This is a genomic window from Photobacterium swingsii (genome assembly GCF_024346715.1).
GTDB classification, from domain to species: domain Bacteria; phylum Pseudomonadota; class Gammaproteobacteria; order Enterobacterales; family Vibrionaceae; genus Photobacterium; species Photobacterium swingsii.
Genome location: NZ_AP024852.1, coordinates 3690856 through 3806198, shown reverse-complemented (window position 1 = coordinate 3806198; position 115343 = coordinate 3690856). Strand labels below are relative to the sequence as shown.

Genomic DNA, 115343 nt, shown 5'->3' with positions numbered 1-115343 from the left:
GCGATTGATAGAAATGGGTCATGCTCGCGCATTATTGGCACTAACGGACGCTGAAAATCAGCTTGAAGCCGCGCAAACTGTTGCTAACAAAATGTTAACAGTGCGTGATACCGAAAAGCTGGTTAAAAAATTACTTAACCCGCCGGTAGAATCGGCGGTGAAAGCCCCTGATCCTAAGCTGGTTGACCTCGAACGCCGCTTAAGTGAGCAGTTAGGTGCTGATGTTGCGCTAAACCAGCAAAAAAGCGGGAAAGGTAAGTTAGTTATCGCTTACGATGAACCGCACAAATTAGCACAAATTCTTGCAATGCTTGGTCAGGAAGTGTGAAGCTAAACGTGCATGAGATGTTGCAAAATTTACAATGACGTGATCAGGTTATTGTGTTGTAAAATCTAACACTTTTTTTTGATGCAATTAGATTGCTTTCAATCTAATGAGCCGTATAATTTTTGCAGTTTTCCCAGCACGACACTTGTGCAGTGGAATGGACTCGAGGAACGAATACATGGTATCGGCGCTAGTTAAGCCCGGCCGCCAATTGGCGAAAAGGCTACTGTTGTTACAATCTGGCGTCGTTTTAACAACGGCAATTATGGCAGTGTTTGCTGTCAGTGTTGACTGGGGAATCTCAGCTCTTATCGGTGGTAGCATCTTTGTGGTGGCTAACGCGGCATTTGCTGGTTGTGCTTTTTTGTTTAGTGGTGCCTCTAAGGCACGACTGATCATGGCCTCCTTTTTTGGCGGTGAAGCGCTAAAAATTCTCATCACAGTCATCCTATTTTCCGTTGTTTTCCTGTATATGGAGGTGGAACTTGTTCCCCTCAAACTGGCCTATTTGCTGGTTCTGGGTATCAATATCTTTGGGCCGGTTTTATTCATTAACAACAACAAATAGGATGAGTTATGGCTGCGCCAGGTGAAGCGCTAACGCCGTCAGGATACATTACTCACCACTTGACCAATTTGGCAGTGGGTGATGGTGGCTTCTGGACGGTTCATATAGATAGCCTGTTTTTCTCTGTCTTAACGGGTATGGCCTTTTTATGGTTATTCCGTTCGGTAGCGAAAAAGGCAACATCAGGAGTTCCAAGCAAGTTACAGTGTTTTGTGGAAATCATGGTTGAATTCGTTGATACCAACGTTAAAGATACTTTCCACGGCCGTAACCCGCTGATCGCTCCGTTGGCATTGACAATTTTCTGTTGGATCATGCTGATGAACATCATGGACTTAGTGCCAATTGATTTTCTTCCGTATGCTGCAGAACATGGTCTGGGTATTCCTTATCTTAAGGTTGTACCGACTGCCGATGTTAACATCACCATGGCAATGGCGTTGGGTGTCTTCGCATTGATGATTTACTACAGCATCAAAGTGAAAGGCCTTGGCGGCTTTGCAAAAGAACTGGCTCTTCACCCGTTCAATCACCCGATCATGATTCCGTTCAACCTGCTTCTTGAAGTGGTATCGCTACTTGCGAAACCTATTTCACTGGGTATGCGTCTGTTTGGTAACATGTTTGCTGGTGAGGTGGTGTTTATCCTAATCGCGGCATTGATGCCGTGGTGGGCACAATGGCTGGGTTCAGTACCGTGGGCAATTTTCCACATCCTGGTCATTACAATTCAAGCATTCGTGTTTATGATGTTGACTATTGTGTACCTGTCTCAGGCACATGAAGACAATCATTAACGATTATTTGTAAATATTTTTGTTCAATTTTTACTGGCACTTTAGCCGACAACAATAAACTGGAGATAGTGATGGAAACTTTACTTAGCTTTTCTGCAATTGCCGTGGGCATCATTGTAGGTCTTGCTGCACTTGGTACAGCGATCGGTTTCGCACTACTAGGTGGTAAATTCCTTGAAGGTGCAGCTCGTCAACCTGAGATGGCACCAATGCTACAAGTTAAGATGTTCATCATTGCGGGTCTGCTTGATGCGGTTCCAATGATCGGTATCGTAATCGCTCTACTATTCACATTCGCAAACCCATTCGTTGGTCAACTAGCTGGTTAATAACGAACGGTCCCCTAGCAACCCTTTTTAAGGAGATGCAGTTGTGAATATGAATGCAACTTTGCTGGGTCAGGCGATCGCTTTCTTCCTTTTCGTGGTGTTCTGCATGAAATATGTATGGCCACCAATCATGGAAGCGATTGAAGAACGTCAGAAAAAAATTGCTGACGGTTTGGCTGCTGCTGATCGCGCAACCAAAGACCTGAACCTTGCGCAGGCAAATGCTTCTGATCAACTCAAAGAAGCGAAACGTACTGCAACGGAAGTTATTGAGCAAGCTAACAAGCGTAAAGCTCAAATCGTTGACGAAGCAAAGGTAGAAGCCCTTGCTGAGCGTGACAAAATTCTAGCTCAAGGTCTTGCTGAGATCGAAGCGGAACGTAATCGCGCACGTGACGAATTAAGAAAACAAGTTGCAACTCTAGCCGTGATTGGTGCTGAGAAAATCATTGAGCGTACTATCGATAAAGATGCGCACGCTGATCTTCTTAACAAAGTCACTGCAGAACTGTAATTAAAGGGGCAAGCACATGTCGGATATGACTACTATCGCACGCCCCTACGCTAAAGCAGCCTTTGATTTTGCTGTTGAGAAAGGTGAGCTAGCCCAATGGGCGGAAATGCTAACCTTCGCTGCCGAAGTCGTACAAAACGAGACTATGCAGGATATTCTGGATAGCGGTTTTGCTGCGGACAAACTCACTGAAATTTTTGTTTCAGTGTGTGGTGAGCAACTTGACGAGTTCGGCCAAAACTTATTGAAAGTGATGGCTGAAAATGGACGCCTTAAAGCGATTCCTGATGTTTGTGATGAGTTCATGTTCCTAAAAAGTGAGCATGAGAAAACGATTGAAGCAACAGTGACCTCTGCGGTGACTCTTGATGACAATCAACTTATTGCTATCAGTGAGAAGCTTGAGCAGCGTTTAGCGCGCAAAGTGAAGCTGAATTGCAGTGTAGACGAGACCCTGATTGCCGGGGTCGTGATTAGAGCTGGAGACTTAGTCATCGATAACTCAGTACGCGGAAAACTAAACCGCCTGAGCGATACTTTGCAGTCTTGATTTGGGGAATTGGAGCATGCAACTTAATTCCACGGAAATTAGCGCACTGATCAAGCAACGTATTGAAAAATTCAACGTTGTAAGTGAAGCGCGTAACGAAGGTACTATCATCTCGGTAAGTGATGGTATCGTTCGTATCCATGGCCTTGCAGACGTAATGCAAGGTGAAATGATTGAATTACCTGGTGGCCGTTATGCACTAGCACTTAACCTTGAGCGTGACTCGGTAGGTGCGGTTGTAATGGGCCCATATGCTGACCTTCAGGAAGGCATGAAAGTAACGGGTACTGGTCGTATTCTTGAAGTACCAGTAGGCCCTGCACTTCTAGGCCGCGTAGTGAATACACTGGGTGAGCCAATCGATGGTAAAGGTCCAATTGAAACAGAGACATTCTCTCCTGTTGAAGTAATTGCACCTGGCGTAATCGATCGTCAATCGGTAGATCAACCAGTACAAACTGGTTATAAAGCGGTTGATGCGATGATTCCAATCGGCCGTGGTCAGCGTGAGCTAATCATCGGTGACCGTCAGACTGGTAAAACAGCGATGGCGATCGATGCAATCATCAACCAGAAAGACTCTGGTATCTACTCTGTTTATGTTGCTATCGGTCAGAAAGCATCAACGATTGCTAACGTAGTACGCAAGCTTGAAGAGCACGGCGCACTAGCAAACACTGTCGTTGTTGTTGCATCTGCATCTGAAGCAGCGGCACTACAATACCTTGCACCTTACTCAGGTTGTGCAATGGGTGAGTACTTCCGCGATCGCGGTGAAGACGCACTGATTGTATACGATGACCTGTCTAAGCAAGCTGTAGCTTACCGTCAAATCTCACTACTGCTTAAACGCCCACCGGGTCGTGAAGCATTCCCTGGTGATGTTTTCTACCTTCACTCTCGCCTTCTAGAGCGTGCAGCGCGTGTAAACGCGAACTACGTAGAAAAATTCACTAACGGTGAAGTGAAAGGTAAGACTGGTTCCCTAACTGCGCTTCCTATTATCGAAACGCAAGCAGGTGACGTATCAGCATTCGTACCGACTAACGTAATCTCGATCACTGATGGTCAGATCTTCCTACAAACAGAACTGTTTAACGCCGGTATTCGTCCAGCGGTTGATCCAGGTATCTCTGTATCGCGTGTAGGTGGTTCTGCTCAAACCAAGATCATCAAGAAACTGTCTGGTGGTATCCGTACCGCACTTGCACAGTACCGTGAACTAGCGGCTTTCGCACAGTTCTCGTCAGACCTTGATGAAGCAACGAAGAAGCAGCTTGATCACGGTCAGAAAGTAACTGAACTGATGAAGCAAAAGCAATACTCGCCTATGTCTGTTTTCGAACAGGGTTTGGTGATTTTTGCAGCTGAAAAAGGCTACTTGAATGATGTTGAGCTGACGAAGCTTGCTGATTTCGAAGCCGCGTTGCTTTCATATGCCAAAGGTCAGTTTGCTGAGCTTGTATCTCAGATTGATGAAACGGGCGCTTGGAACAGCGAAATCGAAGCTCAGTTCGTGAAACTGGTTGAAGATTTCAAAGCGACCCAGACTTGGTAATTGGTTGGTGATCGCTTGCGATCACCTACTAACGGAGAGTAACGATGGCCGGCGCAAAAGAGATTCGTAACAAGATCGGTAGTGTTAAGAACACTCAAAAGATCACTAAAGCGATGGAGATGGTAGCGGCGTCGAAAATGCGTAAAACGCAAGACGCAATGGTATCGTCACGTCCATACGCACAAACTATGCGCAAAGTGATCGGTCATATCGCCCTTGGTAGCCTCGAGTATAAGCATCCTTATCTTGAAGAGCGTGAAGCCAAGCGCGTGGGTTACATCATTGTTTCTTCTGACCGTGGTCTGTGTGGCGGTTTGAACATTAACTTGTTCAAACAAGCAATGACAGATATCCAAGGTTGGTCTCAGCAAGGTGCTGATGTTGAAGTGGCCCTGATTGGTGCTAAAGCAACAGCATTCTTTAATAACTACGGCGGTAATGTCGCAGCACAAGTCTCTGGCTTGGGTGATGCGCCAACAGTGGATGAACTGATTGGTACTGTCGGCGTAATGCTGAAGAAATATGATGACGGTGAATTAGACCGCTTGTACTTAGTTTACAACCAATTTGTAAACACCATGGTACAAGAACCCGTGATTGATCAATTGCTGCCTTTGCCTAAGTCGGAAGACGAAGACATGCAGCGCAATCATTCTTGGGACTACATTTATGAGCCCGAGCCGAAAGCACTACTTGATACCCTACTGGTTCGCTACGTTGAATCACAAGTGTACCAAGGCGTGGTAGAAAACCTTGCCAGTGAGCAAGCGGCACGAATGGTTGCAATGAAAGCTGCGACAGACAATGCAGGTAATCTTATTGATGATCTGCAACTTGTGTACAACAAAGCCCGTCAGGCGGCGATTACACAAGAACTATCAGAAATCGTTTCTGGTGCATCTGTTGTTTAAGGCAAAGAATTAATAAGTTTAGAGGATTAACGATGGCTACAGGTAAGATCGTACAGATCATCGGTGCGGTAGTCGACGTAGAGTTTCCACAGGACTCTGTACCACAGGTATACGATGCCCTACACGTTGATGCAAAAGAAAACGGTACGCTAGTACTGGAAGTTCAGCAGCAACTTGGTGGCGGTGTTGTTCGTGGTATCGCAATGGGTACTTCTGATGGCTTACGTCGTGGTTTGTCTGTTGAAAATACAGGCCGCCCAATTGAAGTGCCAGTTGGTACTGCAACACTAGGACGTATCATGAACGTTCTAGGTCAACCAATTGATGAGTGTGGTGATATCGGTGAGAAAGAGCGTTACTCTATCCACCGTGCAGCACCAAGCTACGAAGAACAATCGAATGTAACTGAACTGCTAGAAACTGGCGTTAAAGTTATCGACTTGATTTGTCCATTCGCTAAGGGTGGTAAAATCGGTCTATTCGGTGGTGCAGGTGTTGGTAAGACCGTTAACATGATGGAACTTATCAACAACATCGCCCTACAACACTCAGGTCTATCTGTGTTTGCAGGTGTTGGTGAGCGTACTCGTGAAGGTAACGATTTCTACTTTGAGATGCAGGAAGCTGGCGTTGTTAACGTTGAGAAGCCTGAAGAGTCTAAAGTAGCGATGGTTTACGGTCAGATGAACGAGCCACCGGGTAACCGTCTACGTGTTGCTTTGACTGGTCTAACAATGGCTGAGCGTTTCCGTGACGAAGGTCGTGACGTTCTACTATTCATCGATAACATCTACCGTTACACCCTTGCGGGTACCGAGGTATCTGCACTGCTAGGCCGTATGCCTTCAGCGGTAGGTTACCAGCCAACTCTTGCAGAAGAGATGGGTGTACTTCAAGAGCGTATCACGTCTACGAAGAGCGGTTCTATCACGTCGGTTCAAGCGGTATACGTACCAGCGGATGACTTGACGGATCCATCGCCAGCAACGACGTTTGCTCACTTGGATGCAACAGTTGTACTTTCTCGTCAAATCGCATCGCTAGGTCTATACCCTGCGATCGACCCACTAGATTCAACATCTCGTATGCTTGATCCACTAGTGGTTGGCCAAGAGCACTACGACATCGCGCGTGGCGTTCAGAGCTTGCTACAACGTTACAAAGAGCTAAAAGACATCATCGCAATCCTAGGTATGGACGAGCTATCTGAAGAAGATAAGCAAGCTGTATCTCGTGCACGTAAGATTGAACGTTTCCTAACGCAACCTTACCACGTAGCTGAAGTCTTCACTGGCGACCCTGGTATCTACGTATCTCTTAAAGAGACGCTACGTAGTTTCAAAGGCATTCTAGCGGGTGAATACGACGATATCCCAGAGCAGGCATTTATGTACTGTGGTGCGATTGAAGACGTATTAGAAAAAGCTAAGAAGCTTTAAGCTAAGTAGGAGGCGACATGGCAGCGATAACCTTCCATCTGGATGTAGTAAGCGCAGAGAAAAATCTATTCTCTGGTCGTGCTGAAAATATTCAGGTGACTGGTAGCGAAGGTGAACTGGGTATCCACGCAGGCCACACTCCGTTGTTGACCGCTATTACGCCAGGGATGATCCGAATTGCTAAGCAGCACGGCGAGGAAGAAATTATTTATCTTTCTGGTGGTATGCTTGAAGTTCAGCCAAATGCAGTCACTGTATTAGCTGACACCGCGATCCGCGGTGAAGATTTGGATGCAGCCAAGGCTGAAGAGGCGAAACGTCAAGCTGAGGAGCGTATCCACAATCAGCATGGCGATATCGACTTTGCTCAAGCAGCAAGTGATCTGGCGAAAGCGATCGCTCAGCTTCGTGTTATTGAGCTGACTCGTAAAGCGCGTTAATCAGACGCCTGATACAAAAAGCGACCTTAGGGTCGCTTTTTTTATGTCTTTTGCGCGTGATAGCAAGTTAATACATGGTAAAAAATAACGGCTGTCGCTTAAAAGTCCCCTTGCCTCCAGTTACAATAACGCTAATTAATTTTTGAATCTGCATCTAAAAGGATACGCTGCATGAACTTCAGCGCTGTAATTCTCGCCGCGGGAAAAGGCACCCGTATGTACTCTAACCTGCCAAAAGTACTTCATACGCTGGCGGGTAAACCTATGGCTAAGCACGTGATTGATACCTGTGCTGATCTCGGTGCCAATAATATCCACCTGGTCTACGGTCATGGTGGCGATACTATGAAGCAGGTATTAGCTGATGAGCCTGTTAACTGGGTATTGCAAGCAGAGCAATTAGGGACTGGCCACGCGGTGAACCAAGCGTGTCCTGATGTCGCGGACGATGAAAAAATCCTGATCTTATACGGTGACGTGCCGTTGATCAGCGGTCAGACGCTTGAGAACTTATTGGATGCCCAGCCTGATGGCGGTATCGCTCTATTAACTGTGGTACTTGATGACCCTATGGGTTACGGCCGTATTGTGCGCCGTAATGGTCCGGTAGTGGCGATTGTTGAGCAGAAAGATGCGAGCGAAGAGCAGAAGCTGATCAAAGAAATTAACACTGGCGTGATGGTAGTGAACGGCGGTGACATGAAGCGCTGGCTGGCGGCGCTTAAAAACGACAACGCGCAAGGTGAATATTACCTGACAGACATCATTGCGATTGCTCACAATGAAGGTCGTGCGGTAGAAGCGGTTCACCCTGCGAGTGCGATTGAAGTGGAAGGGGTGAACAACCGCGTTCAATTGGCGAAATTGGAGCGTGCTCACCAAGCGATGCAAGCTGAACGCTTATTAGAGCAGGGTGTAATGCTGCGTGACCCATCGCGTTTTGATCTGCGCGGTGAACTGCAATGCGGTACCGACGTTGAAATTGACGTTAACGTGATCATCGAAGGCAGTGTTTCTTTGGGTAACAATGTGGTGATTGGTGCGGGTTCGATCCTGAAAGATTGTGAGATCGACGATAACACCATCATTCGCCCGTACAGTGTGATTGAAGGTGCTATCGTCGGTGAAGATTGTACTGTTGGTCCATTTACACGTTTGCGTCCTGGTGCTGAGCTGGTGGGTGATTCTCACGTGGGTAACTTCGTTGAGATGAAGAAATCACGCTTAGGCAAGGGCTCGAAAGCTAACCATCTGACATATTTGGGCGATGCTGAAATTGGCGATCGCGTCAATATTGGTGCTGGCACAATCACGTGTAACTATGACGGTGCGAATAAGTTTAAAACTGAAATCGCTGATGATGTGTTTGTTGGTTCAGATACTCAGCTAATTGCGCCAGTTAAAGTGGGCAAAGGTGCGACGATTGGTGCGGGGGCGACGATTAACCGCGATGTGGGTGATGGTGAGCTTGTTATTACTCGTGCACCTGCGCGTACCGTTAAAGGCTGGAAGCGTCCTGAAAAGCAAAAATAATCACGAACGGATATAGCGTTTAGTTCATCAAAGGCAGGGCTCTCCCTGCCTTTTTAGTTTTTACTCTCCCTCTTTTCTTTTTGTACCGACCGCGTTTTGTTCTTCTTATATCTTCACTGTTGTGCCTATTGGTAATAGCCTGACATTATTCGCGTCAATTAATATGCCAGTTCTGCATTGATCTTTTATCTTTTGGTCTGCTACCATTATCTTTCAAATCGAAACTTATGATTGATGAATCGAAATATCATGTCAAAACGAAACACACAGCAACGCCGCCATGGCATCGCAGCATTCATTGCCCAGCAAGGCGAAGCCAGCGTGGATGCTTTGGCGCAACACTTCTCTACGTCGGAAGTTACTATTCGTAAAGATCTTGCGACCTTAGAGAAAAGTGGTCTGTTGCTTCGTCGTTATGGTGGTGCGGTCGCCATGCCGTCTGAAATCGTGGCTGTTGATGAAACGGAAGAATATATTTCAGAACGAAAGCTAGCGATTGCGAAGGCTGCGGCGGCACGTATTCGTGACCATAACCGCTTAATTTTTGATAGCGGTAGTACTACAGCTTGTCTGATCCCCCTCTTGAATGACAAGCAAGGCCTGATTGTGATGACGAATTCCCTCAACGTTGCCAATGCCCTTAATGAATTGGAAAACGAGCCTACATTATTAATGACGGGCGGAACTTGGGATCCCCATTCGGAAGCTTTTCAAGGTCAAGTAGCTGAGTCTGTATTGCGTTCGTATGACTTTGACCAACTCTTTATTGGTGCTGATGGTATTGATATTGAGAGAGGCACAACGACCTTTAACGAGCTGATGGGGTTAAGCCGAGTCATGGCGGAAGTGTCACGTGAAGTGGTTGTTATGGTGGAATCAAGCAAGGTGGGCCGTCGTATCCCAAACTTAGAATTACCTTGGGATAGCATTAATACCTTGATCACCGACGATGGCCTCGACCTTGAAGCCAAAAAACAAATTGAATTATGTGGTGTGCAAGTGATTTGCGCGCCAGTTGAAAAAAATTAGGAGAGTTAATATATGTGCGGAATCGTGGGTGCTGTAGCACAACGTGATGTGGCTGAAATTTTAGTCGAAGGTTTACGCCGCTTAGAGTATCGCGGCTATGACTCGGCGGGTGTCGCTGTGGTTGATCAACAAGGTCACTTAAATCGAGTACGCCGTTTAGGTAAAGTACAAGAGTTAGCTGATGCCGTTGATAGCAGCCCTGTGATTGGTGGTACGGGCATCGCACATACACGTTGGGCAACCCATGGCGAGCCATCGGAAAGCAATGCGCATCCACATGTTTCTGGTGACAATATTGCTTTAGTGCATAACGGTATTATTGAAAACCACGAAGAGCTTCGCACGCTATTGACTGAGCGTGGCTACAGCTTTGTATCGCAAACCGATACCGAAGTAATTGCTCACCTGGTGGAGTGGGAACTACGTTCAGCGGCAACGTTGCTTGAAGCGGTACAAAAAACCGTGGCACAGCTTGAAGGGGCGTACGGTACGGTCGTGATGGACCGTCGAGACCCTGATCGCGTTGTGGTTGCACGCTCTGGCAGCCCATTGGTGATTGGTTTGGGTGTTGGTGAAAACTTCTTAGCCTCTGATCAACTTGCTTTACTGAATGTCACGCGTCGCTTCATGTTCTTAGAAGAAGGTGATGTTGCTGAAATTACTCGTCGTGAAGTGAATGTGTTTGATGCGAGCGGTGAACCTATTCAACGTGAAGTGCATGAGTCTAACTTGCAGCAAGATGCCGCAGACAAAGGTCAATACCGCCACTACATGCAAAAAGAAATCTACGAGCAACCAAGTGCATTAATCAACACGATGGAAGGCCGCATCAGTAACGATAGCGTGATTGTTGAGAGTATCGGCAGTGGTGCGAAAGAGATCCTAGAGAAGGTAGAACACGTTCAGATCATTGCCTGTGGTACTTCTTACAACGCAGGTATGGTGGCACGTTACTGGTTTGAATCCATGGCGGGCGTAAGCTGTGACGTGGAAATTGCGTCTGAATTCCGCTACCGCAAGTTTGTCACTCGTCCAAACAGCTTATTGCTGACCCTGTCTCAATCCGGTGAAACGGCTGATACCTTGGCAGCACTGCGCTTAGCAAAAGAAAAAGGCTACATGTCAGCCATGACCATTTGTAATGTGGCGGGTTCTTCATTAGTACGTGAATCTGATTTAGCCTTCATGACCCGCGCAGGTACGGAAATTGGCGTGGCATCAACCAAAGCCTTTACGACTCAGCTGGTGGCGATGCTGATGTTTGTCACGGCACTAGGTAAAGAGAAAGGTTTGATCAATGCAGACAAAGAGCGTGAAATTGTTGCGTCACTGCACCAGTTACCGACGCAAATTGAGAAAGCATTGGCGTTTGATAAACCCATCGAACAACTCGCTGAAGATTTTGCGGATAAGCATCATGCGCTATTCCTTGGTCGCGGGGAGTTCTACCCTATTGCGATGGAAGCGTCACTGAAACTGAAAGAGATCTCTTACATTCACGCAGAAGCGTATGCGGCTGGTGAATTGAAGCACGGCCCATTGGCGCTCATCGATGCTGACATGCCTGTGATCGTGGTGGCACCGACCAATGATTTGCTTGAAAAGCTAAAGTCCAACATTGAAGAAGTGCGTGCCCGTGGTGGTTTGCTTTATGTCTTTGCCGATAGTGAAGCTGGCTTTGAAGCATGTGAAGGCATGAAGATCATTACTATGCCATGCGTGGATGACATTATTGCCCCTATCTTCTACACAGTGCCAATGCAGCTGCTGTCGTACCATGTTGCTTTGATCAAAGGTACAGATGTCGATCAGCCGCGTAACCTAGCAAAAGCCGTTACTGTTGAATAAATCTCATGATTGAGTTTTTGTTTGAGTTGTAAGAAAAAGCACCGTTCGCGGTGCTTTTTTTATGGCTGACATTCGGCAATGAGTGAGAGCGTCTACGCTCTAATACAGCCATGACGCTTATTTTTATGGTAAAGAGCAACCAACACACGGTTTTGTCTTGTTTGTTTAGCACTGGTGACGAGAATATTGCGAAATGAAAATCCAGATAGCAATGTACAACTTTCTGCGAATCAAAATAGAAATACGGAATATGTTTTTATTTTAACTTGTTGAATATTAGGGTTTTGTACGAAAGTTTTAACTTGGCGCACCTTGTGCAAGTTCAGTCATGAACACTAAGTAGTCTTCTATTTGATGTGTATTGGAGGTTAGACATGACAGATTCTAAAACGAAAATCGCAGCACGTATTCGTGAAGCGCGTGAATGGAAAGGACTGACACAAGTGCATATGGCGCAACAACTGAAAGTTGCTCGCCAAACCTACCTTGATCTTGAAACCGGTAAAACCGAGCCTAAGGTCCGCTTACTGTCCGAAATATCTGAAATTACTGAGCGCCCACTAACGTGGTTCGTGTATGGCGATGAAGGGATTGAAATTTTAGAGAGCGAGTACAAAGAAGAGATTGATCGCTTGCTACAGTATTTTAGTCGCCTCCCGCATTCGGCACGTAATGTTATTTTACAACAAAGCATTAATTTGGCGGGCTTTATGGCGGAGTACACTAAGGCATTGACGCAAAGAGATAAAAGTTAAGCAGAATTATGTTACAGCGCTCACTGCACTGTGTTGTACGATGTTGTAGGCAATATCAAAATATGACTGTCTACTTAGGCTTACATTGTAAGCCAAGGGTCACAAATTGACTTATCACTCGGTGACGCGTGGAATGCTAAGGGCATAATTCCTAGTTATTAACAACTTAGTTATGCCTTAAGGCGGTCGTTCGTTGTGGCACAAGTTTTCGTGCTAACAACAGCGATGAAGTAGATGGTATCTGCATGAATACTTCCAAATTATTGATCGCCAATAAAATTCGCGAGGCGAGAGAGTGGAAAGAGATCACGCAAGTTGGAATGGCTAAAAGGCTTGGCATTGCGCGTCAAACTTATCTTGATTTAGAGTCCGCGAAAACGGAGCCTCGAGTATCGACATTAATGAAGATCGCGGAAGTGACTGAGCGTCCTCTGACTTGGTTTTTGTTTGAAGATAACCCCGCTAGCCGCCCGTGTGTACAAGAAGACACCCAGCAATTGATCAATATGCTGGCTGAAGTACCTCCATCATTACGGGCTCGATTAATTGAGCTTAATTTAAGCTTTATTTCTTGTTGGTTTGAACAGCAAAATAAAAGCCATAAATAAGCGATCATTGTTTTGAATATAAAAAAGCAGCCACTGGCTGCTTTTTTTGATCTTACTGGTTTCAAGGTGAGCCAGTGATACTACTGCGCTAAGAAAAATTGATAAGCGGGATTGGCTGTTTCATCTTTCCATTGGTAGCCGAGTTCTCGTAAATAACTGGTAAATGATAAAACATCCCCTTCCTCCAGCTCAAAACCACAGAGTACACGCCCATAATCTGCGCCATGGTTACGGTAGTTAAATAAGCTGATGTTCCAGCGCGTTCCCAGTGTGTTTAAGAATTTCAGCAAGGCACCTGGGTATTCCGGAAATTCAAAGCTATACAGCTTTTCTTGTAAAGGTTTCGATGGACGCCCACCGATCATGTAACGCACGTGTAGTTTTGCCATTTCATCATCGGACAGATCCACCACAGGGTAGCCGCCTTGGCGCAAATCCTCGATGATGCTATCCAGTTCTTCTTGCCCTTGCATTAACCTCACACCGACAAACACATTGGCCAAGCTGTCATCGCTGTAGCGGTAGTTAAATTCAGTAACGGCACGTCCACCAAGAATATGGCAGAAATCAAGGAAGGCGCCTTGGCGCTCAGGAATGGTGATGGCCAGTAAGCCTTCACGTTTCTCCCCCAGCTCACAACGCTCAGACACATAGCGCAGGCCATGAAAGTTGAGGTTAGCCCCTGATAACACCGCAGCGAGCTTTTTATCTTGTAGCTGGTGGACATCGGCATACTTTTTCAATCCAGCCAAAGAGAGCGCCCCCGATGGCTCGGCAATCGCCCGCGTATCTTCAAAGATATCTTTCACAGCAGCACAGATTTCATCGGAACTGACGGTGATCACGGCATCAAGGTGCTGTTGGCACAGGCGGAAGGTTTCATCACCAATGCGCTTTACCGCGACACCGTCGGCAAACATACCGACTTGATCCAGAGTGACGGGCTCGCCTGCTGCCAATGCGGCTTTCAGGCAGGCTGAATCTTCGGCTTCGACGCCAATCACTTTGATTTGTGGCAGTAGTTGCTTGAGTAACACAGCGACACCTGCGGCTAAGCCACCGCCACCAACAGGGAGAAAAACATAATCAAGGTGACCATTTTGCTGGAGTAATTCCATGCCGATGGTGCCTTGCCCTGCAATCACAGCAGGGTGATCGAAGGGGGGAATAAAGGTGAAATGGTGCTGCTCAGCCAGTTCGACTGCGCGGGCTTTCGCTTCATCGAAATTATTACCGTGTAGCACTACCTTTCCACCGAAACTTTTCACCGCTTCGACTTTAATGTTTGGCGTGGTGAGTGGCATCACAATTGTCGCTTGAACACCAAGTTGCTTGCCTGATAGCGCCAACCCCTGAGCATGGTTACCTGCTGATGCTGCAATTACCCCGGCTTGTTGTTGAGCGGGGGTTAATTGCGACATCATGTTGTAAGCGCCACGTAGCTTAAAAGAATGCACGGGTTGGCGATCTTCACGCTTAAGCTGGATCTGGTTCCCCGTGCGTTCGGATAAGCGCTGGAGTGTTTGTAATGGGGTGACTTGTGCCACCTCATAGACAGGTGCGCGAAGAATATCGCGGAGATAATCGGCGCTACTTAATGGCGATGGTTCTCGTGAGGTGGTGTCGTTAACCTGCTGGACTTCATTCATGGTAGCTACCCTTCGAGTTTTGACTTGTCGCGGATGGCACCTTGATCGGCACTGGTTGCGAGCAATGCATAAGCACGGAGTGCGTAAGAGACATCACGTTGACGGTCAACGGGCTTCCAACCATGCTGATCGTTATGAGCGCGGCGTTCGGTCAGAGTGTTTTCATCCACATTAAGCTCAATCGTACGGTTGGGAATATCAATCGCAATCGTATCGCCATCCTGGATTAAGCCGATTGTGCCGCCACTTGCGGCTTCCGGTGAGACGTGGCCAATCGACAGCCCTGATGTGCCTCCTGAGAAGCGACCATCAGTGATTAATGCACACTCCTTGCCTAGTCCCATCGATTTAAGGTAGGTGGTTGGGTACAGCATCTCTTGCATACCTGGGCCGCCTTTAGGCCCCTCGTAGCGGATCACCACTACATCGCCAGCTTTGACTTTGCCACCGAGAATACCTTCCACTGCGCTGTCTTGGCTTTCAAATACCACGGCAGGGCCAGTGAAGGTTAAACAGCTCTCATCAACGCCGGCGGTTTTAACGATGCAGCCATTGAGTGCCATGTTGCCAGACAGTACCGCTAAGCCGCCATCTTGGCTAAAGGCGTTGGCTTTGTTACGAATACAGCCGCTTTCACGATCATCATCGACGCTGTCCCAGCGGCAATCTTGTGAGAAGGCTTTGGTGGTGCGAATACCCGCAGGGCCAGCACGGAAGAAGTCTTTTATTTCAGCAGATTCTGTCACGGCAATATCGTAAAGAGGCAGTGTTTGAGCAAACGTCTGACCTAGCACATTGTAACAATCGTTATGGAATAGACCAGCGCGATCCAATTCGCCTAAAATACCGTAAACCCCCCCCGCACGATGCACATCTTCCATGTGGTATTGCTGGGTTGAAGGGGCGACTTTACACAGGTGCGGTACTCGACGAGACATACGGTCGATGTCCTCCATGGTGAAGTCGACCTCCCCTTCCTGTGCGGCAGCCAGTAGGTGCAGCACGGTATTGGTGGAGCCACCCATGGCAATATCGAGCGCCATCGCATTCTCAAAGGCGTTTTTATTGGCAATATTGCGTGGTAGTACACTGACATCATCGTTTTGGTAATAACGTTTGGTTAAATCGACGATGCGCTTACCTGCATTGATAAACAGTTGCTCACGATCGGCATGAGTGGCTAGCATTGAGCCATTACCGGGTTGGCTTAATCCCAATGCTTCAGTTAGGCAGTTCATTGAGTTGGCAGTAAACATCCCTGAGCACGATCCACAGGTTGGGCAAGCGGATCGTTCGATCTGCTCGCTTTGTTCGTCAGAAACGGTTGGATCCGCCCCTTGGATCATGGCGTCAACCAGGTCCAGTTTCAGGATTTGATCCGAAAGTTTGGTTTTCCCCGCTTCCATCGGGCCACCAGACACAAAAATTACTGGAATATTGATCCGCAGTGCGGCCATCAGCATACCGGGAGTGATTTTGTCACAGTTAGAAATACACACCATGGCATCGGCACAGTGGGCATTCACCATATACTCGACGGAATCAGCAATGAGTTCGCGTGATGGTAGCGAATACAGCATGCCGCCATGACCCATCGCGATCCCATCGTCGACTGCAATCGTATTGAACTCTTTGGCGATCCCGCCTGCTTTTTCAATTTCGCCTGCGACCAGCTGTCCCATGTCTTTTAAGTGAACATGGCCGGGAACAAACTGGGTAAAGGAGTTAACAACGGCAATGATCGGCTTACCGAAATCTTCATCTTTAACGCCAGTTGCACGCCATAAAGCGCGGGCACCGGCCATATTACGGCCGTGAGTGGTTGTGGCAGAACGGTACTTAGGCATAACTACAAATATCCTTTTGTTGCATGACCCGCTTGAGTGCGGGCCATGGCGGTAATTCTTCGCGTGAGCTTATTTCTTGTCTGGGTAGACGTAATCCAACCAGCCCCATTTGTCTTCTGTGGTGCCGTTGAATAGACCAAAATAAGCCGCTTGAACGGCCTTGGTGATCGGGCCGCGTTTTCCTTCGCCGACCACAATTTGATCAACGGTGCGCACGGGTACGATTTCAGCGGCTGTGCCTGTCATGAAGATTTCATCGGCCAGATACAGGGCTTCGCGGGCAATGTTTTCTTCGCGTACTTCGTAGCCCATCTCTTTGGCGAGCACCATGATGGAATCGCGGGTAATACCGGGCAAAATAGCACTGGTTGCAGGTGGGGTTAGTAGTACCCCATTTTTGATCACGAAGATGTTTTCACCCGCCCCTTCAGACAGGTAACCATCAACGCTGAGGGCAATCCCTTCGGCGTAACCGTGGCGGCGTGCTTCGCTGCCTACGAGCAATGATGAGAGGTAGTTCCCCCCTGCTTTTGCAGCGGTTGGAATGGTATTGGGTGCCGCACGATTCCAGCTAGAAATCATGGCATCAACCCCATTTTCGAGCGCTTCTTCCCCTAGGTATGAACCCCAAGGGAAAGCCGCTACGATCAAATCCATCTCAGTGCCAACGGGTGGGCAAACACCTAACCCGACATTACCGACATAGCCTAGTGGGCGAATATAAGCGGACTCGAGTTTATTGACGCGAATGGTTTCGCGACAGATTTCCATCAGCTCTTCAGCGCTATAGGGGATCGGGAAACGGTAGATTTTGGCGGAGTTTTTGAGTCGCTCCATGTGCTCTTTATGACGAAACACAATCGGGCCTTTAGGGGTGTTGTAGCAACGGATGCCTTCAAAAACCGAGGTACCGTAGTGCATAGCGTGAGTCAGTACGTGGACATTAGCCTCGCCCCAAGGAACCATGTCGCCATTAAACCAAATATAATCTGCTGTATTTGCCATTTTGCATTTCTTCCTTATGCACTAGTCTTGGTTTTCTAAGAGAGTTGTTGTTACGGTGCGAATATCCCAAAGCTTTTCAATTTGGTTGATCAGAGTGCTGATTGGTCGATCGCTATCAACCACAATTTCCACACTGGCAACCTTACTTTCATGGTTCTGAGTCGCGATGACTTTTTTAATAATAAAGCCACGGTGACGAATAACGCGTAATACTCGCTCTAGTAATACTGGTTTATCATCCGCTTTGATGTCGAGTAAATATCTATCCATTAGGTGTTCTCCAGCATATCTTGGTTAGCCGCGCCCGGTGGTACCAGTGGCCATACGTTTTCTTCTTCTGAAATCAACACATGGAGTAGGTAGGCGGTGTCACTGGCCAGCATTTCTTGTAGGGCTGGCTCGACTTCGTCTTTTTTGGTGATGGTTTTGCCTGGAATACCAAATGCCTTAGCGAGCATCACAAAATCAGGGTTGTCATCAAGAATGGTTTCACTGTGGCGGCCATCAAAAAACAGTGACTGCCACTGTCTTACCATGCCTAGGCGCTGGTTGTTGATCAATACCATTTTGACTGGGATCTGTTTGCGTTTTAGGGTGCCTAGCTCTTGGACATTCATCATGAACGAGCCATCCCCCGAGATTAAGATCGACTCATCGTTGGGGCGTGCGACTTTGGCGCCCATGGCAGCTGGTAACCCAAAACCCATGGTGCCTAGGCCTGCGGAGGTGATGTAATTTTGAGGCTCGCGTGGCTGAATGTGTTGTGCCGCCCACATTTGGTGTTGACCGACATCGGTAGAAACCATTGCCGTGTCGGGCATCATGTCAGACAGTTGTTTCATCAGCCCCGGTGCATAGATGAGTTCGCCGGGGTGGTCGTAACGCCATTTAAAATCACTGCGTAAGTTGTCGCAATGCTGGAGCCACGGGGCGATAGATTGGCTTAATTCCAGTTGTGGTAATACGGTATTAATGTCGCCACGTAGTGCTGCATGTGCTTGGCGAAGTTTATTAAATTCAGCCGCATCGATATCTAAGTGGATCACTTTGGCGTGAGGCGCAAAGGTATCTAGTTTGCCTGTTACCCGATCATCAAACCGCGCACCGACCACGATCAGCAAGTCAGACTCTTGCACCACCAAGTTCGCCGCTTTGGTGCCATGCATGCCAAGCATGCCCAAATAATGTGGATGGTGGCGCTCAATAGTGCCGAGCCCTTTTAAGGTACTGACTGCAGGCATTGGATTTAGCTGTAAGAACTGACGCACAGTCTGAGTTGCCTTTGCCAGTTGTACCCCACCGCCGACATACAATACTGGGCGCTCACTGGTAGCGAGTAATTGCTGAGCCGTGTGGAGTGCGTGGGAGCATACGTGAGGGAGTGCTGGCGGTGTGAAAGCTGGCAGCGTGTCAACAGGGGCTTGAGCGAGCTGCACATCTTTGGCGATATCGACAATCACGGGTCCTGGGCGACCGGTTTTAGCGACTTCAAAGGCTTCGGCTAATGTTGGGGCGAGCTCATCGATGTCGGTCACCAAATAACTGTGCTTGGTACAGGATAGCGACATGCCGATCACATCCATTTCCTGAAAGGCATCGGTGCCGATATGGCTACTGGCCACTTGCCCGGTGATCGCAACCAGTGGTACCGAATCAAGAAAAGCATCGGCTAAGCCTGTCACTAGGTTGGTTGCCCCTGGTCCGGATGTTGCCATGCAGACTGCTACATCTTGCGTGGCGCGTGCCATACCAATTGCAGCCATTGCTGCCCCTTGCTCGTGACGGCAAAGAATATGCTCAACTCCCCCATCGTAGAGCGCATCATAGATTGGCATGATAGCGCCACCTGGGTAGCCGAATACCGTGGTTATTCCTTGTTGCTGCAGCGCTGTTACAACTAACTCTGCCCCTGTCATCACGATCCCCTTATTCCATGTTGCGGATTGTCTATTTGCTTGCAGTTAGAAAAAAGCCCCCGGACCTTTTGGTTGCGGGGGCTTGTGCGTTGTTGCATTTGCGGCTGTTTAACGCCTAGCACTCCCCGTTGCGGTGATAATAATCACCACAATGACGTTGATAATGAGTACGAGGGCTTTGGCATTAAATTGCATTGTTACTTATCCAACTAATTTGTTTATTTGTTGCGCTACCTAAGTGGTAACACAGACATGAGTCGCATGACAAGCAAAAACTCAGGATTTGTTTTCATTTTCTCTGCATATATAGGCTAAGCATGAAACGAAATTGATAACTTTCATTAACTTATTGGTGCAAGCCATCATCAGGATGATTAAATTATGACTTTGGCCATTGTTCATAGCCGTGCGTGTGTAGGTGTGGATGCACCGCCTGTTACCGTGGAGGTACACATCAGCAATGGTATGCCTGCATTAACCTTGGTGGGGCTACCTGAAACAACCGTGAAAGAAGCCCGAGATCGGGTACGCAGTGCGATTGTGAATGCCAACTTTGAATTTCCTTCTCGCCGTATTACGGTCAACTTAGCACCGGCTGATTTACCCAAAGAAGGGGGGCGTTTTGATTTACCAATAGCCTTGGGTATTTTGGCAGCATCAGGGCAAATACCAACAACTAAGCTACCTAATCATGAATTTTTAGGGGAGTTAGCGTTATCGGGTCAGCTTCGTGCGGTGAAAGGTGCACTGCCTGCCGCACTGGCTGCAAAGCGCCTAGATCGTTGCTTGGTGGTACCCGATGGTAATGGTGATCAGGTTGGGCTGGTGGAGGGTTCCGAGCACAAATCTGCGGCGGATCTGTTAGCGGTATGTGGCTATTTATGCGATCAGCAGCCACTCACCTTGTTTCAACGTGCTGTTAATGAAGCGCCCACCGTCGTCACGGAACCTCAGCGGGATATGCAGGATATTATTGGTCAGCACCAAGGCAAGCGGGCATTAGAGATTGCAGCTGCGGGTGGGCATAATGTGCTGTTTCTTGGGCCTCCAGGGACAGGTAAAACCATGCTGGCTTCTCGGTTATGTGATTTGCTGCCGCCAATGTCGATCCCCGAAGCACTAGAAACGGCTGCTGTGACTTCATTGACCCAGCAAAGTTTGCACCAAGGCAACTGGCGTCAACGCCCCTTTCGTACGCCACACCATTCCAGCTCGATGGCTGCGTTAGTTGGGGGAGGATCCGTCCCTCGGCCGGGAGAAATTTCTTTGGCTCATAATGGTTTGTTGTTTTTAGATGAGATTACTGTTATCCCAATAATTAAAATTTATCAATGTAAACTTAATCGCTTGAATTGTAGGGTTTATAGGTAATATAGTCCCACTATTTTAACACTGACAATAATCATCCTGACAACTAAGGTGTTTATTATTTGTCAATCTGAGGGTTTGATTGTGAATGTTAAAACTCTAAATGAGCTTTCTTTATTAGATACTGCACTGTCAGCCGAATACTCTAAGTACATAACATCTGCTGCTAAATCTTCAGTCGCAGAAAACAAAAGACAGTCATTGTTGAATATTTATGCGGCTTATTGCTATTTGATTGGACAAGGTAACTACACAGCATTTGAAATATTGAATGACTCAAACCAACTCAATGCGCACTTCCAGTCGCTCATCGGTTTCATTTATGACTGCTTCGATGGTATCACTATCAAACATAGATATGGTCTATGCCGCGAGCTAAAACGCTTTTTTCGCCACATTGCACAGGATAAACAATTAACGCTTGATGAAGTGCAGCTGTCGAACGCCAAAATTTCAGAGGACACTTCGAGCTGTCTAGCGCAATTTCTTAAGCTTAAGATAGATAAGACAAGAGCTGACTACTTAAATGGTTGGCAGGTAGTATCAAAGGAAGGCAAAAGCGTTGAGGCTCATCTTGATACTCTTTATGTGAATTTTGGCGAAGCGTTTACCAACAGGGTTCATCTTGCTCTAAAAAACTATGCTTATACACAAAAATCAATAACTTTAGTTCAAGTATCAATAATACTCAAACAGCTTTTTATCGGCATGTCCACAGTTTATAACGAAAGGGACGGACTAACAATAGAAGCCCTCCTGAGCCGCAATCATGTGCAGCACTTTTTCCACAAGATTTTTAAGGTGCTATTTGTTCGCTCCCAAGCCGCTCAGCATTGCCCAAAGAGTTTTCATGTTAAATGGCGAAGTACAATTAACTATTATACAGACTGCTTTATCAACACTGGTGTTTTCTCTGAACCACACAAGCCTTTCATCGTTCCAGCCTGGAAAGACCCGAAAGATGCAGCGCCCACATTTTCGATTGGCGGTGACGCAACGGAGAAAGAAAGCTATCGATGGTTTGCCGACATCCCACTCAAAATTAAAGATGAAGAGGCTGTTTCAATCATTCAGCAACGCCTAGAGCGAGACATGGCACACATAAAACATGTATGTCTCGTGAAGTTTGAGGAACTTTTAGAACGAGAAGAAAGAAATAAAGCATTCCTCAAAACAGGTCTGGTTAAACCACTGAGTGGCACTTTAGGCCACCTTCAATATAACCACTTTGTCGGTGCAGATAAGCTAGACAATACGGTAGCAACCTTTTACGCACACGGCATAGCTGCGAAAGATCACTATCTATCATTTTTGGGATTTTTTGGTAATGCCAGCCAACTTTGCACTGAGTTAAACTTGCCCTCTAAATCAACACTAAGTGCTCTTTTAACACTACTTGTCATGGAACACCCAAAAATAACACCCTCTTGGCTAGCAAGATGGGAGCTATTTGATGTCAATGGCAATATAGTGGGCTACAAGCAGGTTGGTAATCAGTATATTGCAGTAAGCTATAAATCCCGCAAAGGACCAACCAATGCGCAGCAAGAGGTTGTGCTTAATGAGTTTTCTAAATCTGTCGTTGAGTTTTTGATACAACATACTCACATGGCGCGTGAATACCTAAAAAAGAACGGAAATATCAATTGGCGAAAGATGATTTTGACCGCAACCGCTTCCAACGTGGTGTGCCCAAGCAAACTTAATCAAACCCTTCACTCGGCAAATGATTTTTATGATTGGCTTCAGGATAAATCGCTCTTTGATAACAGCAGCGGTATCACGCTAAAAGATGCCCAAGCCATTTCTGATATACATACGTTGCGCTCGATTAGGCGACACCGAGGCCTCCAAATTTATCTGAAAACACGTTCAATGGATGCGGTTGCCGAGGCGCTGGGTCATGAAAAGAAAGATGCCAGACTACTGACATCTTATCTACCTAAACCATTGATGGACTTTTTTAATGATCGCTGGGTGCGTCAGTTCCAGAATGCCATTTTGCTTGAAGCCATGAAAGACTCAGTACATTGCCTTGATGCCGTTAACATGAGCGCCGAGGACATTGAAGAATTCCTAAACAATCACGGCATCAGTAATATTCCAGAGCATTTCGACCACGGTTTTAATCAGCAGGCCGCTACTGACAATGAAACCTCTGAATTCTTAGTGTTCGACCAGTTGACGTACACTATTTCCACCTCTCTTTTGCAGCTATTGATGGCGATACGCTTTATTGTTGAGAGTAGAGATGATGAGTCTTCATTTTTAGATATTGTTTTCCATTGGTATCAGTCGGCGGTGTTTATCCTAGATACCCTAAATTCAGGCAAGCATAGTGCTGATACTGATTTAATGGAAATGCTTGATATTGCGATTAATAACAAGCTTGATGCTGATTTAATTAAAGGAGCGTTGCTATGTTAAGTGTCGCTATCGACAATACCTCCATTGCTAGTCTCATTGAAGACATCGTGCTAGACCACTCGACTCTGAATGGTCTTAGCATAGAAACGCTTGAGCAAATTATAAATTTCTCAGTAGCCAATAATGATTATCGAGCATTAGACATCATCACTCATATCCACACTGGCATCTACGGCTACGATGAAAGACAACCCGAGTGGTTAGAATCCAGTTTTTCCGCACCTAAATGGACACTAACATTCGGTAAAATCCCAAAAACAATCCACTGGGATAGCGTGTACCTGGATGATGGAAAGAAGCTCACGGACACAACGCATCGCAAGTTATTAAACAGTTTTAAATACTGGATCACGGCGACAGATAACCCGCTTGAAAATGGTGGCAAAATTATCAGCCCAACAATGGCTTCTATAAAGGTTAATAGAGTTATCGCCCTAATAAATGCCATCCTGTTGCATTCAAAGGAATTGAAGCTTGCAAAATATCACCTGCAAAATGTGAATGATGACTTCTGGTTGAATATCTTGATGAAATTCGCTGAGCACGGAAATTTTTATGGGGTATACGAGTTTGATAAACGCACCAAAGCATTACTGGACGATGTTTCTCAGGGGATTTTAGATGCAGATGCTCAAAGGTTTAGAGAAAAATACCCCTACATTGGGCGAGATATTGCCCAAGATGAGGTTTTCTTATCTTTAGAAGCGAGAGACAAAGCGTGTGCTTGGCTTTTTGAGCAAGGTTACTATCAAATGAGAACAAGCATTCTTTACGACGGCAATACTGCAGTATTAAACAAGTTGTTATTTGATGGCAAGATTCTTTACCAAGGCATTAATGCTCCCAGGTATCCAGAGCTTCGCCTCAAAGAGCCAAGTCGAGACTCAGAATATTGTGCTGTTGAGAATAGGGATACCTCAATAGGCACGAATCAAAAGACAATATCACAATACATTGAACTCATTCGATTGATTCACACCAACTTTGAACGTGAGGATGTCGCAAGACCTTTAATCCTATCTGAGTGTGTCAGTGCGGGTAGCATTGGTGAGTTAGTTGACCTAAAAAAGTTAGGACGAACCCGCACCTTGCCGCCTAAGTTTGTGTTTAACCTAATTCGTCAATGCTATGAGTTTGCCAAAGAGCATCTGCCGACTGACAAAGGTGCTGTTACCTTACTAGACGAAATGCTAACTCTGCTGTCTAAAGCAAGAAGGATATCTACTGGGAAAAAATCTAACCCTCATCGCCCACGTCAAAATAGTTCAGCATGGGATGAAAAATTACATCGAGAGATGTCTAGTTCGGAACGAGGTTACTGGTTTCAAAAGGAAGCCATCAATTGCCTGAGCAGTGAGTACCTAAGAAAAGGAATAAAACAGGTTCAGGGTTTTACAGAAGGTGTCGAAAATCGCCACGAACGAATTAGAGCCAACGAGAGTTTGTTTGAACTGTTCTCGGTGCTGCAAGGCGCTATACAGGTCTTGGTGGGAGCCATCATGGCGCGGCGACAAGATGAGTTAGTCAAACTGAAGTCACATGGCAACTTATCTCCCAATGTAGACCCTTTTTCAGAAGAAGGGTCAAAGACAGAGTACAGTTTGATATTCAGGGTAAAGAAAACAGGCTCAAAGGGGGTCAATGCGACCATAGAAAGACCAATCCCCTTATCTATCGCTAAGCTTATTTGGCAACTTGAGCAATTTAACATCAAGGCAAGTGAATTAAATTTAGACAAAGGAAAGTTGTCTCTGTTTAATAATTTAGACTCAAAGAAGAGCCAGTTAAGTCAGGTACATCACACAACCTATAATGCACACCTCGATGCGCTGTGCGATTACGTCGAAACGGACTTGGTAGAGTATGACAACGGTGAATACCGCCGTAATTACGTTCGTCAGCACCAATTAAGACGCTTCTTTGCGATGGCATTCTTTTGGTCTAAGGGGACTGATGGGATGGACGCCCTACGTTGGATGCTAGGTCACTCAGATTTGGAACATCTATACCATTACATCTCTGAGTCAGAGACAGGGGCGGTACTCAATGGAGCGAAGGCGAGCGTGATTGTTCGTGGTGTCGTCGATTCCACTTCTGAGCTTGCCAAGCTCGATGGAGTAGAAGAGATTCGAAAAATTATTGCAGAGCGCCTGACTGGCGATAGTTCAACGCCGATCACCATAGAGTCTGTGAGCGAAGCGGCAGAAGATTACGATGATGAGTCTTACCTAACCGTTCCTCATATTAGCCAAATTCAAAAAGAGCAGGACATTGAAACAGAGGTTATTCACCTTCTGGAAGAGGGGCGGATCACTCTGGAGCCAGAGTTTTTTACCATAGAGGATAGCGATGGTAATGTCACTCAAACATTTAACCTCATTTTAAAAATCAAAGATCTTGATTAAGGATTGGGCTAATGAAAGTTTTAGAGAAAAACCAAACCAAGGTACTTGAAACAGAAAAGTTTTTGAGAGAAATAATCACATCTCCCGCTGAGTTTAAAGATGATGAAGAGCTTATTAAGGCTCTTAAATCACAATCTGGCATCGCTAAGTATCAGGATCAGGAGCGTAATATCATATCATGCTCATTAAACACGGTTAAAAGCATCTCAGAAGCACTTTTAGAGAGAGGCTTCGTATCTTTAGATGAACTACGCATTAATGCAAAACTGGCGATAGAGGCTGCACATCACGATGAGAAAGCTTCCAAAGGTAACAAACAAACAGTCGTAGGTTTAAAGCATAAAGTCGCAGAGCTAGAGTCTGAGTTGGATGCAGCGCAACGCAGCAATTCTTTACTGACCGTTATGGTCTCTGAGTTGCGTTCTAGGCTAAAGCAACTAGCGCAGCATGAGGGCACAGTAGAAGAGCGACAGGAGCTTTACCGAGAGCATAATCGGAAGATTGAAGCACAGATGAATTACACATTGAATGGAGAGATTTGATGGCGGTTCGTAAGCTTAAAGGCTTTGAACAATGGAGCCACCTTGGGTTTGATGGAAAACTTATCTTTCGTAAGCCTTTAGACATCCCTTTCGTTACTTACAGCAATCATGTGCCTTGCTATGAAGCCAATGCCTACATCCATAGTTTGATGGTGAGAAACTTAAAAAGTGACACGATTCGGGGGTATGCACACGATATTATTCACTTGGTGCATTTTATTGAAAAACAGCCGATATTGAGCCGATTTAGCCAGCTTACAGACGCAACATTCACCCTTTTCGTCCAGTCACTACAGGCAGAGAGAACGCCGTTTGGCGAACTAAAACGCAAGAATAACTCAGTTATAAAGATTGCACATACCTGTCTGGATTTTTTGCAGTTTATCCAAGAGTTTCATGACTTGAGTGCTTTTATTGGCAAAGATAAAGGCAACTCAATACAGATACTTGAAAAGCATTACAAACGTAAACAGGAAGGACGCAAAGGGTTCATTGAAGGCACTAAAATTACGCACTCTGCTGTGCCAACAAAAGATGAAATCAAGAAACGCCACCCTGTTTCGGAAGATGATGCCTTACGTGTGTGGGAGTTTATCAAGACTCAGAAAAACAAAGATAAGCGTAGAAGGGACATGGCGCTATACACCGCAATGGAGCAACTAGGCGGTCGTGTGTCGGAGCTTCATCTGATTAAAATGACCGATTATGAGGATGCTAGACGGACAGGTATGCTTACCCTTACCACTTTAAAGCGTAAGGACGATAACACCACTCGAAAGATTCCCGTGCCACACCTTTTGTTATCAATGATTGCGGATTACGTCAAAGTTCGTAAGAAAGCGATGAGGAAAAAAAAGGTTCAGCATGACTACCTCTTTATCAGTTTAACCACAGGCCAACCCTTATCTGCTGACTCATGGACAACGTACATGAACGCTTGGAAAAAAGAGCTTGGCATCGAGGGTGAGTTGCATCCACACCTGTGGAGGCACGCATTCATTACAGACAAGCTTAAGGAACTTATTCTTGCCACTAAAGAAGTGAATGACAAAGATGATTTCCGAAAACATCTGCTTCATACACAAACATTTAAAATGCAGCTTCAGCAGTGGACAGGTCACACAATGCTTAGTTCATTAGATATCTATATTGACCTCGCATTTGCAGATATCCACGGCTACACAGAGGTTTATAATGCAGTATCTCTAAAGTCAAGTGTTGACTTGGCAAAACGTCAGATTGAGTTGTTAGAAGAACAGATAGCGAGGAAGGAGTTAACGCCTACCGCAGCGCTCGGTGAGATGAAGAAACTATTGAGAGCTTTTCAATCTGATATAGACAAAAGCATTGTCCCTTCGTCATAGTAAAAGTTCATCACCAAGCGGTCATGTAACACGTCTTTGGACAGAAATCATTTAGAGTCGAAGGTCTAAATAACCTTAGATTCATTATTTTATGTATTTTGACCCTACCAATACCTCTCTACACATGAAAACCAATAATGAATAAATACGCAATGCCCCTTGTAGTGGTCAACTAAAATTGTCCACGGTTTTAGAGTTTTCCCAATATAATCGTTCTGATTCATTGGGAGTTAGACCTCCGTTATACTGATGTGGCCTGAGTTGGCAGTAATATCCAATGATGTAGCGAGTGATCTCTTGTTGAGTCTCAGCAAAGCTACGATAACCCACCGTTGGCACCCATTCCGTTTTTAGACTTCTAAAGAAGCGTTCCATTGGCGCATTATCCCAGCAGTTTCCTCGGCGAGATAAACTCTGTTTTATTTGAAAGCGCCACAGTAGTTGGCGGTATTTACGACTGGTATAGTGACTACCTTGATCGCTATGGGACATGACACCTTTTGGCTTGCCGCGAGACTCATAAGCCATCGACAAAGCTTTGCCTGTTAACCGACTATCAGGTGATAAAGACATCGACCAACCAATCACTTTACGAGCAAAAAGATCGATAACAACCGCTAAATACATCCACCGATTACCCGTCCAAATATACGTAACATCGCCAACCCATACTTCATTTGGGGCGGTAACAGCAAACTGACGACCTAAGTGATTTGGAACTTCAATATGCTCTTGTGAAGCCTTTCTGTAACGATGTTTTGGCTCTTGGCAACTCACTAAACCAAGAGTTCTCATCAGTTTTTTCGCTCGGTAACGACTCAGCTTTACGCCCTGATTTGTGACTATATCTGCAATGGTTCTCGCTCCCGCAGAGCCATTACTTACAGAGTGAGCCTCACTGACCAAGCTGCGCAATTTTACTGTTTCAGCATTAATTACCGTTGGGTGTTTAAGCCAATAGTGATAACTACTTCGATGAACATTGAAGACTTCGCATAATGTTTTTACGCTGTAGCTCTGCTTGAGTTTCTTGATTATCAAGAATTGTTCAGTGAGTCCGACATCAACAGAGCCGTGGCTTTTTTTAATATTTCATTATGCTCTTCAAGGCGAGCCAGCTTCTTTTTTAATTCCCGAATTTCTATTTGCTCAGGAGTCATAGGTGAAGCTTTCGGTGCTTTCCCTTGGCGTTCTTCTCTAAGCTGGCGAACCCATTTATCCATCGTAGATTTACCTACATTCATGGCTTGAGCAGCTTCAGCTACGGAGTAGTTTTGATCGAGCACTAACTGTGCCGCTTCCAGTTTGAATTCGGCACTAAACAGTCGTCTTGTACGTTTTGTCATAATGTCACCTATTAACTTATGAGGTGATGATATCACCTCTAACTAAGTGACCAAATTCACTATGCCACTACATAACCAGTATAGTGGCCACTTATTAGAGTGAAAAAGTATGTTAATTCTCTATATAACAAACTTTAGCGGAAAGCATAAAGGGGTAGAAGCTGTCGAACTAAGGCGCTCTTGTCCCAAAGCGGGTCTCGATTCCAGACGACTTAACACTAGCTTGGGTATCAAATGAACTAGCTTCTATTCCAACGCCATATTATGGGCATGATTTACATTACAAACCAGCGTTACGCTGTGTGCTATTGACTCCCCCAAAGAGTTTAATTGTAAGGGCTTTGTTATTACTCCATTGGCACCAGCATCAACGAACGCTATCGCTGTTTCTTTGGTAACATCAGCGGTACAACCAAGAATAACCCCTTGAAAATCATGTTCATTTCGTATTGATTTTGTCGCTTCTATGCCTCCCATTTGTGGCATTTGATGATCCATCAAGATTACGTCAAAAGAACATTGGCGCACCCTTTCAACAGCTTCTACCCCGTTAGATACAATAGAAGTAGTAAGCCCTAGCTTTTCACACAAGCGTTTAGCAACAAGTTGATTAATCCGGTTATCCTCAACGATAAGAACTGACTTACCGGAAAAGTCTTCTTCGTTTGAGAGCTTTCTTTTATCTTGGAAGGTGGTTCCCCTTGGGCTTATCACTTTTGCTGCAAAGCAACTTCCTGAACCTAACTCACTTGTGACTGTAATATCCCCACCCATTGATAAACATAATTTTTTTACTATGGATAAACCTAACCCTGTACCTCCAAATTCGTGCATCGTTCTAACATCTGCTTGTTCGAACGCATTAAAAATACCGTTTAAACGATGTGATGGTATACCAATTCCAGTATCAGACACTTGAATAAAAAGCTCACTTTTTTCATTGTCATATTTTAAGACAACCTTAACCTGTCCATCAGAGGTAAACTTAATGGCATTCCCTACCAAGTTGTAAATAATTTGACGTATACGAGCTTTATCTCCGACTAAAACAAGATCTTCAGGCAAACTACTGGTGTCGAATATAAGCTGAAGATTTTTGTCAAAAGACTGCGGATAAAAAGAGTTTTTTATTGGCATCAATAGCTTGTTTAGTTCGAATTCTTCCTTAACAAAAACTAGATTTCCTTGTTCTAGATTTGAAAAATCAAGAATTTCGTTTATGACTACCATTAGGTGTTCACCTGACTCTAAAAGCGTATCTAAGTGTGTCTGAATAGTTGAATCTTTATTGTCAGATATGAGTAACTGCGTCATTCCTATAACACCATTCATTGGGGTTCTTATCTCATGACTCATTGTTGCTAAAAACATGGACTTAGCTAAGTTGGCTTCCTCCGCCTTATTTACAGCCCCCTGTAATGCTAACTTGGTTTTTTTCAATTCTATAATGTAGTGGTTAAGGTAAAGGAGCACGACAGAGAAGACTAAAATAATCAATAGTATCAAGGTATAAACGGTTGCTTTGCTGGTTAAGAATATGTTGTCCATCAAACGTGCGTGAACATGTTCCGCTGCTTCATCCATCTCTTCTGAAAAAACTTGTTTCTCTAATTCGTTTAATAAAGATTCTGATACGGTTTGTTGTTTTGCTTTAAGTATTTTCTCAAGTAATGCCAATTGTCTATCAGCAGTTTTTACGTACTCATCAATTATAGAAGGAAGTGAGTTGCCTAACCAAAGCATTTGAGGAAATCTAACGTTAACGTCATTGCTGGCTTCCTTTAAAGTGTTTAACTCGTAAGTTAGCTCTTGTACTTCAGAAAGTAGTTTATTTATCTTGTAGTCAACATCTTCTGGCTGAGTTAAATGAACATAGCTTCTCATATGGACAAGGCTTGCTGAATGGGCAACGTGTGAGTTTTCAATAGCCTCTAGAAGAGAGTTTTGAGTTTTAAATGAAAAGAATAAACTGAGAGTTATGCCCAATGCTAGCGCAATTAAAGTTTCCATAACGTTGAACATTGGTGAGTGTTCATTATTCACTTGAGTCCTCCAGATGGAATTCATGGATAACAGGTATAGAGCTTTCTTTTTCAATATAATCAAAAAAGCAAGCAACCATAAATAGCCAAACAATTAATGCTATCCATACAAATACGCTTGTCTTATTCACCTTCAGGCACCTCTCTTTTTCCATATGCATAAAGTTTAGAAGAACATAGCTTCAGTAGCCACTCAATTTTTGTGACTAAAGTCAACGAAAAGAAAATGGTAGGGGTATGAAACGCTTAAAGTTGTTGGAGTAAGGCGCTGTTGTCCCGAAGCGACCTTACCAACATAAAAAATCATTTTTACTGCATGAGTCTTGTTGCCGTCACATGAGCAGGGTTTGGGTAAATTCCGGTTGTCTTCGAACACGCATGTTATGGCTGAAAATGATAATGGGGCATAACTGTTTTAGCTGGTAGTTTTGCTCTTTATCTGAACTTTGTGACTAAATCAGTAGTTGCACCTAACGACTAAGTGAATACTCATTCATGAGGAGGGGCTAGATGAAGACGTCAGATTGAACGGATAACATAGCTACTTTCTCGACTAAATAGAAAAAATGACCTACCGTTCCGCTAGCATCTGAAGCGATGCGCTCCACTAACTCGGACAACACTCAAAGCCTCAAATTGACAACATTTATTACTCAAACTTGATATTAGGAAAATGCCAGAGTTTGAACGTAAAGTGTTGGACTCATTGCGTGAGCCGCTAGAGTCAGGGGAGATTGTGATTTCTCGCGCGACCAGTAAAGCGACCTTCCCTGCTCGTTTTCAGCTTATCGGTGCCTTGAACCCTAGCCCAACAGGCTATTACGAAGGTAACCAATCACGGACCAATCCACAGGCGATTTTACGTTATTTAAGTCGCCTTTCTGGGCCGCTATTGGACCGTTTTGATATGTCGATTGAGATCCCATTATTGCCACGCGGCACATTGGCTGAAGGGGGCGATCGGGGAGAGCCGACAGCGGTGATCCAAGCGCGGGTACTGCAGGCGAGGCAGTTGATGGTTGAACGTTCGGATAAAGTGAATGCCCTGCTATCGACCCGAGAGTTAGACCGTTATTGTGGCCTAGCCAAGGCGGATGCGACCTTTCTCGAAACAGCGCTTCATCAATTGGGCTTATCCATTCGTGCGTATCACAGGATCATCAAGGTAGCGCGTACCATTGCTGATTTGGCGGGAGACAGTCAGATTTCGCGTTGTCATTTAGCGGAAGCGTTGGGCTATCGGGCGATGGATCGGTTGTTGAAGCAGTTAAGTGCGCAAGTTGTATGACTTAAGGGCATTATCAAAAATAAAAAAAGGGCGCAGGTGCCCTTTTTTGGAAATTTGGTAGCTGTTATTTCTTATTTTTTAAGCAAGAAATTAACCAACTCAAAATACTCTTCAGCCGATTCAATTTCACCGGTTTGTACTAGGTATTTATTGTTCACCACAACCGCAGGAACACCTGTTAGGCCACTATCTTGGAAGGCTTTATTGTAACGGTTAACCATAGAGTTCACCGCAAAGCTATTGAAAGCGCCGTCGTAGTCTTCAGCTTTCACGCCTTCATCTAAGAAAATTTGGCGTAGCTCAGCATCGCTGCGTGGGGCTTTTTGCATACCGTGAATACGGTTAAATAGCACAGGGGTCATCTTATCATCGACACCTAAGGTGATTGAGGTCGCGTAAGCTTTGCTCAATGATTTACCCATAGGGCCACCCATGAAAGAAACGTGATTCTTTTGGAATTTTGCGTTTTCAGGCAGGGTCTTTTTGAGCTGCTGAATCATAGGCTCAAAACTATTACAGTGTGGGCAGAAGAATGAAAAATATTCGGTAACTATAGGTGTTGAAGACTTAGGTAATTCCAATACCTTGTAGTAATCCCCTTCGGTGAATTTAGCCGCTTGTACAGAAAACGATAACAGTGTGGCACTGGCAATCGCTAAAATTGTCTTCATTATACGCATGAAGTCTCCCTTATTTGGTGTAGTTAGTGGTACTGATTAACGATGTCTCACAGTACGATTTTGGTTGGGATCAATCCCTTGTAATTATTGATTGTTGTCACAGTGATTTGTGTTACTAACGCTTGGTTACCATTGTGGCATAAGCTGTAGCGGTGCCTCATGCAGTGCTGCAATTTGTTCTTTAAATGCGAGCACTTGGCCTTCCCAGTACTTATTGTCTGCAAACCAAGGGAACGCCCGTGGGAATGCAGGATCCTGCCAACGTTTAGCAAGCCAAGACATATAATGCACCATTCTAAGACCGCGTAAAGGCTCAATTAGTTGCAGCTGATTATGATTAAAATCAGCAAATTCATTATAACCTTCAAGAATGGTATCGAGCTGGGCCAGCTGGTCATGACGATCGCCATTTAATAGCATCCATAAATCTTGAATGGCAGGACCGTTACGGGCATCGTCGAGATCGACAAACATCGGGCCATCACGCCATAAAATATTGCCTGGGTGGCAATCACCATGTAAACGTAGGGGCTGCCAGTTGCTATGCCATTGTTGGCTCAGTTCACCAATCAAAGTATCTAGATCGGCAAAGAAAACATTTTTCAGGTGATCGGGAATAAAATCAGCATTTTCGAGGATCTGACGCGGCTGATGTAAATATTCTTCTAAGCCGATCGTCGGACGGTGTTTGAAAGCGGAGCCTTGGCTAACTTGGTGAATACGGCCAAGAAAGCGCCCCACACCTTCAAGCTGATCAAAATTATCCACTTCAAATTGACGTCCGCCAACACTCGGGAATAAGGCAAAGCGGTGGCCTTGGTAATGTAGCAAGCTTTCACCGTCGAGCTTAATGGGAGCAGCGATGGGAATGTCTTGTTCAACCAGCTCATGGCTGAAGTCGTGTTCTTCTTGGATTTGTTCGTTGCTCCAACGCTGAGGACGGTAGAACTTGACGACATAGCGCGAACGATCTTCTGCTTGAAATTGATAAACTCGGTTTTCATAGCTATTAAGTGCTAACAGGCCTGATTCTGCACGGATGCCAGTACTGTCTAAGGCATCAAGCAATAAATCAGGGGTGAGATCAGAAAAACTAAAGCTTTGTTGTGTCATGGAGGTGTCCACAGCCGAATGAATGGGAAAGAGTATACCACTAGATCAAAAAAGGACCTGTGCTGGTCCTTTTCTGAGGCTTGCAAAGAGGTGCGCTAACAATAGCGACGTTGCTGAGTGACTGTCTTTTCAGACATTAACGTAGCTCGCCGATGAAGCGACTTTCCGTGTGTAATGGCTCCCCCGCATCGCTAGCGGTGTCTTGCATAATGAAGGTGATATCAGCAATTGGTGTTGTCAGATCATATGGGTCGATCCCAAGGCTGATCGGCAAGGTATAAATTTCACCTGCTGCCACATTGACCGTTTGGGCACCGTACCATTCCACACCATCTAGCCCATCAACAGAGAGTTGGTAAGTTCGCGCTTGCTGGGTTTTATTTAGAATTTTTAAGGTGTATGTGTTTTCAATTAAGCCATCGTTGTTTTCTTTGAACAGCTGGCTACGATCGCGAATAACGTCTAACCCCATCGGATTCACACTGGCGAGTAAAACGAAAAACAGCCCTATCATGGCGATCATGACCGCCCCGTAGCCGATCAGTTTAGGACGCATCACCTTGGTGTGCTTCCCTTCTAATTTGTGTTCTGTGGTGTAGCTGATTAAGCGTGTTTCATAGCCCATGCGATCCATGGTTTCATCGCAAGCATCGACACAGGCACCACAGTTGATGCACTCATACTGAAGGCCATCACGAATATCGATCCCTGTGGGACACACTTGTACGCACAAGTTACAGTCAATACAGTCACCAAGCCCAAGTGCTTTCGGATCTTTTTTGCGAGGTCGTGGACCACGGGTTTCACCACGGTCGGTGTTATAGCCAACAATGTAGGTATCTTTATCAAACATGGCAGATTGGAAGCGCGCATAAGGGCACATGTGAATACACACAATCGAGCGCATCCAACCAGCATTGGCATAGGTGCAACCTGCAAAAAATAACACCCAAAATCCTGCCGAAAAACTGGTGTTAAAGGTGAAGAAATCGATAAACAGTGTTTTAACCGGAACAAAGTACCCAACAAATGTCAGTCCTGTTAATAAAGCGACCGCAATCCAAGCAATGTGCTTGAGCGCTTTTCGAAACAGGAGTTTAGGTGTGAGCTTCATGCCATCTTGCTTACGGCGCTTGTTGGCTGCCCCTTCGAGCTTTTCCTCAAACCAAATATAAATAAAGGTCCATACGGTTTGTGGGCAAAAATAGCCACACCAGACTCGGCCTAAAAAAGTGGTGACAAAAAATAAGGCAAAGGCCGCTATCATGAAAACGGTGGCGAGTAAGGTTAGGTCTTGTGGCCACAATGTGGTGCCAAAGAAATTAAATTGCTGCTGGCCGATATCGAGCAATATGGCTTGGCGATCACCGTAGGGAATCCAAGGTATCCCCATAAAGAGTACCATCAATACCCAACCCATTCGTTGGCGTAATTGTTGATAAATCCCTTTTACAGCCCGGACATAGATGCGGTTACTGGGGTTAAAACGATCGGCGTTGCCTTTATGGGTTTTGGGGTTGAATTGTTGCGGGGTGACATCCTTAATCTTTATTTTATCTTGGCTCATGACATTACTTTCCTTGGGTGCCCACGCAAAGGTGTGCAGTTTGATCAGATACGTTGCCTGATCGCTATAAATGATACGCGTATGTTATCAACTGATTATATAACAGTCGGTTTGCGGATTACTCTAGCACGGTCATAATTTCTGTAATCGGTACAGAACAAGCGTTTTTAGGCTATAACAGAAGGAAAGTGAGGAGAAAAAACATCAGGTGAACAGTGAAGAAACCAAGTGTGCTCACCCAATGTTAACTTGCGAAGATGAAGGATTAGTGTGAATTATTTAATGATGCCACGCGCACGTAAAATAGCGGTTTTAAAGTCATTTTCACAATCTTTCGCTAAACCAGGGATCATTTCTTTTTGATCGCTGTTGCGCATTTTAAGGTGGTAAATCAGAACATCGTCGGTCAGATCTTCGAGCTTGCCTTCAAACTTAGCTTCTTTCGCTAGCTCTAGCAGGAACTCGATCAGGTTAAGTTCTGGGTTCTTTTTCCACTCAGGGTGGATCAGTTCAATCAGTTCGTTAACGCGGTGGGTTTTCATTTTTTCTCCACAATGAAGGCTGAATAAATTGTCATGTTTTTATTGTGGATAAAGTATACCAAGATGGATTCTGAAAGGAAGGCAGCAAGGTCTGCTGCCCTGTAATCTCTCTGGCTATGCTGCTTTCTCACCAGTTTTTTTTGTGGCAATCATGGTTTGACTTGGCATCTGGTGAATGTCAGCCGACACTTGCGGTGCAGTGCGAGCTTTAAAGCGTGGCGCATGCGAAGTGGTACGAGACAGAGATGGACTACGGGTATTAGAGCGAGCGAAAGTCATTGGGCGCATGGTTTTTACCTACTAATCAGGCACATCCATGGCCAAAAATGGATTACAAATGAGATTACGCTAGCACTGTGGCGGATTGGAGTGTCATGACCTTGGTGTTTAGCGTGATACTTACCGTCAGAAAACGCGGCTAGGATACCAGCAAGCTTTTATATAGTCGAGTGAATTATGAACAATGTATTCTTTTGTTTTGGATGATAGTGGCTCATAAAAAACGCAAAAAAACGGATATCTGATACAAGTGTGAAGATAAGCCGTTTCACCATGCTGGCTTTGTGGTCTAATTGCGCCGTATTAGGCTGATCAATATAGAGCAGCGATAAAATAAATTGGCAACTATTATAAAAAGAGCCTTTGAGGGGGAATAATGGAGCGAGATCAGCAACGGTTAGTCACTAGCCGAAACCTGTCGTATCGGTTAGCTGAGTCAATTGGTCAGCGTATTTTAAAAGGTGAAACGCCACCGGGTGATATCTTACCGGGTGAAGTTGAGCTGGGTGAAATGTACGGTGTAAGTCGAACGGCGGTACGCGAAGCAATTAAAATGTTGGCGGCCAAAGGTATGGTGCTGCCACGTCCGCGTATTGGTACTCGGGTATTACCAAAACGTAACTGGAACTACCTCGATCAAGACTTATTAGCGTGGCTCGATTTTGATGATTCGGGTGAGTTGGTTGAAGAGTTTCAGCGTGTGCGTTTAACCTTAGAGCCTGAAGCCGCTGCGTGTACGGCGCTCAATGCCAGTGATGCCGATCGTGATGAGTTGGCGAGCTTGGTACATGAAATGCACAAACTCGGTGAGCAGTTTGATCAAGAGCGTTGGATTGCGGTTGATACCCGCTTTCATCAGTTGATTTATTTTGCCTCGGGTAACCACTTTATCAGCCCATTTGGCAACTTGTTCAAGGCTGTCTTTGAGAGCTACTTCCGTATTATTACGCGTGAACGTATGTTGAAGCTTGAGCTTCACCAAAAAGTGGTTGATGGTATTTTAGCGCGAGACCCAGAAGCGGCTCGCAAAGCGACGATTGAGCTATTGAAGTAATCGTTAGGACGGAGCCTTGCTATTTGTGGCAGGTGCTCCGCATTCTTACCTTTCCTATTTGCCGGCTTCATTTTTAATGACTTCCCTTACTTGCCCTTTCTACACCGGCTTATTGTCTAGATTGTAACTTACTAAATAGACTTGCGATTTTTAAGTGGACTGTACAAGATAGAGTCAACTTATCTTTAGCATGATGATTATTCACTATTCGTCTGCATCATCGATAGTGCAGCAACTTTCTTGCCGTATCGATGCAATGCGCAAGGAGGATGCATGTCTTTATTTCGTAAGAGTCTCGCCAGTTTTGGTATCGGCGCTGCTAAAGTCGATACGATTTTACCTCATGATGTTTTGATCCCTGGGCAGCCCTTGCCGATTGAAGTTCGAGTGCAAGGTGGTGCGACTGAGCAGCAGATCGATAATATTCACTTGGTGTTGTGCTGCCGCTATCTTGATGAAGTGACAACAGGGCGCGGCGATAGCGATCAACGGAAAGAAAAAATCCCACAAACCTGTAAATTGGCGGAGTGGTCTTTGCCTGAAGCGTTTGTCATTGGTGCTCAAGAGGAACGGCAGTTTGCTTTTACCCTCGATCTTCCATTTAACACCCCTGTGACGATTGGCGATGCCCAAGTCTGGCTCGATACCTCGCTAGATATTGCGATGGCGGTTGATCCGAAAGATAAAGATACACTGACGGTTCGCCCTGAGCCTTTGATGGATGGAGTGTTCACGGCATTAGAGCAAGTGGGGCTGCGTATTCGTCAGGTGGAATGTGAAGCGGCAAAAGGCTTTGCGCTGCCTTTCGTACAAGAGTTTGAATTTGTACCGGTTTCCGGTCCATTTCATGGGCGTTGGCGTGAATTGGAAGTGGTTGCGTATCGTGATGAGCAAGGGCTACAACTCTGGTTTGAAGTAGATCGTCGCTTGAAAGGTGTGTCAGGTATGTTGGCGGGTTTTCTTGGACGTGGTGAGTTGAAGCGTGAATTGCAAATCAGTGCTGATTGCTCACCGGAGGCGGCGGGTGAGCAAGTGGTGGCTTTCCTTGATGAAACAACCTAATGATGGCGAGTTGGAAGAGGCTTCATTGCGTTGGCAGTAAAAATACAGATTAATGCAATTTCAGCGTACAAGTGTACGCTAAGTTGTGCGATACTGCTCTTAAGCTGAGTGTTAACTCTATTAGGAGCGATAACAAATGAACAAGAATGCCGGGCCGCAATATTCGGTAGCCGAAGAGATTGCCAACAGCGTGAGTCATGGTCTTGGCATGCTGTTTGGTATCGTCGGATTAGTGTTACTACTGGTTCAGGCGAATGATCTGAATGCCGATACAATGAGTATCGCCAGTTTAAGCGTTTATGGCGGCAGCATGATTTTGCTGTATTTAGCGTCGACCCTGTATCACGCGATTACGCTAGAAAAAGCGAAGCGAGTGTTGAAAACCTTAGATCACTGCGCGATATATTTACTGATCGCAGGGACCTATACCCCATTTTTGTTGATCACATTACGTACCCCACTTGCCATGACATTGATGGCGGTAATTTGGGGGCTTGCGCTATTGGGGATCGCCCTTAAGATTATGTTTGTATACCGTTTTAAAAAGTTATCACTGGCTACCTATTTGGTGATGGGATGGCTAGCGTTGATTGCGGTGTACCAGCTGTCTTTATCTTTAGCGACTGGCGGTTTAGTGCTGCTGGGATTGGGCGGGGTGATTTACTCGCTGGGTGTGGTGTTCTACGTCAATAAGCGTATTCCTTACAATCATGCGATTTGGCATTTATTTGTCTTAGGCGGCACCATTTGTCATTTCTTCGCGATCTATTTATACGTAAAACCTATTTGATGAGTGGTAACTGGATTGCGTGAAGGTTTGAGCAAACAATAAAAAACGGCGCTGATGAGCGCCGTTTTTGTATCTATCGTTTGGTGTTATCAGAGAAAACGCTGCTTAATTTCGCCAAAACGCAGGGAAGAACACGACGAGTACCGTTAAGATCTCCAAGCGCCCCATTAACATCCCAAAACTCAGAACCCATTTAGCAGCATCGGGCAAGGTCGCAAAGTTGCCTGTTGGCCCTATGATGTTACCCATCCCGGGCCCGACGTTTGCGACTGCCGTGACGGCACCTGTAATACTGGTAACAGGATCCAACCCCAGCATACCGAGAATGGCTGCAACCACCACAATTGTGATAATGAAAGTCAGGGCAAAAGCCACCACAGAACGGACGATACCATCGGTCACGGGGCGGCCATTATAGCGTTGAATGAAGACACCTGATGGGTGGATCAGTTGCATCATTTGTTTACGCAATAAGGCAAAGGCGACTTGGAAACGGAAGATCTTAATCCCGCCTGCGGTTGAGCCTGAACAGCCGCCGACCAACATAATGAAGGCAAACACAATCGCCGGGAAAGCTCCCCAGTTGGTGAAGTCATCGAGGCCAAAACCTGTGGTGGTGACCACGGAGATGATATTGAATAGCGAGACTCTAAACGCATCAATAAAGGCGTAATCTTTATCGAACGTTAGCCATAGCGCCACTAACAACCCAGTTGTCAGCACTAATAGGGTAAAGCCTCGTACTTGTGCATCGTTAAATAACGCGGTCGCACTTTTCTTTCTCAGCATTTGTACAAACAATAAGAAAGGTAAACCGCCAGCAAACATAAAGATGATGGCCACCCAATGCGCGGCATTGGAGAAATGGTTCATCGACCCATCTGAGGTGGAATAGCCCCCAGTTGAAAGCGTAGTAAAGGCATGATTGATGGCATCAAAGGTATTCATGCCCGCCAAGATATAACCGATGACGCACAGACCCGTGAGGATCAAGTACACATTGACGATATTCTTGGCGACGCTTTTGGTTCGTGGTGAGCTTTTATCTGACCAATCTGATGATTCAGTTTGGAACAGTCGCATCCCACCGACGTTGAGCATCGGTAAGATCGCCACCCCCATAACGATGAAGCCGACACCGCCTAGCCATTGTAGCGTTGAGCGCCATAGCAAAATGCTGGGCGCCATATCATCAAGACCACTGAGCACAGTTGAGCCTGTGGTCGTGATCCCAGACATGGTTTCGAAGTAGGCATCGGTAAAGCTGATATGGTTAATGAACACAAAAGGCAGTGCCGCGAAGGCACTGGCGATGGTCCATACCAAGGTAGTGATCAAGAACATATCGCGTACGCCGAGCTTAAACTCATTGGTACGACCAAAAGTGAGGCATAGAAATGCCACGACATGGGTGATGATCACTGCGGTGGCAAAATCAATAAAGCCACCGGTGCCAGTAAAAAACGCCACTAAAGTAGGGACGTACATGAATAAGGCGATCTTTGATAAGACCAGCCCAATCACGAATAAGATAGGACGGTAATTAACCATAATACTTTATAAGAAGAACGGACTTGGTTGGAACAGGCGTTCTACGTCTGGGATATATTTCTTATCAACCAAGAACATCACCACGTGATCGTCTTGTTCAATAACCGTTCGGTCGTGGCCAATCAGCACTTCTTCGCCACGCACAATCGCACCTATGGTAGTGCCCGGCGGTAGCTTAATATCACTGATGGCACGCCCCACCACTTTGGATGTGCTGGCATCACCGTGTGCAATGGCTTCAATGGCTTCTGCTGCACCACGGCGTAGCGATGAAACATTAACGATATCGGCTTTACGCACATGGGTTAATAGCGCCGAAATGGTGGCTTGCTGCGGTGAAATCGCAATATCTATTGTGCCACCTTGGACCAAATCAACGTAAGCACCGCGCTGAATAAGCACCATGACTTTCTTGGCACCCATACGTTTGGCAAGCATCGCCGACATAATATTGGCTTCATCGTCGTTGGTCACGGCAATAAAGACATCAATTTGTTCGATATGCTCTTCGCTGAGAAGCTCTTGATCGGAGGCGTCACCACAGAACACAATTGTGTTCTCTAGCATTTCGGATAAGTTTTCAGCACGCTCAGGGTTGCGTTCAATGAGCTTCACGCTGTAGGTTTGCTCTAATCGACGTGCTAAACCTGCACCGATATTACCACCACCAACAATCATCAAACGCTTATAAGGCTTTTCAAGACGTTGCAATTCACTCATGACTGAACGGATATGATTGCTTGCTGCGACAAAGAAGACTTCATCATCGGCTTCAATAATCGTGGTCCCTTGTGGGCGAATAGGGCGGCCTTGGCGGAAAATAGCCGCGACACGGGTATCAACATGGGGCATGTGTTCGCGCAAGGCGGATAACGCATTACCGACCAGTGGACCACCGTAGTAGGCTTTTACTGCGACCAGACCGACTTTATCTTCTGCAAAACCGACCACTTGAAGTGCGCCTGGATACTCAATTAAACGCTCAATGTAACCCGTAACCAGTTCTTCTGGGGCAATCAGGTGATCAACCGGTACGGCATCTGATTGGAACAGTTGCTCTTTTTCTTTCAGGTATTCAGGAGAGCGAATACGCGCGACACGGTTGGGCGTGTTAAATAAAGAGAAGGCAATTTGACAGGCAATCATATTGGTTTCGTCAGAGTTCGTGACGGCGACCAGCATGTCGGCATCTTGTGCGCCTGCATCGCGTAAGGTTTTAGGGTGACTCGCAAAGCCTTGTACGACACGCAGATCATACTTATCTTGCAGCTCACGCAGACGCTCGGGGTCTTTATCAACGATAGTGATATCGTTGTTTTCACCCACGAGGTTTTCTGCGAGTGTGCCCCCGACCTGACCGGCTCCGAGGATAATTATCTTCATAGCATTCGCCTGATTACATGTCTCTAGTGTTGGACGATGGCACGTTAGCGCCTGACTCTAATACGACGTAGCTTACTCCGATTTTACAATCAGGCTAGATTGAAATAGCCTGATTGTTATCGTTTTAGCGGTAGATGTAACTTATTGCTTCTTCAATACTGCGTAGTAGAAGCCATCCATTTGTTCTTCACCGGGTAGGATTTGACGACCTGGGTTCGCTGGATCGCTATCCACTAAGGTGGCATCAGCAGTGCGACTTAGGAAGGCTTTTACTTGCTCGCTATTTTCTTGTGGTGTGATCGAACACGTTGCGTAAACCAAAGTACCGCCTGACTTGAGCTGTAGCCACATAGCATCAAAAATTTCAGCTTGAAGCTCGGCTAATGCCGCAATATCGTCCGCACGGCGTAGCCATTTGATGTCTGGGTGACGACGAATAACCCCTGTTGCAGAACAAGGAGCATCTAGCAAAATGCGATCAAATTTTTCACCTTGCCACCAATCACTTGGGTAGCGAGCATCAGCACACAGCACTTGCGCGGTAAGGTTCAAGCGCTCAAGGTTTTCGTGTACACGCGATAAACGGTGTTCATCACAGTCGATCGCAACCACCTGGGTATCGGCTTGGCGCTCCATGATGTGTGCCGTTTTACCGCCAGGTGCGGCGCAGCAATCAAGGATAAGTTCGCCAGATTGTGGCTGTAGGTACTCAACCGCTAATTGTGCCGCAGCATCTTGAACGGATACCCAACCATCAGCAAACCCCGGCAGTTGAGTTACATCGCATGGCTTCAATAGGCGCAAGGCATCGCCCGCTTGTGGGTGCAATTCTGTTGCGATCCCTTCATTGTCGAGCAAGGTGCGGTATGCATCACGCGTATGGTGCTGGCGGTTTACACGCAGCCACATCGGCGCCTTGGTGTTATTGGCTTCAACAATCGCTTCCAGTTGCTCTGGGTAGCTATTTTTAAGCAGTTTTAGTAACCAGCTTGGGTGACCGTAACGACCCGCATCATGGCTGATAGATTGCTCATCCAGCGTGGCTTGCTGACGCTGGTAATTACGTAAAATGGCGTTGATTAAACCACGAAGCTGTGGCTTCTTAAGGTTTTTGGTGGCATCAACCGTCTCAGCAACGGCAGCATGTGCGGGAATGCGCATGTGACCCAGTTGGTATAAACCGACTAGGATCAGGTGGTGGAAAACCCGTTGTTTGCCTTTTAATGGCTTGTCCATCAGTTGGTTGGTGATCGACTCTAAACGCGGCAACCAACGTAGTACGCCATAACAAATTTCCTGCAATAGCGCTTGGTCTCGCTCTCTGACATCTTGCTGAGCAGCAGGGAGTACGTTGGAAAGGGATTGGCCCTGATCAACAACCTGATAGATAACTTTGGCTGCAGCGGCTCTTACATTCATGCGGATTTTCCTGAAATTCTTTGTAACCTTAATACCAAGAAGTATTAAGCGATAATGTTGCGTTTTTTCTAGCGCAGTAGAAAAGAAAAGCCAGTGCAAGCACTGGCTTTAGCATTACAAAACAGTGCCGGGTTCAAACCATTCGCGGCGAGAGTTCAGCAAATCTTGGCTTTGCATCGCTTTCTTACCCGGAGGTTGTAGCTCTATCAGACGTAATGCACCCTTACCGGTTGCAACCACAATACCGTGCTTGTCAGCGGAAAGAATCGTGCCCGCAGGTTTGCCTTGGTTGTCGGTTTCCACGGCACTGCGCCATACTTTGACGTTTTGCTCAGCAACGGTGAAGTAGCTCATTGGCCAAGGATTAAAAGCGCGAACGCAGCGTTCAATTGCTTCGGCATCCATGGTCCAGTCGATTTTAGCTTCTTCTTTGCTGAGCTTTTTCGCGTAGTTAGCCAGTTCATCATCTTGTTTCACTGGAACGGTTTTGCCTTCAGCAATATCACCTAGACAGTCAATTAAGGCATCTGGGCCTAATTCAGCCAGTTTGTTGTACATGGTCGCGCTGGTATCTGTTGACTCAATCGGCAGCGTAGCGATTTTCAACATGTCACCGGTATCTAGACCTATGTCCATCTGCATGATGGTGACACCGGTTTCCGTATCGCCTGCCCAGATAGAACGTTGGATAGGTGCAGCACCACGCCAGCGCGGTAAAATTGAACCATGAACATTGATACAACCCAGTTTCGGGGTATCCAACACGGCTTGCGGCAATAGCAAACCGTAGGCAACCACTACCATAAGATCGGCATTCAAATCGCTCAGCACTTGCTTGGCTTCATCGGATTTGAAGTTTTCGGGTTGGTATACGGGAACGTTATGCTCTAGTGCCAGTGCTTTTACTGGACTGGCCGTAAGCTTCTTACCACGACCGGCTGGGCGGTCTGGCTGAGTGTAAACGGCAATAACTTCATGCTGTGAAGACAACAACGCCGCCAAGTGACGGGCGGCGAAGTCTGGCGTACCAGCAAAAACGATTTTCAAAGGTTTGCTCAAGGTAGCGTCCTTAAAAGTTTGGCTTATTGGGTCTTTTCGTTGAAACGTTTGATTTTCGCTAACTTGTCTTGAATGCGTTTACGTTTCAGAGGTGACAAGTAATCGACGAAAAGTTTACCCGCTAAGTGGTCAAGTTCGTGCTGAACACAAATCGCAAGTAGGTCATCGGCTTCAAACGAGAATGGGTTCCCATCACGATCGAGTGCTTTTACGGATACTTCTGCGGCACGTGGCACAAGGGCACGAGCACCAGGAACAGAAAGACAACCTTCTTCAATACCGTCTTCACCACGTTTTTCAGTGATTTCAGGGTTAATCAGTACCATAGGCTGATTGCGTTCTTCAGAGATATCAATCACTACGATGCGCTGATGTACATCAACTTGTGTAGCCGCAAGGCCGATACCTTCTTCGTCGTACATGGTTTCAATCATGTCATCGACAATTTTTTGGATCTCAGGGGTAACTGCTTCAACTGGCTTAGCTACAGTGCGTAGGCGATCATCTGGGAATGTTAATACTTGCAATAAAGACATAGGTACTCGAAAAATGAACAGTGCCGAAAATTAATTTGTTCTAATTCTAGTCATTTTAACGATCAAATAACAGCATCCGTGATGAATGTTCAATATCTGTGGTTGACTGTAAAGTTCAGTAAACAGTTTTCGGCAAGTTCAACAGCCTTGGTGCGCGTTGCTGCAAAGGTAAAATTGAAAGCGTGACGTCCGCCGAAAAGCGATTATTCATTGGTGTTGGGGGGATAGACACTGAGCCTTTGCCACTGTCACGCTGGGCGCTATCTATAGACAAATCGCTACAGTAACAGCTTGCCAGAAAATGGATCTGTGTAGTACAAGGATAGCGTCATCATGAAGTCCCTCTCTTTTCTTTTTTCGTGTGTGCTTACCGTCGCGGCATGTATTCAGCCGAGTTGGGCGAGTAATGGCAGCCATCATCTTGTGTTGAACGACCATATTCCTGATGTGTACACAGTGAAAACTGGGGATACCTTGTGGGATATCTCTAACCACTTTTTAGCGACCCCTTGGCTATGGCCTAAGTTATGGCAGGCGAATCCGAATATTGAAAATCCGCACCTTATTTATCCTGGCGATAAGTTGTATTTAGTTTGGGTTGATGGCCAACCGCGGCTGCAGCGTAAGCCATCAAAAGTGATTAAGTTGTCACCGACAATTAAAGTCACACGTTCACCGATCACGACACTTCAGTCTTCTTTAGTGTTGCCATATTTAACCGAGCACCGCTTGTTATCCGATGAGGCGCTTGCGACAGCCCCACGTGTCATCGGTAGTGATGATCAACGTAAGCAACTCTCTACTGGTGATAGGGTGTGGGCGGATACTTTATTGCCCATTGGTGAGGCGTGGTGGGTATACCGTCCGATAGACACGTATAGCCGCAAAGGCAGCAAGCGTGTCACGGTTTTAAAAGAAGTGGCGAAATTAAGCGTATTATCTCAGCAAGGCGAGACCAGCACTCTGGCTTTGCAATCCTACCGCCAAGAAATCAATTTAAATGATGTGTTGTTACCAGCTCCTGTGCAGGGAGCGAGTGCGGATTTACATTTTTCACCAGCCAACCCTCCGGCAGATATTGACGCCCAAATCATGGGGGCTGTTGATGGACAATCGTATATAGCCACGTCGGATGTGGTCGTGCTGGATAAAGGTCACTTAGATGCGCTACAAGCCGGTCATGTTTTGCAGCTTTATCATCCAGCGACAGAGGTTGCAGGTAAGAAAGGCAGCTATGACTACAAACGCTCGCCGTATTCAGGGACGCAATTTCAACTTGCTCCTAGAGGGATTGGTGAAGTCATGGTGATCCGTGCTTATGAGGCCTTTAGCTTGGCGGTTGTTTTACGTAGTACTGAACCTTTCAGTGCGGGTGTGTCGGCGCGATCTCCTCAGCTGACACCATGAGTCAGTTGGAAGACTGGCTTGCACTCACCGCTATTCCTCAAGTGGGCGGTGTGAAGGTGAGTCGTTTATTACAGCATGGTACGCCAACGCAGTTACGTGCTATGTCGACTGACCAATTAATGTCACTTGGCTTATCACGTTCGCAGATAGCCCTATTTCGTGTACCCCACCAGGCTCGTATTGATCGTTGCCTGATGTGGGCAGAGCAAAACGACAATACCATTCTGACCTTAGATTCCCCCTACTACCCGACGCTATTGAAGCAAATTGCGGCAGCTCCGCCTGTTTTGTTTGTGTGTGGGCAAGTGGAGTATTTAAGTGCGCCACAACTGGCCATTGTTGGCAGCCGAGCCGCCAGCATTGATGGCCGTGAGTCGGCTTATGATTTTGCTGGCGCTTTAGTGGCAGGTAATTATGTGGTGACCAGTGGATTAGCTTTAGGGGTTGATGGTCAAGCCCATAGCGGAGCCTTAAAGCATGGCGGCGCGACGCTGGCTGTCCTCGGGTCGGGGTTGTCACAGATATACCCTGCTCGTCATCGAGGTTTAGCCGCTAAGATAAAAGAACAAGGTGCGTTAGTGTCTGAGTTCTGGCCTGACGAAAAACCACGCCCGCAAAACTTTCCTCGACGTAATAGAGTGATCAGCGGCTTGTCGGTGGGCGTATTAGTTATAGAAGCAGCAGAAAAGAGTGGTTCACTGATTACTGCGCGTTACGCGCTCGAACAAGGGCGAGAAGTCTTTGCCCTACCCGGTTCGATTCGTCACCCAGAAAGTCGCGGCTGTAACGCATTAATTAAATCGGGTGCTAAATTGGTAGAAACCCCGGTCGATATATTTGAGGAGGTAGGTGCACTGACAGAGTGCGCAATAAATAGTCAATTAAGCCAAACTCTGCCACAGGGTGAAGATCAGCAATTGCCATTTCCAGCCTTGTTGGCTACCGTAGGCAATGAAGCAACACCCGTAGATGTGGTTGCTGAACGTAGTGAACAACCCGTACACGAAGTAATGATGCAATTATTAGAGCTAGAATTACTTGGGTTTGTTACCTCAGTACCCGGTGGCTATATCAAAACGAGGAGGGGCAAGTCATGATGGATATCTTAATGTACCTGTTTGAAACCTATATACACAGCGATGCTGAGCTGTTGGTTGATCAGGAAGAACTATCCGATGAGCTACTTCGAGCGGGCTTTCATCAAGAAGATATTTACAAAGCTCTTTCTTGGTTAGAAAAGCTGGCTGCGCTACAAGAAACTGAACAGCATCCGTACATGAATGTGAGTGCGGTGACGTCGATTCGTATTTACACCCCACAAGAGATGGCACGCCTTGACGTTGCTTGTCGTGGCTTCTTAATTTACCTAGAGCAAATTCATGTGTTGAGTGCCGACACTCGCGAAATGGTGATCGATCGTGTTATGGAACTCGAAACCAATGAATTTATCTTAGATGACCTTCAATGGATTATCTTGATGGTGCTATTCAATGCGCCGGGTAATGAAAGTGCTTACAGCCAGATGGAAGAGCTGTTGTATGGCATGGAAGACGGCTACATTCACTAATTTGTTAACGGCAGCGTAAATCACCATGTCTGGGAAAATTGACCAAGAACTTTTTGCTACTCATGAACATGCATTAGAACACCAAGCGTGTCCTGAGTGCGGCAGTGAATTAACCATGCGCTTTGGTAAGCGTGGGCCTTTTTTAGGTTGTAGCCAATACCCAAGTTGTGAGTTTATTCAGCCGCTTCATCAAAATGATGGCCATGTTGTCAAGCACCTAGGCAAGCCTTGCCCTGAGTGCAGCGATGAGCTGGTATTACGCCAAGGTCGCTATGGTATGTTCATCGGCTGTTTGAATTACCCAACTTGCCATCATATCGAGCCATTAGAGAAAAAAGCAGAAGACACCCATATCGCTTGTCCAAGTTGTGATAAAGGGCATTTGATCGAGCGTAAATCACGTTATGGTAAAATGTTTTTTGCCTGTGACCAGTATCCGACGTGTCGCTTTGCGGTTAATCACAAGCCAGTAAGTGGCTGCTGTCAGTCTTGTGGCTATGGTTTGCTGATTGAGAAAAAGTTAGTGAGTGGGATGAAATTGCAGTGTGCCGATAGAAAGTGCCACGCGTATCAGGATGTCGTTGAATCCGAGCCAAACGAATAAGCTATTCGATAATGTCGATAAAAAGCCAGCATAATGCTGGCTTTTGTAGTTTTAGGGCAAGAAAAATGCCTTAGCGTTTGAGGGCGGGAAAAGCGTCGCTATCCAGTTGCTGGCTGAGCGCGTGCAACTTATTCATCAAGGCGTCAGGCGTGGAGGCACACACATTGATATGTCCCATCTTGCGGCCTGCTCGTTTTTCTTTGCCGTACCAGTGCACATGGCAACCTGCTTCAGCAAGGACGCTTTCTGGTAAGGTGTCTTCGCCTAAAATATTGAGCATCGCTGTTGGGCGGATCAAGGCTGTGCTACCCAAGGGTAAGCCACAGACAGCGCGTAAATGGTTTTCAAATTGACAGGTTTCAGCACCTTGTTGTGTCCAGTGGCCCGAGTTATGAACACGAGGTGCAATTTCATTAACCAGTAGCTCACCATCAAGGTCAAAAAACTCAAGGGCTAGCACGCCGACATAATCAAGGCTATTAGCGACAGCGGTAAACATCTGCTTGGCTTGTGCTTGTAGTGCTGTTTCATCAATTGCCGTTGATAGGCTTAACACTCCATCAGTATGGACATTTTCCGCGAGCGGGTAGACAACAACTGAACCATCTTTACCACGGGCTCCCACGAGTGATACTTCGCGATGAAAAGGGACAAATTCTTCTGCGACAATGGCTTGATTCGGTGTTGCGTCAATGCATTGTGCCATTTCATCCCAAATGGTATCCACTTGAGCGGGATCTTTTAAACGCCATTGCCCTTTTCCATCGTAACCACCAAGCGCACTTTTCAGTACCATCGGCAGTCCGACGTGCTGAATTGCTGCATCGAAGTCGGTACGGTTATTGATAACGTAATATTTTGCATTACGTACTTTTGCATTATCGAGCAGGGCTTTCTCGATACGGCGATCACCACCGGCTTTTATTGCTTCAGTTGTTGGTAGAAACTTACCACTTTGCTCACATTCATCAAGAATCGGATGTGGAATATGCTCAAACTCTGCCGTAATCACATCTGCACGTGCAATGGCTGAGGTTAACCCTTGGCCGATCACCGTTTGTGTGAGTGGGTGCACGATATTTTCGCTAGCGACATCAAACGCAGAAATCTCAACATTTAAGGGGGCACCTGCCAATGACATCATACGTGCGAGCTGACCTGCACCTAAAACCAGTACGTGCATATGATTAGCCCTCAGCTGGATTTGGATTCGCAAGAACGGTTTCAGTTTGTTCACTGCGGAATGCTTCTACTTTTGCCATTACGTCTTCATCGTGTGTGCCAATGATCTGCGCTGCCAAAATACCAGCGTTTGCCGCTCCGGCCTCACCTATGGCTAGGGTACCGACTGCGATACCTTTTGGCATTTGAACGATAGATAAGAGTGAATCCATTCCTTTGAGAGCACGCGACTGCACTGGCACCCCGAGTACGGGTAAGCTCGTAAATGCCGCAGCCATACCTGGTAGGTGAGCGGCACCACCTGCGCCTGCTATGATCACCTTGATACCACGATCTTTGGCACCGTTAGCATAATCAGCAAGTAGTTGAGGAGTACGGTGAGCTGAAACAACTTTCGTTTCATAAGGGACATTGAAGCGATCTAACATTTCAGCAGCATGCTGCATGGTTGGCCAGTCAGATTTTGAACCCATGATAATTCCAACTTTCATTCCGATCTCCTGTTGATAACTTAAAATGTCACTACGAATACGTGTTGGCCGCATTATACGGTGATTTTTAGATAAGGAAAACGTTTGCGTCGGTGATTTTGCCTCATGTAATTCCGTCATGGAGTTGCTTGCCGAGAGTGGGTAAACTAGTAAACAGAAAGTTAAATGATAATCAGCTAAATTATAATGAGGGTGACGTGGAAAATTTTGCGCAAGTGATCACCGCACTGCAACAGGGGGAGGTTATCGCCTACCCGACTGAAGCTGTCTTTGGCGTGGGCTGTGACCCCGACAACGAACAAGCTGTTATGAAATTGCTCGACATTAAGCAGCGACCAATTGAAAAAGGCCTGATCTTAATTGCAGCAGATTATGACCAGCTGTTGCCTTACATTGACGATAGCCAGTTATCACCGGCTCAGCGCCAGCAAATTCAAGCGACGTGGCCGGGACCTGTGACTTGGGTAATGCCAACTAAAGCCAATGTACCTCCTTATTTAACGGGACAATTCTCAACGATTGCGGTGCGAGTGACGGATCATCCTCTGGTTCAGCGATTATGCCGTGAGTTTGGTAAACCTATCACTTCAACGAGCGCGAACTTATCTGGCCAAGAACCAGGGCGTACCGCTGCAGAAGTTGAATTACAACTTGGCCACTGTTTACCCGCGATTTTGCAAGGTGACACTGGCGGCCGTGATAATCCATCTGAAATTCGTGATGCGATCACGGGTAATGTTTTTCGCCAAGGATAATCAACATGCAAACAGTCGATAAAGCTGCGGTTAAAGCCTTTTTACTCGACCTGCAAGATCGAATCTGCTGTGCGATTGAAGCGCAAGATGGTCAAGCAAGCTTTGAACAAGATGAATGGCAACGTGAGCAAGGTGGTGGTGGTCGTAGTCGTGTGATGCGAGGCGGCGCTGTATTTGAGCAAGGTGGTGTGAACTTTTCTCATGTGTTTGGCACTCAAATGCCAGCATCTGCGACAGCACATCGTCCTGAGTTGGCGGGTCGTAGCTTTGAAGCCATGGGAGTATCATTGGTTATCCATCCGAATAACCCTTATGTTCCGACTTCCCATGCTAATGTTCGATTCTTCATTGCTGAGAAAGAAGGTGAGGCGCCAGTATGGTGGTTTGGTGGTGGGTTTGATTTAACGCCATTTTACCCTTTTGAAGAAGATTGCCAGCACTGGCATGACACGGCCAAAGCGTTATGCCAACCCTTTGGCGATAATGTATATGCCGACCATAAAGCATGGTGCGATAAATATTTCTACTTGCCTCACCGCAATGAGACGCGTGGTGTTGGTGGTTTATTTTTCGATGATCTGAATGAGTGGGGTTTTGAAAAGAGCTTTGCTTATATGCAAGCGGTCGGCAATGGCTACATTGATGCGTATCTACCGATTGTTGAAAAGCGTCATACCCTCCCCTTTGGTGAGCGTGAACGCGAGTTTCAGCTTTATCGTCGTGGCCGCTATGTCGAATTTAATTTGGTTTATGATCGTGGCACCTTGTTTGGTTTGCAAAGTGGTGGTCGTACGGAATCAATCTTAATGTCGATGCCGCCATTAGCGCGTTGGGAATATAGCTACCAACCCGAAGCCGATTCAGCAGAAGCGAAACTGTACCAAGACTATTTAAAACCGCGGACGTGGTAAACGAACTGTTTGAGCTTCAATAGATGCAGTGTTAGGGTCGAATTATCGACCCTTATTTATTGGAAGCTTGCCCACATGGATCAGTACGCTGTTTTTGGTAACCCTATAGCTCAAAGTAAATCGCCTTTTATTCATACTTTATTTGCACGCCAAACGGCTCAAGATATGGCTTATCACGCAGAGCAGCCTGAAATTGGTGGTTTCACTGTGGCGGCTGATCACTTTTTTGCACAAGGTGGTCGTGGTTGTAATATCACGGCACCATTCAAAGAAGAAGCGTTCCAGTATGCACAACAGCTAACGGAGCGGGCGCGGTTAGCGGGAGCGGTGAACACACTGAAGAAGCTCGACGATGGTATTATTCTCGGGGACAATACCGATGGTGAAGGCTTAGTTCAGGATTTATTGCAGCATCAAGTCGCTTTACAAGGAAAGCGTATTTTATTGGTTGGTGCGGGTGGGGCTGCGCGTGGGGTTATTCTGCCTTTATTAGCGCAACAACCAGCGGAACTGGTTGTGACAAATCGTACAGAAGCTAAGGCGCAGCAATTAGCTGATCTTTTTTCTTCGTATGGCAATATTTCTTCGCAAGCGATCGATAAACTTCAAGGCTTTACAGTCGACATCATTATCAACTCGACTTCTGCAGGGCTGTCTGGTCAACTGCCACCTTTACCTAAGAGCCTGATTTCAAGTCAAGTGACTTGCTACGATATGGTTTACAGTGCAAAAACGACCACTTTTAACCAATGGGCAAACGAGTTGGGCGCGCTGCGTACACTTGATGGACTTGGCATGTTAGTGGGACAAGCTGCAGAAAGTTTTATGTTATGGCGGGGTTTACGGCCTAGTGCGAAACAGGTACAGCGTGAACTGAGAATCCAACTCCAACAATAGTGATATAGAGAACACCATGAACCAAGATATTTTATTTGCCGACATTCAAACCTGGCATGTTGAGCGCCAAGCGATCAGCTTTCCTGCGCAGCAAGCTGGTGCATTGATTGAGTGCTGGGTATCGCTTAGCTGGTTACAGCAACGAACATCTAATTCATTGGTCAGTGAAGCCGACATTGTTGCTGCTTTTATACATTTACGTTTTGACCTTGAAGAATTAGCAGAAGCGCGCATTGAAGATGAAGACTATGAGCAAGATGGCTCTATCTTTATTGGCTAGCCTCTCGAAGGTATTCATCTTTTAAGCGGACATAATTATCGGCTGATACTTTTAAGAAGGTGCGTTCTTTCTCTGTTAAAGATCGTGCCTTTTTTATTGGACTACCTATATATAGATAACCACTTTCTAAGACCTTACTAGGCGGCACTAAACTACCTGCACCGATAATGATGTCATCGTGAATAATCGCTCCATCTAAAATAATGGCTCCCATCCCGACTAAGACTCGATTTCCTATGTGGCAACCATGCAGCATGGCTTTATGCCCGACAGTAACATCATTGCCAATAATTAGAGGGTGACCTTTGGGGTTATCATCAGTAGCACGGCTAACATGAAGTACAGAACCATCTTGTATATTAGAGCGATCACCAATAACAATATGATTAACATCACCACGAGCGGCAACCAAAGGCCAAATGCTGGATTCATTGCCAAGTGTAATCTCACCGATCATCACGGCAGAAGTATCTATATAGGTATGAAGGCCTAATTTTGGCGCTTTTCCTTTAAAGGTACGCGTAGAGTCTGACATAGAAGTAGCCTGTTTTGATGATAAGAGTGAAAAGAATAGCGCTGAAGTCGTGTGATTTATATCTAAAATAAGGCTTATTGTTCGATAGTTGAGCGCTTAAACATAAATGTCATAATTATCTTAAAAACCCCCTTGCCAATGTGATCGAAGTCTCTATAATACGACCTCACTGACACGGAGCAAGGCGCTTAGCCAGCAACGATAAGTCAGTTTGTTCTTTAACAATTTGACCATGCAATCTGTGTGGGCACTCGTGAAATGAATAGTCAAAAAAGATTATATCAATGAACTGAGTGACCAATACAAATAACAAGTTTACTTATTATTTGGCACAGTCAATTCGAATATCATGACTAGCTTCTAGTTATCGATGTTCAATCAGTATTCATTGAGCCGGTCGCAAGACCAACAAAACTTTAATTGAAGAGTTTGATCATGGCTCAGATTGAACGCTGGCGGCAGGCCTAACACATGCAAGTCGAGCGGTAACAGGAAGTAGCTTGCTACTTCGCTGACGAGCGGCGGACGGGTGAGTAATGCCTGGGAATATGCCTTGATGTGGGGGATAACTATTGGAAACGATAGCTAATACCGCATAATGCCTACGGGCCAAAGAGGGGGATCTTCGGACCTCTCGCGTCAAGATTAGCCCAGGTGGGATTAGCTAGTTGGTGGGGTAAAGGCTCACCAAGGCGACGATCCCTAGCTGGTCTGAGAGGATGATCAGCCACACTGGAACTGAGACACGGTCCAGACTCCTACGGGAGGCAGCAGTGGGGAATATTGCACAATGGGGGAAACCCTGATGCAGCCATGCCGCGTGTATGAAGAAGGCCTTCGGGTTGTAAAGTACTTTCAGCAGTGAGGAAGGTGGTAGTGTTAATAGCGCTATCATTTGACGTTAGCTGCAGAAGAAGCACCGGCTAACTCCGTGCCAGCAGCCGCGGTAATACGGAGGGTGCGAGCGTTAATCGGAATTACTGGGCGTAAAGCGCATGCAGGCGGTCTGTTAAGCAAGATGTGAAAGCCCGGGGCTCAACCTCGGAACAGCATTTTGAACTGGCAGACTAGAGTCTTGTAGAGGGGGGTAGAATTTCAGGTGTAGCGGTGAAATGCGTAGAGATCTGAAGGAATACCGGTGGCGAAGGCGGCCCCCTGGACAAAGACTGACGCTCAGATGCGAAAGCGTGGGGAGCAAACAGGATTAGATACCCTGGTAGTCCACGCCGTAAACGATGTCTACTTGGAGGTTGGTGTCTTGAACACTGGCTTTCGGAGCTAACGCGTTAAGTAGACCGCCTGGGGAGTACGGTCGCAAGATTAAAACTCAAATGAATTGACGGGGGCCCGCACAAGCGGTGGAGCATGTGGTTTAATTCGATGCAACGCGAAGAACCTTACCTACTCTTGACATCCAGAGAATTCGCTAGAGATAGCTTAGTGCCTTCGGGAACTCTGAGACAGGTGCTGCATGGCTGTCGTCAGCTCGTGTTGTGAAATGTTGGGTTAAGTCCCGCAACGAGCGCAACCCTTATCCTTGTTTGCCAGCACATAATGGTGGGAACTCCAGGGAGACTGCCGGTGATAAACCGGAGGAAGGTGGGGACGACGTCAAGTCATCATGGCCCTTACGAGTAGGGCTACACACGTGCTACAATGGCGTATACAGAGGGCTGCCAACCAGCGATGGTGAGCGAATCCCAGAAAGTACGTCGTAGTCCGGATTGGAGTCTGCAACTCGACTCCATGAAGTCGGAATCGCTAGTAATCGTGGATCAGAATGCCACGGTGAATACGTTCCCGGGCCTTGTACACACCGCCCGTCACACCATGGGAGTGGGCTGCACCAGAAGTAGATAGCTTAACCTTCGGGAGGGCGTTTACCACGGTGTGGTTCATGACTGGGGTGAAGTCGTAACAAGGTAGCCCTAGGGGAACCTGGGGCTGGATCACCTCCTTAACGATAGACTGCTTGTTTGATGCAGTGTCCACACAGATTGCTTGGTAAAATAGTTTTAGAAATAGCGAAAGCGCTAATGAATAACGTCAGTTATTGATTAACGCTTTTTGCGTTATGCTCTTTAACAATCTGGAAAGCTGACTAGTAAATTGAATCGTTAGATTCAATTACAATAGTTTTTATCTTAATGATAAAAACGAGTTCTCAAAACAACACACATTCAAGTGTCTTGTGTATGAGTCCGGCGAAAAACCAATTTGTATCCTTATCAGATACACAACCTTGGTTGTTTGAACATACAGACCCCTTGGGGTTGTATGGTTAAGTGACTAAGCGTACACGGTGGATGCCTTGGCAGTCAGAGGCGATGAAGGACGTATTAACTTGCGATAAGCCCAGTTTAGATAGTAAAAATCACTTGAGACTGGGATTTCCGAATGGGGAAACCCAACTGCATAAGCAGTTATCGTTACGTGAATACATAGCGTAACGAGGCGAACCGGGGGAACTGAAACATCTAAGTACCCCGAGGAAGAGAAATCAACCGAGATTCCGACAGTAGCGGCGAGCGAAATCGGATTAGCCCTTAAGCTAGTCTTGCGTTAGGTGAACAAGCTGGAAAGCTTGGCGATACAGGGTGATAGCCCCGTAACCGACAACGCATTACGAGTGAAAACGAGTAGGACGGGACACGTGATATCCTGTTTGAACATGGGGGGACCATCCTCCAAGGCTAAATACTCCTGACTGACCGATAGTGAACCAGTACCGTGAGGGAAAGGCGAAAAGAACCCCTGTGAGGGGAGTGAAATAGAACCTGAAACCGTGTACGTACAAGCAGTAGGAGCCCACTTGTTGGGTGACTGCGTACCTTTTGTATAATGGGTCAGCGACTTAATTTTAGTAGCAAGGTTAACCGTTTAGGGGAGCCGTAGGGAAACCGAGTCTTAACTGGGCGTCATAGTTGCTAGGATTAGACCCGAAACCAGGTGATCTAGCCATGGGCAGGTTGAAGGTGAGGTAACACTTACTGGAGGACCGAACCGACTAATGTTGAAAAATTAGCGGATGACTTGTGGCTAGGGGTGAAAGGCCAATCAAACCTGGAGATAGCTGGTTCTCCCCGAAAGCTATTTAGGTAGCGCCTCGGACGAATACTACTGGGGGTAGAGCACTGTTAAGGCTAGGGGGTCATCCCGACTTACCAACCCTTTGCAAACTCCGAATACCAGTAAGTACTATCCGGGAGACACACGGCGGGTGCTAACGTCCGTCGTGGAGAGGGAAACAACCCAGACCGCCAGCTAAGGTCCCAAAGTTATAGCTAAGTGGGAAACGATGTGGGAAGGCTCAGACAGCCAGGATGTTGGCTTAGAAGCAGCCATCATTTAAAGAAAGCGTAATAGCTCACTGGTCGAGTCGGCCTGCGCGGAAGATTTAACGGGGCTAAGCTATACACCGAAGCTGCGGCAATATGACTTGTCATATTGGGTAGGGGAGCGTTCTGTAAGCCGTTGAAGGTGGTCTGTAAGGGCTGCTGGAGGTATCAGAAGTGCGAATGCTGACATGAGTAACGATAAAGGGAGTGAAAAACTCCCTCGCCGGAAGATCAAGGGTTCCTGTCCAACGTTAATCGGGGCAGGGTAAGTCGACCCCTAAGGCGAGGCCGAAAGGCGTAGTCGATGGGAAACAGGTTAATATTCCTGTACTGCTTATAACTGCGATGGGGGGACGGAGAAGGCTAGGTGGGCTTGGCGACGGTCGTCCAAGTTCAAGGGTGTAGGCTGATAGTTTAGGCAAATCCGGACTATCTTAAGGCTGAGACCTGATGTCGAGTCACTACGGTGATGAAGTCATTGATGCCATGCTTCCGGGAAAAGCCTCTAAGCGATAGGTTATACGTAATCGTACTCCAAACCGACACAGGTGATCAGGTAGAGAATACCAAGGCGCTTGAGAGAACTCGGGTGAAGGAACTAGGCAAAATGGTACCGTAACTTCGGGAGAAGGTACGCTCCTCACGGTGATGAGACTTGCTCTCTAAGCTGTAGGGAGTCGCAGATACCAGGTGGCTGCAACTGTTTATTAAAAACACAGCACTGTGCAAAATCGAAAGATGACGTATACGGTGTGACGCCTGCCCGGTGCCGGAAGGTTAATTGATGGGGTTAGACTTCGGTCGAAGCTCTTGATCGAAGCCCCGGTAAACGGCGGCCGTAACTATAACGGTCCTAAGGTAGCGAAATTCCTTGTCGGGTAAGTTCCGACCTGCACGAATGGCGTAATGATGGCCACGCTGTCTCCACCCGAGACTCAGTGAAATTGAAATCGCAGTGAAGATGCTGTGTACCCGCGGCTAGACGGAAAGACCCCGTGAACCTTTACTACAGCTTGGCACTGAACATTGACCCTACATGTGTAGGATAGGTGGGAGCCTTTGAAACCTCGTCGCTAGATGGGGTGGAGGCAATCTTGAAATACCACCCTTGTATGCTTGATGTTCTAACGTCGCCCCCTTATCGGGGGTGCGGACAGTGCCTGGTGGGTAGTTTGACTGGGGCGGTCTCCTCCCAAAGAGTAACGGAGGAGCACGAAGGTGGGCTAATCACGGTCGGACATCGTGAGGTTAGTGCAATGGCATAAGCCCGCTTGACTGCGAGAATGACAATTCGAGCAGGTGCGAAAGCAGGTCATAGTGATCCGGTGGTTCTGAATGGAAGGGCCATCGCTCAACGGATAAAAGGTACTCCGGGGATAACAGGCTGATACCGCCCAAGAGTTCATATCGACGGCGGTGTTTGGCACCTCGATGTCGGCTCATCACATCCTGGGGCTGAAGTCGGTCCCAAGGGTATGGCTGTTCGCCATTTAAAGTGGTACGCGAGCTGGGTTTAGAACGTCGTGAGACAGTTCGGTCCCTATCTGCCGTGGGCGTTAGATGATTGAGAGGGGCTGCTCCTAGTACGAGAGGACCGGAGTGGACGAACCGCTGGTGTTCGGGTTGTGATGCCAATCGCATTGCCCGGTAGCTACGTTCGGAATCGATAAGCGCTGAAAGCATCTAAGCGCGAAGCGAGCCTCAAGATGAGTCATCTCTAGACCTTTAAGGTCTCTAAAGGGTTGTCGAAGACTACGACGTTGATAGGCAGGGTGTGTAAGTGCTGCGAGGCATTGAGCTAACCTGTACTAATTGCCCGTGAGGCTTAACCATACAACACCCAAGGGGTTTTACGGACTCCATAAGCACTTGAATGACATGTTTGAACGAAATTGTAAACACTAGTTAGATTTTCCCAGATTGTATTTATCGCCTGACGGCGGTAAATAACCCGAATTTGCTTGGCGACCATAGCATTATGGACCCACCTGATCCCATGCCGAACTCAGTAGTGAAACGTAATAGCGCCGATGGTAGTGTGGGGTCTCCCCATGTGAGAGTAGGTCATCGCCAGGCTTCAAATTTGAGAGCCCGTTGGCAACAACGGGCTTTTATTTCGCTCTAGCACCACGTGGTGTGAGCGGAGTCAACATAAGGTTTTTGTGTTTTAATCGAATGATTAAAAAGATGAAAATTTTATCTTGACTTAAAAATCAAGAAGCGTATTATACGCGTCCTGACTTGCTGAAGCGTTTAACGCTAAGGCGTTGAAAGTCAACGTTCTTTAACAATTTGACCATGCAATCTGTGTGGGCACTCGTGAAATGAATAGTCAAAAAAGATTATATCAATGAACTGAGTGACCAATACAAATAACAAGTTTACTTATTATTTGGCACAGTCAATTCGAATATCATGACTAGCTTCTAGTTATCGATGTTCAATCAGTATTCATTGAGCCGGTCGCAAGACCAACAAAACTTTAATTGAAGAGTTTGATCATGGCTCAGATTGAACGCTGGCGGCAGGCCTAACACATGCAAGTCGAGCGGTAACAGGAAGTAGCTTGCTACTTCGCTGACGAGCGGCGGACGGGTGAGTAATGCCTGGGAATATGCCTTGATGTGGGGGATAACTATTGGAAACGATAGCTAATACCGCATAATGCCTACGGGCCAAAGAGGGGGATCTTCGGACCTCTCGCGTCAAGATTAGCCCAGGTGGGATTAGCTAGTTGGTGGGGTAAAGGCTCACCAAGGCGACGATCCCTAGCTGGTCTGAGAGGATGATCAGCCACACTGGAACTGAGACACGGTCCAGACTCCTACGGGAGGCAGCAGTGGGGAATATTGCACAATGGGGGAAACCCTGATGCAGCCATGCCGCGTGTATGAAGAAGGCCTTCGGGTTGTAAAGTACTTTCAGCAGTGAGGAAGGTGGTAGTGTTAATAGCGCTATCATTTGACGTTAGCTGCAGAAGAAGCACCGGCTAACTCCGTGCCAGCAGCCGCGGTAATACGGAGGGTGCGAGCGTTAATCGGAATTACTGGGCGTAAAGCGCATGCAGGCGGTCTGTTAAGCAAGATGTGAAAGCCCGGGGCTCAACCTCGGAACAGCATTTTGAACTGGCAGACTAGAGTCTTGTAGAGGGGGGTAGAATTTCAGGTGTAGCGGTGAAATGCGTAGAGATCTGAAGGAATACCGGTGGCGAAGGCGGCCCCCTGGACAAAGACTGACGCTCAGATGCGAAAGCGTGGGGAGCAAACAGGATTAGATACCCTGGTAGTCCACGCCGTAAACGATGTCTACTTGGAGGTTGGTGTCTTGAACACTGGCTTTCGGAGCTAACGCGTTAAGTAGACCGCCTGGGGAGTACGGTCGCAAGATTAAAACTCAAATGAATTGACGGGGGCCCGCACAAGCGGTGGAGCATGTGGTTTAATTCGATGCAACGCGAAGAACCTTACCTACTCTTGACATCCAGAGAATTCGCTAGAGATAGCTTAGTGCCTTCGGGAACTCTGAGACAGGTGCTGCATGGCTGTCGTCAGCTCGTGTTGTGAAATGTTGGGTTAAGTCCCGCAACGAGCGCAACCCTTATCCTTGTTTGCCAGCACATAATGGTGGGAACTCCAGGGAGACTGCCGGTGATAAACCGGAGGAAGGTGGGGACGACGTCAAGTCATCATGGCCCTTACGAGTAGGGCTACACACGTGCTACAATGGCGTATACAGAGGGCTGCCAACCAGCGATGGTGAGCGAATCCCAGAAAGTACGTCGTAGTCCGGATTGGAGTCTGCAACTCGACTCCATGAAGTCGGAATCGCTAGTAATCGTGGATCAGAATGCCACGGTGAATACGTTCCCGGGCCTTGTACACACCGCCCGTCACACCATGGGAGTGGGCTGCACCAGAAGTAGATAGCTTAACCTTCGGGAGGGCGTTTACCACGGTGTGGTTCATGACTGGGGTGAAGTCGTAACAAGGTAGCCCTAGGGGAACCTGGGGCTGGATCACCTCCTTAACGATAGACTGCTTGTTTAATGCAGTGTCCACACAGATTGCTTGGTCGAAATGTCAGAGAGCACCATGTTGCCCAACAACATGGTAGAAATACTTAGTCCCATTCGTCTAGAGGCCTAGGACACCGCCCTTTCACGGCGGTAACAGGGGTTCGACTCCCCTATGGGACGCCACGGGTCGTTAGCTCAGTTGGTAGAGCAGTTGACTTTTAATCAATTGGTCGCAGGTTCGAATCCTGCACGACCCACCATTCTTTCTCACGAAGGAATTCAAACTATCGTGGGCGATTAGCTCAGTTGGGAGAGCACCTCCCTTACAAGGAGGGGGTCACTGGTTCGAGCCCGGTATCGCCCACCACTCTCTAACTGTTTTCTGCGTCATGCAGATTCAATGAAGGTTTCCTTTGTTGAGTCCGCTTTTTTGCCGCCGAAAATCATTAGAAAGTGGTTCTTTAGATAGAAACACATGCTCTTTAACAATCTGGAAAGCTGACTAGTACATTCAATCGAATGATTGAATGACAATAGTATTTTCGAAAGAAAATACGAGTTCTCAAAACAACACACATTCAAGTGTCTTGTGTATGAGTCCGGCGAAAAACCAATTTGTATCCTTATCAGATACACAACCTTGGTTGTTTGAACATACAGACCCCTTGGGGTTGTATGGTTAAGTGACTAAGCGTACACGGTGGATGCCTTGGCAGTCAGAGGCGATGAAGGACGTATTAACTTGCGATAAGCCCAGTTTAGATAGTAAAAATCACTTGAGACTGGGATTTCCGAATGGGGAAACCCAACTGCATAAGCAGTTATCGTTACGTGAATACATAGCGTAACGAGGCGAACCGGGGGAACTGAAACATCTAAGTACCCCGAGGAAGAGAAATCAACCGAGATTCCGATAGTAGCGGCGAGCGAAATCGGATTAGCCCTTAAGCTAGTCTTGCGTTAGGTGAACAAGCTGGAAAGCTTGGCGACACAGGGTGATAGCCCCGTAACCGACAACGCATTATTAGTGAAAACGAGTAGGACGGGACACGTGATATCCTGTTTGAACATGGGGGGACCATCCTCCAAGGCTAAATACTCCTGACTGACCGATAGTGAACCAGTACCGTGAGGGAAAGGCGAAAAGAACCCCTGTGAGGGGAGTGAAATAGAACCTGAAACCGTGTACGTACAAGCAGTAGGAGCCCACTTGTTGGGTGACTGCGTACCTTTTGTATAATGGGTCAGCGACTTAATTTTAGTAGCAAGGTTAACCGTTTAGGGGAGCCGTAGGGAAACCGAGTCTTAACTGGGCGTCATAGTTGCTAGGATTAGACCCGAAACCAGGTGATCTAGCCATGGGCAGGTTGAAGGTGAGGTAACACTTACTGGAGGACCGAACCGACTAATGTTGAAAAATTAGCGGATGACTTGTGGCTAGGGGTGAAAGGCCAATCAAACCTGGAGATAGCTGGTTCTCCCCGAAAGCTATTTAGGTAGCGCCTCGGACGAATACTACTGGGGGTAGAGCACTGTTAAGGCTAGGGGGTCATCCCGACTTACCAACCCTTTGCAAACTCCGAATACCAGTAAGTACTATCCGGGAGACACACGGCGGGTGCTAACGTCCGTCGTGGAGAGGGAAACAACCCAGACCGCCAGCTAAGGTCCCAAAGTTATAGCTAAGTGGGAAACGATGTGGGAAGGCTCAGACAGCCAGGATGTTGGCTTAGAAGCAGCCATCATTTAAAGAAAGCGTAATAGCTCACTGGTCGAGTCGGCCTGCGCGGAAGATTTAACGGGGCTAAGCTATACACCGAAGCTGCGGCAATATGACTTGTCATATTGGGTAGGGGAGCGTTCTGTAAGCCGTTGAAGGTGGTCTGTAAGGGCTGCTGGAGGTATCAGAAGTGCGAATGCTGACATGAGTAACGATAAAGGGAGTGAAAAACTCCCTCGCCGGAAGATCAAGGGTTCCTGTCCAACGTTAATCGGGGCAGGGTAAGTCGACCCCTAAGGCGAGGCCGAAAGGCGTAGTCGATGGGAAACAGGTTAATATTCCTGTACTGCTTATAACTGCGATGGGGGGACGGAGAAGGCTAGGTGGGCTTGGCGACGGTCGTCCAAGTTCAAGGGTGTAGGCTGATAGTTTAGGCAAATCCGGACTATCTTAAGGCTGAGACCTGATGTCGAGTCACTACGGTGATGAAGTCATTGATGCCATGCTTCCGGGAAAAGCCTCTAAGCGATAGGTTATACGTAATCGTACTCCAAACCGACACAGGTGATCAGGTAGAGAATACCAAGGCGCTTGAGAGAACTCGGGTGAAGGAACTAGGCAAAATGGTACCGTAACTTCGGGAGAAGGTACGCTCCTCACGGTGATGAGACTTGCTCTCTAAGCTGTAGGGAGTCGCAGATACCAGGTGGCTGCAACTGTTTATTAAAAACACAGCACTGTGCAAAATCGAAAGATGACGTATACGGTGTGACGCCTGCCCGGTGCCGGAAGGTTAATTGATGGGGTTAGACTTCGGTCGAAGCTCTTGATCGAAGCCCCGGTAAACGGCGGCCGTAACTATAACGGTCCTAAGGTAGCGAAATTCCTTGTCGGGTAAGTTCCGACCTGCACGAATGGCGTAATGATGGCCACGCTGTCTCCACCCGAGACTCAGTGAAATTGAAATCGCAGTGAAGATGCTGTGTACCCGCGGCTAGACGGAAAGACCCCGTGAACCTTTACTACAGCTTGGCACTGAACATTGACCCTACATGTGTAGGATAGGTGGGAGCCTTTGAAACCTCGTCGCTAGATGGGGTGGAGGCAATCTTGAAATACCACCCTTGTATGCTTGATGTTCTAACGTCGCCCCCTTATCGGGGGTGCGGACAGTGCCTGGTGGGTAGTTTGACTGGGGCGGTCTCCTCCCAAAGAGTAACGGAGGAGCACGAAGGTGGGCTAATCACGGTCGGACATCGTGAGGTTAGTGCAATGGCATAAGCCCGCTTGACTGCGAGAATGACAATTCGAGCAGGTGCGAAAGCAGGTCATAGTGATCCGGTGGTTCTGAATGGAAGGGCCATCGCTCAACGGATAAAAGGTACTCCGGGGATAACAGGCTGATACCGCCCAAGAGTTCATATCGACGGCGGTGTTTGGCACCTCGATGTCGGCTCATCACATCCTGGGGCTGAAGTCGGTCCCAAGGGTATGGCTGTTCGCCATTTAAAGTGGTACGCGAGCTGGGTTTAGAACGTCGTGAGACAGTTCGGTCCCTATCTGCCGTGGGCGTTAGATGATTGAGAGGGGCTGCTCCTAGTACGAGAGGACCGGAGTGGACGAACCGCTGGTGTTCGGGTTGTGATGCCAATCGCATTGCCCGGTAGCTACGTTCGGAATCGATAAGCGCTGAAAGCATCTAAGCGCGAAGCGAGCCTCAAGATGAGTCATCTCTAGACCTTTAAGGTCTCTAAAGGGTTGTCGAAGACTACGACGTTGATAGGCAGGGTGTGTAAGTGCTGCGAGGCATTGAGCTAACCTGTACTAATTGCCCGTGAGGCTTAACCATACAACACCCAAGGGGTTTTACGGACTCCATGAGCACTTGAATGACGTGTTTGAACGAAATTGTAAACACTAGTTAGATTTTCCCAGATTGTATTTATCGCCTGATGGCGGTAAATAACCCGAATTTGCTTGGCGACCATAGCATTATGGACCCACCTGATCCCATGCCGAACTCAGTAGTGAAACGTAATAGCGCCGATGGTAGTGTGGGGTCTCCCCATGTGAGAGTAGGTCATCGCCAGGCTTCAAATTTGAGAGCCCGTTGGCAACAACGGGCTTTTATTTCGCTCTAGCACCACGTGGTGTGAGCGGAGTCAACATAAGGTTTTTGTGTTTTAATCGAATGATTAAAAAGATGAAAATTTTATCTTGACTTAAAAATCAAGAAGCGTATTATACGCGTCCTGACTTGCTGAAGCGTTTAACGCTAAGGCGTTGAAAGTCAACGTTCTTTAACAATTTGACCATGCAATCTGTGTGGGCACTCGTGAAATGAATAGTCAAAAAAGATTATATCAATGAACTGAGTGACCAATACAAATAACAAGTTTACTTATTATTTGGCACAGTCAATTCGAATATCATGACTAGCTTCTAGTTATCGATGTTCAATCAGTATTCATTGAGCCGGTCGCAAGACCAACAAAACTTTAATTGAAGAGTTTGATCATGGCTCAGATTGAACGCTGGCGGCAGGCCTAACACATGCAAGTCGAGCGGTAACAGGAAGTAGCTTGCTACTTCGCTGACGAGCGGCGGACGGGTGAGTAATGCCTGGGAATATGCCTTGATGTGGGGGATAACTATTGGAAACGATAGCTAATACCGCATAATGCCTACGGGCCAAAGAGGGGGATCTTCGGACCTCTCGCGTCAAGATTAGCCCAGGTGGGATTAGCTAGTTGGTGGGGTAAAGGCTCACCAAGGCGACGATCCCTAGCTGGTCTGAGAGGATGATCAGCCACACTGGAACTGAGACACGGTCCAGACTCCTACGGGAGGCAGCAGTGGGGAATATTGCACAATGGGGGAAACCCTGATGCAGCCATGCCGCGTGTATGAAGAAGGCCTTCGGGTTGTAAAGTACTTTCAGCAGTGAGGAAGGTGGTAGTGTTAATAGCGCTATCATTTGACGTTAGCTGCAGAAGAAGCACCGGCTAACTCCGTGCCAGCAGCCGCGGTAATACGGAGGGTGCGAGCGTTAATCGGAATTACTGGGCGTAAAGCGCATGCAGGCGGTCTGTTAAGCAAGATGTGAAAGCCCGGGGCTCAACCTCGGAACAGCATTTTGAACTGGCAGACTAGAGTCTTGTAGAGGGGGGTAGAATTTCAGGTGTAGCGGTGAAATGCGTAGAGATCTGAAGGAATACCGGTGGCGAAGGCGGCCCCCTGGACAAAGACTGACGCTCAGATGCGAAAGCGTGGGGAGCAAACAGGATTAGATACCCTGGTAGTCCACGCCGTAAACGATGTCTACTTGGAGGTTGGTGTCTTGAACACTGGCTTTCGGAGCTAACGCGTTAAGTAGACCGCCTGGGGAGTACGGTCGCAAGATTAAAACTCAAATGAATTGACGGGGGCCCGCACAAGCGGTGGAGCATGTGGTTTAATTCGATGCAACGCGAAGAACCTTACCTACTCTTGACATCCAGAGAATTCGCTAGAGATAGCTTAGTGCCTTCGGGAACTCTGAGACAGGTGCTGCATGGCTGTCGTCAGCTCGTGTTGTGAAATGTTGGGTTAAGTCCCGCAACGAGCGCAACCCTTATCCTTGTTTGCCAGCACGTAATGGTGGGAACTCCAGGGAGACTGCCGGTGATAAACCGGAGGAAGGTGGGGACGACGTCAAGTCATCATGGCCCTTACGAGTAGGGCTACACACGTGCTACAATGGCGTATACAGAGGGCTGCCAACCAGCGATGGTGAGCGAATCCCAGAAAGTACGTCGTAGTCCGGATTGGAGTCTGCAACTCGACTCCATGAAGTCGGAATCGCTAGTAATCGTGGATCAGAATGCCACGGTGAATACGTTCCCGGGCCTTGTACACACCGCCCGTCACACCATGGGAGTGGGCTGCACCAGAAGTAGATAGCTTAACCTTCGGGAGGGCGTTTACCACGGTGTGGTTCATGACTGGGGTGAAGTCGTAACAAGGTAGCCCTAGGGGAACCTGGGGCTGGATCACCTCCTTAACGATAGACTGCTTGTTTAATGCAGTGTCCACACAGATTGCTTGGTTAAAATGTAAAAGAACGCAAAAAAGACTTGGGTCTGTAGCTCAGGTGGTTAGAGCGCACCCCTGATAAGGGTGAGGTCGGTGGTTCAAGTCCACTCAGACCCACCACTTTTTCTCCCAGAAAAAGTGATGGTACAGTCTTTTTATACCGTTGGGGTTATAGCTCAGCTGGGAGAGCGCCTGCCTTGCACGCAGGAGGTCTGCGGTTCGATCCCGCATAGCTCCACCACTTTCTAAAAACATTCGTTTGAGTGTGTTTAGAAAGTGGATGTCTTCGGACTAACACATGTTCTTTAACAATCTGGAAAGCTGACTAGTACATTCAATCGAATGATTGAATGACAATAGTATTTTCGAAAGAAAATACGAGTTCTCAAAACAACACACATTCAAGTGTCTTGTGTATGAGTCCGGCGAAAAACCAATTTGTGTCCTTATCAGACACACAAACCTTGGTTGTTTGAACATACAGACCCCTTGGGGTTGTATGGTTAAGTGACTAAGCGTACACGGTGGATGCCTTGGCAGTCAGAGGCGATGAAGGACGTATTAACTTGCGATAAGCCCAGTTTAGATAGTAAAAATCACTTGAGACTGGGATTTCCGAATGGGGAAACCCAACTGCATAAGCAGTTATCGTTACGTGAATACATAGCGTAACGAGGCGAACCGGGGGAACTGAAACATCTAAGTACCCCGAGGAAGAGAAATCAACCGAGATTCCGACAGTAGCGGCGAGCGAAATCGGATTAGCCCTTAAGCTAGTCTTGCGTTAGGTGAACAAGCTGGAAAGCTTGGCGATACAGGGTGATAGCCCCGTAACCGACAACGCATTACAAGTGAAAACGAGTAGGACGGGACACGTGATATCCTGTTTGAACATGGGGGGACCATCCTCCAAGGCTAAATACTCCTGACTGACCGATAGTGAACCAGTACCGTGAGGGAAAGGCGAAAAGAACCCCTGTGAGGGGAGTGAAATAGAACCTGAAACCGTGTACGTACAAGCAGTAGGAGCCCACTTGTTGGGTGACTGCGTACCTTTTGTATAATGGGTCAGCGACTTAATTTTAGTAGCAAGGTTAACCGTTTAGGGGAGCCGTAGGGAAACCGAGTCTTAACTGGGCGTCATAGTTGCTAGGATTAGACCCGAAACCAGGTGATCTAGCCATGGGCAGGTTGAAGGTGAGGTAACACTTACTGGAGGACCGAACCGACTAATGTTGAAAAATTAGCGGATGACTTGTGGCTAGGGGTGAAAGGCCAATCAAACCTGGAGATAGCTGGTTCTCCCCGAAAGCTATTTAGGTAGCGCCTCGGACGAATACTACTGGGGGTAGAGCACTGTTAAGGCTAGGGGGTCATCCCGACTTACCAACCCTTTGCAAACTCCGAATACCAGTAAGTACTATCCGGGAGACACACGGCGGGTGCTAACGTCCGTCGTGGAGAGGGAAACAACCCAGACCGCCAGCTAAGGTCCCAAAGTTATAGCTAAGTGGGAAACGATGTGGGAAGGCTCAGACAGCCAGGATGTTGGCTTAGAAGCAGCCATCATTTAAAGAAAGCGTAATAGCTCACTGGTCGAGTCGGCCTGCGCGGAAGATTTAACGGGGCTAAGCTATACACCGAAGCTGCGGCAATATGACTTGTCATATTGGGTAGGGGAGCGTTCTGTAAGCCGTTGAAGGTGGTCTGTAAGGGCTGCTGGAGGTATCAGAAGTGCGAATGCTGACATGAGTAACGATAAAGGGAGTGAAAAACTCCCTCGCCGGAAGATCAAGGGTTCCTGTCCAACGTTAATCGGGGCAGGGTAAGTCGACCCCTAAGGCGAGGCCGAAAGGCGTAGTCGATGGGAAACAGGTTAATATTCCTGTACTGCTTATAACTGCGATGGGGGGACGGAGAAGGCTAGGTGGGCTTGGCGACGGTCGTCCAAGTTCAAGGGTGTAGGCTGATAGTTTAGGCAAATCCGGACTATCTTAAGGCTGAGACCTGATGTCGAGTCACTACGGTGATGAAGTCATTGATGCCATGCTTCCGGGAAAAGCCTCTAAGCGATAGGTTATACGTAATCGTACTCCAAACCGACACAGGTGATCAGGTAGAGAATACCAAGGCGCTTGAGAGAACTCGGGTGAAGGAACTAGGCAAAATGGTACCGTAACTTCGGGAGAAGGTACGCTCCTCACGGTGATGAGACTTGCTCTCTAAGCTGTAGGGAGTCGCAGATACCAGGTGGCTGCAACTGTTTATTAAAAACACAGCACTGTGCAAAATCGAAAGATGACGTATACGGTGTGACGCCTGCCCGGTGCCGGAAGGTTAATTGATGGGGTTAGACTTCGGTCGAAGCTCTTGATCGAAGCCCCGGTAAACGGCGGCCGTAACTATAACGGTCCTAAGGTAGCGAAATTCCTTGTCGGGTAAGTTCCGACCTGCACGAATGGCGTAATGATGGCCACGCTGTCTCCACCCGAGACTCAGTGAAATTGAAATCGCAGTGAAGATGCTGTGTACCCGCGGCTAGACGGAAAGACCCCGTGAACCTTTACTACAGCTTGGCACTGAACATTGACCCTACATGTGTAGGATAGGTGGGAGCCTTTGAAACCTCGTCGCTAGATGGGGTGGAGGCAATCTTGAAATACCACCCTTGTATGCTTGATGTTCTAACGTCGCCCCCTTATCGGGGGTGCGGACAGTGCCTGGTGGGTAGTTTGACTGGGGCGGTCTCCTCCCAAAGAGTAACGGAGGAGCACGAAGGTGGGCTAATCACGGTCGGACATCGTGAGGTTAGTGCAATGGCATAAGCCCGCTTGACTGCGAGAATGACAATTCGAGCAGGTGCGAAAGCAGGTCATAGTGATCCGGTGGTTCTGAATGGAAGGGCCATCGCTCAACGGATAAAAGGTACTCCGGGGATAACAGGCTGATACCGCCCAAGAGTTCATATCGACGGCGGTGTTTGGCACCTCGATGTCGGCTCATCACATCCTGGGGCTGAAGTCGGTCCCAAGGGTATGGCTGTTCGCCATTTAAAGTGGTACGCGAGCTGGGTTTAGAACGTCGTGAGACAGTTCGGTCCCTATCTGCCGTGGGCGTTAGATGATTGAGAGGGGCTGCTCCTAGTACGAGAGGACCGGAGTGGACGAACCGCTGGTGTTCGGGTTGTGATGCCAATCGCATTGCCCGGTAGCTACGTTCGGAATCGATAAGCGCTGAAAGCATCTAAGCGCGAAGCGAGCCTCAAGATGAGTCATCTCTAGACCTTTAAGGTCTCTAAAGGGTTGTCGAAGACTACGACGTTGATAGGCAGGGTGTGTAAGTGCTGCGAGGCATTGAGCTAACCTGTACTAATTGCCCGTGAGGCTTAACCATACAACACCCAAGGGGTTTTACGGACTCCATGAGCACTTGAATGACGTGTTTGAACGAAATTGTAAACGCTAGTTAGATTTTCCCAGATTGTATTTATCGCCTGATGGCGGTAAATAACCCGAATTTGCTTGGCGACCATAGCATTATGGACCCACCTGATCCCATGCCGAACTCAGTAGTGAAACGTAATAGCGCCGATGGTAGTGTGGGGTCTCCCCATGTGAGAGTAGGTCATCGCCAGGCTTCAAATTTAGATATACGTATTGAACGACGTGTATCGGATAGACAGTTGACTGTTTATCACCGTGTGGAGCGGTAGTTCAGTTGGTTAGAATACCGGCCTGTCACGCCGGGGGTCGCGGGTTCGAGTCCCGTCCGCTCCGCCACTTATTCAGACAGAGTTAAGTCTTTAAAATAACTAATAGGGGTGTAGCTCCAATTGGCAGAGCAGCGGATTCCAAATCCGCGTGTTGGGAGTTCGAATCTCTCCACCCCTGCCATCTTTAAGGCTCTAGCAGAAATGCTGGAGCCTTTTTCGTTTCTGGTGTTTAGTGTTCAAGCAGCGGATTCACCGCTACCGACAATCAGCGCATGTTGGGCGTTCGGCTCTCTCTACCCCTGCCATCTTTAAGGCGCTAGCAGAAATGCTGGAGCCTTTTTCGTTTCTGGTGTTTAGTGTTCAAGCAGCGGATTCACCGCTACCGACAATCAGCGCGTGTTGGGCGTTCGGCTCTCTCCACCCCTGCCATCTTTAAGGCTCTAGCAGAAATGCTGGAGCCTTTTTCGTTTCTGGTGTAGCGGATTCACCGCTACCGACAATCAGCGCGTGTTGGGTGTTTGGCTCTCTCCACCCCTGCCATCTTTATGGCGTGAGCAGAAATACTGGAACTGGAAAGCTGGTTTTCATCTTGTTATTTTTTCTGTGTAAGGGTAGGATTTGCTTGCTGATGGCTTATCTAGCCGATCACGGGTGATGGAGTTCCACCTTTAACCGCTCACACTGAGATAATGACTCCTACTATAGTTAGGATAGATCTATCTATGGTGGGGTATTTGTCTATCATATTGTCTATCCTTAGAAATTCATTTAAGAGATAAATAGAGACAGTATGGCTCATCCTCTAAGTGCAAACCCCAAAATACTGATCCAGATTGTTCGCTGGACTCTTCTTATTACACCTGTCGCTATTTTGGTCGGCTCGTTGAATGCGTTCTTTTTATGGATCCTAAGCACAGCGACAACGATACGTGTTGATAACCCATGGCTGATTTATTTGTTACCTCTCGCAGGTATTGTGATTGTCTATTGCTATCGAAATCTGGGTAAAAACTCAGAGGGCGGCAATAATCTGATCATGGATGAGATACATCAACCTGGTGCTGGTATTCCCACTCGCATGGGACCATTGGTATTAATTACGACGGTAATTACACACTTGTTTGGTGGTTCGGCGGGCCGTGAAGGTACAGCGGTGCAAATTGGTGGCGCAACAACCCACTGGTTAGCGCGTGTTTTTAAACTTAACGAGGCGGATACTCGGCTCATATTAATCGCGGGGGTTGCTGCGGGGTTTGGCGCCGTATTTGGAACTCCGCTAACCGGCGCTATCTTTGCGTTGGAAGTCTTAGCTATTGGTCGCTTGCGTTATGACGCGATTATTCCTGCCTTATTTGCTGCCATTCTGGCGGATCTTGTATGTACGGCTTTAGGTGCGCATCATACGCATTACCGTATTGATTTCCTCGAAAATATTACGATCTTCGATCATGTGCTAAAAGTCGATGTTTGGCTGATGGTGAAGATAGTCTTTGCGTCTATTGCTTTTGGCTTAGCGGGTTATTTATTTGGTGAGTTAACCCATGCATTTAAAGATATTTTCAAAGCTACATTAAAAAACCCTTACGTCATTGTAGTCACGGGTGGCTTGATGGTGATTGGAATAACACATTGGATTGGTAACTATGATTATATCGGGTTAGGTGTTTACAGTACGCGTGAAGGCGGTGTCAGTATATTGAGTGCCTTCACCGACGGTGGGGCTGAATGGTATAGCTGGGCTCTAAAATTATTACTAACGGCAATTACCTTAGCGGCAGGATACAAAGGGGGAGAAGTCACTCCGCTCTTTTTTGTCGGTGCGACATTAGGTAACACCATGGCTTGGGTAATGGGAGCGCCTGTTGATTTATTTGCAGCATTGGGCTTTTTAGCTGTTTTTGCCGCAGCGACGAATACACCTTTGGCTTGTACCATTATGGGCGTGGAGTTGTTTGGTGCTGACCATATGTTGTATTTCGCTATTGCTTGCTATACCGCATATTACTTTAGTGGTCATACTGGGATCTACTCATCGCAACGTGTTGCTGTACCAAAACTTTTTGATGATGAAGGTGCACCGAAAATTACTCATAAGCTCGGTGAGTTGAGAGAAACGCATTCATCGCTATTGAAAGCGCTGGTAAAGAAATTTTCAAAATAATGGATAAGGCTGCTTTGGCAGCCTTTCTTTTTTGTACTGCTTAGACCAGATTTATTGGTTTCGCCCTTGCTGCGCTTTCTTCCCTTCCCTATACTCCTTGCTGAAACTTGTCGGAGTGCCATTTGGCTGAGACCGCATTGCGGGATCCGTAGAACCTGATCAGGCTAATACCTGCGAAGGGAACAAGAGAAAATCTTCTGTTTAACGGCACTAATATATCTTTTCGTCGCTGTTAAGCTATCAGATGATGCTGCACACCCTACGTGTACGCCTCTTGTTTATGCACCAATCCGCCAAGCAAATATCCCAACCATGGAACCGTAAGGATTTTGCTATGTCGATTCGCAAACAAGCGAGACTGGAAGCTAAACAATTTATAGATTCACTTACTGCCCAACCATACCCTAACTCCCAGAAGGTCTATGTTGAAGGTAGCCGCCCTGATATCCAAGTACCCATGCGAGAAATTGCACTGGCCGATAGCTTAGTGGGTGGTACTAAAGATCAGCCTATCTTAGAGCCTAATGAAGCGATTCGTGTTTACGACACTTCAGGTTTCTACACCGATCCTGAGCAAGATATTGATATCTACGCGGGATTACCAAAGGTGCGAGAGGTTTGGATTACTGAACGTAATGACACCGAGCTGCTTGATGATCTGAGTTCCGCTTACTCTAAAGAGCGCCTTGCTGATGACAGCTTAGATGAGCTTCGTTTTGGTGAGCGAGCACGTATTCGTCGTGCGAAAGAGGGGGCATGCGTTACTCAGCTCCATTATGCGCGCCAAGGTGTGATAACGCCTGAAATGGAATATATCGCCATTCGCGAGAACATGGGGCGTGCAAAATACCGTGACGAGGTCTTGAACCATCAGCACCCCGGTATGAATTTTGGTGCTAATCTACCAGAAGAAATTTCAGCCGAGTTCGTTCGCAAAGAAATTGCTGAAGGTCGAGCAATTATTCCTGCCAATATTAACCACCCAGAATCAGAGCCAATGATCATTGGCCGTAATTTCTTAGTTAAAGTGAACGCCAATATTGGTAACTCCTCAGTGAGTTCCTCCATAGAGGAGGAAGTTGAGAAGTTAGTGTGGTCGACTCGTTGGGGCGGCGATACTGTGATGGATTTATCGACAGGGCGTAATATCCACGAAACACGTGAGTGGATCATTCGCAATAGTCCAGTTCCGATCGGTACAGTACCTATGTACCAAGCACTTGAAAAAGTGAATGGCATCGCCGAAAACCTCACTTGGGACGTTTTCAGAGATACGTTACTAGAACAAGCGGAGCAAGGGGTTGATTACTTTACTATCCATGCGGGTGTATTGCTGCGCTATGTGCCTATGACGGCAAAACGCGTGACTGGCATAGTGTCTCGCGGTGGCTCTATCATGGCGAAGTGGTGTCTGGCTCACCACGAAGAAAGTTTCTTGTACCTTCATTTTCGTGAGATCTGTGAGATTTGTGCCAAGTACGATATTTCACTCTCGTTAGGCGATGGCCTTCGTCCTGGTTCTGTGGCCGATGCTAATGATGAAGCGCAATTTAGTGAGCTACGTACCCTAGGTGAATTAACGAAAGTCGCTTGGGAATACGATGTTCAGGTGATGATCGAAGGCCCTGGGCATGTGCCAATGCATATGATTAAAGAAAACATGGAAGAGCAACTTAAGCACTGCCATGAAGCCCCTTTCTATACATTAGGCCCGCTGACTACTGATATTGCACCCGGTTACGATCACATTACCTCGGGTATTGGCGCCGCCATGATAGGTTGGTATGGCTGTGCCATGCTTTGTTACGTTACCCCTAAAGAACATCTTGGCTTACCGAATAAAGAAGACGTTAAAGTGGGTCTGATTACCTATAAGTTATGTGCTCATGCGGCTGATCTTGCGAAGGGTCATCCTGGTGCGCAAGTCCGCGATAATGCCTTATCAAAAGCCCGCTTTGAATTTCGTTGGGAAGATCAATTTAATTTGAGTCTTGACCCTATCACTGCTCGTGCATACCACGATGAAACTTTGCCGCAAGAGTCCGGCAAGGTTGCTCACTTCTGCTCTATGTGTGGTCCTAAATTCTGTTCAATGAAGATCTCACAAGAAGTTCGAGATTACGCAAGCAATTTGGAAAAGAGCGGCGATCTTGCCATTAAATTGCTTGATGATCCGCTTGAAGGCATGCGCCAAAAAGCAGATGAATTCCGCTCAACAGGAAGTGAACTATACCATCCCGTGAAAGAGGAAGATTAATGAGTGCAATCTGTTTACCTGAACGCTTAAAGCCATTGCTTACCCATATCGAGCCTTTGCTGGCTCAAGCCGCTCAATATCAATTGGGTGAAGCGGTGACTGTGACTGTTCAGCAATCTGATGTGGTAGACATATGCGTTGACTCTCGTTCGTTCAGCTTGAGCTTTGCTCAAGCTGTTCCTACCGATATGGCACAAATAGAAAGTCATTTTGTCGTGTGTGATCACTGGAGTGAGAGCACTGATGTTGCAGCCATTCAACGCCTAGTTGCCGCTAATCCCGCTTTGATTGTGTGTGGTTTCCCTGTTCAAGGTGGGGTGTTTGATATCTGGCACCATCATGGTGAAGCGCGAGCTGTGTACTGCCATCAGGCTGGCGATACAGAAGCTGTGCGTGCCATGTTGCTGGCAGCATTGGCATTGGATTACCCGGTCGAAGATGCGGTGACCTTGGCGCGTGCATATGCGCGTTATGTTCAGTTACATGATAATAAGCAGTGGCCACTGACACGTGAGGTGTTCCCTCGTCCAATGACGGCAAATCATCCTGAGATCATGACATTGGGTTGGCAAAGTAAAGAGGTTGCGGTTGCCCCTTTTGCTGCAACGGATGCTGAACACCTGGCGTTGTACCCTGTGGTGGACTCGGCAGAGTGGGTTGAGCGCTTACTGGAGCTTGGCGTGAAAACCACGCAGTTGAGAATTAAAGATCCTCAAGACCCTGCACTTGAAGCGCAAATTGCACAAATTATCGCGGCGGGTGATGCCCATCAGGCGCAAGTGTTTGTGAATGATTACTGGCAGCTTGCAATTGATCATCAGGCGTATGGGATTCACCTCGGTCAAGAAGATCTGGAGACGGCGGATCTAACTCAGATCCAGCAGGCAGGCTTGCGCTTAGGCCTTTCAACCCATGGCTATTATGAAATATTACGAGCGGCTGAGTTTTCGCCGAGTTATATCGCACTCGGTCATATTTTTCCTACCACCACTAAAGATATGCCATCGAAACCACAAGGACTGAGCCGATTAGCGTTATATCAACAGCTCATAGGCCAAGATTTTCCGACAGTGGCCATTGGCGGGATTGACCTTTCTCGTGCGGGATCTGTGTGGCGGACGGGTGTGAGCAGTGTTGCTGTCGTACGTGCGGTGACGCAAGCTGCAGATACTGGCGCAGCGGTAGACGCCTTTAATCAATTGTTGGTTCGATAATATGCTGAGTGACCAAGAGTTTTTACGCTATAACCGCCAAATTATGTTGCCTGAAATTGGTGAAAATGGTCAGACGCGGTTAGCAAATGCAAAGGTATTGATGGTGGGTGCCGGTGGACTTGGGTCATCGGCGGCATTGTATTTAGCCGGTGCTGGTATCGGTACCTTGGTGATTGCAGATGATGATGAGGTCGATAGCTCTAACCTTCAGCGCCAGATCATCTATCGCGATCGACATCAAGGGTTAAGCAAAGCTGAAATGGCCGCGGAGCAGGTACGTGCCTTGAACCCGCATATTCGAGTACGAGCCGTAAAAGCGCGCCTAGCGGATCAGCGTTTAACGATGGAAGTGGAACTTGCAGATGTGGTACTCGATTGCTCCGATAACTTGCCAACACGTCATGCTGTGAATCAAGCGTGTTTTAAGGCCAGAAAAATCTTGATCGCTGGCGCGGCAATCAGATGGCAAGGTCAGTTGATGGCGTTTGATTTTCGTCATGGTTCAGGTCCTTGTTACCACTGCCTCTTTCCGTACGATCCAGAAGCAAAGTCCCCTGCGATGAACTGCAGTAATTCAGGCATTGCAGGCCCGGTTGTGGGCGTGGTAGGTACCTTGCAAGCACTCGAGACCATCAAGGTGCTTACCGGTGCTGGTCAGGTTGGTTTTGCCACTTTGCAGCAATTTGATGGGTTAACCATGACATGGCAAAAATTTAATGTCGCCCAGGATAAGTGTTGTCCTGTCTGTGGCACAGGAGAGAAACATGACAATCAATAATACCGAAATTCAGGTCTCAGTGAATGACAAGCCGATGACTTGCCCGCCCGCCATGACCCTATCAACCTTGTTAATGCAGCTTGATATGCCATTAAAGGCCACGGCTGTTGCGGTAAATGATGACATTGTGCCGCGCCACCAGTGGGATTCAACTTTACTCAGTGGTGGTGATCGTATTGCCCTATTTCAAGCGATTGCTGGAGGTTAATAATGTTAACTATTGCGGATAAAACATTTTCTTCACGCCTGTTCACGGGAACAGGTAAATATGCCAATAGCCAAACGATGGCAAAATCGATCATTGCGACCGAGTCTGAACTTGTGACTATGGCATTGAAGCGGGTCGACATTGATAACCGCGACGATGACATTCTCGCGCCATTAGTCAAAGCGGGCGTGAATTTATTGCCTAATACCTCGGGTGCTAAGAATGCCAAAGAAGCCATTTTTGCGGCTAAGTTGGCGCGTGAAGCCTTAGGTACCAACTGGCTGAAGTTGGAAATTCACCCAGACCCTAAATACTTAATGCCAGACCCGATTGAAACCTTAGCGGCCGCAGAAACCTTGGTGCGCGAGGGCTTCATTGTGTTGCCATATTGCCACGCAGATCCTGTGTTGTGTAAGCGTTTAGAAGAAGTCGGTTGCGCCGCTGTGATGCCACTCGGTGCCCCGATTGGTTCGAATAAAGGTTTGGCATCACGTGATTTCCTTGAAATCATCATCGACCAAGCGCGTGTACCTGTGATTGTCGATGCGGGAATTGGTGCGCCATCACACGCAGCCGAAGCGATGGAGATGGGGGCTGATGCGGTCTTGGTTAACACGGCGATTGCTGCTGCGGCGGATCCGATTGCAATGGGATGCGCGTTTAAATTGGCAGTAGAAAGTGGCCGTATGGCGTATGAGGCGGGCTTAGCGGGAACAGTGAATCATGCGATCGCCTCTAGTCCGTTAACGGCGTTTCTTGACCACAGCGCGTAGGGAAACATCATGAGCTATGTTGATGTGTGGAAGCAACTGAGTTGGGACGACGTTCGTCTTTCTATCTACAGCAAAACCGCGGCAGATGTTGAGCGCGCATTGCGTAAATCGAAGCGCGACTTGGAAGATTTTAAAGCCTTAATTTCACCTGCGGCAGAACCGTATTTAGAGCAAATGGCGCAACAGTCGGCGGCGTTAACACGGAAACGCTTTGGTCATACGATGGCATTTTATGTGCCTTTGTATTTATCGAATCTGTGCGCCAATGCCTGTACCTATTGTGGCTTTTCGATGGAAAACCGTATTAAGCGCCGTACGCTGAACACAGCTGAAATTGAACGTGAGTGTCAGGCTATCAAGGCGATGCATTTTGATAGCGTGCTATTAGTTACAGGTGAGCATGAACGTAAAGTGGGCATGGAGTACTTTCGTGACGCTCTGCCACCGATTAAACAGCAATTTAGTTACTTGGCGATGGAGGTGCAGCCGCTGGATCTGCATGAGTATGCGGAACTAAAGACCTTAGGGTTGGATGCGGTGATGGTGTACCAAGAAACCTACAGTGCCTCCACTTATGCGCAGCACCACCTTCGTGGCAATAAAATGGATTTTGAGTACCGCTTAGCAACACCCGATCGATTGGCAAGAGCGGGCATTGATAAGATAGGGATTGGCGCCTTGATTGGGCTTGAAGAGTGGCGGACAGATTGCTTCTTTGTGGCCAATCATTTGGATTACCTTGAGCGGACTTACTGGCAAACCCGTTATTCGATTTCGTTTCCGCGGTTGCGCCCGTGTGAAGGAGGCTTACAGCCGAAATCTGTGATGAGTGATCGTCAGTTGGTGCAGCTTATCTGTGCCTATCGTTTGTTTAACCCTGAAGTCGAGTTGTCACTGTCGACCCGAGAAGCACCTGATTTTCGTGATAATGTGTTACCGCTGGGGATCACCAGTATGTCGGCGGGATCGAAAACGCAACCTGGGGGCTATGCCGATGATGAGCCTGAGCTTGAGCAGTTTGCGATCAGTGATGAGCGTTCGGTAGCGGCTGTTGCTGATGCCGTGAAGCGACATGGCTTTGAAGTGGTGTGGAAAGATTGGCATCACGCATACTCTGGCTAGTATGGTTCAGCGCTTGGATTCATAAAAGAGAAACGCCCGATTGTTGATAGAAACAACCGGGCGTTTTATTTGGTTAGGTGTGTCTGTATTAGCGGTTGAGTGGTTTTGTTGCTTGCTCAAGCCAGGCTAAATCTTCACCCTCGAACGATGGGCGTAATACATCCAATACCGTTTGGTGATACTTGTTTAGCCAAGCAAGTTCCACATCATTCATTAGGCTGATATCAATTAAGCGCTGATCGATAGGGGCGCGGGTCAGTGACTCAAACCCAAGGACTGTCATGTCGCCTTGGGTTGGTACTTCAACGACCAGCTCAAGGTTTTCGATGCGAATACCAAAAGCATCGGCGCGGTAGTAACCAGGTTCGTTGGATAACACCATACCGGCAAGTAGGGCGGTTGGGTTGTGCACTTTTGCGATACGCTGCGGTCCTTCGTGAACACTCAAGAAGTGGCCGACACCATGGCCCGTACCGTGGTCATAATCGAAGCCATGTGCCCATAGGTGTTGGCGTGCCAGCGCATCCAATTGGGAGCCCGTTGTGCCTTTCGGGAAGCGTGCTGACGCGAGTGCAATATGGCCTTTTAATACCAAGGTAAACGCGGTTTTGACTTCATCGCTTGGCTGGCCAATCGCTATGGTGCGGGTGATATCGGTCGTGCCGTCTGGGTATTGGCCGCCTGAATCCACCAAGTACACATTGTCCATTTCCAAAACGCTTGGTTGCGGTTGGTTCTGGTGGTTGTAGTGACACATCGCCGCGTTACCGCCAGCGGCAGAAATGGTATCAAAGCTAACATCGGTACAGCTACTGTCTTCAATGCGGAATTGCCATAAACGATCTGACAATGTGCCTTCATCAAGCAGGTTGCCAGCTGCAACTTGACGGTCAACCCAAGCGAGGAATTTAGTGATCGCTACGCCATCGCGGATATGACAGGCTTTCATGCCCGCTATTTCAGTTGGGTTTTTTGCTGCTTTGGGTAATAAGCAAGGGTCTGCGGCATCTATCAATTCAGCGCCTGATGCCAGTAGTACTTGGCTCGCCCATGCATTGCTGGTGGCTGGATCGACCAATACCTTACGTGCAGTGAGAGCTTGCAAGCCTGCTTCCAGTGCTTCTGGTGCTTCAACACGTACGCCTTCGCCGACATGGGCGGCAAAGTCTTCTGGTAAGCGGCTCGGGTCAATGTAGAAGTCGACACTCGCATCGGCATGGATAATCGCCGTTGATAGCAAGATTGGTAGGCTAGGTACGTCGCTACCACGAACATTCAGTAGCCAAGCGATGCTATCGAGTTGGGTGAGTAGGGCAGCTTCCGCCTCTTGTTTTTTCAACTCAGCAGCAATCAGTGCACGCTTGTCTGCGCTTGATTGGCCGACAAAGTCTAATCCCATCAGTTTCGCATTAGAAAGCGTTGGTGCTGGGCGATCGTGCCACAGGGTATCGATAGGGTTAGTATCGATACTGATTACATTCAGTTTATCAGCAACATTTTCGCAGGTACGTGCTAACCATGCTGAGCTGTGCAAGCGGGCATCAACCGCGACTTTACTGCCAGCAGTTAAGTTCTCTTGTGCCCATGAGATCGGCGGCTCGTCGATCAGGTGACGATATTCAAATACATCGCCCGGTACTTGTTTGCGTACCTGAACCACGTAGCGACCATCTACAAATACCGCGGCTTTGTCTTGGGTGATCACCGCCATCCCTGCTGAACCTGTAAAGCCCGTCGCCCAATGTAGGCGTTCATTATGAGCGGGAATGTATTCACCGAGGTATTCGTCTTCATGAGGAATAAGCAAGGCGTCATACTGGTTTTCAGCCAGCCACTGACGGATCTGCTCCACACGTTGTGAGATAACTGCTTGCATGTTTGTTGTTCCTTAATGGTTGTCACCGTCCTTGCTGACGGAATAATCCTTAACCTGCCAACATAATCACCGTGCATTATGCGAGGTAAGTCTAGCTACGGTAGCGCTTTTAACTGTTGGCTGCAATTCCGCGGCAACGGCTGATGATCAAATTTTTGAGCCAAGCATGGCCTGGATCGCTTTCTTGGTGTTGATGCCAAAAAAGGGTGTATGCCATGGCAGGAAGTTTGCAAGGCAGAGGCAAGACCACCAAGTTCAGCTGGGCGGCAATGTGGTTTGCAAAGTGGCTCGGGGCGGTAAACACCAAGTCGGTATGGGTACATAAACTCGCGGCGCTATTAAAGTCTGGAACGTACATGGCAATATCACGGTTGAGTCCAAGCTCTGCCAGCTTATAGTCGAGTAACCAACGATCATCACGGCCACAGCGCACCTGAATATGACGTTGGCGTAAATAATTATCCTGGTCCCACTTTTGATTCAGCACCGGGTGACCTTTACGAACAATGCAGCGTTGTGTGTCACGGCAAAGTTCTTGAAAGATAATTCCTTTGGGAGGCATGAGTGTCAGCATGGCATCTTTAGGGTTAAGATCTTTGCCTGTGATGCCAAAGTCGATTTCACCGCTGTGCAGCTTATCGAACGTGTTGGGCTCCCAAGCTTGGGTATCCAAAATAATGTTTGGCCCTTCGCTGAAAATATCCCCCAAAAACTGCGGTAAAAATAGCGGGTAGGCACTTTCAACCAATGCCATGCGAAAGTGACGATCGCTGGTGGCAGGGCTAAATTCAGGCGGTGCTGTTATGTGTTCAATATCGCGCAGTAACTGCTCTAAGCAAGGTTGCAGAGCACGTACCCGGGGAGTCGGTACTAAACCGTGGGCGCTACGCACAAAAAGAGGGTCATCAAATTGCTCACGTAATCGCGTTAAGCTTTTGCTGACGGCGGATTGGCTCAAGTTCAACCGCTTGGCGGCTTGCGTCACGCTACACTCTTCCATGAGAACATGTAGGCAAACCAATAGGTTTAAATCGAGGCGTGATAATTTGGTAAATGACACGGCAACCTCTTACTGTGTTGTGATATTCCCAAATGGAAAATCTAACCTGAATATAAACCATTTCAATTCATATCTCTAACCGCTTATAGTGCTGCCACTATCTACTAGGAAACCAACATGAAACCAGAATCAACTGCGGCAGGCACACGCCTTGTAGCCCTGATGGTGGTATTGGTGCTATTTAGCCCATTAGCCATCGACCTTTATTTACCTGCTTTGCCAGCTATGGCAGAGACGTTTGCGGTTGATACCACCCGTGTCCAAGACACAGTGACACTCTTTATGTTTAGTCTTGGCCTTGGCCAGCTATTGGCCGGACCATTAGCGGATCGCTACGGTCGCCGCCCGATCGCCCTTGGAGGCATTACTCTCTATGCCGTAAGTTCAGCAATGGCTTACATGGCGCAATCGCTTGATCTCTTATTGTTTGCCCGCTTAGCCCAAGGCTTTGGTGCCTGTGCAACATCGGTTGCTGCGTTTGCCGCAGTACGGGATAGTTTTGGCCCTGAACGTAGTGGTCGCATGATCAGTTACCTCAATGGTGCGATTTGCTTTATTCCTGCACTGGCACCGTTAATGGGCGCATGGTTAACCCATGAATTTGGCTGGCGTTCAAACTTTAGCTTTATGGTGGGTTTTGCCTTGGTGGCTGGTAGCTTGATTGCGGTGGGCTTTAAAGAAACCCGCCCAGCAGAAACCAATACCGCGGGTTCTTTGATCAGCTTTGAGCGCTACATGTCAGTATTGCGTGAGCCTGTATTCTTATTCCATGCCATTTTGTGCATGCTCGCGATGGCGGTGATTTTGGCATATGTCACATCAGCACCGGTATGGCTAATGATGAATATGGGTTTAGACATGGGTCAGTTTACTTACTGGTTTGGTCTTAATGCGGTATTGAATATTGCGGCATGCATGGCTGCGCCTAAATTTATGGATCGCTTTGGTTCTCGCCAAACCCTGAATACTGGCCTGGTAATGCTGGTGATTTCTGGTGCGACCATGCTTGCATTTAGCGGGTTATTTGAAGCGTGGGCGTTTATGGTGCCGATCTTTATGTCGTCAATCGGCTTTGCCTTTGTACTGGGTTCGGCGGCAGGTAAAGCCCTTGCCCCATTTGGCGACCGTGCAGGGACAGCTGCTGCATTATTGGGCTTATTCCAAATGAGTGGGGCTGGTTTGATGGTGAGTTTGATGCAACGTTTAGACTTAACCCCGCCAGTCCTGATGACGCTACAGATGTGGCTGGTGGTACCAGGTTTACTGATTTTATGGTCTAAGATAGGCCGAAAATGGCACGCTCCTTGTGCTGCTTAAGGATTTTTAATCCTTTATAACTAGACGCTTGGCTCCTTAAAGGCGCAGGGTCTCGACAACCCTAATATTCTTTCGCCTGTCACCTGTGTGACAGGCTTTTTTATGCTTATCGATTAGGTGTTGTCAGCCATCGATTTTTGAGTGCTTTTCCCTTTTATCTGCTGAATCACTAAGCCGCACACAATCAAAACTAAACCCACTAAGGTTGATGGGTGGATTTCCTCGCCAATGATAGTCGCTAATAGCATCAGTGAAATAAAGGGTGAAATGAAAATCAGATTACTGATCTTGGCGGTGTTTTGAGTGAGTTTTAGCGCACTGATCCAAAGTACAAATGTAATCCCCATCTCAAATAAACCGACATAGCTTACCGCGAGCCACCCCTGCCATGGGATGGACGGCCATTCGCCACTGTAGAGGCTGAGACTGATGGAAAGTGGCAGTGAGACTAAAAAGCCAAGTAACACACCGAGTACAGGATCGGCTTGGTTTTTGGTATTGAGGATCCAATACATCGCCCAGAGCAGTGTTGATAATAAGGCCAACGCCACTCCTGTTGGGCTCTCAAACTGTAATGCCAGTACGTCCCCTTTAGTGGCTATCACGATGACACCTAAATACCCAAGGGCACAGGCTGCCCAGTCTTGCTTACGGATCTTTTGTCCCAGAAAAACGGCGGCCATCAAGGTCAGCGTGATCGCCCAGCTGTAATTGAGGGGTTGAGCTTGTGATGCGGGGAGCAGTTCGTAGGCTTTAAATAACACTACATAGTAAGCAAAGGGGTTGATTAAACCTAAGCATAAATAATAGAAGGGGCGGGCAGCGAAAGTTCGCCCTAGTAAGTGCAGCTTACCTTGCCAGTAAGCGATGCCTGTGAGGGCAGCCGCTGAGACCACACTGGCAGCAACCACCATCTGAATAGGGGTAAAATAATCGAGAGTGATTTTAAAAGCCGTTGCCACTGTTGACCAGAGCAACACCGCGGCCATGCCATAGCCGAGGGCATAACGTTCGTTCATTGTCGTCCTTGTTTACGTCAGCGCGTTATTCTTGTGGCACGAAGTTAATGCCAGTAAGGGATGAGTGACAGTCTATGCGATTGTATTTCAGGCGACTAGAGGGGAAAACTTCAGGCTGTGATGCTTAGCGCACTCCATTCTACATTTCCTTTTTCGTTCGCTTTATCATCGTTGAGCCGCCAAGGGATGCCACTTTAAATGCTGGACATTTATCCAGTATCCACTTAGCCTTAAATCAGAAATTATTGGTATTTTTCAGGGTTAAACATCATGACGGAGTGGCTTAGCGGCGACTTACTATTCGCGGTTGCTGCCGCAACAGGGGCAACATTAGCCAGCGTTGTCACAGCACTGTGGTTGAATGGTAAACACAAACAGCAAATTGCACTGTGGCAACAGCAGCGTGCGGCTGATCTGCGTTTAGCCGAGACCCGTGAACAGCAAATTCAACAACAATTGGATGAACGTAGCCAAGAGCTGGATGAAACGGATGTCGATCGCGACCGTTTAAGTCATGAGTTACGCCAGATGCATGCCCGCTTGGCGGCGGCATTGGAAAAAATGCGTCATTTCGAGGCGCTTAAAAATGAAAAGCAGTACCTGACTGAGCAACTCGAAAACGCCCGTGGTGCAAATGCGGGGCTAGAAGGGGATTTACGCGAGCAAGAAGCCCGTCATTTTGAAGAGCAAAAAGCCGCGGAAGAGAAAATAGCCTTACTGGAAAATGCTGAAGAGCGACTGCGTATTCAGTTCGAAAGCCTGGCCAACCGAATGTTTGAACAAAAGACGCGTACGGTTGATGAACAAAACAAACAAAGCCTCGAAAGCATTCTTTATCCACTACGAGCTCAATTGGAAGGCTTTAAAAAGCAGGTTAACGACAGTTTTAGTGCTGAAGCGCGTGAGCGTCATACCCTAGTACACGAGATTAATAACCTTAAGCAATTGAACGAACAGATGGCGCAAGAGGCTGTTAATTTAACCCAAGCGCTAAAAGGCGACAATAAAGCGCAAGGTAACTGGGGGGAAGTCGTGCTGGCGCGAGTTTTGAACGAGTCAGGTTTACGTGAAGGGCATGAATACCAAACTCAGATCAGCCTCGAAAATGAAGACGGCAAGCGTTATCAGCCTGATGTGGTGGTGCATTTGCCGCAAGATAAAGACGTAGTCATTGATGCTAAAATGTCGCTGGTGGCCTACGAGCGTTACTTTAATGCTGAAACCATCGCTGAACGTGAATTGGCGATGAGTGAGCATACTGCCTCGATTCGTAGCCATATTCGAGGATTAAGCCGGAAGGATTACCACCAATTGCATGGCGTCCATAGTTTGGATTATGTCTTGATGTTCATTCCGGTGGAGCCCGCTTTTCAAGCCGCGATTGAAGCTGACCCATCACTGATCCGCGATGCCATGGATCAAAATATCATGCTCGTCAGTCCAACTACCCTCTTGGTGGCATTGCGCACTATCAACAACTTATGGCGTAATGAACGCCAAAATCATAATGCCAAAGAAATCGCTGAGCGTGCCAGTAAACTGTACGACAAGTTACGTTTATTTGTCACCGATATGGAAGGGGTTGGCGCGTCATTGGATAAAGCCAATCAGAGCTACCAAGGCGCAATGAATAAGCTGTCCACAGGGCGTGGTAATGTGATCCGTCAGGCTGAAAGCTTTAAATCTTTGGGTGTGGAAGTGAAGCGCGATATTAATCCAGTGCTTGCTGAAAAAGCACAGCCGTTAGATGATAGTCATGTTCAGCGGGATTCTGCTAGTACTCAGCAAAACGAGACCCTTGCACCCGCACCACGCGCATTGTTGTAAATGAATTGCGACATAACTTTGAGCAAACAGCGACCATCAAGTAAACTAGGCCAGTTGTTTACACCACTATCAGCATGACGGAAATAGCATGACGGACACCACACAAGATACAACCCACTTTGGCTTCCGCACTGTCGCCAAGGAAGAAAAAGCTAACATGGTCGCAGAGGTTTTCCACTCGGTAGCCGCAAAATACGACATCATGAACGATATGATGTCTATGGGTATCCACCGTGTTTGGAAACGCTTTACGATTGATTGCAGCGGCGTACGTCGTGGCCATCGTGTGCTAGACCTTGGTGGTGGTACTGGTGATTTAACCGCCAAATTCTCTCGCATTGTCGGTGAGACAGGTCAGGTTGTTTTGGCAGATATCAACAACTCAATGCTGAAAGTTGGACGTAGTAAGCTGCGTGACAGCGGCATTGTGGGTAACGTGGGTTATGTTCAAGCGAACGCAGAAGAGCTGCCATTTCCTGATGACTACTTTGATTGCATCACAATCAGCTTCTGCCTACGTAATGTAACCGACAAAGATAAAGCGTTACGCTCTATGTATCGCGTACTGAAGCCGGGCGGCCGTTTACTGGTATTGGAATTTTCTAAACCTGTGCTAGAGCCGCTATCAAAAGTTTATGATGCATACTCTTTCCACTTGTTGCCGAAAATGGGTGAAATTATTGCGAACGATGCTGAAAGTTACCGTTACCTCGCGGAATCAATTCGCATGCACCCGAACCAAGAAACCTTGGAAGGTATGATGCAAGAAGCCGGTTTTGAGCAAACAAATTACTATAACCTTACGGGTGGTATTGTTGCACTTCACCGTGGTTACAAGTTCTGAGGCCCCTATGCCAATTGATGTATTTGTTACTGGCGTGGTTGAAACCTCGCTCAATACACTCCTGAATGACGATGCGGAATCGCAGCGTCGCTTAGCCCGTTTACGTGGCAAAGTGATCAGTGTAACCATAAATGAAATGGGTAAAACACTGTACTTTGTCTTCAGTCAGCAGCTGGATGTATTGGGTGCGTTTGAAGGTGAGGTGGATTGCCAGCTCGCCTTAAATCTAAGTGTATTACCAGAATTGCGCCAACAGGCTAACCTGACGCAGCTGATCAAAGCTGACAAGTTATCACTGGACGGTGATATTCAGTTGGCGCAACAGTTTTCTTCTTTATTGAGTGGTTTAAAGCCTGATGTTGAAGAGAAGCTGTCTCAGTATACGGGTGACGTGGTCGCTCATACCTTGGTCCAAGGTGCCAAAACAGGGTTAAGCTTTGTCCAGCGTGGCATTGCCCGTCGACAGCGTGATTTAGCGGAAGTGATCACCGAAGAGTGGAAGCTGGCGCCGCAAGCGCTAGAAATCGCCTATTTTGCCGATCAAGTTGATGATGTAAAAACCGATGTTGCTCGTTTAGAAGCGCGCATTAACCAGCTGTTAGAGCGTTGCTAAGCCATGATGACTTACTCCGAATTAAAACGTCTATACCAAATTATCGAAGTGAAGCTTCGTTATGGTCTCGACGATTTTTTACCCGATGACCCGCGCGTAAAATTACCGAAACTGGCTCGAAAATCCCTTTTTTGGGTTAAGAATCAGCATGCGGATAAACCCTTGGGTGAGCGCTTACGCTTGGCGTTGCAAGAACTAGGTCCGGTGTGGATTAAGCTGGGTCAGATGATGTCGACCCGTCGTGATTTGTTTCCACCGCATATCGCCGATCAGCTTGCATTACTGCAAGACCAAGTAGAACCCTTTGATGGTCGCTTGGCAAAGCAGCACATGGAAGAATCTTTGGGTGGACCATTAGAGCAATGGTTTGACGACTTCGATGAGGTGCCATTGGCATCGGCGTCTATTGCCCAAGTGCATACAGCTGTGTTGAAGGAAAATGGTCGCGAAGTCGTACTTAAGGTGATTCGCCCAGATATCCTGCCAGTGATCCAAGCAGATATTAAACTGATGTACCGCATGGCGGGCATAGTGTCTAATATCCTGCCTGAAGCACGTCGCTTGCGTCCGACTGAGGTGGTGCGTGAGTACGAGAAGACCTTGCTCGATGAACTGAATTTGATGCGTGAAGCGGCCAACAGTATTCAGCTGCGCCGTAACTTCGATGACAGCGAGATGCTGTATGTGCCAGAAATGTTCACCGATTACAGTAGCGAGCGATTACTTGTCATGGAGCGCATCTATGGTATCCAAGTCTCGGATATTGATGCGCTGAAAGCGAATGGCACTGATCTTAAGTTACTGTCAGAAAATGCAGTCACAGTCTTCTTTACCCAAGTATTTCGTGATAGCTTCTTTCATGCTGACATGCACCCAGGGAATATTTTTGTGTCGTACGAACGACCGGAAAACCCGCAGTGGATCGCATTAGATTGCGGGATTGTTGGCACACTTAACCGTGAAGATAAGCGTTATTTGGCCGAAAACTTACTGGCCTTTTTCCACCGAGATTACCGTAAAGTGGCGGAATTACATGTGGATTCAGGGTGGGTACCGCCAGATACGAATGTTGATGAATTTGAAGTTGCGATTCGAACCGTATGTGAGCCTATTTTTGAGAAGCCTATTTGTGAAATCTCATTTGGTCACGTACTGCTGAATTTATTTAATACCGCGCGTCGATTTAATATGGAAGTGCAGCCACAGCTCGTCTTGCTGCAGAAAACACTGCTGTATGTTGAAGGACTCGGTCGACAGCTGTACCCACAATTAGATCTGTGGGATACCGCTAAGCCTTTCCTTGAAGATTGGATGTCGCGTCAAGTTGGCCCGCAAGCCATCGTGGAAGCTGTAAAGAGTAAAGCACCATTTTGGGCTGAAAAATTACCCGAATTACCTGAATTACTTTACGACAGTTTGCGCCAAGGCAAAGCGATGAATCAGCGAATGGATAAACTCTATGACAATTTCATGGAGAGCCGTCGCAATCAAGGCCAAGCAAGATTCCATTTTGGCATTGGTGCAACTTTGGTTGTATGTTCTGCCATACTTTTTAGTAATCATGTTGAAACCTATCCGGCAGTCTCTGCTGCAATGGGCGTCACGTTTTGGTTACTAGGGTGGCGAGCTTGCCGCAAATAGCGGTGAGAGTACGTTGCAATATTAACTTTACGGTTTTAACCACAAAGAGCTGAGGTATAACAAGCATGGGTGGTATCAGTATTTGGCAATTATTAATCATTGCACTGATCATTGTTCTTTTATTCGGAACCAAGAAACTTCGTACACTGGGTGGTGATTTAGGCTCAGCGGTGAAGGGTTTCAAAAAAGCGATCGGCGATGACGAGCAAGCTGCTGCTAAGAAAGACAACGATGCTGATTTCGATCAGAAGCAACTGTCTGAAAAAGAAGGCGAGCAAGTTCAACCTGGCCAGAAAGACCAAAAAGACAAAGAGCAGGTTTAATACGTGTTTGATATCGGGTTCTGGGAGTTAATACTAATCTCCGTTGTGGGGTTAGTCGTACTGGGGCCGGAGCGTCTGCCAGTCGCGATTCGTTCTGTTTCGCGTTGGGTAGGTGCTGCTCGTAATATGGCAAATTCGGTCAAAGATGAATTGTCTCAAGAATTAAAGATTCAAGAGCTGCAAGAAAATCTAAAAAAAGCCGAGCAAATGGGGATGCAGGACTTATCGCCTGAACTGCGTGATTCTGTTGATGAGCTTAAAAAAGCCGCATCAGATGTGCAGCGTCCTTATGCCGAGAAAAAAAGCGAGCAATCCTCAGCCACGACTTCTCAAAAGCAGGAGTAGATTAGATCACTATGTCGACAGTCGAAGAGACGCAACCTCTCTTTAGCCATTTGCTAGAGTTGCGAAACAGACTATTGCGTTCGCTACTGAGTGTGCTGGTGGTATTTCTGGGTTTAGTGTGGTTCGCCAACGACATCTATGCTTTCTTGTCGGCGCCTTTGGTAGAAAAACTACCTGAAGGTGCCAGCATGATTGCCACAGATGTGGCGTCCCCCTTCTTTACTCCGATAAAACTTACCTTAGTCGCCTCGGTGTTTGTTGCTGTGCCTATGATTTTGTACCAAGTATGGGGCTTTATTGCGCCTGGCTTGTACAAGCATGAGCGTAAGCTGATCATGCCATTATTGTTCTCAAGTTCACTGCTGTTTTATTCAGGAGTGGCGTTTGCGTACTTTGTGGTATTTCCTTTGGTGTTTGGTTTCTTTACCAGCATTGCGCCTGAAGGGGTGCAAGTGGCAACGGACATCGCCAGTTATCTCGACTTTATCCTCGCTCTATTTATGGCATTTGGGATTGCGTTTGAGGTACCTGTTGCGATTATTTTGCTTTGTTGGACAGGAGCAACCGATCCAGAGAGCTTACGCCAAAAACGACCGTATATTATTGTAGCGGCGTTTGTTGTGGGTATGATGCTGACACCACCAGACATTATTTCGCAAACACTGCTCGCAGTGCCGATGTGTATTTTGTTTGAGGTCGGTTTATTCTTCGCGCGCTTTTATGTCCGTAAGGATGATGAAGCGGAAGAAGAGTGATAATAGCGACAGTGAAAAAACCGGCTTTGTAGGCCGGTTTTTTGTTTTTAAGGAAGCAAAAAGCAATGATAGATATTGGGGTAAACCTGACCAATACGCGGTTTGATAAAGATCGTGATGCCGTCATTACGCGTGCGCAAGAGGCTGGTGTAACCGGCTTGATATTAACGGGCACCAGTATTGAAGAAAGCCAACAAGCATGGCAAATGGCCACCCAGTGGCCGAACTATTGTTTCAGCACCGCAGGTGTCCATCCCCACGATGCCAAGTCGGTTGATGACTTAACCTTACCTGCGATTCGCGCATTAGCGACCAAAGCCGAAGTGGTGGCGATTGGTGAGTGTGGGCTGGATTTCAACCGTGATTTTTCACCGCGTCCCCAACAAGAAGCGGTGTTTGAAGCGCAACTTGCGCTTGCGGCAGAATTGAACATGCCTGTTTTTATGCACTGTCGCGATGCTCATCAGCGCTTTATTGACATTCTGACCCCTTGGCGCGATAAATTACCTGCTGCGGTACTGCATTGCTTTACGGGAAGCGAGCAAGAGCTTAAAGCTTGCCTTGAACTGGATCTTCATATTGGTATTACTGGTTGGGTATGCGATGAACGCCGTGGTACCGAGTTACGTGAAATTGTGCACCATATTCCCGATGATCGTTTAATGATTGAAACCGATTGCCCGTATTTATTGCCACGAGACTATCGACCAAAACCGAAGTCGAGCCGTAACGAACCTAAATTCTTACCGCACATTGCCACTGTGATAGCCCAGTGCCGAGGTCAGCAAGCTGCTGATGTAATGATGAATTCTCGTGCTACAACCCAAGCATTTTTTGCGATCGATCCATGCTAAATTTATCGACAGTGGTATTATCGAACTAGATTGCGAATCAACCTATACAAGGAGTAGGCCGTGTCTGTATCTATTCAGGGCGCGTTTCCAGCACGCCGTATGCGCAGAATGCGTAAACATGACTTTAGCCGTCGTTTAATGGCTGAAAACCAGATCTCAGTAAACGATCTGATTTACCCTATGTTTGTTCTTATGGGTAAAAATCGTCGTGAAACGGTAGAGTCGATGCCAGGTATTGAGCGTCTATCGATTGATCTGATGCTGCAAGAAGCTGAGTACTTAGCGAAATTGGGTGTTCCTGCAATTGCCTTATTCCCCGTTGTTTCTCAAGACTTTAAGAGTGTGTGTGCGGGCGAAGCCTATAACCCAGAAGGTTTGGTCCAGCGCGCTGTGCGTCTGCTAAAAGAGCATGTGCCAGAGATGGGCGTGATCACTGATGTGGCGTTAGACCCCTTCACGATCCATGGCCAAGACGGCATCATTGATGAAGACGGCTACGTGATCAATGACGTTACGACTGAAATCTTGATCAAACAAGCCTTGTCACACGCAGAAGCTGGCGCGGATGTTGTTGCGCCATCAGATATGATGGATGGCCGCATTGGCGCTATTCGTGAAGCGTTGGAAGACGCGGGTTATATTCATACCCAAATCATGGCGTACTCTGCGAAATATGCATCGAACTATTACGGTCCGTTCCGTGATGCTGTTGGTTCGTCAGGCAACCTAAAAGGTGGCGATAAGAAAACCTACCAAATGGATCCTGCCAACACAGATGAAGCCTTGCACGAAGTGGCAATGGACATCAACGAAGGTGCGGACATGGTCATGGTGAAGCCGGGTATGCCATACCTAGACGTGGTTCGCCGTGTGAAAACCGAACTGAAAGTGCCGACGTATGCGTACCAAGTGTCAGGCGAATATGCGATGCACATGGCGGCTATTCAAAATGGCTGGCTTAAAGAGCGCGAAACCGTGATGGAATCGTTAGTGTGCTTTAAGCGCGCAGGTGCGGATGGCATCCTGACTTACTTTGCGAAGAATGTTGCCGAGTGGTTAGCCGAAGACGCTGCTGCTCGCCATGCTGATGCGCAAGCTGTAAGCGCAGAAGAATAAGCATGATATTGCGACCAGCTTATTAGCCGGCGGCATGGTAATACTCACGAGCGGTAAGTGTTCTTATCGCTCGTTTTTTATGGCTTGACGTTACGGTTGATTGGATTTTGCAGCGAGATCAAGGTCTCGGTCGACTGTACTTCATCAATCGCTTGCAGCTTATCAATCAATACGTGCTGTAGCTCCTCAATTGATTTACACATCAATTTCACGAAGATGTTATACGCCCCTGTGGTGTAATAGGCTTCCACGACCTCATCAAGCTCGTTCAGTTTTGCTAGCGCAGAATGGTAATCACGGGCTGCATTTAAATTAATGCCAATAAAACAACAGACATCGTAGCCCAGTAATTTGGGATTAACGATCACTTCTGTGCCTGTGATAATGGCGGCAGCACGCATTTTTTCCACCCTAACATGCACGGTAGCTGGGCTAACATTGAAACGTTTAGCCATTTCAGCGTATGGTGTACGGGCATCTGTCATTAAGGCGTCTAAGATATCGCGGTCAAGGTCATCTATCCGTGGTAATGGGGTCATCGTTATTTACCCTCCCTTGGTTTATACCGGTGCGTGCATCTTTTATACTGGCGTCGGTTAGGGTGTGATTGAAAAACATACCAAGGCATTCTGCGATAATGCGCGTGCAAAGGCTACTGTAAAAATACTTGGGCAATGAATTAAAGGATCACTGGCAATCTTATGCGTTTTCTTCTCTTATTACTTCTTCCAGTGACATTTTCTGCATTTGCTATTCCCCAAAAAACATTGGTTATTCACTCCTATCATCAAGGGTTACGTTGGACGGATTCTATTCAGGCCGGATTAGAGGTCGCCACTAATGCAGATAATGTTTCATTTAGCATTAGCTATATGGACAGTAAGCGTTATCAATCGCCCTCTTACCTCAATGAGTTACTCGATGTTTATCGCACGAAATTAACCAAAGAAAAGTACGATGCCATTGTGGTCTCGGATGATCATGCACTGTGGTTAGTGAATCAGCTTGGTGAGTTTGTGGGTGATACTCCTGTGGTGTTTGGCGGTATTAATAGCTACACCACAGATAAAAATAACCGGCTGGAACGTGTTGCTGGAGTGGTGGAAGTTTCACGCGCGGTGGAAAACATTAAGCTCGCAAAGACTTTGCAACCTGATCTAAAGAAGCTGTATTTGCTGGCTGATCGCAGCTATACCGGGCAAGAGTTGTGGCGCACGGTGGAAAAGTACCAAAGTGCTAATTCGGCCCTCGATGTTGAATTGATCCGCCCTCCGTATTACAGCTTTGATGACATGTTAGCCTTCACCGAAACCCTACCACCTGACTCTGCGATTGTATTGTTGCTGTATTTCAAAGATGGTGACGGTGAGTTTCGCTCTAGCCATACTTTCATCAAACAGCTGACTGAACGCTCTGCGGTGCCTGTGTATGTAATGTATAACTTTATGCTGCAGTATGGGGCGACAGGTGGGGTCGTCACCAGTGGCTATGATCTCGGTACCATGATGGGCAAGCTATTAGTGAATGTACTCAATGATGACATTGCCCAGTACCCTGTGGTGCTTTCTAGTCCCAGTCAGCTCATGCTGAATTATCCGATGCTAGAAAAGTGGGGCATCAATGTTGAAAATGACCAAGCCCTTTTGGTTAATCGGCCACAAAGCTGGTTTGAACGCCACAAGAAAGAGCTGAAAACCATGCTGTTCACCATTTTGGTGATGGGACCTGTGATTATCTTATTGGCCTTGATGATCCGTCGTCAGCAAAAAAGTGAGCGTCAGCTACAGCAAAGCCAGGCACTGTTTGAAGGGGTGTTTGATCAGAGTTTTCAGTACATTGCCATTTTAGAGTCGCACGGCAGTTTAGTGTCGGCAAATTTAGCGCTGCAGCATTTACTTGGCCGCAGCGTGATTAAGTATGATCGCCCGTTATGGCGTTGGTGTTGTTGGGATCAAGAAGGTGCGCTGCAACTGAGCCAAGCCTTTCTGTTGGCACAAAGCGACCAAATGTCCCGCTTTACTGCTGAGCTGCAAAGCAGTGATGGTGACCGCTTGATATTGGACATTACCATCAAGAGTATGCCGTCTAATGAGGCGGAGTCGGGCCAAATGCTCTTAGAGGCGCGAGACATTACCGCCCGTAGTCAAATGGAAGAAAAACTCCGTGACCGTGAGGTGAGTTATAGCCTGCTGTATGAGCAACAACCGGTTATTTTATTGACCATCGACAGTCAGGCGCGTATTCAATCGGTCAATCAGTTTGCCGCCGATCTGTTGGGGTACGATAAACGCCAGCTCCTCGGGCATAAGGTGACGGATTTTTATTTCGAAGACAGCGCTGGGCCGCAGCAGTTTATGGCGTCGGCGGCTCAAGAAAACGACCAGAAAGTGTGGCGTCGTCAGCTGCAATATCGCTGTGCCAATGGCAATACGGTATGGATTCGAGAAACCATTCGGCCTGCTCAGTCGAAAAAGCAGTTATTGATCGTGGGTGAAGATATTACGTCAACCCATCAACTTGAGGCTAAGTTGGAATATCAGGCGCGCCATGATTACCTCACCGATTTATTTAACCGTTCATATTTCGAACAGCAATTAGAACATGTCTTGCTAGAAGCGAGCGATAAAGGTGCCCGTCATGCCATGTTCTACATTGATTTAGACCAGTTTAAAGTGATCAATGATACCGCAGGGCATGAGGCTGGGGATGAAGCACTCAAGCAAGTGGCTTTGATGCTGCAAAGTATCACCCCGAGCAAAGCCACCTTAGCGCGACTTGGCGGCGACGAATTTGCAGTGATTTTGCGTCATTGCGATGCGCATGATGCCGTGGCGTTTGGCAAAGAAATCTTACTGCTACTCGATGAAGCGGAGTTTTATTGGCAAAACACTCGTTTCAGCTTTAGTTGTTCGATTGGGGTGCGGTTGATCGATGAAACCGCAGGTTCGCCGCAGCAAGTGCACGCGCAGGCTGATACCGCCTGCTATGCCGCTAAAGATGAAGGGCGTAACCGCTTACACCTTTACCACCCTGATGATGAAGAGCTCAAGCGCCGCGAGTTGGAAATGGAGTACGTGAACCATATTCGCGATGCGTTGGTTGAAAAACGGTTAGAGCTACATGCGCAACAAATATCGCCTCTAAATGGTGGCGCTGGTAAGCACCACTACGAGATTTTGGTACGGATGCGTAACCAAGATGGTTCGATGGTTTCCCCTGGGTTATTTATTCCCGCTGCGGAGCGTTATAACTTGGCGCACTTGATTGATCGCTATGTGGTACAAGAAGCCATTTCATGGTTACAAGCGAACCCGAAAGCGATTGAGCAGTTAGAAATGTGTGCGATTAACTTGTCAGGGCAATCAATGGGGAACCGCGATTTTGTTGAGTTTCTGATTGCGCTGATCCGCGACTCAGGGATCCCAACCGAGAAGCTCTGCTTAGAAATTACTGAAACGGCTGCTATTGGTAATATGAGCGAAGCTATCCAGCTCTTTACCCAATTAAAGTCGTTAGGCTGCTTAATTTCATTGGATGACTTTGGTTCAGGCTTGTCGTCGTTCGGTTATTTGAAACGTATGCCGGTCGACATTATTAAGATCGATGGCATGTTTGTTCGTGACATTGCAGAAGATGACATGGACTTTGCGATGGTAAAAGCCATCAATGAGTTAGCGAAGAAAATGGGCAAGAAAACCGTTGCTGAATTTGTTGAGAGTGACGCGATTTTAACTAAGCTACAAGCGCTTGGTGTCGATTACGCGCAGGGCTACTTGTTTGGGAAACCGCAACCATTGGCGAAACTGGTGGCGGAGTTGAGCCAAGACCAAGATGCAGTGGTATAATCCCGCCCCTTATTCTGATTAGCCGCATTTACCGGAGTATTTTGTGCAATTAGCTTTAATCTGTGAAGCCCCACAACGTCAGGGCGAGCTAGACCAATTAGCGCAACGCTGGGGCCTTAGCCATACTGATAGCAGCGAGTTTGCGTTAGTACTTACTGAAGAGCGTTTAGAGCTGCGTAAGCTCGACGAACCTAAGCTGGGTGCTGTGTATGTTGACCTCGCTGGTGGTGCTGCTTCTCACCGTCGTAAATTCGGTGGTGGTCGTGGTCAAGCAATTGCCAAGGCCGTTGGCCTGAAAGGCGGCGTGATGCCGAAGGTACTGGATGGTACCGCCGGGCTAGGCCGTGATGCTTTTGTATTGGCAAGCCTTGGCTGCAAAGTACAGATGGTAGAGCGTCACCCTGTTGTTGCTGCATTGCTAGACGACGGATTAACGCGCGCCAAACAAGATGCTGAGATAGGTGGCTGGGTCAGCGAACGCTTGAGCTTGCTACACGCGTCCAGCCAGCAAGCCTTGCTTGATTTAGCTGATAACGCTGATTTTGAAGCGCCAGATGTGGTGTATCTTGATCCTATGTACCCACATAAAAAGAAATCGGCTTTGGTGAAAAAAGAGATGCGGGTGTTCCAATCTTTGGTTGGAGCGGATTTGGATGCGGATGGACTATTAACACCTGCGCTGGCGTTAGCAACCAAGCGAGTGGTAGTGAAACGTCCAGACTATGCTGAATTTTTAGATTTGGTGAAACCCTCTACCGCGATCGAAACCAAAAAGAATCGCTTTGATGTGTATGTAAAAGCGGCAATGAAATAAACCTCGGGTCTGATTATGAGGAGTGGTTGCTACCACTAGAGTGAGCCTAGTCTTACTGGTATAACCGTAGACAAGGAAGAAATAAGCCGATAACACATCACGAGACAATCATGAACCGCACGCAGATGCTGGTGTTGTCTTCGGCTAGTCAGTCGTTTTTGCTTGGAGAGTAGTCAATGGCAAAATCATTATGTAAGTACCGTCGTGTCGAAATTGCAGACAAGATTGCCATTATTAGCAAAATTGTCAGTGAGCCCAATTATATGTGTTCGAGCTGTGCGCGTGTTGCCAGCGAAAAAGTGTATCTGTGTAAGCCGAGTGCACTCGTTTCTCAAGCCCGCCTAGCCAAGGTCCAGCCTGCATCGAGTATGAGCACTATCGTGCCAGAAATGACAGCGTTAACGGAGCCTGAGCCTCAATCTGACGGCGATTTGGGTAAGAAGGTAACAAAGCTAGCCAAGAAAAAGGCCAAACGGTTAAAACAAGCGGCAAAGGCGGTAAAACGTTACAACCAAGCCGTGAAAAAAGCGCAGAAAAAAGAAGTGGCTGACGCACAATAGCTAGTTAGGCTTGATGATGAATAACCAATAAAAAAGCCTCCGGTAGTGGAGGCTTTTTTATGTCTGAATCACGCTTCTTTTACAAGAACCGCTGTCATCACACATGTGATCACTGAAACAATGATGCCTGAAACAAGTAGCCACGCAAACATATCCATTTCGGTTATCCATTTGTTAGCGAGAAGAAGCACTATTGAATAACGTTTACAAAATGCTATCAATGGTGTGGATATAAGATGAAATGACTATTAACAATTGGATACAATTATATGAATTAAGCAACATATGTTATTGGTTTTAGGTATAAAAAAAGCACTCCGAAGAGTGCTTTATGTTATTTGCTAATAGTTTTAGATTTTAGCAGGAAGTGCCAATGTGAGTGCTTGGCGAGATACAGATGCAGCACCTTGATCATCATTGAGCTTTTCGAGCACTTTGACTAAGTGCGCGTAGTCTGTCACGTCAGGACGGATCGCAATGGCTTGCTCAAAGTGATTCTTTGCTTCTTCCCATTTTTCATCACGCATTAACAGTTGTGCCAGCGCGCTGTGCGTCACTGGGTTATTGCTGTCGTAACGCAGTAAATCTTGCAAGCGAACAATCGCAGGGTGGTTATCTGGCAGATTCAGCTCAGCCACTAAACCGATTAAGGTATCGTTGCTTTGCTTTTTCAGTGAATCACGCAGAACAGTATAGGCTTCACTATCTGCTTTTTTGATGATCATCTGGCGAACGAAGCAAGCGATTAATTCAGGGCGTTGCTTATCTTTACGGCTGAGACCGTTCCAGTGGCCCATCAGGCCATCACTGCCACTGTGTTGAGCTATATGCTCCATCAAACCACACTCGGCTTTCTGAGCCAGTTGAGTGGCTTCTTCAGTGGTGATCACTTGCTGTTTTTCAAGTTGCGGTAGCAGTGCCAGAAGCGGTTTCCAGTCTTCAAGCTGGATATAGCACTCTTTGAGCAGGCTCAGCATGATAGGGTTACGGCCATGGTTTTGCTTAATATCGCAAAGGGTCGCGAGTGCTTGCTCAAATTCTTTTTGGCGCAGCTGTAGTTTGGCACGCGTTAGCGCAACAGCGAGGTTCTGGCCATCAAGATCAGAAGCTAAACGTAGGTAATCATCACGTTGACTGGTATCCCCCTGACCTTGAGCGGCTTCTGCAGCGGCCAAGTAGTTCAGCAAAGGGGTGTCGCTGTGCTTAGCGGCTTTAACCACTAACTTTTCAGCTTGCTTCCAGTCACCTTCGATCACTTTCATCAAGCCATTGGCGGTTAATGTCCGTGCTTTACGCGCCTTACGGCCTGCAAACCAGCCGCGGGTTGAGCTGCTTAATGAAAATAGACGCTTTAAGATATTCTCGATAAGGAAGAACAGCCCCAGTAATACCACCACGCATAAAATCAGGGTGGTGACACTCATTTCGATGGTTTGATTCGCCGCTGAAATCAAGACATAGCCTTGATTACCTGCCAGCATAGGGCCAACCACGACACCAGCAATCAGCGCCGCTACCAGTAGTAACAGTTTGATCATGCTGGATTCTCCTCAGTGCTGATTGGTTTTACTTGATTGCGAAGGCGCTCACTGATCAAATCGGTGATGAGCGGCTGAGACTGCAAGCGTGTTGGGTAGCTAGCTTCAATGCCTTCACCTGCAAGCTGATCCAGCGTCTTAATGAAGCTTTGCGTTTCAGGTGCATCTTGGTTGTAGAATTGCTGCGCCCAGTCTTTCGCCATGGTTAATGATTTGCTGTATAGCTCACCTTCTTCGCGATAAACCGCTTTAATCGCTGTTTCTAGCTTCGACTTGATGTTTTCTTGTAAGTAGAAGTCTTGCTTAGGCGAAAGCAGAGGGATCACGCTGCCATCACGTTTACGGTAGGTAATGAAATGATCGCTGAAGTTCTGTAGCGATGTCATTAGGTTGGTTTTCCAGTCGTCAACTGAAGTACTGACAGTGGTTTCTTCCACTGCTTCGGCTTCAGGCATGATAGCGTTAGCCAATGGCAGCTTAGCGACTTGTTCTTGCAGGCTGGTTAAGCGAAGCACTAAGCCATCACGGTCGATACGTGCCACGGATTTTAGGGCAGTAATATCGGTGTTCATTGCTTTACGCACTGGCGTTAGGCTTGGATCGTTCAGTTCTGCAATGCGGTTATCGGCGGATTCTAGTAGAACCGTTGCACTCACCACATCATGTTCTAACCATAACTTACGACCCGCCATTTTGACGAGGTAGTCGGCTTCCGCCAGCAGCCAGTCGTTTGGACGGCGACCTTTCATTTCTGCTAGTGCTAACTGTAAACCCTGGATGGATTTCTCTTGTTGGGTTATTGACACATCAGTGCCGTGAAGACTTTGTTCTACTTTGCCTAAGGTTTCTTGTTGGCTCGCCGCCAGCGTCGCCTTCATGCTGGTCAGTTGCTGTTGTAGCGCTGCCATTTGAGCATTTTGGGTCTGGGTTTGTTGGTGGCCGTGGTAGTAAAGGCCTGCACCCAGTGCGATCACTAGGGCAATGGCAATGGCCCCTGTTTTGCTGCCGCTTTTTTTCTCGGCAGGTGCTGGTGCGGGTTTATCAGCAGCAGGCGCAGATTTTGGCGTAGTGTTAGCGGTTTTTTTCTCAGCTTCTTTTTGTGCTGAAGTTTGTGGCTTGCCGGTGTTAGCGCTAGCTTGTCCTTGCTTATTGGTTGGCTTCGCATCTGCTGCGCCATTTTCTGCAGGGGTGTCGTTATTGGTTTTTTTATCAGTCATCCGATTATCCCATCGTGCCTATTCTTGCTTAGGAACGTGAAGAGCGCGTGATTTGCCGCGCTACCCACGGTGGAAAAATGTGTAAAACCAAGCTGCTGAGCTTGGTCTGCAATCCGTTGGCTTGGTACATAAAGCTGGCATTGATAAAACCAAGCCTGTTGGTTTTGCGGTATTGCGGCGCATAAATGCGAAAGTTGCTCACCGCTGGTCACAACTAACGCTGTTACATCGTGTGATTGCCACTGCTGACAAAGTTGCTCCCCATTTAAAGGTAGCAAGCATCGTTGGTAACATTCACAATAACTTACTTGTGCGCCACGTTCGCTAAGTGCTTGATGAATGAGCTCGCGTCCCCCGTTGCCGCGTAAAATTAAGATACGGCGTTGGTCTACGTGGGCTAATTCAGGTAGTGCAAGTAAGCCTTCACTATCACATTGGTGCTGAGGTTGCTGTACTGCTTGTCCTGTTGCTTGACGCAAGGCCGCCGCAGTTTTATGACCAACGGCTATATAATGCACGTTTTTTGGCCAGCTAGCACAGTGTGAAAGTAAGTAATTGTGAGCTAAATTCACTGCATGAACACTGACGGCAATCAGAAAATCATTTGGTTGCAGTAAATTTAGTTGCGAAATGAGGGTTGGCAGGTCATGGCCTGCCTGAATTTTTAGAAGCGGTTGGGTAATGGCTTTGATACCCGCAGCATTCAGTTGCTGAGCTAATTGCTCACCATCGGGTGATGGGCGGGTGATCAATATGGTCATTACGCGTTGCCGTATAATTCATCTAGGATGGCTTTGGCACCGTCAGCCAATAATTGGTCTGCCAGTTCAACGCCCAGCTTTTCAGCATCTGCCGCTGCACCTTTGATTTCGCCACTGACGATCTTGCTACCGTCGGGTTCACCAACCAGTGCACGCAGCCAGATTTGGTCACCATCAAGTAATGAGTAGCTGCCGATAGGCACTTGGCAACCACCTTGTAGGCGGTTGTTCATCGCACGCTCACATAAAACGCGCGTTGCTGTTTCTTGGTGATTCAGTGCTGCCAGTAAACCGCGGACGCGATCATCATCCAAACGACACTCGATACCGACTGCGCCTTGACCGACAGCGGGTAGGCTGACTTCAGGTTCAATCGCACAACGAATGCGGTCTTCCATTTTTAGGCGAATAAGACCAGCACAGGCCAGAATAATGGCATCGTATTGGCCTTCATCTAATTTACGTAGGCGTGTATTCACGTTGCCACGTAAATCTTTTACGATTAAATCAGGGCGATTGGCACGGAGTTGGCATTGACGGCGCAGACTAGATGTTCCCACGATAGCGCCTTCAGGCAGCTCATCAATGTTGTTGTAGGTATTCGATACAAAGGCGTCGCGTGGGTCTTCGCGCTCACAAATCGTGACCAGACCTAGGCCTTCAGGGAATTCTACTGGGACATCTTTCATGGAGTGAACGGCAATATCAGCGCGGTCTTCCAGCATCGCCACTTCTAACTCTTTCACGAAGAGGCCTTTACCACCGACCTTTGCAAGTGGGGTATCAAGAATGATATCGCCCTTAGTGACCATAGGTACTAATTCTACCGTTAAGCCAGGGTGCGCTTGTTCGAGTTCGGCTTTTACAAATTCGGCTTGCCACATAGCGAGTGGACTCTTGCGCGTAGCAATGCGGATTGGTTTATCGGTCATAGAATAGGATCCATAAAAAGGCGTTATTTTCGCTAATCGTACCACTCCTGTCGCGCGATGGTAATGAACAACTAGTCAGGAATGCATCGAAGTTGTATTGTCTTGAAATGTGTCACGATTAATGTGATATTTCTCACATAACCCTCAAGATGCTAGGTTAACCCCATTGGTGCGCTGGCGGAATTGCCTGAATGTACTAGCTTGAGGGATGAGGCAAAAGGATAACGCCGACCATCACCGCATCTGCTATTCATAAGTTGTCATAAATCGTCACTAACTTTACGGGTAATGCAAAAAGTGTTAGATTGATCACGTTTTTGCTCGTATGTAGAACCTTCTCTACACTATTAATGACAAGATTTGGGCCGCTTAATGCTGGCAGCTCTTGGAAGAGTAATTTGCACAACTATATTCAGACGCTAAAAAGTAGACTGGATGCACTTCATATACTTCGTAATGAACGTGCTCATGCCGCGATGACGGCAACCTCGCAACAGGTGTATCACTTGTTGCCTGTCTTACTGCATTATAATCACCCTGCCATCCCAGGTTATCTCGATCAAGAGGTACAGCATGGTGTTGTGTCGTTCTCGCTCTCTGAGCAACAGCAGCAGTTCGTTGACGACTGTGGGCTAGCTGCGAGCGCTGAACTTACGTTTCCTTCTAATGATCTCTCTTCACCTATCCTTGGTCTCTATGCGATGGGCAGTACGTCTTCGTTGGGACAAAGCCTGACCAGTGATTTGGATATTTGGGTTTGTATCCGCACCAATATGCCTGCGGATGAGCGCGAAGCGCTTGATAGCAAATGTTCACTGATTTCTGATTGGGCGATGGCACAAGGGGTGGAAGCCAATTTCTTCTTAATCGACGAAAACCGATTCCGCGATAACTTCTCTGAAGCCATGACAGGGGAAAACTGTGGTTCAAGCCAGCACTTGCTGCTGCTGGACGAGTTTTACCGCTCTGCCGTGCTAATGGCTGGCCAACCGCTATTGTGGTTTATGGTGCCGCCAGAAATGGAAGAGTGTTACGGTGAATATGTCGACTACCTAGTTTCTGCTGGCCATATTCGTCGCGAAGAGTGGATTGATTTTGGCGGTTTGACCCGCATTCCCGCTGAAGAGTATTTCGGCTCAAGCTTGTGGCAGTTGTACAAGAGTATCGACTCACCCTATAAGTCGGTATTGAAAGCCATTTTGCTGGAAGCCTACTCGTGGGAATACCCGCATACCCAGTTATTGAGCGTTGATGCCAAGCGTCGTTTCTTTGCCGAAGAACGCTTTGAATATTGCATGGATGCGTACTACCTGATGCTGGAAAAAGTCACGCGCTACCTTGAACGGATCGACGATCATCGCCGTTTAGATTTAGTGCGTCGCTGTTTCTACCTGAAAACTCATGAGAAACTTACCCGTGAACCGTCTTCGGGTTCAGTAGCGTGGCGTCGTCGGGTATTACAAGAGCTGACTACCGAATGGCAATGGTCACACGAGGTATTAAGCGAGCTTGATAATCGTCGTAATTGGAAGGTCGGCCAGGTTAAGCGTGCGCATAATGAGCTGCTTGATGCTTTGATGCTGAGCTACCGTAACCTGATCCGTTTTGCGCGCCGTAATGACATTACCTCGGCTATTAGCCCAGAAGATATCAGCATTTTAGCGCGTAAACTGTATGCGGCTTTTGAGGTGTTACCGGGTAAGGTGACCCTGCTTAATCCGCAGATTTCACCGGATTTACACGAATCAGACCTGACCTTTATTCAAGTACCTGCGGGGCGTACCAATGCCGCGGGATGGTATTTATATAAGCAGCCACTCGACCCATACGCAATTTTGGGGCAGCCGTCATTAGAGCATAACCGTTATCTCAGCAAGCTGGTGGCTTGGTCATACTTCAATGGCTTGCTAACGGAATCAACCTGTTTGCACAACGTGGTGCGTGATACCGATTTGGATATCGATAAGCTATACCAATTGGTTAGCGATATTCGAAATACCTTCCCAATCCGTCGCCCCCAACCTAGCCTGCAGGCGTTATCGAGCCCGTGTGAAATTCGTCAGTTAGGGTTATTCATTAACCTTGAAAATGACCCAACGACCGAACTCAAGAATCGCTCTATTCGGTTTGATTTCAAAAATACCGATATTTTCAGCTATGGTCCTGAGCAGCAATGTTTAGTGGGTAGCGTGGATTTGGTGTACCGCAACTCGTGGAACGAAGTGCGTACTCTCAATTTCAGCGGTGAAAATGCGATGTTGGATGCACTGAAAACCGTATTGGGCAAAATGCACCAAGATGCAATTCCACCGGAATCGGTGGATGTATTCTGCTATAGCAAACACATGCGTGGTTTGATCCGTAATTTAGTGTATCAACTGGTGGCCGAGTGTATTGAAATGCGCTTGAAGCCGGTGGAACAAGAAAAACGTCGCCGCTTTAAAGCCATCCGTATTGGCGATCAAACCCATGGTTTATTCTTTGAACGCCGTGGTGTGTCGGTACAGAAGCTCGAAAACTCGGTCGATTTCTATAGCTGTATTTCCAGTAATAAGCTGATTGGCTCACCGCAATTGGTGATGGGGAAGACGGATGAACCGCATCCGCCAGAAATTGTTGATTCGTACGCGAGTGAGGGGTTAATCCAATTCTTCTTTGAAGATTGCGATCAAGGCTTCAATATTTATATTTTGGATGAAACCAACCGCATTGAAGTGTATCGCCAATGCAGTGGTGATAAAGATGAGATGGTGCATGGGGTAAATCGCTTCTATACCTCGGCCCAAGATCGTTTTAGCTATAGTGCGAATTTCATTAACTTCAATCTGCCGCAGTTCTATGACATCGTTCATTCGGAGTCGGGCGATTGCCAAGTCATTCCGTTCAAGAGTGGTCAGCAAGTGCAACGTCGACCAAGTTCTGATAATTCAGCGGCGGCGGTGATGTCGTTTTCATCGCGCTAGTTATCTGACATCGCTTAAATGTGTGCTAGATAAAAAAGCCTTCCCGTTCATAACGTTGGAAGGCTTTTTTGTCTGCAATAAAGCAAGTAAGCGCAGCTTACCACTCCACAGGTTCACCGGCATGAAGCGAACACTCACGCTTAACCAGTGCAAAAAACTCTTCACCACTGCGTGTACAGCGCCACTCTGTGCCATCAAATTTGAAATGGTAACCACCAGATTTAGATGCTAACCATAGCTCATGCAGGGGCTCTTGGCGGTTAATGACGATTTGGCTACGGTTTTCAAACTCCAGTGTCAGGACATTACCTGTCGTTTCTGGCTCGATATCAGCACCCGATTCATCGATGCCATCTTCAAGTGCTTGTAGGGCTAGATCAGCCAAGTTGTGAAATTCAGTATCATTCATCCCATTACGTCCTATTGCTTTTCCTATTCTTGGTGCGATTATAGAGGGCATTGAAACGATAATCACTGGCTTTAAAAATGCGTAAAGGTTTATTAGCGATTTTAGTACTGGGTGTGTTGGCGATCTCGGGTTGTGGCCAGAGTGGTGCATTGTACATGCCGCAAGATGCCGATCAGCAGCAACAACAACAGTAGCGATACCGGACAGGGAAGGAAAACATTGGATTACTTTAATTACCAGCAAGATGGCCAGTTATGGGCCGAAGAAGTGGCACTCACTGAACTCGCCAAGCAGCATGGCACGCCATTGTATGTATATTCGCGTGCGACATTAGAGCGTCACTGGAAAGCGTTTGATCATGCGGTTGCCGATCAGCCACACCTTATCTGTTATGCGGTGAAAGCCAATTCGAATATTGGGGTACTGAATGTGTTAGCACGTTTGGGCTCGGGGTTCGATATTGTGTCACAAGGCGAGCTTGAACGCGTAATCGTTGCGGGTGGCGAACCGGCGAAAATTGTCTTCTCTGGCGTCGGTAAAACCTCTAATGAGATGAAACGGGCGTTAGAATTAGGTATAAAGTGTTTCAATGTTGAATCTGAACCTGAACTTGAACGCCTTAATCGGGTGGCGGCTGAATTAGGTGTGGTTGCACCGGTTTCATTGCGTATTAATCCGGATGTCGATGCGAAAACGCACCCGTATATCTCAACGGGCTTGCGCGATAATAAATTTGGTATTGCCTTTGATCGTGCGCCAGCGGTCTACCGTTTAGCGCATAGCTTACCGAATTTAGAAGTCACGGGGATGGATTGCCATATTGGTTCTCAGCTGACTGACATTGATCCCTTTATTGATGCCACAGACCGTTTGTTGGCCCTGGTTGATGAGCTGAAAGCCGAAGGTATTCATATCGCTCACCTTGATGTCGGTGGCGGCCTAGGGGTGACCTACAATGAAGAGCAACCCCCTTTGCCATCGGAATATGCGACAGCCTTGCTCAAGCGTTTAGAAAATCACCCTGAGCTGGAGCTGATTTTTGAGCCGGGTCGTGCCATTGCCGCGAATGCTGGGGTTTTGCTGACGCGTGTTGAGTACCTTAAACATACCGAGCACAAAAACTTCGCCATTGTCGATGCCGCGATGAATGATTTAATTCGTCCGACCCTGTATCAAGCATGGCAAGATATTGTGGCGGTTGTACCGCGTGATGGTGAAACCACGGAATATGATTTTGTTGGGCCGATTTGTGAAACTGGCGATTATTTGGGTAAAGAGCGGCTGCTTTGTTTGGCAGAAGGTGATCTACTCGCGGTTCGTTCGGCAGGCGCCTATGGCTTTGTGATGTCATCGAATTACAATACTCGTACGCGTGCGGCTGAAATCATGGTCGATGGTGACACTGCCTATGTTGTTCGCCAGCGTGAACAACTTGAGCAGCTTTGGCAGTCTGAATCGCTATTGCCGTAATGATCACGATATTGAACACACAGGCACCTCTATGGGTATAACGATAAAAAAGGAACAACATGCAGATTAATTTTTCCAAAATGCATGGCTTGGGCAATGACTTCATGGTGGTCGACTGTGTCACTCAAAACGTGTTCTTCTCACCCGATGCGATCCGCCGCTTAGCGGATCGTCACCGGGGAGTGGGGTTCGATCAGTTACTGGTGGTGGAGCCGCCGTACGATCCTGAAACCGACTTTCATTATCGTATTTTTAATGCGGATGGCAGTGAAGTTGAGCAATGTGGCAATGGCGCACGTTGCTTTGCGCGTTTTGTATGGATGAAAGGGTTAACCAATAAGTACCTGATTTCTGTTAGCACTAAAGCGGGCAAAATGTTGCTGAAGCTTGAGAATGACAATCAAGTGACAGTCAACATGGGCGAACCTAATTTTGAACCAAGTAAAATCCCTTTTCGTGCTAAGCAGGCCGAAAAAACCTATTTATTACGCGTAGGCGAAAGCACCTTATTCTGTGGTGCGGTAAGCATGGGCAACCCTCACTGTGTCACGGTTGTTGATGATATAGACACCGCTGACGTTGAAACTCTCGGTCCTTTGGTGGAATCACATGAGCGCTTTCCTGAGCGTGTCAATGCAGGTTTTATGCAAGTTCTGAGTGCAAATGAAGTAAAATTACGTGTGTATGAGCGTGGTGCAGGGGAAACCCAAGCTTGTGGTAGCGGCGCCTGTGCGGCTGTTGCGATTGGCCAGCGCCAAGGCTTGCTCGACGATAAAGTAAAAGTAGTGTTACCTGGTGGTGACTTGTATATCAGCTGGGCTGGTGAAGGGAAACCCCTATATATGACTGGGCCTGTGGCGCATGTCTATGATGGACAAATTGTATTATGACCGATGTATCGCAACTGGATGAACTGACCGAAGCGGTGTCAGAAACCCCGTTGAGTGACAAATTGCACGATGAAGCCGTGGCTGAGTATTTACTGAGCCACCCTGATTTCTTTTTACGCCAGCCTGATTTGCTGGCGTATTTACACATACCACAAAGTGAACGTGGCGTTGTCTCCATGGTGGAAATCCAACTGGAACGCTTGCGTCATCGGGTGAATGAATTAGAAGGCAATATTGCCCGTCTGGTCGATATTGCTGCGAAGAACAGTGATCTTCATGCGCTGTTTTCGCAAGCACAAGTGAAGCTGTTTCAAACCCATAATATATACCAAGCTTTGTTAGTGTTAGACGAGTTGACCACAGACTTGAACTTGGAATACAGCCTGCGTTTATTCGATAGCATGGATGAGCAGCTATTTTTAGATCGCCGTGACTTTGAATCTTTCCGTGTTTCTCACCTGTCGCGCCGATCTGTATATTTAGGCCGTTTACGTAAAAAAGAAAGTGAGATGCTGTTTGAGCAACCGCCGCAGCTTGGCTCCTTTGTCGTACTACCATTAGGGTTTGAGCGCCCGATTGGAGTGCTGAGCTTTTCAAGTGCCGATGGTGGTCACTTCCAGCCGAATATGGATACCTTGTTTGTCGAGCAGTTGGCGTTGATTATTTCGCGCTTAATTAGCCACTGGGAATATAGCCGTGAGGTGATTGAGTGAGTGGGTTGCCCGCGAGCTTAGAAAAGTCGCTCAATCGTTTCTACGAATATATTCGTAGTGAGCGTGAGCTGAGCTTACATACCCAGCACAACTATAAACGTCAGCTCACGACCATGACGGAGCAGCTGGTGGTATTGGGTGTGACTGAGTGGCAACAAGTGGATGCCGGCTGGGTACGTCAGTTGGCCAGTAAAGGCATGCGTGATGGTCTTAAAGCCAGCAGTTTGTCGATGCGCCTTTCGGCCTTGCGCAGTTTTTTTGATTATTTAGTGCAGATAAAAGTCTTGGCAGCTAACCCTGCTAAAGGGGTATCAGCACCGCGCAAAGCCCGACCACTACCGAAAAACCTTGATGTTGATGAAATGGATCAGCTGCTGAATGTAGATGAAGATGATCCGCTTGCGATTCGCGACCGTGCCTTGATGGAATTGATGTATGGGGCTGGGCTGCGTTTAGCTGAAATTGTCGGCGTGAATGTCCGTGATATCAGCTTGAGTAAAGGTGATCTGCGGGTTATCGGTAAAGGCGATAAAGAGCGGGTCGTTCCATTTGCCGGGCTCGCCCGTGAATGGGTTGCCAAGTGGCTCAAGGTGCGTGGGCAGCTAGCGGGCGAGGGTGAACCTGCGCTATTTGTATCCAAGTTAGGCACCCGTATTTCAACTCGCAATGTGCAAAAACGAATGGCGGAGTGGGGCCAGAAGCAATCAGTGTCGAGCCATATTAGTCCGCATAAATTACGCCACAGCTTTGCGACCCATATGCTGGAATCGAGTGGTGATTTACGTGCTGTACAAGAGTTGCTGGGTCACGCGAACCTGTCTACGACCCAAATTTATACCCATCTTGATTTTCAACACCTTGCAAAGGTGTACGATGAATCCCATCCGCGTGCGAAACGTGGCAATAAATAATGTGTTGAGTGAGTGATGCAGTTTTACCGACCTTTAAAGCCAATTAAAGCCTTAACGTTTGATTTAGACGATACGCTTTACGATAACCGCCCAGTGATCCGTCGTGCTGAGCAAGCGATGTATGATTGGTTGCACTCGGAGCACCCAGTGTCACGCATGTTGACGGTGGCTGATTGGATGGCATTAAAGCTGCAACTGGCAAAAGTTGACCCTTGGTTACGCCATGACGTGACGCTTTGGCGGTTTGAACTGCTTAAAATCGGTTTAATGCAGCTTGGCTATTCGCTTAACCAAGCCACCCAAGCGGCGAATGAGGGGGTGGCAACTGTTTTAGCGGTACGTAATCAGGTTGATGTGCCTCCCGAAACGCATCGCGTACTTGCCTTGTTAGCCCAGCGAGTGCCGTTAGTGGCGATCACCAATGGCAATGTGGATGCTGAAAAAATTGGCCTGAGTGGCTATTTTAGTCACCTGTTACAAGCAGGACGTGATGGGGCGGCAAAGCCAGCTCCTGATATGTTTACGCGGGCTGCTCAGCTGATTAACGTACCACGCGAGAATATCCTTCATGTTGGTGATCACTTGCATACTGACGTGACGGGTGCTTTGCTCAATGGCTATCAGGCATGTTGGTTTAACGATCTTGACCGTTGTTTACAGCGCGAACCGCGTGCCCGTCGGCTACCAGACATAGAGATATCATCGTTGGCGGCATTATTGGATGTGGTCGCTAAATAGCAAATCAGCGAGAGAACAGAAACAATCAGGCGACGTTATTCACGTCGCCTTTTTATTGGCGTTTGTGTTGGTTTTTCTTATCTTGCTTTTTGTCTCCCGCTTGGAAAGACTTTATTGCAGTGCGCTGTGCTTTTTGGGTTCGGCGCTGATCAGCTTATCAATTGAGAATAGTCCTGCTCCCCAGAAAACGTTCACTAGCATCATCATGCCCCACAGTTGGTGGTCGAAAAAACCTTTCTCCCACAGTAAGGGATAGGACACCACGGCAATAATATTAAACACGAATAAGACCAATGCCATAGGACGGGTGAACAGCCCTAGCACTAAAAATACCGGTAGGATTAATTCTGCTGTCGTTCCCATGTAGGCGGCTAATTGCCATGGAAGCAGAGGGACTTGGTATTCAAATTCAAATAAATACAAAGTGCTGTCCCAGCTGGAGTATTTCACCATCCCTGATTTGAAAAAGACCCACGCGACCCAAAGACGAGTGAAGAGCAGCAGAAAAGGCACCAGAGGATCGGTGATCCGCTGAGCCACGCCATCGATATGTTTCATAAAATTCAGCATGCGCTATCTCCCTGTGGCAATCCTTGAATATCTGAAAATACGTTTTGTTGCAGCAATTCGCCCAAGATTGCCATCATGGCCTCGTTGGCATCACCCAATGGACGCTGTTGTTGACTGAGCTGTACTAACGCCGTTGCAGCTGGTGTGGTGGTGAGTACCGATAACTGTTCGGGGTGGTGTTGAACGATCACGGATTCAGCTTGGTTAAGGTCGATCTCTTCAACCTTATCGTGGCGTACCATCTGCCAGATACTGCCAACGGGATAATTCGCATCCAGTAAGTAGGTATGCTCAGGAACAACGAGCTGGGCTTGAGCAATATTGTCTTCAGTGAGAACCTGCAATTTCTCAAACGGAAAGTCCGTAGCCTGACATGGGTGCTGGCTGGCGGTATCGATTAGCCATTCCAGTTGAATTAATTCAATCAAATAGGGCACGGCTTCTAACAAACTGGGGTTGGTACAGACGGTGTTGCCAAAACAGGCACCGTAAGGAGTGACATCCCCTTGTTTGAGAGGGTAGTTGAGCACATGCTGACGTGCTAATTGGGTAAAACACTCTTCACCTATTACTGCGAGGGTACAGGGGTAAGTGGCTTCCAATACCTCGCACAAACTGATGATGAAGTTATTACGGTAAACCTGGATCAGCTGCTCTGCGGGAAAGCGACCGACTTGGATATGCTTGCTCACGTCACTGGGCTGATAATGCAGTGCGGTTGAAAAATCTTGCTGCAATTGGTGCAGTGCAGGTGCTAAATCATGGCTGGGTGATTTGTCCATAGTGCGCCTCCTGCGTAATAATCGTGGTTGCTTTATGGGCCTCGGCCAACAAAACGTCTAACTCAGGGATATCAAGATCCCATTCAATCAAGGTGGGGACAGCGCCGTGCTGACGGATCCACAGCTGATAGAGTAACCAAACAGGCTTACTGACTGGGCGACTATGGGTGTCGATCCAAATCTCTCCTTGTTCAAACTCTTTCACCGTAAAACCGGCAAGATGAATTTCTTTGACGGCATTAGGGTTGAGCGCCTTGATGTATTGCTGGCAATCAAAGCCATGATTGAAGCTGCTGACGTAAATATTATTGAAATCGAGCAGTAAGCCACAGCCAGTACGTTGCTGCACTTCATGCAGAAACTCCCACTCAGGGATCGCTGAATGGCTAAAGCTGAGATAGCTCGATGGGTTTTCTACCAGAAATTCCCGTCCCAAATAATCTTGAACCTGCTCAACCTTGTGGCAAAAATTTGTTAATGCCTCTTCGGTGTAGGGCAGTGGCAACAAATCATTAAAAAACTGGCCGTCGACGGAGCTCCAGCTGAGGTGGTCGGAGACCGCGATGGGGTTTACTTCATCCACTAGGTGTTTGAGTTGTTTGAGGTGTTGTGTATCCAGTGGATCCGCTGAACCCAGTGATAATCCAATACCATGACAACTAATGGGGTAATGCTCGGTTATAGCCCTCAGTTGCTCGCGTGCTGTGGAATGAGGGTTGAAGTAATTTTCACTGTGGATTTCAAGCCAGCCGATATCTGGCCGCTGGTCGAGTATGGGTAAGATGTGGGGGGAGCGTAAGCCCACCCCAACCATCTGTTGCTGTGTCAGTTTGCCCAATTACTTCGCCTCTGAAGAGCTACCAGACAGACGGTCACATAAACCTTTTGGTACCATGATGAAGGCATCTTTTTGGCCATCGACTTTAGACGTACCCGCACATGAACTTGTTTTGGTCGCACAGTCATTTTTGCCCGCTTTGGCGACGCCGTAGCATTTTTCTTTTGCGCCTTCAGCGGCAACAGCTGACGTTGAAGCCATAGTACCTGCAAGTGCAATAAGACCAGTAACAGCAGTGGCTAGGGCGATATTTGTCTTCTTCATAGTAATTCCTCTTTATACGCTGACTGTTGCTTGATGTAGCAACGTTTCCTTTTGGTTTCTAACGGCGCTTTTTGCGCTCTCGGAACATAAGAAAGGGGTAGCAAGAAAATAATTTCACCTTTTTTACAATTAATTTACTTAGGTGTAACTTTCCGCTAGTTCCAAGCATAGAACAAAAAATAGTCAGCAAGAGGTTGAATCACTGATAACTTCTCAGGGTATTCTGAAATGGAGCTGTTATAATCGACAGCATTGTATAAATAACCAGTAGATGGCGATGGACGTATCACTCCTGTTAGATGGTCTTAATGACAAACAACGCGAAGCGGTGGCAGCACCCTTAGGTAACCACTTGGTACTGGCTGGTGCGGGCAGCGGTAAAACACGGGTGTTGGTTCATCGTATTGCTTGGTTAATGTCGATTGAGCAAGCATCACCCTACTCGATTATGTCGGTGACTTTTACCAATAAAGCGGCGGCAGAGATGCGGGGTCGTATTAATGAATTGATGCATGGTTCATCGGCAGGCATGTGGAACGGCACTTTCCATGGTCTATGTCACCGCATGCTTCGTGCACATTACCTTGAAGCGCGTTTGCCTGAAGACTTTAATATCCTCGATTCTGATGATCAAATGCGGTTAATGCGCCGTCTGATCAAACTGCATAACCTTGATGAAAAACAATGGCCTGCTCGTCAAGCCGTGTGGTACATCAATGGTAAAAAAGACGAAGGGCTACGCCCGAAACATATCGATACTTTCAACGATCCTGTTGAACAAACTTGGCTGCGCTTATATACCGCGTATCAAGAAGCCTGTGATCGTGCGGGTTTGGTCGATTTTGCCGAATTATTGCTGCGTGCGTTTGAATTAATTCGCGATAACAAACATATTCGTGAGCATTACCAAGCGCGTTTCAAGCATATTTTGGTCGACGAATTCCAAGATACCAACAACATTCAATTTGCCTGGTTACGCTTAATGGCGGGGCCAGATTGTAATGTGATGATCGTGGGTGATGATGACCAATCTATTTACGGTTGGCGTGGTGCCAAAGTAGAGAATATTCAACGATTTTTGAGTGATTTCAAAGGCGCATCATCGATTTTCCTTGAGCAAAACTACCGCTCGACGGGCAATATCCTTAAAGCCGCCAATGAATTGATCGCTAATAACAATGAGCGCATGGGCAAGAGCCTATGGACTGATGGTGCTGAAGGCGATTTGATTTCGATTTACTCGGCATTTAACGAACTTGATGAAGCCCGTTTTGCGGTCGGTAAGATCAAAGAGTGGCGTGAGCAAGGCGGCGTGCTGAAAGACACAGCCTTCTTGTACCGTAGCAATGCCCAATCACGTGTATTGGAAGAAGCGTTAATTCAGGCGGGTATGCCTTACCGTATTTACGGTGGGATGCGCTTCTTTGAACGTCAGGAAATCAAAGACACCCTGTCTTACCTGCGTTTGATGACGAACCGTAATGATGATGCCTCGTTTGAGCGCGTGGTGAATACCCCGACACGCGGCATTGGCGATCGTACCTTAGAAACCATTCGTTTAGCGGCGCGAGATCGCGGTATGACAATGTGGCAAGCAAGTATTTCCTTGCTTGAAGAGCAAGTGCTCGCTGGCCGTGCGGCGAATGCGCTACGTCGCTTTATCGAATTAGTGAACGCGTTAGAAGACGATACCGCTGATTTGCCTATGTACCAGCAAACCGATGAAGTGATCCGCAATTCTGGCTTACGTGCGATGTACGAGCAAGAGAAGGGCGAGAAAGCTCAAGCGCGGATTGAAAACTTGGAAGAGTTGGTAACTGCCACTCGTCAGTTTGAAGTACCAGAAGAAGCCGAGGAGATGAGCCCGCTATCGGCATTCTTGTCGCATGCGGCATTAGAAGCCGGTGAAGGCCAGGCCGATGAGTTTGATGATGCGGTGCAGCTGATGACAATGCACAGCGCCAAGGGCTTGGAATTCCCTGTGGTCTTTATGGTGGGTGTTGAAGAGGGCATGTTCCCAAGTTCACGTACGACTGAAGAAGTGGGTCGGTTAGAAGAAGAGCGTCGCTTGTGTTACGTGGGCATGACCCGCGCCA

Annotated in this window: 91 protein-coding genes, 7 tRNA genes, 9 rRNA genes, 2 pseudogenes and 2 riboswitches (2 of these 111 only partly in view); of the genes and pseudogenes, 76 read left to right on the top strand and 33 right to left on the bottom strand. The window is 47.3% G+C overall.

Annotated features, from left to right (window positions below; all coding sequences use genetic code 11):
• The 15 genes from OCU77_RS17315 to OCU77_RS17245 all read left to right on the top strand — a co-directional run.
• Positions 1–328, top strand: the final stretch of a protein-coding gene (locus OCU77_RS17315) for a ParB/RepB/Spo0J family partition protein (protein WP_048900116.1). Its footprint begins 563 nt before the window's first position; the window shows 328 of its 891 coding nt (coding positions 564–891); the start codon falls outside the window, past its left edge; its stop codon occupies positions 326–328.
• A 178-nt stretch (positions 329–506) separates the two neighbouring features.
• Entirely contained in the window at positions 507–896 is a 390-nt protein-coding gene (locus OCU77_RS17310; protein ID WP_048900078.1) for a F0F1 ATP synthase subunit I, read from the top strand.
• 8 nt (positions 897–904) lie between these two features.
• A complete protein-coding gene (gene atpB, locus OCU77_RS17305) occupies positions 905–1693 on the top strand; it encodes a F0F1 ATP synthase subunit A (RefSeq protein WP_048900079.1) in 789 nt (262 codons plus the stop codon).
• A gap of 71 nt (positions 1694–1764) precedes the next feature.
• Complete coding sequence (atpE, locus tag OCU77_RS17300; RefSeq protein WP_005302247.1) at positions 1765–2022, top strand: F0F1 ATP synthase subunit C; 258 nt, start codon at positions 1765–1767, stop codon at positions 2020–2022.
• Between the two features lie 43 nt (positions 2023–2065).
• Positions 2066–2536 (top strand): F0F1 ATP synthase subunit B, encoded by a 471-nt coding sequence (gene atpF, locus OCU77_RS17295; RefSeq protein WP_048900080.1) that lies wholly within the window; start codon positions 2066–2068, stop codon positions 2534–2536.
• Positions 2537–2552: 16 nt separating this feature from the next.
• Entirely contained in the window at positions 2553–3086 is a 534-nt protein-coding gene (atpH, locus tag OCU77_RS17290; RefSeq protein WP_048900081.1) for a F0F1 ATP synthase subunit delta, read from the top strand.
• A gap of 16 nt (positions 3087–3102) precedes the next feature.
• A complete protein-coding gene (atpA, locus tag OCU77_RS17285; protein ID WP_048900082.1) occupies positions 3103–4644 on the top strand; it encodes a F0F1 ATP synthase subunit alpha in 1542 nt (513 codons plus the stop codon).
• 44 nt (positions 4645–4688) lie between these two features.
• The gene (gene atpG, locus OCU77_RS17280; protein WP_107303117.1) at positions 4689–5555 is read left to right on the top strand and encodes a F0F1 ATP synthase subunit gamma; all 867 of its coding nucleotides are present in this window, start codon (positions 4689–4691) and stop codon (positions 5553–5555) included.
• Between the two features lie 32 nt (positions 5556–5587).
• Positions 5588–6994 carry a F0F1 ATP synthase subunit beta gene (atpD, locus tag OCU77_RS17275; protein WP_107303116.1) on the top strand — a complete coding sequence of 469 codons (1407 nt, stop codon included), beginning with the start codon at positions 5588–5590 and terminating at the stop codon, positions 6992–6994.
• 17 nt (positions 6995–7011) lie between these two features.
• Positions 7012–7434, top strand: coding sequence for a F0F1 ATP synthase subunit epsilon (locus tag OCU77_RS17270; protein ID WP_048900083.1), 423 nt, complete (start codon positions 7012–7014; stop codon positions 7432–7434).
• A gap of 171 nt (positions 7435–7605) precedes the next feature.
• Entirely contained in the window at positions 7606–8967 is a 1362-nt protein-coding gene (glmU, locus tag OCU77_RS17265; RefSeq protein ID WP_048900084.1) for a bifunctional UDP-N-acetylglucosamine diphosphorylase/glucosamine-1-phosphate N-acetyltransferase GlmU, read from the top strand.
• 249 nt (positions 8968–9216) lie between these two features.
• A complete protein-coding gene (locus OCU77_RS17260; protein WP_048900085.1) occupies positions 9217–9996 on the top strand; it encodes a DeoR family transcriptional regulator in 780 nt (259 codons plus the stop codon).
• 12 nt (positions 9997–10008) lie between these two features.
• Positions 10009–11844 carry a glutamine--fructose-6-phosphate transaminase (isomerizing) gene (gene glmS / locus OCU77_RS17255; protein ID WP_048900086.1) on the top strand — a complete coding sequence of 612 codons (1836 nt, stop codon included), beginning with the start codon at positions 10009–10011 and terminating at the stop codon, positions 11842–11844.
• A 374-nt stretch (positions 11845–12218) separates the two neighbouring features.
• The gene (locus OCU77_RS17250; protein ID WP_048900087.1) at positions 12219–12599 is read left to right on the top strand and encodes a helix-turn-helix transcriptional regulator; all 381 of its coding nucleotides are present in this window, start codon (positions 12219–12221) and stop codon (positions 12597–12599) included.
• 245 nt (positions 12600–12844) lie between these two features.
• Positions 12845–13207: a helix-turn-helix transcriptional regulator gene (locus OCU77_RS17245; protein WP_048900088.1), complete on the top strand. Its 363-nt coding sequence runs from the start codon at positions 12845–12847 to the stop codon at positions 13205–13207.
• A gap of 80 nt (positions 13208–13287) precedes the next feature.
• Here the strand turns inward: OCU77_RS17245 and ilvA are convergent, their stop codons facing one another.
• The 5 genes from ilvA to ilvG all read right to left on the bottom strand — a co-directional run bounded on the left by ilvA (position 13288) and on the right by ilvG (position 19624).
• The gene (gene ilvA / locus OCU77_RS17240; RefSeq protein WP_107303115.1) at positions 13288–14856 is read right to left on the bottom strand and encodes a threonine ammonia-lyase, biosynthetic; all 1569 of its coding nucleotides are present in this window, start codon (positions 14854–14856) and stop codon (positions 13288–13290) included.
• A 5-nt stretch (positions 14857–14861) separates the two neighbouring features.
• Complete coding sequence (ilvD, locus tag OCU77_RS17235; RefSeq protein WP_107303114.1) at positions 14862–16703, bottom strand: dihydroxy-acid dehydratase; 1842 nt, start codon at positions 16701–16703, stop codon at positions 14862–14864.
• 69 nt (positions 16704–16772) lie between these two features.
• Entirely contained in the window at positions 16773–17708 is a 936-nt protein-coding gene (gene ilvE / locus OCU77_RS17230) for a branched-chain-amino-acid transaminase (RefSeq protein ID WP_048900089.1), read from the bottom strand.
• Positions 17709–17729: 21 nt separating this feature from the next.
• Positions 17730–17978 (bottom strand): acetolactate synthase 2 small subunit, encoded by a 249-nt coding sequence (gene ilvM, locus OCU77_RS17225; RefSeq protein WP_048900090.1) that lies wholly within the window; start codon positions 17976–17978, stop codon positions 17730–17732.
• Positions 17978–19624 carry an acetolactate synthase 2 catalytic subunit gene (gene ilvG / locus OCU77_RS17220; RefSeq protein WP_048900091.1) on the bottom strand — a complete coding sequence of 549 codons (1647 nt, stop codon included), beginning with the start codon at positions 19622–19624 and terminating at the stop codon, positions 17978–17980. The genes ilvM and ilvG overlap by 1 nt, the downstream gene beginning before the upstream one ends.
• A 381-nt stretch (positions 19625–20005) precedes the next feature.
• Between ilvG and OCU77_RS17215 the strand changes: the two are divergent.
• The 5 genes and pseudogenes from OCU77_RS17215 to OCU77_RS17195 all read left to right on the top strand — a co-directional run.
• Positions 20006–20926: pseudogene (locus OCU77_RS17215) on the top strand (YifB family Mg chelatase-like AAA ATPase); the annotation flags it as partial.
• 150 nt (positions 20927–21076) lie between these two features.
• Positions 21077–23419 (top strand): hypothetical protein, encoded by a 2343-nt coding sequence (locus tag OCU77_RS17210; RefSeq protein ID WP_048900117.1) that lies wholly within the window; start codon positions 21077–21079, stop codon positions 23417–23419.
• The gene (locus tag OCU77_RS17205; RefSeq protein ID WP_048900092.1) at positions 23413–25824 is read left to right on the top strand and encodes a hypothetical protein; all 2412 of its coding nucleotides are present in this window, start codon (positions 23413–23415) and stop codon (positions 25822–25824) included. The genes OCU77_RS17210 and OCU77_RS17205 overlap by 7 nt, the downstream gene beginning before the upstream one ends.
• 11 nt (positions 25825–25835) lie before the next feature.
• The gene (locus OCU77_RS17200; protein WP_048900093.1) at positions 25836–26366 is read left to right on the top strand and encodes a hypothetical protein; all 531 of its coding nucleotides are present in this window, start codon (positions 25836–25838) and stop codon (positions 26364–26366) included.
• Positions 26366–27730, top strand: a complete 1365-nt coding sequence (locus tag OCU77_RS17195; RefSeq protein WP_107303112.1) for a tyrosine-type recombinase/integrase — start codon at positions 26366–26368, stop codon at positions 27728–27730. The genes OCU77_RS17200 and OCU77_RS17195 overlap by 1 nt, the downstream gene beginning before the upstream one ends.
• A gap of 168 nt (positions 27731–27898) precedes the next feature.
• Here the strand turns inward: OCU77_RS17195 and OCU77_RS17190 are convergent.
• Positions 27899–29076, bottom strand: a protein-coding gene (locus OCU77_RS17190; RefSeq protein ID WP_107303111.1) for an IS3 family transposase whose coding sequence is annotated in 2 segments (ribosomal slippage) — positions 27899–28818 and positions 28818–29076 — 1179 coding nt in all. Because the reading frame shifts where the segments join, the coding sequence is not laid out codon by codon here.
• Between the two features lie 246 nt (positions 29077–29322).
• A complete protein-coding gene (locus tag OCU77_RS17185; RefSeq protein WP_048900118.1) occupies positions 29323–31098 on the bottom strand; it encodes an ATP-binding protein in 1776 nt (591 codons plus the stop codon).
• A gap of 669 nt (positions 31099–31767) precedes the next feature.
• Between OCU77_RS17185 and OCU77_RS17180 the strand changes: the two are divergent.
• Positions 31768–32406: pseudogene (locus OCU77_RS17180) on the top strand (ATP-binding protein); the annotation flags it as partial.
• Between the two features lie 71 nt (positions 32407–32477).
• Here the strand turns inward: OCU77_RS17180 and OCU77_RS17175 are convergent.
• The 5 genes from OCU77_RS17175 to OCU77_RS17155 all read right to left on the bottom strand — a co-directional run bounded on the left by OCU77_RS17175 (position 32478) and on the right by OCU77_RS17155 (position 36596).
• Positions 32478–33077, bottom strand: coding sequence for a DsbA family protein (locus OCU77_RS17175; protein WP_390624773.1), 600 nt, complete (start codon positions 33075–33077; stop codon positions 32478–32480).
• Positions 33078–33212: 135 nt separating this feature from the next.
• On the bottom strand, positions 33213–34199 hold the full coding sequence (locus tag OCU77_RS17170; RefSeq protein ID WP_048900096.1) for a serine/threonine protein kinase: 987 nt from the start codon (positions 34197–34199) through the stop codon (positions 33213–33215).
• A 136-nt stretch (positions 34200–34335) separates the two neighbouring features.
• Positions 34336–35766 (bottom strand): cytochrome c oxidase accessory protein CcoG, encoded by a 1431-nt coding sequence (ccoG, locus tag OCU77_RS17165; RefSeq protein ID WP_107303110.1) that lies wholly within the window; start codon positions 35764–35766, stop codon positions 34336–34338.
• A 275-nt stretch (positions 35767–36041) separates the two neighbouring features.
• Complete coding sequence (locus tag OCU77_RS17160; RefSeq protein ID WP_048900097.1) at positions 36042–36308, bottom strand: YihD family protein; 267 nt, start codon at positions 36306–36308, stop codon at positions 36042–36044.
• Positions 36309–36422: 114 nt separating this feature from the next.
• A complete protein-coding gene (locus OCU77_RS17155) occupies positions 36423–36596 on the bottom strand; it encodes a hypothetical protein (RefSeq protein WP_160314729.1) in 174 nt (57 codons plus the stop codon).
• Between the two features lie 367 nt (positions 36597–36963).
• On the opposite strand from OCU77_RS17155, the gene OCU77_RS17150 reads away from it, so the two are divergent.
• The 3 genes from OCU77_RS17150 (at position 36964) to trhA (ending at position 39493) form a co-directional block, all read left to right on the top strand.
• Entirely contained in the window at positions 36964–37641 is a 678-nt protein-coding gene (locus OCU77_RS17150) for a FadR/GntR family transcriptional regulator (protein ID WP_048900098.1), read from the top strand.
• A 273-nt stretch (positions 37642–37914) separates the two neighbouring features.
• The gene (locus OCU77_RS17145; protein ID WP_048900099.1) at positions 37915–38703 is read left to right on the top strand and encodes a sporulation protein; all 789 of its coding nucleotides are present in this window, start codon (positions 37915–37917) and stop codon (positions 38701–38703) included.
• A gap of 136 nt (positions 38704–38839) precedes the next feature.
• On the top strand, positions 38840–39493 hold the full coding sequence (trhA, locus tag OCU77_RS17140; RefSeq protein ID WP_048900100.1) for a PAQR family membrane homeostasis protein TrhA: 654 nt from the start codon (positions 38840–38842) through the stop codon (positions 39491–39493).
• Positions 39494–39598: 105 nt separating this feature from the next.
• Here trhA and OCU77_RS17135 read toward each other — a convergent pair whose 3' ends face one another.
• From OCU77_RS17135 to def, 5 genes are all read right to left on the bottom strand, one after another.
• Entirely contained in the window at positions 39599–41044 is a 1446-nt protein-coding gene (locus OCU77_RS17135; protein WP_048900101.1) for a TrkH family potassium uptake protein, read from the bottom strand.
• A 6-nt stretch (positions 41045–41050) separates the two neighbouring features.
• Positions 41051–42427, bottom strand: coding sequence for a Trk system potassium transporter TrkA (trkA, locus tag OCU77_RS17130; RefSeq protein ID WP_048900102.1), 1377 nt, complete (start codon positions 42425–42427; stop codon positions 41051–41053).
• Positions 42428–42568: 141 nt separating this feature from the next.
• Positions 42569–43846 carry a 16S rRNA (cytosine(967)-C(5))-methyltransferase RsmB gene (rsmB, locus tag OCU77_RS17125; RefSeq protein WP_048900103.1) on the bottom strand — a complete coding sequence of 426 codons (1278 nt, stop codon included), beginning with the start codon at positions 43844–43846 and terminating at the stop codon, positions 42569–42571.
• Between the two features lie 114 nt (positions 43847–43960).
• On the bottom strand, positions 43961–44905 hold the full coding sequence (gene fmt, locus OCU77_RS17120; RefSeq protein ID WP_048900104.1) for a methionyl-tRNA formyltransferase: 945 nt from the start codon (positions 44903–44905) through the stop codon (positions 43961–43963).
• A 23-nt stretch (positions 44906–44928) separates the two neighbouring features.
• Positions 44929–45441, bottom strand: a complete 513-nt coding sequence (def, locus tag OCU77_RS17115; RefSeq protein ID WP_048900105.1) for a peptide deformylase — start codon at positions 45439–45441, stop codon at positions 44929–44931.
• 333 nt (positions 45442–45774) lie between these two features.
• On the opposite strand from def, the gene OCU77_RS17110 reads away from it, so the two are divergent.
• The 4 genes from OCU77_RS17110 to OCU77_RS17095 are packed head-to-tail and all read left to right on the top strand — an operon-like array spanning position 45775 to position 49019.
• Positions 45775–46848: a LysM peptidoglycan-binding domain-containing protein gene (locus OCU77_RS17110; protein WP_053111871.1), complete on the top strand. Its 1074-nt coding sequence runs from the start codon at positions 45775–45777 to the stop codon at positions 46846–46848.
• Positions 46845–47945, top strand: coding sequence for a DNA-processing protein DprA (gene dprA / locus OCU77_RS17105; protein ID WP_048900106.1), 1101 nt, complete (start codon positions 46845–46847; stop codon positions 47943–47945). Before OCU77_RS17110 ends, dprA begins: the two co-directional genes overlap by 4 nt.
• Complete coding sequence (locus OCU77_RS17100) at positions 47942–48415, top strand: DUF494 family protein (protein WP_048900107.1); 474 nt, start codon at positions 47942–47944, stop codon at positions 48413–48415. Before dprA ends, OCU77_RS17100 begins: the two co-directional genes overlap by 4 nt.
• A gap of 25 nt (positions 48416–48440) precedes the next feature.
• Complete coding sequence (locus OCU77_RS17095) at positions 48441–49019, top strand: DNA topoisomerase family protein (protein ID WP_048900108.1); 579 nt, start codon at positions 48441–48443, stop codon at positions 49017–49019.
• Positions 49020–49089: 70 nt separating this feature from the next.
• Here the strand turns inward: OCU77_RS17095 and OCU77_RS17090 are convergent, their stop codons facing one another.
• Both OCU77_RS17090 and purE read right to left on the bottom strand, forming a co-directional pair.
• Entirely contained in the window at positions 49090–50202 is a 1113-nt protein-coding gene (locus OCU77_RS17090) for a 5-(carboxyamino)imidazole ribonucleotide synthase (RefSeq protein WP_048900109.1), read from the bottom strand.
• Between the two features lie 4 nt (positions 50203–50206).
• A complete protein-coding gene (purE, locus tag OCU77_RS17085) occupies positions 50207–50692 on the bottom strand; it encodes a 5-(carboxyamino)imidazole ribonucleotide mutase (protein ID WP_048900110.1) in 486 nt (161 codons plus the stop codon).
• Between the two features lie 197 nt (positions 50693–50889).
• Between purE and tsaC the strand changes: the two genes are divergently transcribed.
• The 4 genes from tsaC (at position 50890) to OCU77_RS17065 (ending at position 53535) form a co-directional block, all read left to right on the top strand.
• Entirely contained in the window at positions 50890–51447 is a 558-nt protein-coding gene (gene tsaC / locus OCU77_RS17080; RefSeq protein WP_048900122.1) for an L-threonylcarbamoyladenylate synthase type 1 TsaC, read from the top strand.
• Between the two features lie 5 nt (positions 51448–51452).
• Positions 51453–52358, top strand: a complete 906-nt coding sequence (gene hemF / locus OCU77_RS17075; RefSeq protein ID WP_048900111.1) for an oxygen-dependent coproporphyrinogen oxidase — start codon at positions 51453–51455, stop codon at positions 52356–52358.
• Between the two features lie 75 nt (positions 52359–52433).
• Entirely contained in the window at positions 52434–53255 is an 822-nt protein-coding gene (aroE, locus tag OCU77_RS17070) for a shikimate dehydrogenase (RefSeq protein ID WP_107303109.1), read from the top strand.
• A gap of 16 nt (positions 53256–53271) precedes the next feature.
• Positions 53272–53535 (top strand): DUF1488 family protein, encoded by a 264-nt coding sequence (locus OCU77_RS17065; RefSeq protein ID WP_048900112.1) that lies wholly within the window; start codon positions 53272–53274, stop codon positions 53533–53535.
• On the opposite strand, the gene OCU77_RS17060 is transcribed toward OCU77_RS17065, so the two are convergent.
• Positions 53525–54070 (bottom strand): gamma carbonic anhydrase family protein, encoded by a 546-nt coding sequence (locus tag OCU77_RS17060; RefSeq protein WP_048900113.1) that lies wholly within the window; start codon positions 54068–54070, stop codon positions 53525–53527. The two genes, OCU77_RS17065 and OCU77_RS17060, sit on opposite strands and share 11 nt — an antisense overlap.
• 417 nt (positions 54071–54487) lie before the next feature.
• Between OCU77_RS17060 and OCU77_RS17055 the strand changes: the two genes are divergently transcribed.
• The 23 genes from OCU77_RS17055 (at position 54488) to thiH (ending at position 79442) form a co-directional block, all read left to right on the top strand.
• Positions 54488–56030 (top strand): 16S ribosomal RNA (locus OCU77_RS17055).
• A gap of 319 nt (positions 56031–56349) precedes the next feature.
• Positions 56350–59241, top strand: a 23S ribosomal RNA gene (locus OCU77_RS17050).
• Positions 59242–59368: 127 nt separating this feature from the next.
• A 5S ribosomal RNA gene (gene rrf / locus OCU77_RS17045) occupies positions 59369–59484 on the top strand.
• 407 nt (positions 59485–59891) lie between these two features.
• A 16S ribosomal RNA gene (locus OCU77_RS17040) occupies positions 59892–61434 on the top strand.
• Between the two features lie 96 nt (positions 61435–61530).
• Positions 61531–61606: transfer RNA gene (locus OCU77_RS17035), tRNA-Glu, on the top strand.
• 1 nt (position 61607) lies between these two features.
• Positions 61608–61683 (top strand) — tRNA-Lys (locus tag OCU77_RS17030).
• 31 nt (positions 61684–61714) lie between these two features.
• A tRNA-Val gene (locus OCU77_RS17025) sits at positions 61715–61790 on the top strand.
• Between the two features lie 310 nt (positions 61791–62100).
• Positions 62101–64992 (top strand): 23S ribosomal RNA (locus tag OCU77_RS17020).
• A 127-nt stretch (positions 64993–65119) separates the two neighbouring features.
• Positions 65120–65235, top strand: a 5S ribosomal RNA gene (gene rrf / locus OCU77_RS17015).
• A gap of 407 nt (positions 65236–65642) precedes the next feature.
• Positions 65643–67185: ribosomal RNA gene (locus tag OCU77_RS17010) — 16S ribosomal RNA — on the top strand.
• A gap of 75 nt (positions 67186–67260) precedes the next feature.
• Positions 67261–67337: transfer RNA gene (locus OCU77_RS17005), tRNA-Ile, on the top strand.
• A gap of 45 nt (positions 67338–67382) precedes the next feature.
• Positions 67383–67458, top strand: a tRNA-Ala gene (locus OCU77_RS17000).
• Positions 67459–67718: 260 nt separating this feature from the next.
• A 23S ribosomal RNA gene (locus tag OCU77_RS16995) occupies positions 67719–70610 on the top strand.
• A 127-nt stretch (positions 70611–70737) separates the two neighbouring features.
• Positions 70738–70853: ribosomal RNA gene (gene rrf / locus OCU77_RS16990) — 5S ribosomal RNA — on the top strand.
• Together the 16S, 23S and 5S rRNA genes with 7 tRNA genes alongside form the textbook arrangement of a ribosomal RNA operon.
• 66 nt (positions 70854–70919) lie before the next feature.
• Positions 70920–70996 (top strand) — tRNA-Asp (locus OCU77_RS16985).
• A gap of 37 nt (positions 70997–71033) precedes the next feature.
• Positions 71034–71110, top strand: a tRNA-Trp gene (locus OCU77_RS16980).
• A 460-nt stretch (positions 71111–71570) separates the two neighbouring features.
• Positions 71571–71635: riboswitch (Fluoride riboswitch) on the top strand.
• Between the two features lie 84 nt (positions 71636–71719).
• Positions 71720–73090 carry a voltage-gated chloride channel family protein gene (locus OCU77_RS16975; RefSeq protein WP_107303093.1) on the top strand — a complete coding sequence of 457 codons (1371 nt, stop codon included), beginning with the start codon at positions 71720–71722 and terminating at the stop codon, positions 73088–73090.
• 101 nt (positions 73091–73191) lie between these two features.
• Positions 73192–73289, top strand: a riboswitch (TPP riboswitch).
• A 135-nt stretch (positions 73290–73424) separates the two neighbouring features.
• Complete coding sequence (gene thiC, locus OCU77_RS16970) at positions 73425–75347, top strand: phosphomethylpyrimidine synthase ThiC (RefSeq protein ID WP_107303094.1); 1923 nt, start codon at positions 73425–73427, stop codon at positions 75345–75347.
• A complete protein-coding gene (gene thiE / locus OCU77_RS16965) occupies positions 75347–76561 on the top strand; it encodes a thiamine phosphate synthase (RefSeq protein WP_048899972.1) in 1215 nt (404 codons plus the stop codon). The genes thiC and thiE overlap by 1 nt, the downstream gene beginning before the upstream one ends.
• 1 nt (position 76562) lies before the next feature.
• Positions 76563–77339, top strand: a complete 777-nt coding sequence (locus tag OCU77_RS16960; RefSeq protein ID WP_048899973.1) for a HesA/MoeB/ThiF family protein — start codon at positions 76563–76565, stop codon at positions 77337–77339.
• Positions 77326–77547, top strand: a complete 222-nt coding sequence (thiS, locus tag OCU77_RS16955) for a sulfur carrier protein ThiS (RefSeq protein WP_048899974.1) — start codon at positions 77326–77328, stop codon at positions 77545–77547. Before OCU77_RS16960 ends, thiS begins: the two co-directional genes overlap by 14 nt.
• 2 nt (positions 77548–77549) lie before the next feature.
• The gene (locus OCU77_RS16950) at positions 77550–78320 is read left to right on the top strand and encodes a thiazole synthase (RefSeq protein ID WP_048899975.1); all 771 of its coding nucleotides are present in this window, start codon (positions 77550–77552) and stop codon (positions 78318–78320) included.
• 9 nt (positions 78321–78329) lie between these two features.
• A complete protein-coding gene (gene thiH, locus OCU77_RS16945; RefSeq protein WP_048899976.1) occupies positions 78330–79442 on the top strand; it encodes a 2-iminoacetate synthase ThiH in 1113 nt (370 codons plus the stop codon).
• An 88-nt stretch (positions 79443–79530) separates the two neighbouring features.
• Here the strand turns inward: thiH and OCU77_RS16940 are convergent, their stop codons facing one another.
• Both OCU77_RS16940 and OCU77_RS16935 read right to left on the bottom strand, forming a co-directional pair.
• Positions 79531–81318: an aminopeptidase P family protein gene (locus OCU77_RS16940; RefSeq protein WP_107303095.1), complete on the bottom strand. Its 1788-nt coding sequence runs from the start codon at positions 81316–81318 to the stop codon at positions 79531–79533.
• 109 nt (positions 81319–81427) lie between these two features.
• The gene (locus OCU77_RS16935; protein WP_048899977.1) at positions 81428–82378 is read right to left on the bottom strand and encodes a LysR substrate-binding domain-containing protein; all 951 of its coding nucleotides are present in this window, start codon (positions 82376–82378) and stop codon (positions 81428–81430) included.
• 117 nt (positions 82379–82495) lie between these two features.
• On the opposite strand from OCU77_RS16935, the gene OCU77_RS16930 reads away from it, so the two are divergent.
• The gene (locus OCU77_RS16930) at positions 82496–83695 is read left to right on the top strand and encodes a multidrug effflux MFS transporter (RefSeq protein ID WP_048899978.1); all 1200 of its coding nucleotides are present in this window, start codon (positions 82496–82498) and stop codon (positions 83693–83695) included.
• A gap of 113 nt (positions 83696–83808) precedes the next feature.
• On the opposite strand, the gene OCU77_RS16925 is transcribed toward OCU77_RS16930, so the two are convergent.
• Positions 83809–84714, bottom strand: coding sequence for a DMT family transporter (locus OCU77_RS16925; RefSeq protein WP_048899979.1), 906 nt, complete (start codon positions 84712–84714; stop codon positions 83809–83811).
• Between the two features lie 270 nt (positions 84715–84984).
• Here OCU77_RS16925 and rmuC point away from each other — a divergent pair, with 270 nt between their 5' ends.
• The 9 genes from rmuC (at position 84985) to hemB (ending at position 93032) form a co-directional block, all read left to right on the top strand.
• Entirely contained in the window at positions 84985–86541 is a 1557-nt protein-coding gene (gene rmuC, locus OCU77_RS16920) for a DNA recombination protein RmuC (RefSeq protein ID WP_048899980.1), read from the top strand.
• Between the two features lie 88 nt (positions 86542–86629).
• Positions 86630–87385 (top strand): bifunctional demethylmenaquinone methyltransferase/2-methoxy-6-polyprenyl-1,4-benzoquinol methylase UbiE, encoded by a 756-nt coding sequence (gene ubiE, locus OCU77_RS16915; protein WP_048899981.1) that lies wholly within the window; start codon positions 86630–86632, stop codon positions 87383–87385.
• 7 nt (positions 87386–87392) lie between these two features.
• On the top strand, positions 87393–87998 hold the full coding sequence (locus tag OCU77_RS16910) for a ubiquinone biosynthesis accessory factor UbiJ (protein ID WP_048899982.1): 606 nt from the start codon (positions 87393–87395) through the stop codon (positions 87996–87998).
• Between the two features lie 6 nt (positions 87999–88004).
• On the top strand, positions 88005–89639 hold the full coding sequence (ubiB, locus tag OCU77_RS16905) for a ubiquinone biosynthesis regulatory protein kinase UbiB (protein WP_048900051.1): 1635 nt from the start codon (positions 88005–88007) through the stop codon (positions 89637–89639).
• Positions 89640–89704: 65 nt separating this feature from the next.
• Positions 89705–89962: a Sec-independent protein translocase subunit TatA gene (gene tatA / locus OCU77_RS16900; protein ID WP_048899983.1), complete on the top strand. Its 258-nt coding sequence runs from the start codon at positions 89705–89707 to the stop codon at positions 89960–89962.
• A gap of 3 nt (positions 89963–89965) precedes the next feature.
• Complete coding sequence (gene tatB / locus OCU77_RS16895; protein WP_048899984.1) at positions 89966–90307, top strand: Sec-independent protein translocase protein TatB; 342 nt, start codon at positions 89966–89968, stop codon at positions 90305–90307.
• 11 nt (positions 90308–90318) lie between these two features.
• On the top strand, positions 90319–91062 hold the full coding sequence (gene tatC, locus OCU77_RS16890) for a Sec-independent protein translocase subunit TatC (protein ID WP_048899985.1): 744 nt from the start codon (positions 90319–90321) through the stop codon (positions 91060–91062).
• 65 nt (positions 91063–91127) lie between these two features.
• Positions 91128–91916: a 3'-5' ssDNA/RNA exonuclease TatD gene (tatD, locus tag OCU77_RS16885; RefSeq protein ID WP_048899986.1), complete on the top strand. Its 789-nt coding sequence runs from the start codon at positions 91128–91130 to the stop codon at positions 91914–91916.
• A gap of 60 nt (positions 91917–91976) precedes the next feature.
• Complete coding sequence (hemB, locus tag OCU77_RS16880) at positions 91977–93032, top strand: porphobilinogen synthase (RefSeq protein WP_048899987.1); 1056 nt, start codon at positions 91977–91979, stop codon at positions 93030–93032.
• Between the two features lie 77 nt (positions 93033–93109).
• Here hemB and asnC read toward each other — a convergent pair whose 3' ends face one another.
• Entirely contained in the window at positions 93110–93571 is a 462-nt protein-coding gene (gene asnC / locus OCU77_RS16875; RefSeq protein WP_048899988.1) for a transcriptional regulator AsnC, read from the bottom strand.
• A 162-nt stretch (positions 93572–93733) separates the two neighbouring features.
• On the opposite strand from asnC, the gene OCU77_RS16870 reads away from it, so the two are divergent.
• From OCU77_RS16870 to OCU77_RS16860, 3 genes are all read left to right on the top strand, one after another.
• Positions 93734–96877: an ABC transporter substrate binding protein gene (locus OCU77_RS16870; RefSeq protein ID WP_107303096.1), complete on the top strand. Its 3144-nt coding sequence runs from the start codon at positions 93734–93736 to the stop codon at positions 96875–96877.
• 43 nt (positions 96878–96920) lie between these two features.
• Positions 96921–97691: a class I SAM-dependent methyltransferase gene (locus tag OCU77_RS16865; RefSeq protein ID WP_107303097.1), complete on the top strand. Its 771-nt coding sequence runs from the start codon at positions 96921–96923 to the stop codon at positions 97689–97691.
• Positions 97692–97867: 176 nt separating this feature from the next.
• Positions 97868–98251, top strand: a complete 384-nt coding sequence (locus OCU77_RS16860) for a hypothetical protein (RefSeq protein ID WP_048899989.1) — start codon at positions 97868–97870, stop codon at positions 98249–98251.
• Between the two features lie 350 nt (positions 98252–98601).
• Here the strand turns inward: OCU77_RS16860 and OCU77_RS16855 are convergent, their stop codons facing one another.
• From OCU77_RS16855 to hemC, 4 genes are read right to left on the bottom strand one after another with little or no spacing between them, the layout of a single operon-like run.
• Positions 98602–99789 carry a heme biosynthesis protein HemY gene (locus OCU77_RS16855; protein WP_048899990.1) on the bottom strand — a complete coding sequence of 396 codons (1188 nt, stop codon included), beginning with the start codon at positions 99787–99789 and terminating at the stop codon, positions 98602–98604.
• A complete protein-coding gene (gene hemX / locus OCU77_RS16850; RefSeq protein WP_107303098.1) occupies positions 99786–101006 on the bottom strand; it encodes a uroporphyrinogen-III C-methyltransferase in 1221 nt (406 codons plus the stop codon). The genes OCU77_RS16855 and hemX overlap by 4 nt, the downstream gene beginning before the upstream one ends.
• On the bottom strand, positions 101003–101767 hold the full coding sequence (locus tag OCU77_RS16845; protein ID WP_048899991.1) for a uroporphyrinogen-III synthase: 765 nt from the start codon (positions 101765–101767) through the stop codon (positions 101003–101005). The genes hemX and OCU77_RS16845 overlap by 4 nt, the downstream gene beginning before the upstream one ends.
• A complete protein-coding gene (hemC, locus tag OCU77_RS16840) occupies positions 101767–102699 on the bottom strand; it encodes a hydroxymethylbilane synthase (protein ID WP_048899992.1) in 933 nt (310 codons plus the stop codon). The genes OCU77_RS16845 and hemC overlap by 1 nt, the downstream gene beginning before the upstream one ends.
• A gap of 398 nt (positions 102700–103097) precedes the next feature.
• Here hemC and OCU77_RS16835 point away from each other — a divergent pair, with 398 nt between their 5' ends.
• Positions 103098–105662 carry a class I adenylate cyclase gene (locus OCU77_RS16835; protein WP_239686042.1) on the top strand — a complete coding sequence of 855 codons (2565 nt, stop codon included), beginning with the start codon at positions 103098–103100 and terminating at the stop codon, positions 105660–105662.
• Between the two features lie 97 nt (positions 105663–105759).
• On the opposite strand, the gene cyaY is transcribed toward OCU77_RS16835, so the two are convergent.
• Entirely contained in the window at positions 105760–106071 is a 312-nt protein-coding gene (cyaY, locus tag OCU77_RS16830) for an iron donor protein CyaY (RefSeq protein ID WP_048899994.1), read from the bottom strand.
• 77 nt (positions 106072–106148) lie between these two features.
• Between cyaY and lptM the strand changes: the two genes are divergently transcribed.
• From lptM to yigB, 6 genes are read left to right on the top strand one after another with little or no spacing between them, the layout of a single operon-like run.
• Positions 106149–106265 (top strand): LPS translocon maturation chaperone LptM, encoded by a 117-nt coding sequence (lptM, locus tag OCU77_RS16825; protein ID WP_084711848.1) that lies wholly within the window; start codon positions 106149–106151, stop codon positions 106263–106265.
• 25 nt (positions 106266–106290) lie between these two features.
• Positions 106291–107541 carry a diaminopimelate decarboxylase gene (lysA, locus tag OCU77_RS16820; RefSeq protein ID WP_048899995.1) on the top strand — a complete coding sequence of 417 codons (1251 nt, stop codon included), beginning with the start codon at positions 106291–106293 and terminating at the stop codon, positions 107539–107541.
• A gap of 59 nt (positions 107542–107600) precedes the next feature.
• Positions 107601–108431 (top strand): diaminopimelate epimerase, encoded by an 831-nt coding sequence (dapF, locus tag OCU77_RS16815; protein WP_048899996.1) that lies wholly within the window; start codon positions 107601–107603, stop codon positions 108429–108431.
• On the top strand, positions 108428–109144 hold the full coding sequence (locus OCU77_RS16810; protein ID WP_048899997.1) for a DUF484 family protein: 717 nt from the start codon (positions 108428–108430) through the stop codon (positions 109142–109144). Before dapF ends, OCU77_RS16810 begins: the two co-directional genes overlap by 4 nt.
• On the top strand, positions 109141–110055 hold the full coding sequence (gene xerC / locus OCU77_RS16805) for a tyrosine recombinase XerC (RefSeq protein WP_048899998.1): 915 nt from the start codon (positions 109141–109143) through the stop codon (positions 110053–110055). Before OCU77_RS16810 ends, xerC begins: the two co-directional genes overlap by 4 nt.
• A gap of 15 nt (positions 110056–110070) precedes the next feature.
• Complete coding sequence (yigB, locus tag OCU77_RS16800) at positions 110071–110793, top strand: 5-amino-6-(5-phospho-D-ribitylamino)uracil phosphatase YigB (RefSeq protein WP_048899999.1); 723 nt, start codon at positions 110071–110073, stop codon at positions 110791–110793.
• Between the two features lie 111 nt (positions 110794–110904).
• On the opposite strand, the gene OCU77_RS16795 is transcribed toward yigB, so the two are convergent.
• From OCU77_RS16795 to OCU77_RS16780, 4 genes are read right to left on the bottom strand one after another with little or no spacing between them, the layout of a single operon-like run.
• Positions 110905–111363 (bottom strand): DoxX family protein, encoded by a 459-nt coding sequence (locus OCU77_RS16795; RefSeq protein WP_048900000.1) that lies wholly within the window; start codon positions 111361–111363, stop codon positions 110905–110907.
• Complete coding sequence (locus OCU77_RS16790) at positions 111357–112145, bottom strand: HvfC/BufC N-terminal domain-containing protein (RefSeq protein WP_048900001.1); 789 nt, start codon at positions 112143–112145, stop codon at positions 111357–111359. Before OCU77_RS16790 ends, OCU77_RS16795 begins: the two co-directional genes overlap by 7 nt.
• A complete protein-coding gene (bufB, locus tag OCU77_RS16785; protein ID WP_084711852.1) occupies positions 112123–112959 on the bottom strand; it encodes an MNIO family bufferin maturase in 837 nt (278 codons plus the stop codon). Before bufB ends, OCU77_RS16790 begins: the two co-directional genes overlap by 23 nt.
• Before the next feature lie 24 nt (positions 112960–112983).
• Positions 112984–113247, bottom strand: coding sequence for a BufA1 family periplasmic bufferin-type metallophore (locus tag OCU77_RS16780; RefSeq protein WP_048900003.1), 264 nt, complete (start codon positions 113245–113247; stop codon positions 112984–112986).
• 277 nt (positions 113248–113524) lie between these two features.
• Between OCU77_RS16780 and uvrD the strand changes: the two genes are divergently transcribed.
• On the top strand, positions 113525–115343 hold the 5' portion of the coding sequence (uvrD, locus tag OCU77_RS16775; RefSeq protein ID WP_107303099.1) for a DNA helicase II. The gene runs 353 nt beyond the window's last position; the window shows 1819 of its 2172 coding nt (coding positions 1–1819); it begins with the start codon at positions 113525–113527; its stop codon lies off the right edge, out of view.

Excerpts from the sequence above, each read along its gene's own strand:
- OCU77_RS17310 (WP_048900078.1), top strand. The coding sequence starts at position 507 with ATGGTATCGGCGCTAGTTAAGCCCGGCCGCCAATTGGCGAAAAGGCTA.
- atpB (WP_048900079.1), top strand. The coding sequence starts at position 905 with ATGGCTGCGCCAGGTGAAGCGCTAACGCCGTCAGGATACATTACTCAC.
- atpE (WP_005302247.1), top strand. The coding sequence starts at position 1,765 with ATGGAAACTTTACTTAGCTTTTCTGCAATTGCCGTGGGCATCATTGTA.
- atpH (WP_048900081.1), top strand. The coding sequence starts at position 2,553 with ATGTCGGATATGACTACTATCGCACGCCCCTACGCTAAAGCAGCCTTT.
- atpA (WP_048900082.1), top strand. The coding sequence starts at position 3,103 with ATGCAACTTAATTCCACGGAAATTAGCGCACTGATCAAGCAACGTATT.
- atpG (WP_107303117.1), top strand. The coding sequence starts at position 4,689 with ATGGCCGGCGCAAAAGAGATTCGTAACAAGATCGGTAGTGTTAAGAAC.
- atpD (WP_107303116.1), top strand. The coding sequence starts at position 5,588 with ATGGCTACAGGTAAGATCGTACAGATCATCGGTGCGGTAGTCGACGTA.
- OCU77_RS17270 (WP_048900083.1), top strand. The coding sequence starts at position 7,012 with ATGGCAGCGATAACCTTCCATCTGGATGTAGTAAGCGCAGAGAAAAAT.
- glmU (WP_048900084.1), top strand. The coding sequence starts at position 7,606 with ATGAACTTCAGCGCTGTAATTCTCGCCGCGGGAAAAGGCACCCGTATG.
- OCU77_RS17260 (WP_048900085.1), top strand. The coding sequence starts at position 9,217 with ATGTCAAAACGAAACACACAGCAACGCCGCCATGGCATCGCAGCATTC.
- glmS (WP_048900086.1), top strand. The coding sequence starts at position 10,009 with ATGTGCGGAATCGTGGGTGCTGTAGCACAACGTGATGTGGCTGAAATT.
- OCU77_RS17250 (WP_048900087.1), top strand. The coding sequence starts at position 12,219 with ATGACAGATTCTAAAACGAAAATCGCAGCACGTATTCGTGAAGCGCGT.
- OCU77_RS17245 (WP_048900088.1), top strand. The coding sequence starts at position 12,845 with ATGAATACTTCCAAATTATTGATCGCCAATAAAATTCGCGAGGCGAGA.
- ilvA (WP_107303115.1), bottom strand. The coding sequence starts at position 14,856 with ATGAATGAAGTCCAGCAGGTTAACGACACCACCTCACGAGAACCATCG.
- ilvD (WP_107303114.1), bottom strand. The coding sequence starts at position 16,703 with ATGCCTAAGTACCGTTCTGCCACAACCACTCACGGCCGTAATATGGCC.
- ilvE (WP_048900089.1), bottom strand. The coding sequence starts at position 17,708 with ATGGCAAATACAGCAGATTATATTTGGTTTAATGGCGACATGGTTCCT.
- ilvM (WP_048900090.1), bottom strand. The coding sequence starts at position 17,978 with ATGGATAGATATTTACTCGACATCAAAGCGGATGATAAACCAGTATTA.
- ilvG (WP_048900091.1), bottom strand. The coding sequence starts at position 19,624 with ATGACAGGGGCAGAGTTAGTTGTAACAGCGCTGCAGCAACAAGGAATA.
- OCU77_RS17205 (WP_048900092.1), top strand. The coding sequence starts at position 23,413 with ATGTTAAGTGTCGCTATCGACAATACCTCCATTGCTAGTCTCATTGAA.
- OCU77_RS17200 (WP_048900093.1), top strand. The coding sequence starts at position 25,836 with ATGAAAGTTTTAGAGAAAAACCAAACCAAGGTACTTGAAACAGAAAAG.
- OCU77_RS17195 (WP_107303112.1), top strand. The coding sequence starts at position 26,366 with ATGGCGGTTCGTAAGCTTAAAGGCTTTGAACAATGGAGCCACCTTGGG.
- OCU77_RS17185 (WP_048900118.1), bottom strand. The coding sequence starts at position 31,098 with ATGTTCAACGTTATGGAAACTTTAATTGCGCTAGCATTGGGCATAACT.
- OCU77_RS17175 (WP_390624773.1), bottom strand. The coding sequence starts at position 33,077 with ATGAAGACAATTTTAGCGATTGCCAGTGCCACACTGTTATCGTTTTCT.
- OCU77_RS17170 (WP_048900096.1), bottom strand. The coding sequence starts at position 34,199 with ATGACACAACAAAGCTTTAGTTTTTCTGATCTCACCCCTGATTTATTG.
- ccoG (WP_107303110.1), bottom strand. The coding sequence starts at position 35,766 with ATGAGCCAAGATAAAATAAAGATTAAGGATGTCACCCCGCAACAATTC.
- OCU77_RS17160 (WP_048900097.1), bottom strand. The coding sequence starts at position 36,308 with ATGAAAACCCACCGCGTTAACGAACTGATTGAACTGATCCACCCTGAG.
- OCU77_RS17155 (WP_160314729.1), bottom strand. The coding sequence starts at position 36,596 with ATGCGCCCAATGACTTTCGCTCGCTCTAATACCCGTAGTCCATCTCTG.
- OCU77_RS17150 (WP_048900098.1), top strand. The coding sequence starts at position 36,964 with ATGGAGCGAGATCAGCAACGGTTAGTCACTAGCCGAAACCTGTCGTAT.
- OCU77_RS17145 (WP_048900099.1), top strand. The coding sequence starts at position 37,915 with ATGTCTTTATTTCGTAAGAGTCTCGCCAGTTTTGGTATCGGCGCTGCT.
- trhA (WP_048900100.1), top strand. The coding sequence starts at position 38,840 with ATGAACAAGAATGCCGGGCCGCAATATTCGGTAGCCGAAGAGATTGCC.
- OCU77_RS17135 (WP_048900101.1), bottom strand. The coding sequence starts at position 41,044 with ATGGTTAATTACCGTCCTATCTTATTCGTGATTGGGCTGGTCTTATCA.
- trkA (WP_048900102.1), bottom strand. The coding sequence starts at position 42,427 with ATGAAGATAATTATCCTCGGAGCCGGTCAGGTCGGGGGCACACTCGCA.
- rsmB (WP_048900103.1), bottom strand. The coding sequence starts at position 43,846 with ATGAATGTAAGAGCCGCTGCAGCCAAAGTTATCTATCAGGTTGTTGAT.
- def (WP_048900105.1), bottom strand. The coding sequence starts at position 45,441 with ATGTCTTTATTGCAAGTATTAACATTCCCAGATGATCGCCTACGCACT.
- OCU77_RS17110 (WP_053111871.1), top strand. The coding sequence starts at position 45,775 with ATGAAGTCCCTCTCTTTTCTTTTTTCGTGTGTGCTTACCGTCGCGGCA.
- dprA (WP_048900106.1), top strand. The coding sequence starts at position 46,845 with ATGAGTCAGTTGGAAGACTGGCTTGCACTCACCGCTATTCCTCAAGTG.
- OCU77_RS17100 (WP_048900107.1), top strand. The coding sequence starts at position 47,942 with ATGATGGATATCTTAATGTACCTGTTTGAAACCTATATACACAGCGAT.
- OCU77_RS17095 (WP_048900108.1), top strand. The coding sequence starts at position 48,441 with ATGTCTGGGAAAATTGACCAAGAACTTTTTGCTACTCATGAACATGCA.
- OCU77_RS17090 (WP_048900109.1), bottom strand. The coding sequence starts at position 50,202 with ATGCACGTACTGGTTTTAGGTGCAGGTCAGCTCGCACGTATGATGTCA.
- purE (WP_048900110.1), bottom strand. The coding sequence starts at position 50,692 with ATGAAAGTTGGAATTATCATGGGTTCAAAATCTGACTGGCCAACCATG.
- hemF (WP_048900111.1), top strand. The coding sequence starts at position 51,453 with ATGCAAACAGTCGATAAAGCTGCGGTTAAAGCCTTTTTACTCGACCTG.
- aroE (WP_107303109.1), top strand. The coding sequence starts at position 52,434 with ATGGATCAGTACGCTGTTTTTGGTAACCCTATAGCTCAAAGTAAATCG.
- OCU77_RS17065 (WP_048900112.1), top strand. The coding sequence starts at position 53,272 with ATGAACCAAGATATTTTATTTGCCGACATTCAAACCTGGCATGTTGAG.
- OCU77_RS17060 (WP_048900113.1), bottom strand. The coding sequence starts at position 54,070 with ATGTCAGACTCTACGCGTACCTTTAAAGGAAAAGCGCCAAAATTAGGC.
- OCU77_RS16975 (WP_107303093.1), top strand. The coding sequence starts at position 71,720 with ATGGCTCATCCTCTAAGTGCAAACCCCAAAATACTGATCCAGATTGTT.
- thiC (WP_107303094.1), top strand. The coding sequence starts at position 73,425 with ATGTCGATTCGCAAACAAGCGAGACTGGAAGCTAAACAATTTATAGAT.
- thiE (WP_048899972.1), top strand. The coding sequence starts at position 75,347 with ATGAGTGCAATCTGTTTACCTGAACGCTTAAAGCCATTGCTTACCCAT.
- OCU77_RS16960 (WP_048899973.1), top strand. The coding sequence starts at position 76,563 with ATGCTGAGTGACCAAGAGTTTTTACGCTATAACCGCCAAATTATGTTG.
- thiS (WP_048899974.1), top strand. The coding sequence starts at position 77,326 with ATGACAATCAATAATACCGAAATTCAGGTCTCAGTGAATGACAAGCCG.
- OCU77_RS16950 (WP_048899975.1), top strand. The coding sequence starts at position 77,550 with ATGTTAACTATTGCGGATAAAACATTTTCTTCACGCCTGTTCACGGGA.
- thiH (WP_048899976.1), top strand. The coding sequence starts at position 78,330 with ATGAGCTATGTTGATGTGTGGAAGCAACTGAGTTGGGACGACGTTCGT.
- OCU77_RS16940 (WP_107303095.1), bottom strand. The coding sequence starts at position 81,318 with ATGCAAGCAGTTATCTCACAACGTGTGGAGCAGATCCGTCAGTGGCTG.
- OCU77_RS16930 (WP_048899978.1), top strand. The coding sequence starts at position 82,496 with ATGAAACCAGAATCAACTGCGGCAGGCACACGCCTTGTAGCCCTGATG.
- OCU77_RS16925 (WP_048899979.1), bottom strand. The coding sequence starts at position 84,714 with ATGAACGAACGTTATGCCCTCGGCTATGGCATGGCCGCGGTGTTGCTC.
- rmuC (WP_048899980.1), top strand. The coding sequence starts at position 84,985 with ATGACGGAGTGGCTTAGCGGCGACTTACTATTCGCGGTTGCTGCCGCA.
- ubiE (WP_048899981.1), top strand. The coding sequence starts at position 86,630 with ATGACGGACACCACACAAGATACAACCCACTTTGGCTTCCGCACTGTC.
- OCU77_RS16910 (WP_048899982.1), top strand. The coding sequence starts at position 87,393 with ATGCCAATTGATGTATTTGTTACTGGCGTGGTTGAAACCTCGCTCAAT.
- ubiB (WP_048900051.1), top strand. The coding sequence starts at position 88,005 with ATGACTTACTCCGAATTAAAACGTCTATACCAAATTATCGAAGTGAAG.
- tatA (WP_048899983.1), top strand. The coding sequence starts at position 89,705 with ATGGGTGGTATCAGTATTTGGCAATTATTAATCATTGCACTGATCATT.
- tatC (WP_048899985.1), top strand. The coding sequence starts at position 90,319 with ATGTCGACAGTCGAAGAGACGCAACCTCTCTTTAGCCATTTGCTAGAG.
- tatD (WP_048899986.1), top strand. The coding sequence starts at position 91,128 with ATGATAGATATTGGGGTAAACCTGACCAATACGCGGTTTGATAAAGAT.
- asnC (WP_048899988.1), bottom strand. The coding sequence starts at position 93,571 with ATGACCCCATTACCACGGATAGATGACCTTGACCGCGATATCTTAGAC.
- OCU77_RS16870 (WP_107303096.1), top strand. The coding sequence starts at position 93,734 with ATGCGTTTTCTTCTCTTATTACTTCTTCCAGTGACATTTTCTGCATTT.
- OCU77_RS16860 (WP_048899989.1), top strand. The coding sequence starts at position 97,868 with ATGGCAAAATCATTATGTAAGTACCGTCGTGTCGAAATTGCAGACAAG.
- OCU77_RS16855 (WP_048899990.1), bottom strand. The coding sequence starts at position 99,789 with ATGATCAAACTGTTACTACTGGTAGCGGCGCTGATTGCTGGTGTCGTG.
- hemX (WP_107303098.1), bottom strand. The coding sequence starts at position 101,006 with ATGACTGATAAAAAAACCAATAACGACACCCCTGCAGAAAATGGCGCA.
- OCU77_RS16845 (WP_048899991.1), bottom strand. The coding sequence starts at position 101,767 with ATGACCATATTGATCACCCGCCCATCACCCGATGGTGAGCAATTAGCT.
- hemC (WP_048899992.1), bottom strand. The coding sequence starts at position 102,699 with ATGACCGATAAACCAATCCGCATTGCTACGCGCAAGAGTCCACTCGCT.
- cyaY (WP_048899994.1), bottom strand. The coding sequence starts at position 106,071 with ATGAATGATACTGAATTTCACAACTTGGCTGATCTAGCCCTACAAGCA.
- lptM (WP_084711848.1), top strand. The coding sequence starts at position 106,149 with ATGCGTAAAGGTTTATTAGCGATTTTAGTACTGGGTGTGTTGGCGATC.
- dapF (WP_048899996.1), top strand. The coding sequence starts at position 107,601 with ATGCAGATTAATTTTTCCAAAATGCATGGCTTGGGCAATGACTTCATG.
- OCU77_RS16810 (WP_048899997.1), top strand. The coding sequence starts at position 108,428 with ATGACCGATGTATCGCAACTGGATGAACTGACCGAAGCGGTGTCAGAA.
- yigB (WP_048899999.1), top strand. The coding sequence starts at position 110,071 with ATGCAGTTTTACCGACCTTTAAAGCCAATTAAAGCCTTAACGTTTGAT.
- OCU77_RS16795 (WP_048900000.1), bottom strand. The coding sequence starts at position 111,363 with ATGCTGAATTTTATGAAACATATCGATGGCGTGGCTCAGCGGATCACC.
- OCU77_RS16790 (WP_048900001.1), bottom strand. The coding sequence starts at position 112,145 with ATGGACAAATCACCCAGCCATGATTTAGCACCTGCACTGCACCAATTG.
- bufB (WP_084711852.1), bottom strand. The coding sequence starts at position 112,959 with ATGGTTGGGGTGGGCTTACGCTCCCCCCACATCTTACCCATACTCGAC.
- OCU77_RS16780 (WP_048900003.1), bottom strand. The coding sequence starts at position 113,247 with ATGAAGAAGACAAATATCGCCCTAGCCACTGCTGTTACTGGTCTTATT.